This is a genomic window from Gryllotalpicola protaetiae (genome assembly GCF_003627055.1).
GTDB classification, from domain to species: Bacteria; Actinomycetota; Actinomycetes; order Actinomycetales; family Microbacteriaceae; genus Gryllotalpicola; species Gryllotalpicola protaetiae.
This window is the reverse complement of sequence record NZ_CP032624.1, coordinates 2,084,093-2,195,693: the sequence shown is the minus strand read 5'-3', so window position 1 is coordinate 2,195,693 and position 111,601 is coordinate 2,084,093. Positions and strand designations below refer to the sequence as shown.

115 protein-coding genes and 1 pseudogene (2 of these 116 cut by a window edge) are annotated in these 111,601 nt (G+C 68.0%); 40 read left to right on the top strand and 76 right to left on the bottom strand.

Annotated features, from left to right (window positions below):
* The 10 genes from D7I44_RS10760 to D7I44_RS10715 form a co-directional block, all read right to left on the bottom strand.
* Window positions 1-323, bottom strand: partial view of an ABC transporter permease gene (locus tag D7I44_RS10760; RefSeq protein WP_425459333.1) — the 5' end (the start) only. 604 nt of this gene lie to the left of the window's left edge; only the first 323 of its 927 coding nucleotides appear in the window; it begins with the start codon at window positions 321-323; its stop codon lies beyond the left edge, outside the window.
* 18 nt (window positions 324-341) lie between these two features.
* A complete protein-coding gene (locus D7I44_RS10755; protein WP_120789499.1) occupies window positions 342-1,295 on the bottom strand; it encodes an ABC transporter permease in 954 nt (317 codons plus the stop codon).
* Between the two features lie 21 nt (window positions 1,296-1,316).
* Complete coding sequence (locus D7I44_RS10750; protein ID WP_120789498.1) at window positions 1,317-2,939, bottom strand: ABC transporter substrate-binding protein; 1,623 nt, start codon at window positions 2,937-2,939, stop codon at window positions 1,317-1,319.
* Window positions 2,940-3,037: 98 nt separating this feature from the next.
* Window positions 3,038-4,435 (bottom strand): NtaA/DmoA family FMN-dependent monooxygenase, encoded by a 1,398-nt coding sequence (locus D7I44_RS10745; protein ID WP_120789497.1) that lies wholly within the window; start codon window positions 4,433-4,435, stop codon window positions 3,038-3,040.
* Entirely contained in the window at window positions 4,435-5,673 is a 1,239-nt protein-coding gene (locus D7I44_RS10740) for an LLM class flavin-dependent oxidoreductase (RefSeq protein WP_120789496.1), read from the bottom strand. The genes D7I44_RS10745 and D7I44_RS10740 overlap by 1 nt, the downstream gene beginning before the upstream one ends.
* Before the next feature lie 143 nt (window positions 5,674-5,816).
* Entirely contained in the window at window positions 5,817-7,136 is a 1,320-nt protein-coding gene (locus tag D7I44_RS10735; RefSeq protein ID WP_245980248.1) for an MFS transporter, read from the bottom strand.
* A gap of 148 nt (window positions 7,137-7,284) precedes the next feature.
* Window positions 7,285-7,830, bottom strand: coding sequence for a GNAT family N-acetyltransferase (locus tag D7I44_RS10730; RefSeq protein WP_245979535.1), 546 nt, complete (start codon window positions 7,828-7,830; stop codon window positions 7,285-7,287).
* Window positions 7,831-7,940: 110 nt separating this feature from the next.
* On the bottom strand, window positions 7,941-9,254 hold the full coding sequence (locus tag D7I44_RS10725; RefSeq protein WP_120789493.1) for a M20/M25/M40 family metallo-hydrolase: 1,314 nt from the start codon (window positions 9,252-9,254) through the stop codon (window positions 7,941-7,943).
* Complete coding sequence (locus D7I44_RS10720) at window positions 9,251-10,249, bottom strand: ATP-grasp domain-containing protein (RefSeq protein WP_120789492.1); 999 nt, start codon at window positions 10,247-10,249, stop codon at window positions 9,251-9,253. Before D7I44_RS10720 ends, D7I44_RS10725 begins: the two co-directional genes overlap by 4 nt.
* Window positions 10,246-11,586: an amidohydrolase gene (locus tag D7I44_RS10715; protein ID WP_120789491.1), complete on the bottom strand. Its 1,341-nt coding sequence runs from the start codon at window positions 11,584-11,586 to the stop codon at window positions 10,246-10,248. The genes D7I44_RS10720 and D7I44_RS10715 overlap by 4 nt, the downstream gene beginning before the upstream one ends.
* Window positions 11,587-11,676: 90 nt before the next feature.
* Between D7I44_RS10715 and D7I44_RS10710 the strand changes: the two genes are divergently transcribed.
* Window positions 11,677-12,207: a GNAT family N-acetyltransferase gene (locus D7I44_RS10710; protein ID WP_120789490.1), complete on the top strand. Its 531-nt coding sequence runs from the start codon at window positions 11,677-11,679 to the stop codon at window positions 12,205-12,207.
* A gap of 47 nt (window positions 12,208-12,254) precedes the next feature.
* Here the strand turns inward: D7I44_RS10710 and D7I44_RS10705 are convergent, their stop codons facing one another.
* Window positions 12,255-12,986: an SDR family NAD(P)-dependent oxidoreductase gene (locus tag D7I44_RS10705; protein ID WP_120789489.1), complete on the bottom strand. Its 732-nt coding sequence runs from the start codon at window positions 12,984-12,986 to the stop codon at window positions 12,255-12,257.
* A 113-nt stretch (window positions 12,987-13,099) separates the two neighbouring features.
* Window positions 13,100-13,534: a tautomerase family protein gene (locus tag D7I44_RS10700; protein ID WP_162940220.1), complete on the bottom strand. Its 435-nt coding sequence runs from the start codon at window positions 13,532-13,534 to the stop codon at window positions 13,100-13,102.
* Between the two features lie 136 nt (window positions 13,535-13,670).
* On the opposite strand from D7I44_RS10700, the gene D7I44_RS10695 reads away from it, so the two are divergent.
* A complete protein-coding gene (locus D7I44_RS10695) occupies window positions 13,671-14,225 on the top strand; it encodes a TetR/AcrR family transcriptional regulator (RefSeq protein ID WP_120789487.1) in 555 nt (184 codons plus the stop codon).
* 32 nt (window positions 14,226-14,257) lie between these two features.
* Here the strand turns inward: D7I44_RS10695 and D7I44_RS10690 are convergent, their stop codons facing one another.
* The 3 genes from D7I44_RS10690 to D7I44_RS10680 are packed head-to-tail and all read right to left on the bottom strand — an operon-like array spanning window position 14,258 to window position 16,492.
* The gene (locus D7I44_RS10690) at window positions 14,258-15,508 is read right to left on the bottom strand and encodes an alpha-L-fucosidase (protein ID WP_120789486.1); all 1,251 of its coding nucleotides are present in this window, start codon (window positions 15,506-15,508) and stop codon (window positions 14,258-14,260) included.
* A gap of 16 nt (window positions 15,509-15,524) precedes the next feature.
* Window positions 15,525-16,019 carry a Dps family protein gene (locus D7I44_RS10685; protein WP_120789464.1) on the bottom strand — a complete coding sequence of 165 codons (495 nt, stop codon included), beginning with the start codon at window positions 16,017-16,019 and terminating at the stop codon, window positions 15,525-15,527.
* Between the two features lie 14 nt (window positions 16,020-16,033).
* Window positions 16,034-16,492 carry an SIP domain-containing protein gene (locus tag D7I44_RS10680; protein WP_162940214.1) on the bottom strand — a complete coding sequence of 153 codons (459 nt, stop codon included), beginning with the start codon at window positions 16,490-16,492 and terminating at the stop codon, window positions 16,034-16,036.
* 129 nt (window positions 16,493-16,621) lie between these two features.
* On the opposite strand from D7I44_RS10680, the gene D7I44_RS10675 reads away from it, so the two are divergent.
* Window positions 16,622-17,191, top strand: coding sequence for a DJ-1/PfpI family protein (locus D7I44_RS10675; RefSeq protein WP_120789485.1), 570 nt, complete (start codon window positions 16,622-16,624; stop codon window positions 17,189-17,191).
* An 11-nt stretch (window positions 17,192-17,202) separates the two neighbouring features.
* Here the strand turns inward: D7I44_RS10675 and D7I44_RS18690 are convergent, their stop codons facing one another.
* The 4 genes from D7I44_RS18690 to D7I44_RS10660 all read right to left on the bottom strand — a co-directional run bounded on the left by D7I44_RS18690 (window position 17,203) and on the right by D7I44_RS10660 (window position 20,714).
* Window positions 17,203-17,304, bottom strand: a complete 102-nt coding sequence (locus tag D7I44_RS18690; protein WP_342768574.1) for a hypothetical protein — start codon at window positions 17,302-17,304, stop codon at window positions 17,203-17,205.
* Window positions 17,305-17,438: 134 nt separating this feature from the next.
* Complete coding sequence (locus tag D7I44_RS10670; RefSeq protein WP_120789484.1) at window positions 17,439-18,689, bottom strand: MFS transporter; 1,251 nt, start codon at window positions 18,687-18,689, stop codon at window positions 17,439-17,441.
* A 34-nt stretch (window positions 18,690-18,723) separates the two neighbouring features.
* Entirely contained in the window at window positions 18,724-19,524 is an 801-nt protein-coding gene (locus D7I44_RS10665) for an SGNH/GDSL hydrolase family protein (RefSeq protein WP_120790903.1), read from the bottom strand.
* Complete coding sequence (locus D7I44_RS10660; protein ID WP_120789483.1) at window positions 19,524-20,714, bottom strand: family 1 glycosylhydrolase; 1,191 nt, start codon at window positions 20,712-20,714, stop codon at window positions 19,524-19,526. Before D7I44_RS10660 ends, D7I44_RS10665 begins: the two co-directional genes overlap by 1 nt.
* Before the next feature lie 52 nt (window positions 20,715-20,766).
* On the opposite strand from D7I44_RS10660, the gene D7I44_RS10655 reads away from it, so the two are divergent.
* A complete protein-coding gene (locus D7I44_RS10655; RefSeq protein ID WP_120789482.1) occupies window positions 20,767-21,396 on the top strand; it encodes a TetR/AcrR family transcriptional regulator in 630 nt (209 codons plus the stop codon).
* A 39-nt stretch (window positions 21,397-21,435) separates the two neighbouring features.
* Here D7I44_RS10655 and D7I44_RS10650 read toward each other — a convergent pair whose 3' ends face one another.
* Entirely contained in the window at window positions 21,436-22,437 is a 1,002-nt protein-coding gene (locus D7I44_RS10650) for an alpha/beta fold hydrolase (RefSeq protein ID WP_120789481.1), read from the bottom strand.
* Between the two features lie 98 nt (window positions 22,438-22,535).
* On the bottom strand, window positions 22,536-23,759 hold the full coding sequence (locus tag D7I44_RS10645; protein ID WP_120789480.1) for an MFS transporter: 1,224 nt from the start codon (window positions 23,757-23,759) through the stop codon (window positions 22,536-22,538).
* A 160-nt stretch (window positions 23,760-23,919) separates the two neighbouring features.
* Here D7I44_RS10645 and D7I44_RS10640 point away from each other — a divergent pair, with 160 nt between their 5' ends.
* The 6 genes from D7I44_RS10640 (at window position 23,920) to D7I44_RS10615 (ending at window position 29,460) form a co-directional block, all read left to right on the top strand.
* Window positions 23,920-24,534, top strand: a complete 615-nt coding sequence (locus D7I44_RS10640; protein ID WP_120789479.1) for a TetR/AcrR family transcriptional regulator — start codon at window positions 23,920-23,922, stop codon at window positions 24,532-24,534.
* Between the two features lie 45 nt (window positions 24,535-24,579).
* The gene (locus D7I44_RS10635; protein WP_120789478.1) at window positions 24,580-25,188 is read left to right on the top strand and encodes a TetR/AcrR family transcriptional regulator; all 609 of its coding nucleotides are present in this window, start codon (window positions 24,580-24,582) and stop codon (window positions 25,186-25,188) included.
* Window positions 25,189-25,191: 3 nt separating this feature from the next.
* Window positions 25,192-26,238: an alpha/beta hydrolase gene (locus D7I44_RS10630; protein WP_120789477.1), complete on the top strand. Its 1,047-nt coding sequence runs from the start codon at window positions 25,192-25,194 to the stop codon at window positions 26,236-26,238.
* Window positions 26,239-26,516: 278 nt separating this feature from the next.
* Window positions 26,517-27,245, top strand: a complete 729-nt coding sequence (locus D7I44_RS10625; protein ID WP_120789476.1) for an SDR family NAD(P)-dependent oxidoreductase — start codon at window positions 26,517-26,519, stop codon at window positions 27,243-27,245.
* A 96-nt stretch (window positions 27,246-27,341) separates the two neighbouring features.
* Window positions 27,342-28,190 (top strand): alpha/beta fold hydrolase, encoded by an 849-nt coding sequence (locus tag D7I44_RS10620; RefSeq protein ID WP_220093761.1) that lies wholly within the window; start codon window positions 27,342-27,344, stop codon window positions 28,188-28,190.
* 55 nt (window positions 28,191-28,245) lie between these two features.
* On the top strand, window positions 28,246-29,460 hold the full coding sequence (locus D7I44_RS10615) for an MFS transporter (protein WP_162940219.1): 1,215 nt from the start codon (window positions 28,246-28,248) through the stop codon (window positions 29,458-29,460).
* Between the two features lie 80 nt (window positions 29,461-29,540).
* Here D7I44_RS10615 and D7I44_RS10610 read toward each other — a convergent pair whose 3' ends face one another.
* Window positions 29,541-30,020 (bottom strand): nitroreductase family deazaflavin-dependent oxidoreductase, encoded by a 480-nt coding sequence (locus D7I44_RS10610; RefSeq protein WP_120789473.1) that lies wholly within the window; start codon window positions 30,018-30,020, stop codon window positions 29,541-29,543.
* Window positions 30,021-30,070: 50 nt separating this feature from the next.
* Window positions 30,071-30,808, bottom strand: coding sequence for an SDR family NAD(P)-dependent oxidoreductase (locus D7I44_RS10605; RefSeq protein WP_220093760.1), 738 nt, complete (start codon window positions 30,806-30,808; stop codon window positions 30,071-30,073).
* 297 nt (window positions 30,809-31,105) lie between these two features.
* Here D7I44_RS10605 and D7I44_RS10600 point away from each other — a divergent pair, with 297 nt between their 5' ends.
* Genes D7I44_RS10600 through D7I44_RS10590 form a run of 3 tightly spaced genes read left to right on the top strand, consistent with a single transcriptional unit; the run spans window position 31,106 to window position 34,094 of the window.
* A complete protein-coding gene (locus tag D7I44_RS10600; RefSeq protein ID WP_245979534.1) occupies window positions 31,106-31,879 on the top strand; it encodes an SDR family NAD(P)-dependent oxidoreductase in 774 nt (257 codons plus the stop codon).
* Window positions 31,880-31,925: 46 nt separating this feature from the next.
* On the top strand, window positions 31,926-32,789 hold the full coding sequence (locus D7I44_RS10595; RefSeq protein ID WP_120789472.1) for an alpha/beta fold hydrolase: 864 nt from the start codon (window positions 31,926-31,928) through the stop codon (window positions 32,787-32,789).
* A 51-nt stretch (window positions 32,790-32,840) separates the two neighbouring features.
* On the top strand, window positions 32,841-34,094 hold the full coding sequence (locus tag D7I44_RS10590; protein ID WP_162940218.1) for an MFS transporter: 1,254 nt from the start codon (window positions 32,841-32,843) through the stop codon (window positions 34,092-34,094).
* On the opposite strand, the gene D7I44_RS10585 is transcribed toward D7I44_RS10590, so the two are convergent.
* The 3 genes from D7I44_RS10585 to D7I44_RS10575 all read right to left on the bottom strand — a co-directional run bounded on the left by D7I44_RS10585 (window position 34,051) and on the right by D7I44_RS10575 (window position 37,406).
* Entirely contained in the window at window positions 34,051-34,914 is an 864-nt protein-coding gene (locus D7I44_RS10585; RefSeq protein ID WP_162940217.1) for an alpha/beta fold hydrolase, read from the bottom strand. The two genes, D7I44_RS10590 and D7I44_RS10585, sit on opposite strands and share 44 nt — an antisense overlap.
* 61 nt (window positions 34,915-34,975) lie before the next feature.
* Window positions 34,976-36,031, bottom strand: a complete 1,056-nt coding sequence (locus D7I44_RS10580; RefSeq protein WP_120789469.1) for an alpha/beta fold hydrolase — start codon at window positions 36,029-36,031, stop codon at window positions 34,976-34,978.
* A 61-nt stretch (window positions 36,032-36,092) separates the two neighbouring features.
* Complete coding sequence (locus D7I44_RS10575) at window positions 36,093-37,406, bottom strand: MFS transporter (protein ID WP_120789468.1); 1,314 nt, start codon at window positions 37,404-37,406, stop codon at window positions 36,093-36,095.
* 259 nt (window positions 37,407-37,665) lie between these two features.
* On the opposite strand from D7I44_RS10575, the gene D7I44_RS10570 reads away from it, so the two are divergent.
* Window positions 37,666-40,563 (top strand): ATP-binding protein, encoded by a 2,898-nt coding sequence (locus tag D7I44_RS10570; RefSeq protein ID WP_162940216.1) that lies wholly within the window; start codon window positions 37,666-37,668, stop codon window positions 40,561-40,563.
* A 181-nt stretch (window positions 40,564-40,744) separates the two neighbouring features.
* Here the strand turns inward: D7I44_RS10570 and D7I44_RS18590 are convergent, their stop codons facing one another.
* Window positions 40,745-40,990 (bottom strand): hypothetical protein, encoded by a 246-nt coding sequence (locus D7I44_RS18590; RefSeq protein ID WP_162940215.1) that lies wholly within the window; start codon window positions 40,988-40,990, stop codon window positions 40,745-40,747.
* Between the two features lie 32 nt (window positions 40,991-41,022).
* Between D7I44_RS18590 and D7I44_RS18745 the strand changes: the two are divergent.
* Together D7I44_RS18745 and D7I44_RS18585 are read left to right on the top strand one after the other, a co-directional pair.
* Window positions 41,023-41,163, top strand: a pseudogene (locus D7I44_RS18745) (hypothetical protein); the annotation flags it as partial.
* Window positions 41,164-41,310: 147 nt separating this feature from the next.
* Complete coding sequence (locus D7I44_RS18585) at window positions 41,311-41,619, top strand: LmrA/YxaF family transcription factor (RefSeq protein ID WP_245979532.1); 309 nt, start codon at window positions 41,311-41,313, stop codon at window positions 41,617-41,619.
* Between the two features lie 13 nt (window positions 41,620-41,632).
* Here D7I44_RS18585 and D7I44_RS10550 read toward each other — a convergent pair whose 3' ends face one another.
* The 5 genes from D7I44_RS10550 to D7I44_RS10530 all read right to left on the bottom strand — a co-directional run bounded on the left by D7I44_RS10550 (window position 41,633) and on the right by D7I44_RS10530 (window position 45,812).
* Window positions 41,633-42,127, bottom strand: coding sequence for a Dps family protein (locus tag D7I44_RS10550; protein WP_120789464.1), 495 nt, complete (start codon window positions 42,125-42,127; stop codon window positions 41,633-41,635).
* Between the two features lie 14 nt (window positions 42,128-42,141).
* On the bottom strand, window positions 42,142-42,600 hold the full coding sequence (locus D7I44_RS10545; protein WP_162940214.1) for an SIP domain-containing protein: 459 nt from the start codon (window positions 42,598-42,600) through the stop codon (window positions 42,142-42,144).
* Window positions 42,601-42,626: 26 nt separating this feature from the next.
* Window positions 42,627-43,715, bottom strand: coding sequence for an MFS transporter (locus D7I44_RS10540; protein WP_120789462.1), 1,089 nt, complete (start codon window positions 43,713-43,715; stop codon window positions 42,627-42,629).
* An 86-nt stretch (window positions 43,716-43,801) separates the two neighbouring features.
* A complete protein-coding gene (locus D7I44_RS10535; RefSeq protein ID WP_120789461.1) occupies window positions 43,802-44,860 on the bottom strand; it encodes a Gfo/Idh/MocA family protein in 1,059 nt (352 codons plus the stop codon).
* 58 nt (window positions 44,861-44,918) lie between these two features.
* The gene (locus tag D7I44_RS10530; RefSeq protein WP_245979531.1) at window positions 44,919-45,812 is read right to left on the bottom strand and encodes a sugar phosphate isomerase/epimerase family protein; all 894 of its coding nucleotides are present in this window, start codon (window positions 45,810-45,812) and stop codon (window positions 44,919-44,921) included.
* A 158-nt stretch (window positions 45,813-45,970) separates the two neighbouring features.
* Between D7I44_RS10530 and D7I44_RS10525 the strand changes: the two genes are divergently transcribed.
* The 9 genes from D7I44_RS10525 (at window position 45,971) to D7I44_RS10490 (ending at window position 55,880) form a co-directional block, all read left to right on the top strand.
* Entirely contained in the window at window positions 45,971-47,122 is a 1,152-nt protein-coding gene (locus tag D7I44_RS10525) for an ROK family protein (protein ID WP_162940213.1), read from the top strand.
* Between the two features lie 130 nt (window positions 47,123-47,252).
* The gene (locus D7I44_RS10520) at window positions 47,253-48,914 is read left to right on the top strand and encodes an ABC transporter substrate-binding protein (protein WP_120789459.1); all 1,662 of its coding nucleotides are present in this window, start codon (window positions 47,253-47,255) and stop codon (window positions 48,912-48,914) included.
* Window positions 48,915-49,034: 120 nt separating this feature from the next.
* A complete protein-coding gene (locus D7I44_RS10515; RefSeq protein ID WP_120790899.1) occupies window positions 49,035-50,018 on the top strand; it encodes an ABC transporter permease in 984 nt (327 codons plus the stop codon).
* 3 nt (window positions 50,019-50,021) lie between these two features.
* On the top strand, window positions 50,022-50,969 hold the full coding sequence (locus tag D7I44_RS10510) for an ABC transporter permease (RefSeq protein WP_120789458.1): 948 nt from the start codon (window positions 50,022-50,024) through the stop codon (window positions 50,967-50,969).
* Entirely contained in the window at window positions 50,956-51,984 is a 1,029-nt protein-coding gene (locus tag D7I44_RS10505) for an ABC transporter ATP-binding protein (protein ID WP_120789457.1), read from the top strand. Before D7I44_RS10510 ends, D7I44_RS10505 begins: the two co-directional genes overlap by 14 nt.
* The gene (locus D7I44_RS10500; protein ID WP_120789456.1) at window positions 51,981-53,000 is read left to right on the top strand and encodes an ABC transporter ATP-binding protein; all 1,020 of its coding nucleotides are present in this window, start codon (window positions 51,981-51,983) and stop codon (window positions 52,998-53,000) included. Before D7I44_RS10505 ends, D7I44_RS10500 begins: the two co-directional genes overlap by 4 nt.
* A complete protein-coding gene (locus D7I44_RS18200) occupies window positions 52,997-53,899 on the top strand; it encodes an acyltransferase domain-containing protein (RefSeq protein ID WP_162940212.1) in 903 nt (300 codons plus the stop codon). Before D7I44_RS10500 ends, D7I44_RS18200 begins: the two co-directional genes overlap by 4 nt.
* The gene (locus tag D7I44_RS10495) at window positions 53,896-54,873 is read left to right on the top strand and encodes a Gfo/Idh/MocA family protein (RefSeq protein WP_162940211.1); all 978 of its coding nucleotides are present in this window, start codon (window positions 53,896-53,898) and stop codon (window positions 54,871-54,873) included. Before D7I44_RS18200 ends, D7I44_RS10495 begins: the two co-directional genes overlap by 4 nt.
* Entirely contained in the window at window positions 54,870-55,880 is a 1,011-nt protein-coding gene (locus D7I44_RS10490; RefSeq protein ID WP_120789454.1) for a Gfo/Idh/MocA family protein, read from the top strand. Before D7I44_RS10495 ends, D7I44_RS10490 begins: the two co-directional genes overlap by 4 nt.
* A gap of 22 nt (window positions 55,881-55,902) precedes the next feature.
* On the opposite strand, the gene D7I44_RS10485 is transcribed toward D7I44_RS10490, so the two are convergent.
* The 3 genes from D7I44_RS10485 to D7I44_RS18195 all read right to left on the bottom strand — a co-directional run bounded on the left by D7I44_RS10485 (window position 55,903) and on the right by D7I44_RS18195 (window position 58,416).
* Complete coding sequence (locus D7I44_RS10485) at window positions 55,903-56,304, bottom strand: DUF6855 family protein (RefSeq protein WP_120790898.1); 402 nt, start codon at window positions 56,302-56,304, stop codon at window positions 55,903-55,905.
* Between the two features lie 187 nt (window positions 56,305-56,491).
* Window positions 56,492-57,667, bottom strand: coding sequence for a Na+/H+ antiporter NhaA (locus D7I44_RS10480; RefSeq protein ID WP_120789453.1), 1,176 nt, complete (start codon window positions 57,665-57,667; stop codon window positions 56,492-56,494).
* 482 nt (window positions 57,668-58,149) lie between these two features.
* A complete protein-coding gene (locus tag D7I44_RS18195) occupies window positions 58,150-58,416 on the bottom strand; it encodes a hypothetical protein (protein WP_162940210.1) in 267 nt (88 codons plus the stop codon).
* Between the two features lie 121 nt (window positions 58,417-58,537).
* On the opposite strand from D7I44_RS18195, the gene D7I44_RS10475 reads away from it, so the two are divergent.
* Window positions 58,538-59,188, top strand: coding sequence for a TetR/AcrR family transcriptional regulator (locus tag D7I44_RS10475; RefSeq protein WP_162940209.1), 651 nt, complete (start codon window positions 58,538-58,540; stop codon window positions 59,186-59,188).
* On the opposite strand, the gene D7I44_RS10470 is transcribed toward D7I44_RS10475, so the two are convergent.
* The gene (locus tag D7I44_RS10470) at window positions 59,181-59,753 is read right to left on the bottom strand and encodes a TetR/AcrR family transcriptional regulator (RefSeq protein ID WP_245979530.1); all 573 of its coding nucleotides are present in this window, start codon (window positions 59,751-59,753) and stop codon (window positions 59,181-59,183) included. The two genes, D7I44_RS10475 and D7I44_RS10470, sit on opposite strands and share 8 nt — an antisense overlap.
* 132 nt (window positions 59,754-59,885) lie before the next feature.
* On the opposite strand from D7I44_RS10470, the gene D7I44_RS10465 reads away from it, so the two are divergent.
* The 4 genes from D7I44_RS10465 (at window position 59,886) to D7I44_RS10450 (ending at window position 63,093) form a co-directional block, all read left to right on the top strand.
* A complete protein-coding gene (locus D7I44_RS10465) occupies window positions 59,886-60,761 on the top strand; it encodes an alpha/beta fold hydrolase (RefSeq protein WP_120789450.1) in 876 nt (291 codons plus the stop codon).
* 9 nt (window positions 60,762-60,770) lie between these two features.
* A complete protein-coding gene (locus D7I44_RS10460) occupies window positions 60,771-61,562 on the top strand; it encodes an alpha/beta hydrolase (RefSeq protein ID WP_120789449.1) in 792 nt (263 codons plus the stop codon).
* Between the two features lie 190 nt (window positions 61,563-61,752).
* A complete protein-coding gene (locus D7I44_RS10455; RefSeq protein WP_220093759.1) occupies window positions 61,753-62,547 on the top strand; it encodes an enoyl-CoA hydratase/isomerase family protein in 795 nt (264 codons plus the stop codon).
* A gap of 78 nt (window positions 62,548-62,625) precedes the next feature.
* A complete protein-coding gene (locus tag D7I44_RS10450; RefSeq protein WP_120790897.1) occupies window positions 62,626-63,093 on the top strand; it encodes a winged helix-turn-helix transcriptional regulator in 468 nt (155 codons plus the stop codon).
* A gap of 49 nt (window positions 63,094-63,142) precedes the next feature.
* Here D7I44_RS10450 and D7I44_RS10445 read toward each other — a convergent pair whose 3' ends face one another.
* The 4 genes from D7I44_RS10445 to D7I44_RS10430 all read right to left on the bottom strand — a co-directional run bounded on the left by D7I44_RS10445 (window position 63,143) and on the right by D7I44_RS10430 (window position 66,369).
* Window positions 63,143-63,610, bottom strand: coding sequence for a MarR family winged helix-turn-helix transcriptional regulator (locus tag D7I44_RS10445; RefSeq protein ID WP_220093758.1), 468 nt, complete (start codon window positions 63,608-63,610; stop codon window positions 63,143-63,145).
* A complete protein-coding gene (locus tag D7I44_RS10440; RefSeq protein WP_120789446.1) occupies window positions 63,580-64,365 on the bottom strand; it encodes an SDR family NAD(P)-dependent oxidoreductase in 786 nt (261 codons plus the stop codon). The genes D7I44_RS10445 and D7I44_RS10440 overlap by 31 nt, the downstream gene beginning before the upstream one ends.
* A 180-nt stretch (window positions 64,366-64,545) precedes the next feature.
* A complete protein-coding gene (locus D7I44_RS18685; RefSeq protein ID WP_162940208.1) occupies window positions 64,546-65,388 on the bottom strand; it encodes a phosphotransferase in 843 nt (280 codons plus the stop codon).
* Between the two features lie 111 nt (window positions 65,389-65,499).
* Complete coding sequence (locus tag D7I44_RS10430) at window positions 65,500-66,369, bottom strand: sigma-70 family RNA polymerase sigma factor (RefSeq protein ID WP_120789444.1); 870 nt, start codon at window positions 66,367-66,369, stop codon at window positions 65,500-65,502.
* Window positions 66,370-66,455: 86 nt separating this feature from the next.
* Between D7I44_RS10430 and D7I44_RS10425 the strand changes: the two genes are divergently transcribed.
* Window positions 66,456-66,908 carry a carboxymuconolactone decarboxylase family protein gene (locus D7I44_RS10425; protein WP_120789443.1) on the top strand — a complete coding sequence of 151 codons (453 nt, stop codon included), beginning with the start codon at window positions 66,456-66,458 and terminating at the stop codon, window positions 66,906-66,908.
* 55 nt (window positions 66,909-66,963) lie between these two features.
* On the opposite strand, the gene D7I44_RS10420 is transcribed toward D7I44_RS10425, so the two are convergent.
* The 3 genes from D7I44_RS10420 to D7I44_RS10410 are packed head-to-tail and all read right to left on the bottom strand — an operon-like array spanning window position 66,964 to window position 70,353.
* A complete protein-coding gene (locus tag D7I44_RS10420) occupies window positions 66,964-68,178 on the bottom strand; it encodes a low temperature requirement protein A (RefSeq protein ID WP_120789442.1) in 1,215 nt (404 codons plus the stop codon).
* Window positions 68,179-68,183: 5 nt separating this feature from the next.
* Window positions 68,184-69,434, bottom strand: a complete 1,251-nt coding sequence (locus D7I44_RS10415; protein WP_162940207.1) for an MFS transporter — start codon at window positions 69,432-69,434, stop codon at window positions 68,184-68,186.
* A gap of 55 nt (window positions 69,435-69,489) precedes the next feature.
* Window positions 69,490-70,353, bottom strand: coding sequence for an enoyl-CoA hydratase/isomerase family protein (locus tag D7I44_RS10410; protein WP_120789440.1), 864 nt, complete (start codon window positions 70,351-70,353; stop codon window positions 69,490-69,492).
* A 105-nt stretch (window positions 70,354-70,458) separates the two neighbouring features.
* Here D7I44_RS10410 and D7I44_RS10405 point away from each other — a divergent pair, with 105 nt between their 5' ends.
* On the top strand, window positions 70,459-70,983 hold the full coding sequence (locus D7I44_RS10405) for a winged helix-turn-helix transcriptional regulator (protein WP_120789439.1): 525 nt from the start codon (window positions 70,459-70,461) through the stop codon (window positions 70,981-70,983).
* 3 nt (window positions 70,984-70,986) lie between these two features.
* Here the strand turns inward: D7I44_RS10405 and D7I44_RS10400 are convergent, their stop codons facing one another.
* Entirely contained in the window at window positions 70,987-71,703 is a 717-nt protein-coding gene (locus tag D7I44_RS10400) for an SDR family oxidoreductase (RefSeq protein ID WP_120789438.1), read from the bottom strand.
* 205 nt (window positions 71,704-71,908) lie between these two features.
* Here D7I44_RS10400 and D7I44_RS10395 point away from each other — a divergent pair, with 205 nt between their 5' ends.
* Entirely contained in the window at window positions 71,909-72,616 is a 708-nt protein-coding gene (locus tag D7I44_RS10395; RefSeq protein ID WP_120789437.1) for an alpha/beta fold hydrolase, read from the top strand.
* 82 nt (window positions 72,617-72,698) lie between these two features.
* A complete protein-coding gene (locus D7I44_RS10390; RefSeq protein WP_120789436.1) occupies window positions 72,699-73,901 on the top strand; it encodes an MFS transporter in 1,203 nt (400 codons plus the stop codon).
* Here D7I44_RS10390 and D7I44_RS10385 read toward each other — a convergent pair.
* The 8 genes from D7I44_RS10385 to D7I44_RS10350 all read right to left on the bottom strand — a co-directional run bounded on the left by D7I44_RS10385 (window position 73,894) and on the right by D7I44_RS10350 (window position 79,768).
* Complete coding sequence (locus D7I44_RS10385; protein ID WP_120789435.1) at window positions 73,894-74,592, bottom strand: SDR family oxidoreductase; 699 nt, start codon at window positions 74,590-74,592, stop codon at window positions 73,894-73,896. The two genes, D7I44_RS10390 and D7I44_RS10385, sit on opposite strands and share 8 nt — an antisense overlap.
* Before the next feature lie 61 nt (window positions 74,593-74,653).
* On the bottom strand, window positions 74,654-74,968 hold the full coding sequence (locus D7I44_RS10380) for a hypothetical protein (RefSeq protein ID WP_120789434.1): 315 nt from the start codon (window positions 74,966-74,968) through the stop codon (window positions 74,654-74,656).
* A 19-nt stretch (window positions 74,969-74,987) separates the two neighbouring features.
* Window positions 74,988-75,725: an SDR family NAD(P)-dependent oxidoreductase gene (locus D7I44_RS10375; RefSeq protein ID WP_120789433.1), complete on the bottom strand. Its 738-nt coding sequence runs from the start codon at window positions 75,723-75,725 to the stop codon at window positions 74,988-74,990.
* Between the two features lie 62 nt (window positions 75,726-75,787).
* Complete coding sequence (locus tag D7I44_RS10370; protein WP_120789432.1) at window positions 75,788-76,213, bottom strand: OsmC family peroxiredoxin; 426 nt, start codon at window positions 76,211-76,213, stop codon at window positions 75,788-75,790.
* A gap of 97 nt (window positions 76,214-76,310) precedes the next feature.
* Entirely contained in the window at window positions 76,311-76,631 is a 321-nt protein-coding gene (locus D7I44_RS10365; protein ID WP_162940206.1) for a hypothetical protein, read from the bottom strand.
* A 5-nt stretch (window positions 76,632-76,636) separates the two neighbouring features.
* Entirely contained in the window at window positions 76,637-77,002 is a 366-nt protein-coding gene (locus D7I44_RS10360) for a UBP-type zinc finger domain-containing protein (RefSeq protein ID WP_120789430.1), read from the bottom strand.
* The gene (locus D7I44_RS10355; RefSeq protein ID WP_245979529.1) at window positions 76,999-78,681 is read right to left on the bottom strand and encodes an FAD-dependent oxidoreductase; all 1,683 of its coding nucleotides are present in this window, start codon (window positions 78,679-78,681) and stop codon (window positions 76,999-77,001) included. The genes D7I44_RS10360 and D7I44_RS10355 overlap by 4 nt, the downstream gene beginning before the upstream one ends.
* Complete coding sequence (locus D7I44_RS10350) at window positions 78,674-79,768, bottom strand: aldo/keto reductase (RefSeq protein WP_120789428.1); 1,095 nt, start codon at window positions 79,766-79,768, stop codon at window positions 78,674-78,676. Before D7I44_RS10350 ends, D7I44_RS10355 begins: the two co-directional genes overlap by 8 nt.
* A gap of 254 nt (window positions 79,769-80,022) precedes the next feature.
* On the opposite strand from D7I44_RS10350, the gene D7I44_RS10345 reads away from it, so the two are divergent.
* Window positions 80,023-80,445, top strand: a complete 423-nt coding sequence (locus tag D7I44_RS10345; RefSeq protein ID WP_220093756.1) for a tautomerase family protein — start codon at window positions 80,023-80,025, stop codon at window positions 80,443-80,445.
* A 31-nt stretch (window positions 80,446-80,476) separates the two neighbouring features.
* Here D7I44_RS10345 and D7I44_RS18190 read toward each other — a convergent pair whose 3' ends face one another.
* The 6 genes from D7I44_RS18190 to D7I44_RS18185 all read right to left on the bottom strand — a co-directional run bounded on the left by D7I44_RS18190 (window position 80,477) and on the right by D7I44_RS18185 (window position 84,657).
* Complete coding sequence (locus tag D7I44_RS18190; protein WP_162940205.1) at window positions 80,477-80,809, bottom strand: hypothetical protein; 333 nt, start codon at window positions 80,807-80,809, stop codon at window positions 80,477-80,479.
* A 70-nt stretch (window positions 80,810-80,879) separates the two neighbouring features.
* Window positions 80,880-81,440, bottom strand: a complete 561-nt coding sequence (locus tag D7I44_RS10340; protein WP_120789426.1) for a flavoprotein — start codon at window positions 81,438-81,440, stop codon at window positions 80,880-80,882.
* A complete protein-coding gene (locus tag D7I44_RS10335) occupies window positions 81,437-82,723 on the bottom strand; it encodes a helix-turn-helix domain-containing protein (RefSeq protein WP_220093755.1) in 1,287 nt (428 codons plus the stop codon). The genes D7I44_RS10340 and D7I44_RS10335 overlap by 4 nt, the downstream gene beginning before the upstream one ends.
* Before the next feature lie 36 nt (window positions 82,724-82,759).
* Window positions 82,760-83,119: a hypothetical protein gene (locus tag D7I44_RS10330; protein ID WP_162940204.1), complete on the bottom strand. Its 360-nt coding sequence runs from the start codon at window positions 83,117-83,119 to the stop codon at window positions 82,760-82,762.
* A 2-nt stretch (window positions 83,120-83,121) separates the two neighbouring features.
* Window positions 83,122-83,379, bottom strand: a complete 258-nt coding sequence (locus tag D7I44_RS10325) for a hypothetical protein (protein WP_162940203.1) — start codon at window positions 83,377-83,379, stop codon at window positions 83,122-83,124.
* Between the two features lie 99 nt (window positions 83,380-83,478).
* Window positions 83,479-84,657 carry a hypothetical protein gene (locus D7I44_RS18185; protein ID WP_162940202.1) on the bottom strand — a complete coding sequence of 393 codons (1,179 nt, stop codon included), beginning with the start codon at window positions 84,655-84,657 and terminating at the stop codon, window positions 83,479-83,481.
* An 86-nt stretch (window positions 84,658-84,743) separates the two neighbouring features.
* On the opposite strand from D7I44_RS18185, the gene D7I44_RS10315 reads away from it, so the two are divergent.
* Entirely contained in the window at window positions 84,744-85,139 is a 396-nt protein-coding gene (locus tag D7I44_RS10315; protein WP_162940201.1) for a hypothetical protein, read from the top strand.
* Between the two features lie 23 nt (window positions 85,140-85,162).
* Here the strand turns inward: D7I44_RS10315 and D7I44_RS10310 are convergent, their stop codons facing one another.
* Window positions 85,163-85,612: a single-stranded DNA-binding protein gene (locus D7I44_RS10310; RefSeq protein ID WP_120789420.1), complete on the bottom strand. Its 450-nt coding sequence runs from the start codon at window positions 85,610-85,612 to the stop codon at window positions 85,163-85,165.
* 244 nt (window positions 85,613-85,856) lie between these two features.
* On the opposite strand from D7I44_RS10310, the gene D7I44_RS10305 reads away from it, so the two are divergent.
* Window positions 85,857-86,612, top strand: coding sequence for a hypothetical protein (locus D7I44_RS10305; protein ID WP_162940200.1), 756 nt, complete (start codon window positions 85,857-85,859; stop codon window positions 86,610-86,612).
* 27 nt (window positions 86,613-86,639) lie between these two features.
* On the opposite strand, the gene D7I44_RS10300 is transcribed toward D7I44_RS10305, so the two are convergent.
* Both D7I44_RS10300 and D7I44_RS10295 read right to left on the bottom strand, forming a co-directional pair.
* Window positions 86,640-86,957 (bottom strand): hypothetical protein, encoded by a 318-nt coding sequence (locus D7I44_RS10300; RefSeq protein ID WP_162940199.1) that lies wholly within the window; start codon window positions 86,955-86,957, stop codon window positions 86,640-86,642.
* 408 nt (window positions 86,958-87,365) lie between these two features.
* Window positions 87,366-90,875, bottom strand: a complete 3,510-nt coding sequence (locus D7I44_RS10295; RefSeq protein ID WP_162940198.1) for a tetratricopeptide repeat protein — start codon at window positions 90,873-90,875, stop codon at window positions 87,366-87,368.
* A 460-nt stretch (window positions 90,876-91,335) separates the two neighbouring features.
* Here D7I44_RS10295 and D7I44_RS10290 point away from each other — a divergent pair, with 460 nt between their 5' ends.
* Window positions 91,336-94,026, top strand: coding sequence for an AAA family ATPase (locus tag D7I44_RS10290; protein WP_245979528.1), 2,691 nt, complete (start codon window positions 91,336-91,338; stop codon window positions 94,024-94,026).
* Between the two features lie 799 nt (window positions 94,027-94,825).
* A complete protein-coding gene (locus D7I44_RS10285) occupies window positions 94,826-96,115 on the top strand; it encodes a hypothetical protein (RefSeq protein WP_120789416.1) in 1,290 nt (429 codons plus the stop codon).
* 258 nt (window positions 96,116-96,373) lie between these two features.
* Here D7I44_RS10285 and D7I44_RS10280 read toward each other — a convergent pair whose 3' ends face one another.
* From D7I44_RS10280 to D7I44_RS10275, 3 genes are all read right to left on the bottom strand, one after another.
* Window positions 96,374-97,657, bottom strand: a complete 1,284-nt coding sequence (locus D7I44_RS10280) for an AlbA family DNA-binding domain-containing protein (RefSeq protein ID WP_245979527.1) — start codon at window positions 97,655-97,657, stop codon at window positions 96,374-96,376.
* A 121-nt stretch (window positions 97,658-97,778) separates the two neighbouring features.
* Window positions 97,779-98,117, bottom strand: coding sequence for a helicase associated domain-containing protein (locus D7I44_RS18740; protein WP_425459310.1), 339 nt, complete (start codon window positions 98,115-98,117; stop codon window positions 97,779-97,781).
* A 236-nt stretch (window positions 98,118-98,353) separates the two neighbouring features.
* Window positions 98,354-98,635, bottom strand: a complete 282-nt coding sequence (locus tag D7I44_RS10275; protein WP_120789415.1) for a DUF3892 domain-containing protein — start codon at window positions 98,633-98,635, stop codon at window positions 98,354-98,356.
* 279 nt (window positions 98,636-98,914) lie between these two features.
* Here D7I44_RS10275 and D7I44_RS10270 point away from each other — a divergent pair, with 279 nt between their 5' ends.
* Window positions 98,915-101,227 carry an nSTAND3 domain-containing NTPase gene (locus D7I44_RS10270; protein ID WP_120789414.1) on the top strand — a complete coding sequence of 771 codons (2,313 nt, stop codon included), beginning with the start codon at window positions 98,915-98,917 and terminating at the stop codon, window positions 101,225-101,227.
* 462 nt (window positions 101,228-101,689) lie between these two features.
* Here D7I44_RS10270 and D7I44_RS10265 read toward each other — a convergent pair whose 3' ends face one another.
* The 12 genes from D7I44_RS10265 to D7I44_RS10210 form a co-directional block, all read right to left on the bottom strand.
* Window positions 101,690-102,076 (bottom strand): hypothetical protein, encoded by a 387-nt coding sequence (locus D7I44_RS10265; RefSeq protein WP_120789413.1) that lies wholly within the window; start codon window positions 102,074-102,076, stop codon window positions 101,690-101,692.
* 21 nt (window positions 102,077-102,097) lie between these two features.
* Window positions 102,098-102,538, bottom strand: coding sequence for a single-stranded DNA-binding protein (locus D7I44_RS10260; protein ID WP_120789412.1), 441 nt, complete (start codon window positions 102,536-102,538; stop codon window positions 102,098-102,100).
* A gap of 100 nt (window positions 102,539-102,638) precedes the next feature.
* Window positions 102,639-103,121, bottom strand: a complete 483-nt coding sequence (locus D7I44_RS10255; RefSeq protein WP_162940197.1) for a hypothetical protein — start codon at window positions 103,119-103,121, stop codon at window positions 102,639-102,641.
* A complete protein-coding gene (locus D7I44_RS10250) occupies window positions 103,118-103,519 on the bottom strand; it encodes a hypothetical protein (protein WP_120789410.1) in 402 nt (133 codons plus the stop codon). The genes D7I44_RS10255 and D7I44_RS10250 overlap by 4 nt, the downstream gene beginning before the upstream one ends.
* Window positions 103,519-105,324, bottom strand: a complete 1,806-nt coding sequence (locus D7I44_RS10245; protein WP_245979526.1) for a type IV secretory system conjugative DNA transfer family protein — start codon at window positions 105,322-105,324, stop codon at window positions 103,519-103,521. The genes D7I44_RS10250 and D7I44_RS10245 overlap by 1 nt, the downstream gene beginning before the upstream one ends.
* Window positions 105,325-105,333: 9 nt before the next feature.
* Window positions 105,334-106,782 (bottom strand): ATP-binding protein, encoded by a 1,449-nt coding sequence (locus D7I44_RS10240; RefSeq protein WP_120789409.1) that lies wholly within the window; start codon window positions 106,780-106,782, stop codon window positions 105,334-105,336.
* A 1-nt stretch (window position 106,783) separates the two neighbouring features.
* Entirely contained in the window at window positions 106,784-108,328 is a 1,545-nt protein-coding gene (locus D7I44_RS10235) for an SCO6880 family protein (protein WP_120789408.1), read from the bottom strand.
* A gap of 3 nt (window positions 108,329-108,331) precedes the next feature.
* Entirely contained in the window at window positions 108,332-109,366 is a 1,035-nt protein-coding gene (locus tag D7I44_RS10230; protein WP_120789407.1) for a hypothetical protein, read from the bottom strand.
* Window positions 109,367-109,368: 2 nt separating this feature from the next.
* Window positions 109,369-109,692, bottom strand: coding sequence for a hypothetical protein (locus tag D7I44_RS10225; RefSeq protein ID WP_120789406.1), 324 nt, complete (start codon window positions 109,690-109,692; stop codon window positions 109,369-109,371).
* A gap of 17 nt (window positions 109,693-109,709) precedes the next feature.
* Window positions 109,710-110,369 carry a hypothetical protein gene (locus tag D7I44_RS10220; RefSeq protein ID WP_162940196.1) on the bottom strand — a complete coding sequence of 220 codons (660 nt, stop codon included), beginning with the start codon at window positions 110,367-110,369 and terminating at the stop codon, window positions 109,710-109,712.
* A gap of 85 nt (window positions 110,370-110,454) precedes the next feature.
* A complete protein-coding gene (locus D7I44_RS10215; protein ID WP_120789404.1) occupies window positions 110,455-111,564 on the bottom strand; it encodes a hypothetical protein in 1,110 nt (369 codons plus the stop codon).
* On the bottom strand, window positions 111,561-111,601 hold the end of the coding sequence (locus tag D7I44_RS10210) for an RNA polymerase sigma factor (protein WP_120789403.1). It continues 703 nt past the right edge of the window; only the last 41 of its 744 coding nucleotides appear in the window; the start codon falls outside the window, past its right edge; its stop codon occupies window positions 111,561-111,563. The genes D7I44_RS10215 and D7I44_RS10210 overlap by 4 nt, the downstream gene beginning before the upstream one ends.

Here is a 111,601-nt window from a genome sequence, read left to right as displayed (position 1 = left end):
CCGTAGACCACGCGGGCCCACAGGTCGCGGCCGAGATTGTCGGTGCCGAAGATGTGCGTCGCGGTCGGCGCCTGCAGGCGGTCGACCACGTTGCCGACGAGCGGATCGTGGTGCGTGAACAGGCCAGGCGCGAACGCCCAAAGGATGACCAGGGCGATCACGAGCACCGAGATGACGAGACCGGGTCTCTTCAGAGCGGCGAGCAAGAAACGCGCGCGCGAACGCTCAGCGGCGACAGCCCGGTGGGCTGTCGCGCGTTCGGCGCCGAGCGAGCTGTGCTCGCGAGGGGTAGCTCCATCGGCGAGATTTTCGTTGAGCAGGATTTCCGTCACAGTGACCCCCTAGGCGATCGCGGCGGCGCGACCCAGGACGATGCGCCGGTCGATGAGCGGGTAGATGAGGTCGACGGCGAGGCTCGAGACGACGAATACCAGCGCGGCGAACACGACGACGACCTGCACGACGGGCAGGTCGCGGTCGCCGACGGCCTGCACGACGAGTCGGCCGACGCCCGTGCGCGAGAAGACGGTCTCGGTGACGACGGTGCCCGCGAGCAGGTTGCCGATCAGCACGCCGACCATCGTCAGCGTGGGAAGCACCGCGTTGCGCAGCGCGTGGGCGAAGTGGACGCGCGCCTCGCCGGCGCCCTTGGCGCGCACCTGATCGATGTACGGCCGCCCCAGCGTGAGCCGCAGGCTTCGCGAGAGCAGCTGTGCGATATAGGCGCCGGTCGGCACCGCGAGGGTGACGGCCGGGAGCACCAGGCTGCGGAATCCCTCGTCCCCCAATGACGGGAACCAGCGCAGGTGGAACGAGAACCACTGCAGCAGCAGCAGGCCGATCCAGAAGACGGGCACCGCGGCGCCGAGCGGCGGCAGGGCGCCGAGCGCCTGCCGCAGCCACGACGCGCGCGGGAAGGTGCTCGCGACGGCGAGCAGGAAGCCCACCACCACCGCGAGCACCAGTGCCGCGGCCGCGAGGCCGAGCGTGTTCGGCAGCACCTGCGTGACCTCGTGCAGCGCCGGCTGGCCGGTCTGCGGGTTCGCGCCGAAGTCGCCGCGCAGCGCCTTGCCGAGCGCGTGCAGATATTGCAGCCAGAGCGGCTGGTCGAGACCGTATTCGTGCCGCAGCTGCTCGACGAGCTTCGGGTCGACCGTGCTGGCGTCACCGCCCCCGGCGGCCGCGACCGTGGCCGCGTCGCCGGGGAGGGTGAACAGGATCAGGAACGACAGCGTGTACGCGGCCCAGAGCACGAACACGCCCTGCAGCAGCCGTCTGGCGAGGTAACGGAGCATCTCTGATCCCCTGTTGGTTGCTTACTTGCTGAGCCAGGCGTCGTAGAAGTCGAGGCGGCTGGATGCCTCGAACTTCAGGTCGTGCACCTTGCTCGACGCCGCGATCGTGGTCGACAGCTGGTAGACGGGGATCGACCAGCCCTCCTTGATGAGCGTCTGCGTCGCCTGGTCGACGAGCTTCTGGCGCGTCTTCTGGTCGGTCGTCGCCGCCTGCTGGTCGAGCAGGTCGTCGACCGGCTCGACGGCCCGGTGGTTGTTGTTCTGCGTGGCCCGGGCGGAGAAAACGGTGCGCACCACGTCGGGGTCGGCACGGGTCAGGTTGCCCCACGACAGCGCCTGCGTTCCGTTGTTGGTCGCGGTCGCGTCGGCGATCGTCGTCTGCTTGAGCTGCAGGTCGATGCCGATCGCCTTGAGCTCCTGCTGCACGAGCTGCAGCTCGTCGTTCGAGGGCTGCCAGTAGACCAGCTTGAACGACAGCTGCTGGCCGTCCTTCTCGCGGATGCCGTCGCTGCCGACCTTCCACCCGTCGTCGTCGAGCAGCTTCTTGGCGCCCGCCACGTCCTGCGTGAGCAGGCTCGACTCGTCGGTCCAGTAGGGGGTGGAGGACGACAGCACGCTGGTCGCCGGCTTGTCCCACTTGGTCAGCAGCTTCGCCTCGGCATCCCGGTCGATCGCCTTCGAGATCGCCTGGCGCACATTCTGGTCGGCCAGGATCGGGTTCTTGGCGTTGGCGTACAGGTTGTAGACGACACCCGGGTTGGTGCGGTTCAGCACCCAGAATCCGTTGCCGTCGAACTGGGGCAGATCGGTGACCTGCACATCGGCGGATGCGTCGATCTGGCCGCTCGAGAGCGAGCCGGTCAGCGTCGAGGCCTCTGGCACCACCTTGAAGGTCACCGAGTCGAGATAGGCCGCGCCGGTGTGCGCGTTCGTGCTCGAGCCCCAGCTGTAGCCGTCGCGCTTCGCGAGCACGGCCTGGCTCTGCGGGGTGAAGCTCTTCACCGTGAACGGGCCGGAGCCGGCGAACTTGCCCGCGCAGCGGTCGGCGACCGAGAGCTTCGTGCTCGCGTCGGAGACGAGGCCGAGGCTGAACGTCGACGTCGCCTGCAGGAACTGGGCGCTCGGGCCGTCGAAGTCGATCTGGACCGTCTGCGGGTCGATGACGTTGACGTCCTTGAGGCCGCTCAGGTAGGTCGAGCCGAGCGTCGCCTTGGCGCCGAGTGCCTGGATGCCCTCGAAGTTCTCCTTGACGGATTCCGCGTCGATCGGCGTTCCGTCGGAGTAGCTCGCACCCTTGCGCAGCGTGAAGGTGAAGCTCGACGCGTCGTCGTTCACCTTCCACGACGAGGCGAGCCACGGCTTGATCTCGCCGGTCTTCGGGTCCTGCGTGGTCAGCGACGCGACGGTCTGGCGCGCGATGGCGATGTCGTCGTTGTTGCCGATCTGCTGGGGGTCGATGCAGCCGAGCTCGCTCGAGATCGCGAAGGTCAGGTTGCCGCCGGCGACGGGCTTGTCGGCCGCGGGCGAGGAATCGCCTGCCGCGGAGCCCGAGCCCGAGCCGCCCGAGCAGCCGGCGAGCGCGAACGCGAGCGCGGCGGCCCCGGCGACGAGCACGGCGATGCGCGCACTGGTGCGTGAAGTCACTGTGGTTCTCCTGGTCGTGGGGGTCAAAAGGGGGTGTGCTTCGACGCTAGGCAACGGGCGGGTGCGCCTGCCCGAGTGTGAACAAGTGGGTCCGTGCGTTACGAAGATGACGTAACGAGGGCGGGGTGCTGCGCGACCGGCGGCCGGACGCCCAGCAGCTCGCGCAGAGTGCCGCCTTCCGGGTACTCGGTGCGGAACACGCCGCGCTCCTGCAGCTCGGGTATGACCGTGTCGGTGAACTCGTCGAGGCCGGTCGGGCTGAGGTGTCCGACGATGACGAAGCCGTCTGAGGCGTCGCCCTGCACGTAGCGGTTGATCTCCTCAGCGACGTGCTGCGGTGTGCCGACGAATGAGTGCCTGCCGGAGACCCTGATCACGAGCTCGCGGATGCTGAGGTTCTCGGCCTCGGCCAGCTCGCGCCACTTCTGCGCGGTGGCCGCGACGTCGCGGTCGTGCCGCACGCGGCCGCGGGTGACGGATGCCGCGGCGAGCTCCGGCTCCACGTCAGGCAGCGGCCCGTCGGGGTCGTAGGCGGAGAGGTCGCGGCCCCACACCTGCTCGAGGAACGCGATCGCCGTCTGCGGGCTGACCTGCTGCAGCGTGATGTGGCGGCTGCGCTCAGCCGCTTCCTCGGCGGTGTCGCCGAGCACGAAGGTGACGGCAGGCAGGATCTTGAGGTCGTCCCGGTTCCGGCCATTCGCCTCGACGCGGCTCTTGACGTCCTCGTAGAACGCCCGGCCGTCCTCGAACTCGGAGTGCCGCGAGAAGATCACCTCGGCGTCGCGGGCGGCGAAGTCCCGGCCGTCCGACGAGTCACCCGCCTGCACGATCACCGGGTGGCCCTGCGGGCTGCGCGGCAGCGTGCCGTAGCCGGTCACGTCGAACTGCGGGCCGTGGTGGTCGACGAGACCCAGAGCATCGTCGGCGAGGAACCGACCGGCGGCCTTGTCGGCGACGACCGCGCCGTCTGCCCAGGAATCCCACAGCTCGCGTGCGGTGGCGATGAACTCGCCCGAACGCACATAGCGGTCCGCGTACTCGAGGAACCCGCCGCGGCGGAAGTTGGCGCCCGTGAACGCGTCCGAGCTCGTCACCACGTTCCAGCCTGCCCGGCCACCCGAGAGCAGGTCGAGGGTCTGCAACTGGCGGGCCAGCTCGTACGGCTCGTTGAAGGTCGAGCTGAGGGTGCCGACGAGGCCGATGTGCTGCGTGATCGCGGCGAGCGCCGCAAGGATCGCGAGCGTGTTCGGGCGGCCGACGACGTCGAGGTCGTGGATGTGCCCGCGGTGCTCGCGCAGCCGCAGCCCCTCGGCGAGGAAGAGGTAGTCGAACTTCCCGCGCTCGGCCGTCGCCGCGAAGTGCTCAAACGAGTCGAAGTCGATCTGGCTGCCCGAGGCGGGGTCGCTCCACACGGTGGTCGAGTTCACGCCGGGGAAGTGCGCCGCGAGGTGCACCTGCTTGATCGGCTTGCCGGTGATGGGGTCGGTGGCGGTCATCAGGCGACTTCCTCGATCTCGTAGCGGTTGACGGCAGCGGGCAGACCCAGGCGGGCGCGCAGGGTCGCGGCCGGGTCGTCGGCGCGCGGGCTGCGAACGCCCGCGGCGTCGAGCAGCGGCACGACGCCCTGCGCGATGCGATCCAGGTCCAGCGGCAGGCGGGCGGGACGCAGGCGGATGCCCTCGGCCCCGGCAGCGTGCCAGGCGAGCAGCCGCTCGGCGACGCCCTCGGCCGTGTCTGAGACGATCAGCGCGTCGCTGGCGAACGGGTCGCCCGCGAGACCGTCGAGGTGCGCGAGGGCGGTCTGCGCGGCATCCGTCGTCTCTTCGATCAGCACCACGAGATCCGCCCACACGCGCAGGGGCTCGCCCACGCGCTCGACCCGCGTCTCGGCGTCGCGGACCTCGGCGGTGATCGACGCGAGCTGCGCGTCGTCGTGCGGGGTGATGAACACGACGTCGCCCTGGCGGGCGGCGAGCTCGTAGGGGATGCGCTGGTGCGCGAGCAGCGCGACGACCGGCTGGCCCTGCGGCGGGCGGGGCACGATCGACGGCCCCTTGACGCTGAAGTGCGCGCCCTCGAAGTCGATGTAGTGCAGGCGGTCGCGGTCGATGAACCGGCCGGTCGCCCGGTCGCGGATGATGGCGTCGTCCTGCCAGGAGTCCCACAGCCGGCGCGCCACCTCGATGGCGTCGGCTGCCTCGCCGAACCACTCGCTGATCAGGGCCTGCGCCTCGGGGCCCGCGTAATTCGCGACGTCGAACTCCGGGAAGGTGCGGCGGCCGACGTGCGCGGCCTCATGCGGCTTCGCCGACGCGACCGGCCGCACGCCGGCGCGGCCGCGGCTCGCATAGTCGAGCGTCGCGATCGCGGTCGAGACGTGGAAGGGCTCGGTGTGCGTCGTGTTGACCGTGGGGATCAGGCCGATGCGCTTCGTCACGGGCGCGAGCCAGTTGGCGAGCAGCACCGCGTCGAGTCGGCCACGCACCTGGTCGGTGTCGGCAGGATCGACCGCGCCGAACGGGCTGCGGGTCTGCAGGCCGAATGCGTCCTCGATGGTGAGCAGCTCGAACCCGGCGTCGTCGGCCGTGCGGGCGAGGTCCGCCCAGTAGCGGCCGGTGAACAGCTCGGCAGGACGGGCGGATTCTGCGCGCCACGCCGCCGGATGCCAGCCCGCGTCGTTGAGGGCGACGCCGAGGTCGAGGCGCGCGGCCGCGCCGTGAGATGAGGGGGTCATAGTCGCGACGCTATGCCGACCGTGCCGCCCGGGCCAGCGGCCCCGGAACGCAGCGTCGCAGAACTACACACGGCGTAACACTGGGGCGCGTCGGGAGTCGACGGCGCGGTGGGCGGTCTACGGCGACAAGTGCCGCGATGTCGTCACACCCCGAGCCGGACGACATCGCGGCACTTCTCGAGGCGGCGCTCGGCCAGTGCCGCCCGCACGGACTCGGCAAGCGCGACGAGCAGCAGGCCGGCGGTGACGGCGACCGCGCCCCGCAGGGTCGCGGGGCCGACGGCGTCGACGCCGTGGGCGAAGGCGATGCCGGTCACGAGCGCGATGCAGAACGTCGCCGCGAGCCGCTGCGTCAGCTGCAGGAACGACGCACCCAGCCCGTAGTCGGAAGGTGGGACGAACGACAGCGTGCGCGCACGGATCAGCGGCTCGAACACGCCGGACCCGAAGCCCATCACGAGCTGCACCCCGACCAGCACGGCCAGCACCCACGCAGCGGGCGGCGAGCCGACGACCGGGACGAGCACCGCTGCCGCGACGGCCTCGATCGCGAGCGCGCCTGGCAGCGCCCATGCGGCGAACAGGTCGTGCATGCGCCCGCTGAGGCCCGAACCCAGGATGCGGGCGAGCGAGCCGGGGATCATCAGGGCGGCGACCGCCAGCCCCGGCATCCGATAGCCCTGCAGAAGGAAAACGGTGATGACGGAGCCCTGCGCGCCCGCGGCGCCGAACCACAGCAGCGCGACCACGTTGCCCGAGACGAATCCGCCGGAGCGCACCAGCACGGGCGCGAACAGCGGCGTGCCTCCACGTCGGCCGAGCCGCCGTTCCCACAGGAACGTGACGGCGACCAGGACCGCGACGGCGACGATGACGGCGGCGGATGCCGGGCGCGGCAGTCGCGAGACCACGGGAACCGTCGCGAGCAGCACGACGCAGGCCGTCAGTGCGATGCCGAGCGCATCGAGGCCGGCCCGCCTGCCGACGGGTTTGAACCTCGGCACGAACAGCGCGGCGAGCACTCCCGTGGCCGCGACGAACGGCATGCTGACCGTCAGCACGGCGCGCCAGGCGACGCCCTCGCTCGCGACCGAGAGCACTCCCCCGGCGACGAGCGGGCCGACGATGGCCGAGGCCGACGCCGCGATGCTGTATGCCGACAGCGCGGCGACGCGGGCGCGGCCGATGAACAGGTCCTGGATGATGCCAAGCACCTGCGCGCTGATCAGCCCCGCGCCGAAGCCCTGCACGACGCGCCCCGCGATCGCCCAGCCGATCACGGGCGCCGTCACGGACAGGGTCGACCCCGCGAGGAACAGCCCGAGGCCGAGCAGGAACAGGCCGCGCCGACCGTGCGCGTCGCCGAGCCGTCCGCCCGGCACGAGTCCGACGCCGAAGGTCAGCGAATAGACCGACAGGAACCACTGCACCTGGCTCGTGCTCGCATGGAGGGATGCGGCCAGCGACGGCAGCGCATAATTGACGACACCCTGGTCGGTTAGCGTCGCGAAGCCCGCGAGAACGCACGCGAGCAGCGCGAGCTTCTGGCGCGGGTGGCCGAGCCGAGTGCGGTGGGGACGGATGCCGGGGCCGAGGTCGCCGGCCCGGCGCTCACGCCTCGACCGGGCGGGCGAACGTGTAAACCGTGTGCGCGTGCTCGCCCTCGCCGATGACGACGTCGCGCTCAGGAATCCGCTCGAAATCCAGGCTGCGGTAGAGCGCGTGCGCGCCCGTCATGTTCTGGCCGCTGTTGAGCGAGACCGCGCGCAGCCCGCGCTCGCGCGCCAGGTCGAGCGCGAGCGTCGTGAGCCGTGCGCCGATGCCGCGCCTGCGTGCGGCCGGCGCGACGGCGAGCAGGCGGAAGTACAGCTCGTCGGCGAGCGCGCGCCCACGCGCTTCAAGGCCGCGCAGGATGGACGTGGTGCCGAGCAGCACGCCGGTCGCCGGGTCTTCGGCGACCCAGATGTCATAGTCGTCCGTGCGCAGCTCGGGGTGCTGCAGGGTGTGGGCGTAGTCCTCGCCGATCTCGTAGTCGCTCGCGTAGGCCGCGTAGCTGAGCTCGCCGATCGCCGGGTACTCGTCGGGGCGGGCGATGCGCACGGTGATGTCGGATGCCTGCAGCGGCGGTTCGATCGCGGCGATGGCGCTCTCGGTCACGGCTCCTCCTGAGTCTCGGCTGTGCTCCGACGCTACGGACGGGCGCGGCGGTTGCGGCAGGGCCCCGTAACCGACGGTCATGCGGCGTCACGTACCGTCGCGATACGAGGTCAGGCCTCGCGCAGGATCCGCTCGGTGACCCTCGCGCTGAAGAAGAGCGATTCGAGCGGAATCCGCTCGTCGGCCGCGTGCAGCAGGCCGTACGCGTCGAAGTCGGGTGGGGTGCGCAGCGGCACGAAGCCGTAACCGGCGATGCCGAGGCTCGCGAGGTGCTTGTTGTCGGTGCTCGCCGGCAGCAGATAGGGCACGACGACACCGTCCGGGTCCTCGGCGGCGATCGCGGCCTGCAGAATGTCGAGCAGCGGGCTGTCGGTCGGCGACTCGAGGGGCGGCACCCAGCTGCCGAGGGTCAGCTCGACGTCGGGGCCGGCGAGTTCCTGCACCACGGCCTTGAGCTCGGCGTCAGGCCCCGGCAGGCTGCGGGTGTCGAGTTCGGCGGATGCCTCGCCCGGGATCACATTCGACTTGTAGCCTCCGGCGACGACCGTCGGCGTGACGGTGTGCCGCAGCCCGAACTGCACGATGGGGCCGGCGACGCCGAGCTCGTCGAGGTGCTCTTCGAGGTTGTCGGGCGTCAGCTCGACTCCGATGAGGCGCGACGCCGCGGCCAGGAATCCGTCGAGCGCCGGCGTATGCGTCGCAGGGAAGCGGTGCTCGCCGAGGCGCGCGAGGGCGGCGGCGATGCGTGTCACGGCGTTGTCTGCGCTGGGCCGGGAAGCGTGCCCCGCGTCGCCGCGCGCTCTGAGCCGCACCCACCCGACGCCCTTCTCGGCCGTTGCCACGAGGTAGGCACGTTTGTCGCCGAGCGTCACCGAGAAGCCGCCGACCTCGCCGAGTGCCTCGGTCGCCCCGGCCAGCCACTCGGGGTGCTCGCGGCGCACCCAGCGCACGCCGTGCACCCCGCCCGATTCCTCGTCGGAGAAGAACGCGAGGATCAGCTCGCGCCGTGGCACGACGCCCTCGCGCGCGAAGTGGCGGGCGATTGCGACCAGCACCGCTGCGTAGTTCTTGAGGTCGAGGGCGCCGCGGCCCCAGAGGAATCCGTCGGCGATCGCGCCGCCGAAGGGCGGGTGCGTCCAGTCCTCGCCCTGCGCGGCGACGACGTCGACGTGGGCGTGCGCGAGCAGCGCGCCGCGGGCGGGGTCGCTGCCGGGGATGCGCAGCACGAGGTTCGCGCGACCCGGCACGGATTCCCCGACGAGCGGCTCGTACCCGGCATCCGCCAGCCGCTCGCGGATGTACTCGATGGTTCGCGCCTCGCCGTCGCCCGCCGGCAGCGCGACACCGGGGTTGACGCTCTCGATGCGGATGAGCTCCTGCGCGAACTGCAGCGCCTCGCGCTCGAGCAGGCTCGGCTCGGTCATGCTCGCTGCTCGGCGAGAAGGCCGCCGAGGTAGCGCGCGATCGCCCGCGGGCCGGATGCCGGCGCGACCGCCTCGACCGCCGCGTTGTAGTTCGTGTTCGTGTTCACGTCGTAGGTCACGATGCGCCCGTCGGCCGCCTCGATGAACTCGATGCCGGCGATCTCGATGCCGTTCTCGCGCGTGAACGCCAGGTACTGCTCGATGATCGGATGCCGGAACCCGTCGCGCAGCGAGAACAGCTGGTCACCCGGCTGAGGTGCGATGGTGGCCCCGGGCGGGGTGACGAGCTTCCCGGTCGCGGGGTCGATCGCGCAGGCATCCGCCGGGCAGAGCTGGAACCCGCCGCGCGCGGTGTCCGCGCGGATCGCGTACACGAACTCGCCGCCCACGATCTCGACGCGCGTGATGAACGGCTCGGCGGGCTGCACGTACTCCTGCACGAGGGTGATTCCGTCTTGCGGCTCATCGACATCGCCCGCGGCGAGCGCGGCCTCGAGCTCGTCCGCCGAGTCGAACCGCGCCACCGACAGCCCCTTGCCGCCCTGGTTGTGCTTGACGACGAACGGCGCAGCGAGCTCGCGCTGGAACGAGCGGGCGACGTCGAGCAGGTGCGCTGTCCCGATCGCGGCGACCGTGCGCGGCACGTCGATGCCCGCGCGCGTGAGGGCCGCGAGCTGCGCGACCTTGCTCACCTCGAGCTCGAGCACCGCGCGGCCGTTGACGGTGCGGCTGCCGCTCGCCTCGAGCCAAGAGAGCACCGACCGGGCATATTCCTTCGAAAGAATATGACCCCGCGTGTGACTCGACGCGCTGATGCGCGACCAGAACACCCCATCGGGCGGCACCGCGAGCGGGTCGAAGTCGCCGTCGACGAGCAGCCACTCGACGAGCGGCACACCCTCGGCTTCGAACGCGTCGCGGAAGACGCCGAACCACTCGGGGTTCTCGTGGATCGCGTAGACAGCGGGGCCATCGGCAACGGGCAGGGAACTCATGCGAAGTACTCCTCTACATCCAGCACGCCGCCGGCCGCCTCGAAGTCGGCGCGCGCGGCCTCGCGCAATGAAGCGTCGGCGAGGAAGTCGAGCGCCGTCAGGGCGAGACCGAACGCGGCATCCGTCGCTGCCTCATCGCCGGCCGCCGACCGCGCCCACTCGGCGAACTCGGCCGTGTGCAGCGCGATCTCGGGCGGACTGACCTTGATCACCGGGTGGATGCCCGGCACGCGCACGCTGACGTTTCCGAAGTCCGTCGACGCCGCGAGCTCGACCGGCACCACCGCGCTGGTCAGCGCCTTGCGGCCCCGCGCCGCCTGGTGCACGGCCCACCGCTCCGACAGCGGCCGGTTGAACCGCGTCGGCAGGGTGCCGGGCTGCGGGTCCCAGTGCAGGGTGACGCCGGTGCCGGTCGCGAGCGCTGCGCCGTGAGCGATGTCGTCGAGGCGGCGGCTGAGCTCCTTCAGCGTGTCGGCGCGGTGCGAGCGCAGATAGAACTCGAGCACCGCGCGCCGCGGGATGACGCTCGGCCGCTCGCCGCCCTCCTTCACGATGCCGTGCACGCGGTCGCTCGGCGGCAGGTGCTGCCGCAGCAGGCCGACGGCCTGGTATGCGAGCGTCGCCGCGTCGAGCGCGTTGCGCCCGAGGAACGGAGATGCCGAGGCGTGGGCGGGCACGCCCTCGAACTCCATACGCAGAATCCGCCGCCCGATGAACGGCTGGTCGATGGCGTCGTAGCCGAAGCCGTGCGCCATGATCGCGGCGTCGACGCCGTCGAACGCGCCCTGGCGGGCCATCAGCTCCTTGCCGCTGTTGCCCTCCTCGGCCGGCGTGCCGAGCAGCACCACCCGCCCGGGCAGCCGGTCGCCGAGCCGCGCGAGCGCGGCGAAGGCGCCGACCGCCGACGCCGCGATGAGGTTGTGGCCGCAGCCGTGCCCGATGCCGGGCAGCGCGTCGTACTCCGCGAGGATCGCGACGGTCGCGGTTCCGGCTCTGGGCGCGGGGCCGGCGGATGCTTCGACCGCCGTCTCAAGCCCGTAGACCCCGCGCCGCACGGGCGCTCCGGCCAGCCGCGCGACAGCCTCTGCCACGGCGGCGGCGCTGCGCACCTCCTGAAACGCCTCCTCCGGCGTCTCGAAGACGCGGTGCGAGAGCGCGACGATCTCGGGCGCGAGCTCGTCGACCGTCGCGCCGACCTCGGCCGCGAGCTCTGCCGGGGCGCCCTCGTACGGCGAGGTGACGTACTCCGCGGCATCCGCCAGCCTCTCGGTGCGCGCCTGCAGGGCGTCGGCATACGAGCGATCGGGGGTCTCGGGTCGTGAGAGGTCGCGCGTCATGCCTGCCACGCTATGGGCCGTCGCTGACGGCGGCCGGCGATGTTGCCGCATGTGACCGGACGGTCAGCCGCACGCTGAGAGACTGGTTCCATGCCCGATCTCGCGAGCCCCGAGCAGACCGTCCGCATCGAGCGGGTCGAGTGGGAGGACGACCGGGCCGCCCGGCTCCGTGCCGCGATGGACGCCGAGATCGCCCCGCGCTACGCCGACCTCAACGCCGCCCTCACCGACGAGCAGGCCGCGGCGCGGGCCGACGCGTTTGTGCTCGACCCCGCGACCCTGCGCGGCGTCTACCTCGCACTCGAGGCCGATGGCACGCCCATCGGCCACGCTGCCCTGCGCCGCCTCGAGGTCGAGGGCGCGCCCGTCGCGTGGGAGCTGAAGCGCCTCATCACACTGCCCGCCGCGCGCGGCCGCGGCGTCGGCGCGCTGCTGATCGAGGCGGTCGAGGCGGATGCCGCGGCCGCAGGCGCCACGCGGGTGGTGCTGCAGACCGGCATCCGTCAGCCCGAGGCCGTCGGCCTTTACGAGAAGCTCGGCTACGCGCCGATCGCCGCGTACCCGCCCTACGCGGACCGCGTGCCCGAGGGCATCTACTTCGCGCGCGAGCTGCACGCATAGAAGGGGCCGGCGAGATCGCCGGCCCCTTCTCTCTCGCGTTGCACCGCTCAGACGGCGGTGTAGCCGCCGTCGGCCGAGAGGGTCTGGCCGGTGATGTAGCTCGAGCGGTCGGAGGCGAGGAAGGCGATCGCGTCGGCGATCTCCTCCGGCTTCGCGCCGCGTGCGAGCGGGGTGGTGCTGCCGAGCGAGGCCGTCGCGTCCTCCGGCTGGATGGGCGTGAACACCGGACCGGGTGCGACGGCGTTCGCACGGATGCCGTAGCCCGCGTACTCCGCGGCCCAGGCCTGCGCAAATGACGACACCGCCGCCTTCGTGGCGCCGTAGGCCGCGCCGCCGGCCATGCCGACCCGCCCGGCCATGCTGCTCACGTTGACGATCGAGCCGCCGCCCTTGCGGATGAGCCCCGGCACGAGTGCCGCGGTCAGCAGGTAGGTGGCGCGCACGTTCGCGTCGAACAGCCCGTCGTAGGTCGCGACGTCGGTGTCGACCGTCGGCCCGAACCACGCGGTGCCCGCGTTGTTCACGACGATGTCGACGTCGCCGACCTCTGCGGCCAGCCGGCTGATGTCGGCCGGGTCGCTCAGGTCGGCCTGCGCGAAGCGGGCGTGGCCGCCGGCCAGCTCGATCTCTTCGACGACCGAGGCGCCACGGGCGGCGTTGCGGCCGTGGACGATGACGTCCGCGCCGAGCTCAGCGAGCCGGTTGGCGGTGGCGCGGCCGATGCCCGAGGTGGCTCCGGTCACAAGAGCGGTCTTGCCGCTGAGTTCGTTGGCGTTCATGGGTTGTGCTCCTTGTTTTTGAACTGACTTGTTCAATACGCCTGAGATTAGACAGATCAGTTCAAAAATGCAAGCCCACATCTCCCGGTTCGCCTGCGGCGGAGAGAATCGGCCTACGCGCCCGCGCTGAGCCGCCCGATCTCGTCGCGCGCGGCTTGCACGAGTTCGGCATTGGTATGCGCATGGCCCCACAGACCCCAGCCGCCCTCGGCAGCCTCGGTCAGCAGCACCCAGGTTCGCCTGGCGAGCGCAGGGTCACCCGCGGCATCCGCCACCAGCTGTGTGAATCGCTCGACGACGGCCAGCTGCTGCTCGCGGTCGAGCGCGCCAGCATTCGTCAGCACCTGCACCCGCACATGGCCGCCCTCCCCGTCGACGTTGGCGAACGAGCCCGGGGCGATCTGGTGCACGAACGCGGCCGTGTTCTCCCGGAACATCGGGATGTCGGGCACCCGCTCGATGGCCTTGAGCTCGGTCGCGAGCTCGACGGCGAGTGCGTGGGGGTCGCCGAAGGTCCCCTCGGCTGCGTAGATGTCGATCATGGGCATGGTGGCCTCCGGAAATCGTGTGCTATGACAGTCGTCATAATCGCGTGCGCCGCGGCGCACGTCAAGAGCGCACGACCGCCTCGGTCGGTCGCTGCGGAGCACAACCTAAGATCGGGATGCGAGAGGCAGGGCAGTGATGGCAGGCGACGTACGACGGCGGATGACGGGCGGCGCGCTGCGCCTGCTTGCGACCGGCGGGTTCCAGGCGACGTCGTTCTCGAACGTCCTCGAGCTGACCGGCGCACCGCGCGGCTCGATCTACCACCACTTCCCGGGCGGGAAGGACGAGCTCGTCATCGCCGCGCTCGACCTTGCCGAGGAGAACGCCGAGGACGCACTCATCGCCGCGGGCGGCACGACCCCCGCCGAGGTGGCCGACGCGTTCTTCGGGATGTGGCGGCAGCTGCTCGTGAGCTCCGAGTGCGGTGCCGGCTGCTCCGTGCTCGGCGTCACTGTGTCGGCCGATTCGCCGGACGTGCTTGAACGCGCGGCCGAGATCTTCCGCGAGTGGCGCGCGAGTCTGGCCAAGCGGCTGGCGGATGCCGGGCTCGAGCCCTCAGCCGCCGGACCGTTCGCCACACTCCTGATCGCGGGCGCAGAGGGTGCCGTCGTGCTGAGCCGGGCCGAGAAGAGCATCGAGCCCTTCGAGACGGTCGCGAGCGGGCTGCGCGCGCATCTCGCGTCGCTGTAGCGCCCGCGCACGCCGACCCTGACCGCCGATTTTCACTCCGGCGCTTCGGTCGGCGCCGTGTATCCGATCGTGGGCACCACGCTCGCTCCCGTCCGATAGCCGGTGGCGCTCGTCAGCACCGCGCCGTCGCCGCGCAGTCGCACGGAGAGCGAGCGGACGCGTCGCGCGGGGAACACGCAGATGCGCTGCGCCCCGACGCTGCCGCCCGAGGCGAGCGGCTCACCGGCATCCGTCACGATCTCGAAGCCCGTCACCCGCTGGCCGTCGACCAGGCCCTCCTTGAGCACCAGGTGATCGACCAGAACCTCGCGCCCGAAATCGAGCCGCACGCCGTCCCCCGTCGCCCCGATCACGGCAGCCAGCGGATCGCCGAACCGCCTGTCGAGCTCGGCGCGCAGCTCGCGCACGCGCGCGACGTCGGCATCGGGAAGCAGCCCGCGCGAGTCCGGCGGCAGGTTGAGCAGCAGGTTCGCGCCCATGCCGATCGATCCGTAGTAGATCGCGAGCAGGTGCTCGAGCGATTTGGGCTCGTCGCGCGCCGCCCAGAACCAGCCGTGTCGCAGCGACACGTCGCACTCCGGCGGCAGGTAGACCGGATGCCCGTACCCGACGGTCTCGTCGCTGTAGTTCGAAAGGTCGCCGCGGTCGACCGCGTAGCGCACCGGGTCGTGCGCGAGCCCGTCCTCATTGCCGACCCATCTGATCGTCGGCGCGCCCATGTTGAAGACCATGGCGTGCGGCTGCAGTTCGGCGGCGACCGCCAGGTAGCGCTCCCAGTCGTACACCCTGCTCTCCGACCCGGCGCCGTCGAACCAGACCTCGGCGACGTCGCCGTAGTTCGCGCAGAGCTCGCGCAGCTGGGCCGTGTAGAGCTCGTCGTAGGCCGCCGGGTCGGCGTATTCCGGCGCGTGCCTGTCCCATGGCGAGAGGTAGAACCCGAAGCGCACACCGTGTCGGGCGCAGGCATCGGCCACCTCCCGCACGACGTCGCCTGCGCCGCCGCGCCACGGGGCCGAGGCGACCGAGTAGTCGGTGGTCGCTGTGGGCCACAGGCAGAAGCCGTCGTGGTGCTTCGCGGTCAGCACGACGTAGCGCGCGCCCAGCTCGGCGGCGGTGCGCACCCACTGCTCGGCGTCGAGGTCGCCGGGGTCGAAGCTCGCGGCCGACAGCGACCCGTCGCTCCATTCGAGGTCGTGGAAGGTGTTCAGCCCGAAGTGGAAGAACACGCCGAGGCGCAGTCGCTGCCAGGCGAGCTGACCCGACGTCGGCCGCGGAATCCGCACGGCAGGCGCCGCGCGCTCAGGCGGCGAGGTGCGACTGCAGCAGCCAACGGTCCTTGACGAGACCGCGCTCGATGCCGATCACGATGTCCTGGCTGTTGAGGTCGACCTCGTCGAGCCCCTCGACCGCAGCACGCACGGTCACCAGTGCGGCGTCGATCTGGGCGACGACCTGCGTCACCGTGACCTTCCAGTCCTGGAAGCCATCGCTCAACGCGGGCAGCGTCGCCTTCGCGGCGACGGTCTCCAAACGGGAATCCACCGGGAGGCCCAAAGCGACAACGCGCTCGGCCGAGTCATCCGCGAACTCCTGCGCATGATCGACGAGCTGGTCGAGCAACTCATGGATCGCGATGAAATCGGCGCCCCGCACATTCCAGTGCGCCTGCTTGCCGTTCACGACGAGCGCCTCCAGATCGATGACGACGGGGGCGAGGAACTGCGCGACACCGGCGGCGAGCTCAGGCGTGGTGGCGCCGGCCGCCTGCGCGGAAACGGGGGTCTCGGTGGACATCGGTTCTCCTTCGTTCAACTCACGTGATGCGAAAGGTCAGGCAAAGCGTTCAGCCCGGCAAGGCGGGACTGCAGGACGTCGTAGAGAGCAGTGATGTGCGCGCTGCCTGCGCAGCCCACCCACATGATGACCGATTGATCGGATGCCTGGGAAGATCCCCCTTCAACACCCGCCGCCCCCGGCATCCATTCGCCCACCCACCCGGCGACCGCTGTTGCGAGCGCCTCGCCGTGCGCCGCGAACGCCAGCGGGCGGATCGCGCTCGACCGCAGCACACGGGGCAACCACGTCACCGTGACGCGGCTCGGGGCATCGAGCGGGGTGACGTCGCGCTCGTCGAGCACCTCGATGTACACCTGACCGTACGCATCGTCGGGCAGCAGCGCGAGCACATGCTGGATCGCCGTCAGATCGGCGAGGTCGCCGGCGATGAACACACGGTCACGCAAGCGAGCGCGGTGACGGGAACCCATGTACATGAGCATAGGTTAGGCAACCCTTACTGGGAAGAGGCCGATGCCCGCAGGCTACCGGTGGAGCCGAGAATCACGCACTATGGGCGTGCGATCTCGCGATTCCCGCATGTACAAGGAGGTACTGCAATGCCCAAGATCCTGATCCTCACCGGCGATGCCGCCGAGACCCTCGAGGTGTTCTACCCCTATCACCGCCTGCAGGAGGCGGGGTACGAGGTTCACATCGGCGCTCCCGAGAAGCGCAAGCTGCAGTTCGTGGTCCACGACTTCGTCGACGGCTTCGACACCTACACCGAGAAGCCGGGGCACACCTGGCCGGCCGACATCGCGTTCGCCGATGTCGACCCTGCTGACTACGACGCGATCGTCGTGCCCGGCGGCCGCGCGCCCGAGTACATCCGCAACAACGAGGACGCGAAGCGCATCGTGCGGTACTTCTTCGAGAAGAACGAGCCGGTCGCCGCCACCTGCCACGGGCCGCTGTTGCTGGCCGCCGCGGGTGTGCTCCCCGGCCGCACCTCGTCCGCCTACCCCGAGCTCGCGGTCGACGTCGAAACGGCAGGCGGCGTGTTCGAGAACGGCGGTGCGGTCATCGACGGCAACCTCGTGACCGCCCGCGCCTGGCCGGACAACGGCACCTGGATGGGCGCATTCCTGAAGGCGCTGGATGCCGCGGGGGTCCGCGCCGCGGCGTGAGCTCCCGCGCCTCAGACGGCGCGCACCCTGTTGTTGCGCGCATCGTGGGTGAGCTTCGTCGACCCGACCTGGCAGACCAGCAGCGGCGGGCCGACCGACTCGTCGCGGTACATCGTGTATGCCGAAGAGCCCGGCGCCGTCATCAGCTACCACGGGTCCTCTTTGGTTCCGCCGCTCATGCGCGAACGGTACCGCCGCGCGCCGCGCGGCCACCGCGCAAGCCCACCGCTGCGGCGTCCGGCCCCGGTCAGCGGACGCGGCGCACGAACAGCACGCAGACCGCTGCGGCCGCCGCGAGGACGATGGTGGCGGTGAAGCTCGCCCGGTAGCCGAGCTGGGAGACGAGGAGCCCGGCCAACCCAGGGGCGAAGAGCAGGGGCAGGCTGTTGGATGCGTTGAGCACGGCGAGGTCCTTGGCGACGTGGCGCCGGGTCGGCAGCGCGTCGATGGTGAGCGCCGCGTCGACGGACAGGTAGGCGCCGTATGCCGCACCGCCGAAGCCGAAGGCGACGAGCAGCGCCCACGGCCTGTCGGTCACGAGGAGCGGGATCATCCCCACGATCACCGCGGCGGACGCGGCGATGATGAACACCTTCCGCCCCCAGCGGTCGGAGAGCGGGCCCGTGACGAGGGTCGCTGCCGCCGCGCTCAGCGCCAGGATCAGGGAGCACAGCGCGAGCAGGTTGCCCGCGGCCTGAGCGCCGAGCCCGAGGTAGTCGGTCGCGATGTAGAACTGGTACTGGACGGTCATGAAGAGCGCGAGGATGAACAGGAATCGTCCCGCGAACACCCACCAGAACTGGCGGTCCTTCGGCGGCCGCAGATAGAGCAGGAACTGGATCGCGCCCGTCGCCGCCCGCGGTTCGTCGCGGCTGGAGCGCCGCGGGAGCAGGGCGGCGACCACTACCGCCGCCACGACGATCGTCCACGGCACGATCGTCAGTCCGACGCGCGGAACGGTGACGAAGGCGGCTGCGCCGAGACTCCCGATCACCGTGCCGAGCAGGACCCCGGCGCCGCCCAGCGCAGAGACCCGCCCGAAGACGGCTGGCGCGAAGTAGTCCGGAATGAGCGCGTTGATGGATGCCACCGTGGCGTTCAGCGCAGCCTGGAAGACGCAGTAGGCGCCGATCACGGCGATCGGCGGGATCGGCAGCCCCGTGGCGAACAGGCCGAGGGCGGCGAGGGCGCCCGCGCCCAGGATCCACGGCAGCCGCTTGCCGAGGCGCGACCGCGTCCGGTCCGAGAGCGCACCGCCGATGACGACCCCGATGACCGCCGCGACGGCGCCGACGGTGGTGAGGAGCGCGTAGAACTGCAGCTTGTGCCCGGGAGCGATGCTGACGGATGCCGACTGGAGCAGGGTGGTGGCCGCGTTGTTCGGGATCGACCAGCCGAGCTGAGCGAGGAAGATCAGCCAGCCGACTCCTCCCGCCTTCGCTCGCAGGGAGAGCTCCCGGGTCGGGTTCGGATCCGGTTGGGCCGTGGCTTGCTGCATTCGCGCTCCTTTGCGCTGGGTGCCGTCGCGGCGGTCAGGCCGTGAGGCCGAGCCGATCGCGATGGGGTTGGAGCGCAGCCTCGACCAGGCGGGCGGCGGCTTCCATGCCGGCTGCGTTGGGATGGTACGGCGCTCCCCCGCGCAGGCTGAGATGGAATCTGGAGGTCCACGGCGACGGGGCCCACGCGTGGTGATCGCGCGAGGCGTCGGCGAGCGCGGTGAAGATCGCGCCCTCCGACTCGGCGACCGCGGCGATCACCCCGCTCAGCCGCGCGGCGACCCCCTGCCCCCAGTCGCGGATCTCGACCGGCATCGGAGCGACATCCCTTTCGGGCTCGAAAGGCAGGATCGTGAGGTAGTCGGTGAGCACGATCACGGCGTCGCTGCGGCGGCGGATCGTCTGGCAGAGGGCCGCGAGATCGGACCCGAGAGCGTCGAACGCGTCGTCGACCGCGCGCGGATCGCCGAGCTCTGCGACGCGTCGGCGCCAGCGCGGCAGACGGAGCGGAGCAGGCAGGCTGGCGAACGTCAGGCGAGGCAGGAAGCCGAGGTCGTTTCCCCCCGCGGTGATCGTGACGAGGCGGGTCGCCCCGCCGACGGCCTCGACCTGGGGCGGCCGCCGCTGCCCGACGGCCACGCCGGCGATCTGCGCAACGGTCGCGCCTGAGAAGGTCCGGTCGTCCAGCCGCAGGCCGAGGCGCGCGGCCAGCAGGTGCGCATAGTTGCGCTCCGAACGACCCGCCGCACGCGGACTGCGCGGCGTGCGCGGCATGATCCCTGGCCCGGCCGCGAAAGAGCTGCCCATGGCCACGTACGGGGAGCCGTCGGCGCTCATCACGCGGCCCGACCCGACGTTCGCTCGGGGGCCAGGCTGCCGAGCCACGCCAAGGACGGCTTCGGCGTGCGGTCGAAGGTCCCGCGGTCGACCGACACGAGCCCGAAGGTCGGGCCCCAGTCGCCCCACTCGTAGTTGTCGAGAAGGCTCCAGTGCAGGTATCCGCGCACATCCACCCCGTCATCCATCGCCTGCCGCAGGCTGAGCAGCGCCCGCCGGGTGTATTCGATGCGCGCGCTGTCGTCGTCCGTGGCGATCCCGTTCTCGGTCACGATGATCGGCACGCCGCCGATCACCCGCGCGGCGCGTCGCACCGCACCGCCGACCGCCTCAGGGTAGTTCTCCCAGCCGGACTGCGTACGGGGCGCGTCGTCGTCGATTAACGCCTGGGGCCGCCCGCCGACGTCCCTGATCCACCCCCGGGTGTAGCTCTGAATGCCCACCCAGTCGTCACCCCGAGACGCTTCGAGGAAGATCTCGTCGCGCGGATACGTGTAGGCGTGCAGGACGTGCTCAGCGCCCGGCTCCGCCTGGTAGTCCTGTACGGAGACCCCCCAGCCGGTGAGAATCCGGGGGTGGTTGACGCGGAGCCGATCGCGGGTCGCGTCGTGCAGGCGGATCATGGCGTCTGTCACCGCCCGGTCGGGTACCGGGAGCCCCTGCGCGAGGCCGGACGCGCCCGTCGCGAGGGCCGCGACGATGTTCGGCTCGTTGATGGTCTCCACGCGTTCGACCCCGGACTCGAGGACCGGTGCGACCGCATCGACATAGCGCAGGAAGCGCTCGACGGCATCCGACCGCCGCCAGCCGCCGCCTTGCGAGAACCAGAGCGGGAGCGTGAAGTGGTGGAGCGTGGGTAGCGGCCGCAGACCGAGCTCACGGGCGCGCTCGATGATGCGCGCATAGTGCTGCACGTTGGCCGTCGAGATGCGTCCGTCGACCGGCTCGATGCGCGACCACTCGATGCCGAAGCGGTAGTCGCGCAGCCCCGCCCTGGCGGCGAGCTGGAGGTCTTCCGCCCAGCGGTGATAGCCGTCCACGGCATCCCCCGACGGCTCATGCACGCCAGAACCGCGCGAGTTCTCGAGCAGCCACCAGTCGCTCGCCGTGTTGTTGCCCTCGGTCTGATGCGCGCCGATTGACGTGCCCCAGAGGAATCCGGGCGGGAAGGTCGTCGTCGACAGCTCCATCACGAAAGCAGAGTAACACTAGGTTTTGGGGTTCGGGCAGTAGGTTGTGACCATGACGGCGTCTGAGGCGCGCGGTCCGTACGCGAAGGGCCTGCTCAAGCGCGAAGAGATCCTGCGGGTGGCGCTGGCCGCCTATGACGAGCACGCGGGTGAGGGCCCGTCGATGAAGGCGATCGCCGAGCGGGTGGGCCTCAGCGAGCAGGGCCTGATCCACTACTTCGGCACGAGGGAGGCACTCTTCTCCGCGATCCTGGTCGAGCGCGACCGCGCCTATCGCGAGACCTTCGCCTCGAGCGATCCGATCGAGAAGCTGCGCGCGGCGGTCCGGCTCCAGGTGCAGACGCCCGGCTTGTCGCGACTGTATGTCGCGATGGCGGCGACCGCCTCGGATCCCGCGCGGACGCCGCACCAGTTCTTCTCCGAGCACTTCCGCGCCCTCTCGGCCGACGTTGCGCAGATGCTCACGGTCCGACCGGATGCCGAGCCGAGCGTGGACGCCGCGCTGGGCGATCGCGACACGATCGAGTTCGTGAGCCGCATCCTCATCGCCGCCGCCGACGGGCTGCAGCTGCGCTCTCTGATCGAAGAGGGAGTGGACCTCGAGTCGGATCTGATGCGCCTCGCCGAGCTCTTCAGAGCGCTCCTTGCCGGGAATCCGCCGGCCGGCGCCTCCAAGGCGTAGGGCTCGGAGGCGCCGGCCGTTCGACCGTGCGGACCGTGATCAGGCGCCGGCGCTCAGCACGCTCTCGAGCGCGGCGTCGATCTGGCCTGCGTAGCTCGGCGCGAGGCCGAACAGTCCGGCGTGGCCGAAGACGTCGTCGATGACCACCGTCCTGCTGTCGGGAACGAGGGCGGCGTGCAGCGCGACCTCCGTCGGCGGGAACATCATGTCGCTGGAGATCGCCATCGCGACGGTCTTGGACGTGATGCGGCCGAGCGCGCTGGCCAGGTCGCCTGCGGCGTTCCTGGATGCGTCGGCATGTCGCCACTTCCATGCCTGTGCGGCGAGGTTGCGGCCGTCCATCGGGGAGAGGGATGCGTCGAGCAGCCCGCTGACGAACTCGTCGCCCGAGCCGAACCCGAGGTCGCGCCAGTGCTCGTCCGTCCACACCTCGCGGCCGACCAGCTGAAGCGCGTAGAGCCTTGCCAGACTGCCGGACTCGATCTCGGGGTCGGATGCCAGCGAGTCATCCATCACGCGCGTCCAGTTGACCTGGCGGGGCAGCGCTCGGGCCGTGCCTGCGAGGACCGCCAGCCGCTCGACCCGCTCGGGGAAGCGCACCGCCCACTCGTAGGCCTGCATCGCCCCCATCGAGCCACCGAACACCAGCGCCAGCTTCTCGATCCCGAGCACCTCGCGGAGCAGCCGCTCCTGCGCGGTGACGTCGTCGCCGATCGTCACGTGCGGGAACTCGCCGGCGGTGTTGTGCGGCGAAGATCCAAGGCCGCTGCCGAGCTGGTTGACCAGGATGACGAAGTGCTTGGCTGGGTCGATGGCGCGTCCTGCCCCGACGTATACGTCGCGCATGATGCCGTGCGTTCCGGAGAACCATGACGGGATCAGCACCGCGTTGTCCTTCGCGGGGCTGAGCTCACCGAGGGTCTGGTACGCGAGCTCGACGCCGTGCAACGTCCGGCCGCTCTCGAGCTCGAGTTCGCCGAGCTGCGCGAGCTGGAACTGCCCGTGGACGGCTTCCGTGTAATAGGGGTTGGTGGTGGTCATTTCTCTTCCTTTTGGGAGTGTTGTCCGGGCGGTCCCCGGCACTGAGCGCGCCCCGGCCCGCCCGATCGGGGCGAGCCGGAGAGGGTTGCGCGAAACGGCTACGCGGTGACCGTCTTGCGGTAGGGGATGAAGGCGTGCTTGCGGGCGAACACGGTGGCGACGACCGTCGGGATCATGAGCAGGACGCCGATGACGGCGAGGCCCTCTGAGCCGGCGCCGGCGAGGGCGACCCCGCCGACGACGCCGCCCGCGGCGATGCCGAGGTTGAAGATCGTCACGACGAGGGCCATCGCCGTGTCAGCGTCGCGGCCCGCGGCGCGGGTGGCGGCCGTGATGAAGAGCGACGTCGAGCCGCCGAAGGCGAGGCCCCACAGGGCGGCGGCGATGTAGATCACCGCTACCGAGTCGGACCCGACGACCAGGCCGATCGCGGTCAGCAGGAACAGTGTCATCGCAGCGACCACGAGCTTGCGGTGGTGCTTGTCGATGAGCGCTCCGGCGACGAGCACCGAGGCGAGCGAGCCGAGGCCGAAGGTCAGCAGGACCCCCGACAGCGCCTGTCCGAAGTGCAGGCCGATGAGGTAGTTGGCGACGTAGGTGTACAGCTCGTTGTGCACGATCACCCAGCCGGCCAGCACCAGCAGGACCGTGATGACACCCGGGTGGCGCAGTGTGCGGCTCACCGAGGGCTTCTCGCCGGTTGCGGCGAGCGGCTCGAGGTTGGGCAGCGTGGCGAGCATCCAGATGATCAGGCCGACGGACATCGCGACGACGCCCCAGAACGTCCAGCGCCAGCCGAGGTGCTCGGCGACGAAGGTGCCGATCGGGACACCGATGGTCAGCGCCACGGGTGCGCCGCCGAGGGCGATCGTGACGGCACGGGCCTGAGCACCGGCAGGCGAGATGCGAGCGGCGAATCCGCCGACGTTCGCGTAGACGACGGCCGCACCGACGCCCGCAACGAACCGCGCCACGAGGGTGAGGTCGAAGTTGGTCGAGAGGGCGGTGACGACGTTCGCGACGGCGAACGTGATCAACGCGGCGATCACGACGTCGCGGCGTCGCCACTTCGCCAGCAGCTGGTTGACCGGGATGGCCGCGACGGCCGAGCCGAGCGCGTAGACGGTCAGGATCTGCCCGGCGAGCGACGGCGAGACGCCCATGCTCTGGCTGAACTGCGGCAGGATGCCCGCCGGCAGGGTCTCGGTCAGGAAGCCGATGAGCCCTGCGGTGAACAACGCGATGAGCTTGGCCCAGGGCAGGCCGCGCTCCTTGGTGACGGGCAGCGAACTGGTCAGTCCGAGCTCTGCGGTGGAGGTCATTTTGTTCTTCCCTTTGAGGATTCCTAATCCGGGTGGATTGTTTGAACCATCCGGTCTAAAGTTTTTTGGAACGAGTTGTACAGTAGCCCGACATTTTTAGAATGGCAAGTACAAATTCGGATTTTTTTGGGACGGCTAGTCCAAAGAAAGGAAAGGGCCGATGAAACCAGGACAGAAGACCGCGAAGGGCACGGCGACACGTGCGCGCATCATCGAGACGGCCGCGCGCGTCATGTTCGAGAACGGCGTGGCTGAGACGAGCGTGGAGCAGGTGTGCTCGGCCGCGCGCGTCAACGCGTCGCAGGTGTACCACTACTTCGGCGACAAGCGCGGGCTGATCGCCGCGGTGGTCGACTTCCAATCGCAGCGCCTGGGCCCGGCCGGCAGGCTGGACTCGATGGTCGAGCTGCGCGCGTGGGCGCGGGAGCGCGTCGAACAGCAGCGCGGCGGCGACGCGATGGGCGGGTGTGCCTACGGCTCGCTGGCCGGTCAGCTCGGAACCGGACACCCCGAGTTCCGCGAGCAGCTCGTCGACGGATTCGGCGGCTGGCTCGCGCGCGTCGAATCGGGCCTCGAGGCGATGCACCGCCGCGGGGAGCTTGTCGAGGCGGCCTCCCCCCACGAGCTCGCGATCGGACTCCTGGCCGCCACTCAGGGCGGAATGCTGCTCGCGGTCGTCACCCAGAGCTCGGAGTCGCTCGAGATCGCGCTGGACCAGGCCCTCGACCGGATCGCGGCGCTGACGCCGCAGGCTGGGCGCATCGCAGCCGCTTAGCTGGGAATCCTCGACTTTGTACTGACTAGTCGTTATGATATCGGCGTGGCCAGATCATCTTCCAAGAAGGGCGAGGCTCGAGCGCGCCTGCTCGAGGCCGCCGACGAGCTGTTCTACACCGAGGGCATCCACACGGTCGGGATCGACAGGATCATCGAGAAGGCCGGCGTCGCCAAGGGATCGCTGTACTACATCTTCGGCAGCAAGGACGAGCTGGTGAAGGCGTACCTCGAGAACCGCCACGGGAATTGGACGCGGCGCGTCGAAGAGCACGTCGAGCGGGCAGTCGACCCGACCGATCGGATGCTGGCGGTGTTCGACGCGCTCGATGAGCTGTTCGCCGAGCCCGACTACCACGGCTGCGCGTTCCAGCGGGCCGCAGCCGAATCCGAAGAGGGCAGCGTCGAGCAGCTGGGCAACGAGGCCTTCCGCACGTGGCTCGACGATCTGTTCTACGGTCTCGCCCGCGACGCCGCGGTCGCTGACCCGAAGCTCGTTGGCCGCCAGCTAGTCCTGCTGTACGACGGCGCCGTCGGCTCCGAGCCCGACCACGCGAGCTACGCGCCGGGCGCGCTGGCGAAGTCGATCGCCGTCACCCTGCTGGACTCCTCACCCGCCTGGCAGCCGCGCACCGAGCTCGCGGCGGCGAAGTAGGACGTGTCGAACACCGGGTCACCCGACGACGCGAAGCCCGTAGGGCCGTGGCGGCGCCACGCCGTCTTCAGGCGACTGGTCCGCGTCGCCGCCGCCCTGGTGGTCGGCGGGCTCGTCGGGTTCACCTGGTACCACGTCGACGTGGAACCGGGCGCAGGCATTGTGAAGTCCATCTTCGAGGCAGGCCCTGAGGTCACACCGCCGACCGACTTCGCGACCAGGCGCGCCGCCGTGAAGGTGTGGCCCGCCGTCTCAGTCCCAGCGGCAGGCGCCCCGCCCGGCAGCCTCGTGCTCTACACCCCCAAGGACCAGGCCGGCCCGCGCCCGATCGTCTTGTGGATTCATGGCGGCGGGTTCATCTCGAGCTCGACGGAGACCGTCGCCGACTTCGCGATCATGCTCGCGGACGCCGGCTACACCGTCGCGAGCCTCGACTACACCCTGGCGCCGGGTGCCAAGCACCCGGTTCCGGTGCGCCAGGCGAACGCCGCCCTCGCGTTCGCGAAGAAGAACGCGGCCGCGTACGGCGGCGACGCCGGCCGGCTCGTCATCGGTGGCGACTCGGCCGGCGCTCAGATCGCCAGCGAGGTCGCCGCGGCGCAGACGAACCCGGTCGTCGCCTCCGCAGACGGCGTCACTCCGGCCGCCCCCGACGGGCTCGCCGCAGTCGTGCTGTACTGCGGCCTGTACGACGTGACCGACGTCGCCGAGACCGGGTTCCCGGGTCTGCGCACGTACCTCTGGGCCTACACCGGAAGCCGCGACTGGCTGCGGGCACCGAACGTCGGCTCCCTCTCGACCGCCAAGAACGTCACATCCGACTACCCGCCGACCTTCATCACGGTCGGCGACAAGGACCCGTTCGACGGTCAGGGCCACGATCTGGATCGCGCGCTGACCGCGCACGGCGTCCCGACGGACACGCTGTTCTGGGACGGCTCGGGCGCCGGCCTCGGGCACGAGTACCAGTTCGACTACTCCACACCTCAGGCGCGAACGGCGTTCAGCCGCACCCTCGCCTTCCTGCAGCAGAGGACCGGTACGCGATGAAGGCACTCGGATGGGTGGGGCTCGCGGTCCTGGCAGCCGCCACCGCCGTCGTCGCATACGGCCTGCTGGTCTTCGTCGGCCGCTAGGCCGCCGGCGCGCTACCGGCCCGACGCGCCGTGCCATCGCGTCTCCGTGAGCGCGCGGGCCCGTGCCTGGCGACGGCTCTGTGATCCGCCCAGGGCGAACAATGCACTTTCTCCTTGCTTTTTTGAACCCATCTGTCTAATGTTTGGATCACTGGACAGATCAGTCCAAAAATGAAGACTTGGAGAAGCATCATGAGTACCGCGCAACTTGCCGGCAAGACGGCTCTCGTCACCGGCGCCACTTCGGGTATCGGCCGCGCAGCGGCCGTCCGCCTGGCGGAGCAGGGGGCCGAGGTCCTCGTTCACGGTCGTGACGCCGCACGCGGCGCCGCGGTCGTCGAGGACATCGAGACCTCGGGCGGCAAGGCCCGGTTCGTGCAGGCCGACCTCGCCAACCCCGAGGAGATTGAGGCGCTGGCGGAGAAGATCGGCGACGTCGACATCCTCGTGAACAACGCAGGCACGGTCTGGTTCGGCCCGACGCCCGACATCTCGGTCGCCGAGTACGACAACCTGTTCAACGCGAACGTCCGCGCTACCTACCTCGTCACCGCCGCCCTCATCCCCGGCCTCGTCCGCAAGGGCGGAGCGGTTGTGAACGTCGGCAGCATGGCGGGCAAGATCGGCATGAGCGGCGGCGCCGCGTACGGCGCCACGAAGGCCGCACTCCACTCGTTCACGCAGGCCTGGGCCGCGGAGCTCGCGCCCCAGGGCGTGCGCGTCAACGCGGTGGCGCCCGGCCCGATCTTCACGCCGATCGTGTCGGACGAGAGCACCAGCGCACTCGGCAGCCGCACGCCGCTGGCGCGCGGCGGCAAGCCCGAGGAGATCGCTGACACGATCGCCTTCCTCGTCTCGCCCGCGGCCGGCTACGTCACCGGCGCAGTCCTGTCAGCAGACGGCGGCTACACCGCCGTCTGACGGCTGATCCGGATGCCGCGCGAGAACCCCGCACGGCATCCGCGCCGTCCTTCATTCCCCATCGCCACACCGCCACATCCCACAAGGAGCACCACCGTGTCTTACACGCACAACACCGCGCCGACCGAGCGCGTCACCGCCGCCAACGGAATCGAGTTCGCGTTCCGCCGCTTCGGCACCCCGAGCGGCACCCCGCTCGTCTTCATCAACCACTACCGCGGAAACCTCGACACCTTCGACCCCGCAGTGACCGACGAACTGGCGAAGGGCCGGCAGGTCATCCTGTTCGACAACGCCGGAGTCGCCGGCTCCAGCGGCGAGCCGAAGAACAGCCTCGAGGGCATGGCCGCCGACGCCGAGGCGTTCCTCGACGCACTCGGCCACGGCCAGTACGACCTGATCGGCTTCTCGATGGGCGGCCAGGTGGCGCAGCAGATCGTCGTCGACCGCCCCGAGCTCGTGCGCAAGCTCGTGCTCGCCGGCACCGGCCCGCGCGCAGGCGAGGGTATGAAGCAGATGACCGCGTCGACGCTCGCGCTGTTCCTGCGCACCGACTGGGAGCCGGCGGACGAGCTGTGGGGACCCGTGTTCTTCAGCGACTCCGACAAGGGCAAGGCGGCCGCGCGCGATTACCTCACCCGCACGCGTGAGCGCACCGACCGCGATGCACCCGTCTCTGCGGCCGTCGCTCAGGCACACGGTGAGGCTGCAGCCGGCTGGGGCGCGCCCGGCCAGAGCCAGGAGTACCTCACGAAGATCACGCAGCCGACGCTCATCGTCAACGGAAGCAACGACATCGTCATCCCGACGATCAACTCGTACCTGATGTTCCAGGCGATCCCGAACGCGCGACTGGTCCTCTACCCCGACGGCAACCACGGGGCGCATTACGAGAACAACCGCCACTTCGCCCGCGAGCTCCAGTACTTCCTGGACGTCGAGTAGGCACACCGGCCCGGACCCGAAAGGGTCCGGGCCTTCCGGTCTGAAGGGAACCGCAGTGACAGGCAGCGACGTCGACACCATCGACGAGACAGGCTCGGGCCCCGCGCCGGCCGTGCGGCGGTGGGCGGCAGTAGGCGGGGTCGCGCTCGGCACGTTCATTCTCGTCACCAACGAGTTCCTGCCCGTCGGGCTGCTGCCTCAGATCTCTGACAGCCTGCACGTCGCCACGGCATCCGCCGGGCTTCTGGTCACCGCTCCGGCTATGGTGGCCGCGGTCGCCGCGCCCAGCGTCGCGGTCCTGCTCGGCCGGGTCGACCGCCGCCTCATCCTCCTCGGCATGACCGCGCTCTTCATCGCGGCCGATCTCGTCTCAGCGGCCGCGCCCAACCTCCTTGCGCTGATCGGCGCCCGGCTCGCGTTCGGACTCGGCATCGGCGGATTCTGGGCCATCGGCGGCACCGTCGGCCCGAGCCTCGTCGGGCCGCGCCACGGCGGCCGCGCCACGGCGCTCATCTTCGGGGGCATCTCCGTCGCGAGCATCGTCGGAGTCCCGGCCGGCACGGCCCTTGGGCAGGCGCTCGGCTGGCGCGCCGCGTTCCTCGCGACCGCGATCGTCGGCGCCGTCGCGCTGCTCGGCCAGCTGGCAACGCTGCCCAAGCTCGCTCCGCAGGGACGCTCGGGGTGGGGGCCCGCCCTTCGGCTGCTGCGCGGGGCGCGAGCGCGCCGGGCCCTTCTGGCCACGGTCGTGCTCATCACCGGGCAGTTCGTCGCCTTCACGTACCTCGTCGACTTCCTGCAGCGTGACCGAGGCCTCGAGCCGCGCACCGTCGCATGGCTTCTGCTCGTCTACGGCCTGGCCGGGCTCGTCGGCAACTTCGGCGCGAGCCCGCTCCTGCGCGGCCGGGCGGTGGCCGCCGCGGCGGCGCTGGCAGCCGCGATCGCGATCGCAGCGGCGGCGTCCGCCGCCGTGGCCCCCGCCGAATTCGTTCTCACCATCACGATGGCCGGCTGGGGAGCCGCATACGGGGCGGTCCCGATCGCGATGCAGACATTGGTGCGTCACAGCGACCCGGCGGCCTTTGACAGCGGTGCGCCGATCTATATCACGGCGTTCCAGGGGTCGATCGCCATCGGCTCAGTGCTCGGCGCCGCTCTCGTCCTCGTCGGCGGCGACCTCACGGCCGTCCTCTCCGGCGCGCTCCTCGCGCTCGTCTCGGCGCCGCTCGTTGGGTTCGGCCGATCGCGGTCGCGGCGCGCCGGCGACGCGTAGTCGCGCGCCCGACGCTGCAACGCTTCCGCACAACGTATGAGGGGCCGGATGCCCAGGCATCCGGCCCCTCATACGTGCTCTCAGCTCGCGATCGGTTCGAGCACGACGACGGGGATCTCGCGGATGCCGTCCGTGCGCTCCCGGTACTCGGGGAAGTGCAGCCAGAACGACTCGGCGACCTCCCACCAGTGCGCCTTCTCGTCGCCGTGGACCTCGCGGGCGACCCGCAGCTGCGTGGTCGCTCCGTCCTGCAGCCGCACGACGGGATGCGCGGTGAGGTTGCGGTACCACTGAGGGTGGGCAGGCGCGCCGCCGGCGGAGGCGACGACGACGTAGACGTCGCCCTCGAACATCCGCATCAGGGGGTTCTTGCGCACCTTCAGCGACTTCGCGCCGACCGTCGTCAGGATCACCACCGGCCGGTCCTCCAGCGTGTTGTGCTCCGTGCCCCCGCTGGCCTCGTAACCGGCGACCTGGTCGCGGATGCGCGGGTCCGGCGAGGCCTCGTAGTCCCCATCGAGCAGCGCCGCACCGGCGGCGATGTCAACCGTGTCAGTCATCTTCGTGTCCTCAGTTCTTTCTAGCGGTCAGGTAGTGCGCGGCGACCGGTTCAGACCGCGGTGCGGCCGCCGTCGACCGGGATCACCGCGCCGGTGATGTAGCTCGCGGCCGGCGAGGCGACGAAGCCGATCACCCGTGCGATCTCCTCTGGCTGCGCGGCGCGGCCGAGCAGGGTCGTCTTCCCGAGGGCATCCGTGCGCGCCGGATCGGCCGAGGTGTACACCGGCCCCGGCGCCACCGCGTTCACGCGCACGCCCTGCGGCCCGAACTCGGCCGCGAACGACCGAGTCATGCCCACGACCGCCTGCTTCGTGCCGCCGTAGGCGACCCCGGATGCCAGGCCGATCGTCCCGGCCATGCTCGAGACGTTCACGATGCTCCCCGATCCCCGGCGCGCCATCGCCTTGGCGAATGACGTCGTCAGCCAGAACACCGTGCGCACGTTCGTCGCGAACAGCCCGTCGAACGGGGTCGTGCCCAATGCGTCGCTGGGGCCGAACCACGACCGCCCGGCGTTGTTGACCAGGATGTCCATCGCCTCGCCGACCGCCTCGGGGAAATCGACCAGCTCGAGCGTCTGGGACAGGTCCGCCGCGACGAATCGGCCGGTGCCGCCGGCTGCGGCGATGTCGTCGAGCACCTGCGCACCACGATCCGCGTCGCGGCCGTGCACGATCACCCGAGCGCCCTGCGCGGCCAGCTGAATCGCTGCGGCCCGGCCGATGCCCGAGGTGGCCCCGGTGACCAGCGCAGTCAGGCCGGTCAGAGCTGTTCGGTCGATGGTCACGGCCGCTCCCCAATCTCTGCCGACGCCGTCAGGCGGCGTCGGACGCGGATGCCAGTCTTGCACATATTTAGACAGATTTGTTCAATAAGTGGCCGGGCAACGGGCTCAACCCGCCGGCCGCGTCCTGCGGCCGGTCGAGGGGCCCGCACCTCCGAGGAAGCTAGGCACTCTTCGGGTCGACCTCAAGGGGTCGGCTAACGAATAGTCCGTTCAGGGGATGTCCCCCGGTTGCGGCACGCGGGACCGTGAAGCTGCACGGGAACCGCGCGAATGAGCTGCACGAGGAGCAGGCAGGCGATGACGAACCTCACGGGATCCGAACCGGCAGGACCGATGTTTGAGGGGCCGCACGCCGGGCTCGCGGGAAGAACAGCTCTTGTCACCGGAGCGACCTCGGGGATCGGCCGTGCCGCGGCGGTCCGCCTCGCGGAGCTCGGGGCGACGGTATTGGTCCATGGCCGCGACAGGGCGCGCGGGACCATCGTTGTCGGCGACATCGAGGCGGCGGGCGGAACGGCGCACTTCGTGCAGGCCGACCTCGCCGATGCGGACGAGATCACCAAGCTGGCAGCCCAGGTCGGCGATGTCGACATCCTCGTCAACAACGCAGGAACCGTCTGGTACGGGCCCACCGCCGAGATGCCCGCCGCCGATCTCGACCGGCTCTTCGACGCGAACGTGCGGGCGACGTTCTTGATCACCGCCGCACTCCTGCCCGGTCTGATCCGCACCCGCGGCACGATCGTCAACGTCGGCAGCATGGCGGGCAAGATCGGGATGGTCGGCGGGGCCGCCTACGGCGCCACCAAAGCCGCCCTGCACTCGTTCACCCAGTCGTGGGCGGCGGAACTCGCCCCAGCCGGCGTCCGCGTGAACGCGGTCGCACCCGGGCCGATCTTCACGCCCATCCAGTCGGAGGCGGAGACCAGCGCGCTCGGAAGCCGCACGCCGCTGGCCCGCGGAGGCAAACCGGACGAGATCGCCGACGTCATCGCGTTCCTCGCCTCACCCGAAGCCGCGTACGTCACCGGCGCGATCCTGTCAGCGGACGGCGGCTACACCGCCGTGTGACCTCGCCCGCCGGCGACACACGTCATTCAATCTGAAAGGAACTGCCATGACTCAACTCGATGCGCCCGCCGCGGCCGACACGCACAACACCGCTCCGACCCGGTTCGTCGAAGCCGGCGACAATACCTTCGCCTACCGCCGGTTCGGGCTTCCGGGTGAGCCGCCTGTGCTGTTCATCCAGCACTTCCGCGGAAACCTCGACAACTTCGATCCCGCGATCACCGACGCCCTGGCCGCGAGCCGGGAGGTGATCCTGTTCGACAACGTCGGAGTCGGCGCCTCAACGGGGAAGGCCCCCAACACGATCGCGGGAATGGCAGCAGACACGGCGCGCTTCGTCCTGGCACTCGGCCTGGCCCAGGTCGACGTGCTGGCCCATTCGATGGGCGGTCAGGTCGCCCAGCAGCTCGCCGCCACGCGCCCCAGCCTGGTCCGCAAGCTGATTCTCGTGGGCACAGGTCCGCGCGGCGGCACCGACATGGTCCGGATGAGCGACTACGCACTGAGCCTGTTCACGATCCCGTTCGAGCCGGCCGACCTCATGTGGATCCCGATCCAGTTCTCCGGCTCGGAGGCGGGCCAGGCCGCCGGCCGTGCCTACCTGAAGCGCATCCGCGCGCGCACCGACCGCGACTCCGACGTCAGCGCCGAGACGGCGATGGCGCATGCCGCCGCGGCCGCGGAATGGGGCCGACCGTACCAGCGACGCGACTACCTGCAGCGGATCACCCACCCCGTGCTCGTCGTCAACGGCAGCGAGGACGTGATCATCCCGACGGTGAACTCCTTCCTGCTGCAGCAGGAGCTGCCGAATGCCGAGCTCGTGATCTACCCGGACTCCAACCACGGGGCGCACTTCCAGTACCACGAGCGATTCGCGGCGACCGTTCTCGAGTTTCTGGACCGCTGACACGCCGCCTGCGCCCCGAACGGGCCGCCGGCCGGACGCGAGGGGATGTCGATGCTGTCACGAAGCAGTCAGAGCGTGCGGCGCACGCTTCCCGCGCCGGCTGCCTTCGCGGCCGCCATCGCGAGCTTCGCGGCGTTCTTCATGGCCGCGGGCGCTCCGACGCCGTTGCTCATCGTCGAGCAGCGGCAGTGGGGATTCTCGTCGGCATCCCTGACCCTGGCGTTCGGCATCTACGCGATCGGGCTGCTGCTCGCCCTGCTCACCGTCGGCGGCCTCTCCGACTATGTCGGACGCCGACCGGTGCTCATCGGCGCGCTCGTGCTGGAGACGGTCGCGTTCATGGTGATGCTGGCCGCGACCGGCATCGAAGCGGTCGTGGTCGCCCGGCTGATCCAGGGCATCGCCACCGGCGCGGCGACCAGTGCGTTCAGCAGCGCGGTGTTCGAGCTCGCCCCGCCCCGTGCACGCGCGATCGCGGCATCCGTCGTCAGCGCCGCCCCCGCGGGCGGCCTCGGCCTTGGTGCCCTGGTGGCCGGCGCGCTCGCCCGCTGGAGCGCGCGCCCCGACGCGATCATGTGGGGCGGGCTGGCGATAGTGACGGTGCTCGGCGCGGTGGCGATGTCCGCCTCCCCGGAGACGATCGCACCGAGGCGCGGTGCCCTCGACTCGCTGCGCCCGACGATCAGCCTTCCTGCCGACGTCCGTGCGCCGTTCCGGCGGGCGGCCCCGACCCTTGTGGCTGCCTGGATGATGGCGGCGCTCTACATGGGGCTCGTGCCCACGATCCTGGGAGCCGCGTTCGGAATCCGGAGCACCTTCGTCGACGGCGCCACGGCGTTCCTCGAACCCGCGGCCGCAGCCGCGGCGACGCTGCTCAGCGCTCGCTTCGCGCCGAGGACGCTGCTGCGGGCGGCCGCGGTGACGACCTCCCTCGGCGCCGTCGTCTTCCTCGCCGGGCTGGCGGCCGGCGCGCTGTGGTTGCTCGACGTGGCGGGGCTCGTCGGCGGGGTCGGCTTCGGCGCCTCGATGGCCGCTGCGATCCGATCCACCATCCCTGGCACGCCCGCGCAGCGTCGCGCCGGAGTGTTCGCCGCGATCTACACGGTGTCGTATCTCGCGTTCGGGGTGCCGACCATCGTCTCCGGCCGACTCGCCGGCGTCTTCGGCCTGATGCCGGTCGTCGTGGTGCTGGCCTCGGTCATCGCCGTGCTCGCGGCCGCAGGGCTCGCCGTCACCTCTCGCGCCGGCGAGCCCGGAGCCGCTAGGACACCACGGCGTGGCCGCCGAGCGCCCACGCCGCAATGAGGGCGGCATATGCCTTCGGGGATTCCTCCCACGCGTTGTGCGAGTTCTCGAGCTCGACGACCCGCGCGTGCGGAAGGGCAGCGGCCACCGCGTGCGGATCTTCGAGCGAAAGGTACGGGTCGTTCTTGGCCGCGAGGAACTGCACCGGCGTCTGAATATCCGGCAGCAGACCGCTGAGCTCTTCAAGCTCTTCCGGGTAGCGCCGGACGTACGCGATCGAGTCGACGAACCGACGACCCGCATATGAGGCCACGTAGTCGTCGACCACGAAATCCGGGACGTCGTAGCCGGGGATGCCTCTGACCGCGCCACTGACGATCTCGGCGGGGTCCGCGCCGGCGAAGGCCTCAAGGGAGGGCGCGTCGATGAAGTCCTTGAGGAGTCCGGTCACCCGCAGCGGGAACGCAGCCGCGCCGCCCCCGACCTGGATGCTCGTGAACGTCCCGGGGTGCAGCGCTTCAGCGAACAGGAGAGCCGCCGTTCCGATGTCGGGGCCCACGGCGTGCGCCTTCCAGATGCCGAGCGCGTCGGTGACGAGTTGCAGGAATTCGCCGACGGCACGCGGGCTGTAGAGATCGGCCCGCCCGTCCGAGAGGCCGAAGCCCGGCAGGTCGATGGCCGTGATCGAGAAGTGCCCGGTCAGGTAGGGCCACGAGGGCGCGTATGCGTAGATGCTCTCCGGCCACGGGCTGAGGAGCACCAGCGGCACTCCCGCAGGACTGCCGCCTCGCACGTAGCGGATCGAGAGTCCGTCTATCTCGATCCGTTCGGCCTCGGACGGCATCGGGATCTGGTCCATCCCGGCCTCGGTCATTGACATGGCGTCTGCCTTTCTCTCGGTGCGTGTGGGGGCGCGAAGCCGATCCGGTCGATGGCACGCATCATGGCTGCGCGGCGCCTCGGTCGCGTTCGAGGAGCTCGCCGAGTGCCGCGTCGATCTGCGCGTTGCAGCTCGGAGTGAGTCCGAAGAGGCTCGCGTGGCCGAAGTCGTCGTCGATCTCGAGGAAGCGGCTGCCCGGCACCAGCGCGCCCTGCGGCTCGACCTCGACCGGCGGGAACATCATGTCGCTTCTGATCGCCATCACCGTGGTGGCGGCGCTGACCCGTCCCAGCGCTGCCGCGAGGTCGCCGTCCGTGTGACGGCTGACGTCGGCGCGGCTCCACTTGCTGGCCTGGCTGATCAGGTCGTTCGCATCCATGGGGGCGAGGGATGCGCCCAGGAACCCTGACAGGAAACCCTGGAACGAGTCGAAGCCGAAGCCGCGCCAGTGCTCCTTCAGCCAGACCTCCCGCCCCACCAGCTGGAGCCCGAACAGCCACGAAAGGCGACTGAGGCCCTCCTTCACGGCATCCGCGCCGACGTAATCGCCGTTCGCGTACGTCACATCGGATGTCAGCGCGTCGGTCATCACCTGAGTCCAGATGATCTGCCGCGGGAGGACGCGTGCGGTTCCCGCGATGACGCCGAGCCGCTCGACGCGCTCGGGGTACCGCACGGCCCACTCATAGGCCTGCATCGCCCCCATGGAGGCGCCGAAGACGAGGGCGATGCGCTCGACGCCGAGGTTGTCGCGCAGCAGCCGTTCCTGAGCGACCACGTCGTCGCCGATGCTGACCAGTGGGAACGCGCCAGCGCGGTTATGGGGCGACGTTCCCAGCCCGCTGCCGATCTGGTTCACCAGCACGATGAAATACTTCTCGGGGTCCAGAGCCCGCCCGGCACCGACGTACGCGTCACGCATCACCCCGTGGGTCCCGGAGAACCAGGTGGGGATCAGCACCACGTTGTCTTTCGCCGGGTTGAGCTCTCCGACGGTCTGATACGCGAGCTCCACGTTCGACAGGGTCACGCCGCTCTCGAGCTCCAGGTCGCCGATGCCCGCGAGCTGGAAAGGCCCGTGCACGGCCTCGGTGTAATAGGGGTTCTCGACAACCATTTCGTGTCCTCTTGCGCGGGGTGAGCCGGATTGCGGATGGGATGACGTGCGTCGCGGCCGCTTACGCGGGAGCCGGCTTGCGATCCGGAACGAACGCGTACTTTCGGGCGAAGAGGGTGGCGATCACGGTCGGGATCATCAGGATGACTCCGGTGATCGCCAGCCCCTCCGACCCGGCGCCGGCGAGCGCCAGGCCCCCCACGATCCCGCCGACCGCGATTCCCAGATTGAAGACGGTGACGACGAGCGCCATCGCGGTGTCGCCGTCCTTGTCGGCGGAGCGGGTGGCCGCGGTGATGAAGAGGGAGGTGGAGCCGCCGAATGCGAGTCCCCACAGTGCCGAGGAGATGTACACGACGGCCAGCGATTCGAAGCCGACGGCCAATCCGATCGCGGTGACGGTGAACAGCACCATGGCGGCCACGACGAGTTTGCGATGGTGCAGGTCGATGAGGGCGCCGACGGCGAGAAGCGCGACGAGCGAGCCGACGCCGAAGGTGAAGAGGACGCCGGTCAACGCCTGCCCGTAGTGGAAGCCGATCAGATAGTTGGCGATGTAGGTGTACAGCTCGTTGTGCACGATCACCCATCCGGCAAGGACCAGGAGGACGATGACGACGCCCGGGTGAGCCAGGGTGCGGCGCACCGACGGCTTCTCGCCGGGCGCGGCTGCCGGGTCAAGATTCGGGACCGTCGCGAGCATCCATACGATCAGGCCGACGGACATGACGACGACGCCCCAGAAGTTCCAGCGCCAGTCGAGTCGAGTGGCCACGAACGTCCCGATGGGCACGCCGATGGTCAGCGCGACCGGCGCGCCTCCCAGCGCGATCGTGACGGCGCGCGCCTGGGCGCCCGCAGGAGAGATCCGAGCCGCGATCCCGCCCACATTCGCGTACACGAGAGCAGCGCCGACTCCGGCGACGAATCGTGCGACGAGCGTCACGTCGAAATTCGCGGAAGCCGCCGTGACCGCGTTCGCGATCGCAAACGTGCCGAGCGCCGCGATGACGACGTCGCGGCGCTTCCATTTCGCGAGCAGTTGGTTGATCGGGATCGCCGCGAGCGCCGAGCCGAGGGCGTAGACGGTCAGGATCTGCCCAGCGAGGGAAGGTGTGACGCCCATGTCGGCGCTGAACTGCGGCAGGATTCCGGCTGGCAGCGTCTCGATGAGCATGCCGATGAGGCCCGCGGTGAACAGCGCCAGGAGCTGCACCCACGGCAGCCCCGCCCGCCTCGCCACAGGCCGCTTCATCGCAGCTGCCTGCCCGATGCCCGAGCACGGCGCGCCGATGACGACGGCGATCGTGCCCGTCATCTCGTTACTCGATCCGCCTGACTCCGCGCCGCCGTCCATGCTCATGGGAGTGGTCATGACCCCTCGCTCTCCTTGCTCGCGTCGTCTGCACTGCCGGAGCTTCACCGTCCCGCGTTCGGGGGACGCACGGCATCCCTTGAACGAACTATTCGTTAGCTGAGACGGCCGTTCACCAGGCACTAGGCTTCAGGTGTTCCCACCCCAGGGAACCCACCCGCAGATGCGATGGCGTCGGTTTCCCGACCGTTCCGCCATCGGCCCGTGCCTGAGAACAGGAGCGGTGATATTGGACCCCACGACGGAGCCAGTCGGGCAAATGCCCTCCGACGCCGCGCTCGTGGGCGCACCGCCTGAGAACGGCTTCGCGGTCGGTCCGACCTCGCCGGAGCCGCTGCGGGGCCGTGACGCCCTGCTGTCGATCTTTCGCAGGCGCCTTGAGGCGGTACGCGCCGGGAGCAGCTCGGTCCTCGTGCTCGAGGGTGGCGCCGGAATCGGGAAGACCCGTGCCCTGAGGGCCGCGGCGGAGCTCGCAGCGCACGCCGGGCTGCAGGTCGGCGTCGGTCGTGCGGTGCCGGGTGCGCAGACGATTCCGATGGGCCCGCTGTTCGCCGCGCTCTTCGAAGGGCCCAGTCCGCTGATCGGCCTCGGCGAGCGGGCGCGACTGCGCTACCTGCCGGAGCAGCGCTATTGGCTCCTGGACGAGCTGGAGTCGCTGTTCGAGCGCAGCGCGTTGAACCGCCCGCTCGTCCTCGTGCTCGACGATCTGCAATGGGCAGACAGCGGAACGCTCCTGGCGCTCAGAACGCTGCCCACCCGACTGGCCAGCGTGCCGATCGTGTGGGTGCTGGCGTTTCGCTCGACGGAGATCTCGCCCGAGCTGCGATCGCTCATCGACAGCCTCGTGAGCGACGGCGCATCGCGGGTCGTCCTCGGACCTCTCGACGAGCCCGCTATGGGGCAAGTGATCGCCGACCTCACGGGGGCCGGACCGGACTCCGCGCTGATGCAGATGGCGGCACTCACGCACGGCATCCCGTTTCTGCTCATCCAGCTGATCCGCGGTCTCGAAGAGGAAGCACTCATCCGAGTCGAGGCAGACCGCGTGCGGCTCCTGGAGGACCGCCTGCCGGCCCGCATCGGTGAGAGCATGCGCGAGCGACTGGCCCGCATGCCCGAGCTGACGCGCAAGGTGGCGCGCGCCGCCTCGGTGCTCGGAAGGACGCTCACCGTCGGGCAACTCTCGGCAATGACGGGTGAGAGCGCAGTATCGCTGCTGGCCCCTGTGGACGAGCTGCTGGCAGCGGATGTCCTCGCGGAGTCCGGGGATCGACTCGCGTTCGGACACGACCTGCTCCGCGAGGCGGTTCGGGGCGCCCTGCCGGCGAGCGCGCTGCGGGCCCTCGAGCGCCAGGCCGTCGACGTGTTGCTGGCGGCCGGCTCACCCGCCGTGGAGATCGCGGCGCAGCTTGCGGCCAGCGCGGAGCCGGGCGACTATGTCGCAGTCGAGACCCTGCAAAGCGCGGCGAGTGCGCTCGCGAGGTCGGACCCGGACGCCGCGGCCGATCTCAGCCGGCGGGCGCTCGAGCTTGCCGGGCCGCGGCATCCTGCTCGGGTCGCGCTCGTCACGCAGACGGTGCTGCATCTTCACGCCGCTGGGCGCGTTCGCGAGGGCAAGGCGTTCGCCGACGACGTCCTGCGGCAGGCGCTGACGGCCGAGCAGGAAGCGGAGGTGCTCCTCGGCATCGCCAACATGTACGGGCTCTCGGCCGACCTTCGAGCGGAAGCCGGCGTTCGGGCGCTCGCCCTGCCCGACCTGCCGGACAGGCTGCGGACCCGGCATCTCGCATACCTCGCGCACAACCGCACCACCGGCGGGCGGCCGGAGGAAGCCGCCGCCCTGATGCCTGAGTTGCGCGCGGCGGTCAAGCGCATGGGCGATGTGCCGGCCCGATACGCGCTCGAGCTCGTGGAAAGCGGTCTGCACTACCTCAAGAGCGACTTCAGCGACGCCTGTCGCTGGATCGAGGCGTGCGTTCGAACCAGCGCCGACCTCGCCGAGCCCAGCCGGACCGTGCTCGTTCAGTACTGGTGCGCCGAGGTCTGGAGCGTGCTCGACCGACACGATGACGCGCTGTCGCTCACTTCGGGGGCTCTGACCGCGGCCCAGAACGACCGGCAGGTCTGGGGCTCGTTCCTGTTCGAGGGCGGACTCGGGCGCCATCTCTTTCAGGTCGGCCGTCTCGAGGATGCCGCGGCCGCGCTCGAACCGGCGGTCGAAGTCGCCGAGCACGTCTCCCAGTCCAGCGTTCTCGACGCCGCCGCGGCGGCGGCGCTCGGCCAGGTCGCCCTGCACACTGGCGACAGCGCACGTCTCGCGCAGTGCCTGGCCTTCACCGAGCACCTTCGGCGCGACGGAACGCCGGCGGTGAAGCGTCACGCCGCCTGGCTCTCGGCGCTCGCCGCGATCTCCCAGGGCGACGTCGGCCGGGCCCACCTCGAGGCCCTCGAACTCGGCGGATCGGACCGCGACTGGATGGAGTCCCGGCTGCCTCTCGACGTGACGGACGAGGTCAACCTGATGCGCATCGGCCTCGCCTGCGGCGACACAGAACTCGCCGACCGCGCGCTCACCGCCGCCCAGGACCGGGCGCGCCGGAACCCGGGAGTGGCGACGATCGTCGGGATTGCTGCGCACTGCCAGGGCCTGCGCCACGGCGACCGCGAGGCGCTCGATGCGGCCGTCGCCCACCTCGAGGGATGCCCGCGCCCGCTCGCGCTGGCGTCGGCACTGGAAGACGCGGGCCGGCTTGCGATGAGTCAGGGCTGGGCCGACCTGGCCGTGGACTCACTCAGCAGGGCGCTTCGGCTCTACGCCGACCACGGCGCCTCCAGCGATGCGGCGCGAGCGCGCGGGCTGCTGCGCGGGCTCGGCGTCCGCCGCCGCTTGAACACCGCCACGCGGCCTGCGTCGGGATGGGAAGGGCTCACGGAGTCCGAAGTCGCGGTCGTCCGCCTCGTGGCGCGAGGGTTGACGAACCGGGAGGTCGCAGAGCGCCTGTATCTCTCTGTGCACACCGTCGCGGCACACCTCCGCAACGCCTTCGCGAAGCTCTCCATCAAGTCCCGCGTCGAGCTCGCCCATCTCGAGGCTCTCGAGTCGGCCAGACAGACGAAACCCCCGGATCCGCATGATTCCGGGGGTCTTGGTAGCTGAGGCGGGACTCGAACCCGCGACCTCACGATTATGAGTCGTGCGCGCCAGTCGCTAGCCCGGAAATCCAGGCCTGCGCGCAAGAAGCCGCGGAGTTTTGGGCCTTCCTGATGACAGGAGATCAGTTCTGCATCAGGACATGCCTGACAGTTGATGTGTCAGGACATCGCTGACACTTCGCCGCTCAGAGGCACCGGCGGATGGGGCCGAGAGGCCTGCCGTTGCTGACGTGCTTGACGCCGGCGTCGGGCCAGGGGGGCTCGATCAGGAGCGTGTCTTTCAGGTCGAAGATCATGACTGAGGGTCCGGAGTCCATGGCGGCGACCATCTCTTCGGCGTGAGCTCGGCCGATGCCCAAGCGGGTGCCGCGGAACTCGACGGCGCCGATGTTCGTCTTCTTCTTCACCCGGATCTCGTCCGAGAGCGCCACGACCGGCGCCAAGGGCGCGACCGGCCGCGGAGCTGCGACCTTCGGCGCGGCCTCCCACGCCTGCTGCGGAGCGACCCGGCCGGGCAGCCCTTGATGCGGGCGCCCTGCGCCTGCTCGCGACCGGCGGATTCCAGGCCACGTCGTTCTCGAACGTTCTCAAGCTGACCGGCGCCCCGCGCGGCTCGATCTACCACCACTTCCCCGGCGGCAAGGACGAGCTCGTCATCGCGGCGCTTGACCTCGCCGAGGCGAACGCGGCGGCCGCCCTGACGGCCGTCGGCGGCACGACGCCCACCGACGTCGCCGACGCCTTCCTCGAGATGTGGCGCCAACTGCTCGTGCAGACGGATTGCGGTGCCGGCTGCTCGGTGCTCGGCGTCACCGTCTCGGCGAACTCGCCGGACGTCCTCGAGCGCGCGGCCGAGATCTTCCGCGAGTGGCGCGCGAGTCTCGCGCAGCGGCTGGCGGATGCCGGGCTCGAGCCCCCGGCCGCAGAGCCGTTCGCCGTGCTGCTCATCGCAGGGGCAGAGGGCGCCGTCGTGCTGAGCCGGGCCGAGAAGAGCATCGATCCGTTCGACACGGTCGCGGCCGAGCTGCGGGCGCACCTCGCGGCGCTCCAGGCGTCGTAGCCGACGCGGCCGCTCAGGCGGCGAGGTGCGACTGCAGCAGCCAACGGTCCTTGACGAGACCGCGCTCGATGCCGATCACGATGTCCTGGCTGTTGAGGTCGACCTCGTCGAGCCCCTCGACCGCAGCACGCACGGTCACCAGTGCGGCGTCGATCTGGGCGACGACCTGCGTCACCGTGACCTTCCAGTCCTGGAAGCCATCGCTCAACGCGGGCAGCGTCGCCTTCGCGGCGACGGTCTCCAAACGGGAATCCACCGGGAGGCCCAAAGCGACAACGCGCTCGGCCGAGTCATCCGCGAACTCCTGCGCATGATCGACGAGCTGGTCGAGCAACTCATGGATCGCGATGAAATCGGCGCCCCGCACATTCCAGTGCGCCTGCTTGCCGTTCACGACGAGCGCCTCCAGATCGATGACGACGGGGGCGAGGAACTGCGCGACACCGGCGGCGAGCTCAGGCGTGGTGGCGCCGGCCGCCTGCGCGGAAACGGGGGTCTCGGTGGACATCGGTTCTCCTTCGTTCAACTCACGTGATGCGAAAGGTCAGGCAAAGCGTTCAGCCCGGCAAGGCGGGACTGCAGGACGTCGTAGAGAGCAGTGATGTGCGCGCTGCCTGCGCAGCCCACCCACATGATGACCGATTGATCGGATGCCTGGGAAGATCCCCCTTCAACACCCGCCGCCCCCGGCATCCATTCGCCCACCCACCCGGCGACCGCTGTTGCGAGCGCCTCGCCGTGCGCCGCGAACGCCAGCGGGCGGATCGCGCTCGACCGCAGCACACGGGGCAACCACGTCACCGTGACGCGGCTCGGGGCATCGAGCGGGGTGACGTCGCGCTCGTCGAGCACCTCGATGTACACCTGACCGTACGCATCGTCGGGCAGCAGCGCGAGCACATGCTGGATCGCCGTCAGATCGGCGAGGTCGCCGGCGATGAACACACGGTCACGCAAGCGAGCGCGGTGACGGGAACCCATGTACATGAGCATAGGTTAGGCAACCCTTACTGGGAAGAGGCCGGGCGCAGGGCCGAGGCGACCAGCCCCGAGAACGCGACCATCACCAGGACGATCAGCAGGGAGTGCAGGATCCCGACCCGCTCGGCCAGGAAGCCGATGACGGGAGGGCCGACCAGGGAGCCCGCGTAGCCGATCGCGGCGACTACCGCGATGCGCGCGGCCGCACGCTCGGCGCTGTCGCCGGCCGCCGACATTGCCACGGGGAACCCGAGTGCGACCCCCAGCCCCCACAGCACCGACCCGGCGAATGCGGCCCAGACGTCCGGCACGAGGATGAAGATCAGGATGCCGGCGACGGCCAGACCCGCGGACGCGCGCACGGCCGCCTCGCGCCCGAGCAGCCCGACCACGGGAACGCCGAACAGGCGGGCGACCACGATCGCGAGCGTGAACACGGTCGTCGCGAGTGCCGCCGTCCCCACGCGGGCCCCATGGCCGTCGACCATGCCGAGCGCGAGCCAGTCGTTGGCCGAGCCGTTCGCGAAGGACATTCCGAGAACGACGATGCCGATCGCGAGGGTGCGCGGCTCGCGCCACGCCGAGCCCGGTCGGTCGCGCCGATGATCGGTCGGCCGCGGTGCGACGACCGGTTCATCGCGCGCGAGCGAGCCCGTCGCGATCACCGCGGCCACGGCGAGCACGACGGCGGCGACCGTCAGCTGCGGCCCAGCGCCGACCCCGGCGGACGCGGCCGCGGCGCCAGTGAGCGCCCCGAGCACGCCGCCCACGCTGTACGAGGCGTGGAACCACGGCATCTGCGGCCTGCCGGACGCCGTCTCCACGGCGGCAGCCTCGACGTTCATGACCACGTTGCAGCATCCGTTGCCCGCTCCGATCAGCAGCACGCCGAAGAACGCGATCCGGATGTCGGGGGCGAACCCGGTCGCGACGCCCACGATCAGGACGCCGGCCGACGTGCCGACGAGCGAGGTCATCATCACGATCCATGCGGGGAAGCGCACCCCCGCGCGACTGCCGACCAGGAATCCGACGATCGAGCCCACGGCGATGCCGAGCGCGAGGAATCCCATCTCCGCCGTCGACGCACCGAGCTGTTCGCGCGCGCTCGGCACACGCGACAGCCAGCTGGTCAGGCCGCAGCCCGCGATCGCGAAGACGACGATGACGGCGATGCGCCTGCTGCGGAGTCGCGGTGCGGTCAGAGCCGGATTTCCTGCCCCGACTCGGCGGAGGCGTAGATGCTCTCGAGGATCTTCGTCAGCTCGGCCCCGTGCGACACCGGTGCGATGCTCTCGGCCTTCCCCTGGATGGCGTCGATGAAGTTCCCGATCTCATTGGCGAACGCCCGGTCGCCCTCGAAGGTCAGCGATGAGATCTGCGGGACGAGGTTGACGACCGAGCCGTACTTCTCGGTCGCGATCTCGAGCTGCGGCTCGAGCTCCGCACCGCCCTTCTCGCCGAACACGGAGACGCCGATCGAATCCCTCACGGCGTGCAGCGAGTAGCTCGCCTCGACGAGCATCGATGCACCGTTGTCGAATCTGACCAGCGCGTTCACCATGTCCTCCACGCCGTTCGCCTCGGGGTCGTAGTCCGAGACCTGCCAGCGCGGCAGTGTCGTGATGTGAGCGCGGTTCCCCAGGCGACTGTAAAGGTTGGCGCTCACCGAGATCGCATTGGGCGCGCCCATCAGATACCAGCACAGGTCGATCACGTGGATGCCGATGTCGATCAGGGGACCGCCGCCGGAGATCGCCTTGTCGGCGAACCAGCCGCCCGGGTTGCCGACACGGCGAATGACGCTGGCGCGGGCGTAGTAGATATCGCCGAGATCGCCGTTGTCGATGAACGACTTCAGCACCTCCGCATTCGGCGAGTGCCTGCGCACGAAGCCGACCTGCAGCACGCGGCCGCTCGCTGCCACCGCGCGCTCCATCTGGATGGCTTCGGCGTAGCTGCGACTCATCGGCTTCTCGACGAGCACATGCTTCCCCGCCTCGAGGGCGGCGATGGCCCAGCGCGCGTGGCTGTCGTTCCAGGTGCAGATGCTCACGGCGTCGACCTCGGGGTCGGCGAGCAGCTCGTTGGGGTCGCCGTACGCCCGGCGCACGCCGTAGGTGTCGGCCGCGGATTGCGCGCGATCGAGATTCAGATCGCTGACCGCGACGAGTTCGGCCTCAGGGTTCGCCGAGTAGGCGGTGAGATGCGCTTGCGCGATCGCACCCGTGCCGATCACGCCGATGTTCACGCGGGTCACGTGGTCGTCCTTTCCGTTGCAGTGATGGGGTGACGGATGCCGGGACTGCCGTCACGGTTCAGGCCGCAGCGAGCAGACGCGCGGCGTTCGCGAGGCCGCGCTCGATGCCGAGCAGGCAGTCCTCGGCGCCTTCGAACTCGATCGACGCATAGCCCTCGTAGCCGGCCTCCGTGATCGACCGCGCCACCGACCCGAGGTCGAGATCGCCGTTGCCGACGATCGCACCGCGCAGATAGCGGCCGCCCCTGCTGCGGAACCAGCCCTCGCCCGGGTCGACGTCGCGGACGTAGAAGTCCTTGAGGTGGATGACCATCGCGTACGGCAGGTTCTGGGGCACGACGACGGCGGGGTCCTCGTCGACGCAGACGAAGTTGCCGACGTCGAGGGTCGTGAGGAAGTTCGGCTCGTCCACGGCGTGCACGATGCGGCGGATGCGGTCAGCCGACTGCACGAAGAATCCGTGGTTCTCGACGCTGGTGGCCACGCCCTTGGTCGCCGCATACCGCGCGACCTGCTTCGATCCGGCGACGATCGGCTCGATGGCGGCCTCGAACAGCGGGGTGTCGTCGCCCGGCAGCGCGCCGTGCGCCACCACGTCGTGCCGCAGGCGCGTGATCCCGAGGCGTTCGGCGAGGTCGACGTATGCTTCGACCCGCGCGACCGCCGCCCCCACGTCGGCGCCGCCCGGCGCCCAGAATTCGGCGTGCATCGCGAGGTTCGACAGGTCGACGCCGGCGGATTCCGCAGCGGCGCGCACCCGGTCGACATAACCAGGGTCCGACGCCAGGTTGGGGATCGGCGATGCCGGATCATCGGCGAGCACCGCCAGCTCAAGGTGTTCCGCGCGGCTGTGCGCGACCCACTCGATCACATCGAACAGGTCCATGTCGCCGCTCGCGAGTCGCTGCTGAAAGCTGTATGAGCTCACGCCGAGAGCGATCCGGTTCGCCACGGTGGTCCTCTCATCGCAGTGGTCGAAGGAATCCGTCGCGCAGGTGCAGGGTCGAGCGCACTCGCAAAGACGAACTGAGAACTTTCTAGACGATTCTGCGTCGATGCGCTAGCTTCCTCTTCAAGCCGGACGGCCTGGCGCGTGAACGAGGGAGACGAGTGGGCAGCCCCAGTGCGCTACGCAAGCTGAATGACCGGGTCGCGCTGTACGCGCTGCTCGAGTCGGGCCCACTGTCGCGCCATGAGCTCGAATCGGCTGCCAGCGTCTCCCGCCCGGCCGCCGCTGAGCTGCTGCGCCGCCTCGAGGAATCCGGGCTAGCGCGCCGCGCCGGCCACCGCCCGGGCGGCCCAGGGCCGCAGGCGCAGCTCTGGACGATCAACGAGCGCGCCGCGTTCGCCGCCGGCGTCGACGTGAGCGACACCGGGCTGGACGCCGTGATCTCCGACTTGGGGGGCACTCCGCTCGGCGAGGCGAAGACCACCGTCGAGCCGGGCGAGGACCCTGTGCACGCGGTCAAGCGGCTGCTCACCGCGACGGCCAGGCGCGCAGGCATCCGCCGCTCGGAGATCCGGCAGGTCGCGGTCGGCATCAGCGGATCCGTCGATCCAGAGAGCGGCACGCTGAGCCACGCCGAGCACATCGCGGAGTGGACCGGGTTCGACGTCGCCGCCCGGCTGTCCGAGACGCTCGGCGTGCCGGTCACCGTCGAGAACGACGTCAAGCTGGTGCTCAGCGACGAGGCGCGCCGCGGCAGAGCGGTCGGCTGCGACGAGGTGCTGCTGCTCTGGATGGGGCACGGCATCTCGATCGCCGCGATCACGGGCGGCCGACTGCAGCGGGGCTTCCACGGCAGCGCCGGGGAGATGACGTTCGTCAGGGTCGGCCCCGACGGGCCGTTCGCCGGGCGGCTGCTCGCGACGGAGGGCGTGCTCGAGCTGGCGCGTTCGCACGGACTGTGGGCGAGCGATCCGGTGGAGCTGCTCGAGTCGGCTCGCGGCGCCGAGAACCGCGCCGAGGCCATCGGCGGATTCCTCACCGCGTTCGCCGGCCGCATCGTCGACGTCCTCGCGCCGCCGGTCGCGCTGATCGACCCCGAGCTCGTCATTCTCGGCGGTGAGATCGGCGTCGCAGGAGGCGCCGACCTCGCCGAGCTGGTGCGGAACCGCCTGCACGAGCTGCTCGCCCTGAGGCCGCGCGTCGTAGCCGGCACGGGCCATGCGAACGCGGTGCGGCAGGGTGCCCTGGACGACGCGCTCGAACGGCTGCGACAGGCGGTCTTCGACAACGCTCGTGACATCAGGGCATCGTAAATGTAACACATTCGAAATAATGTTCGACTAAACTCGGCATGCACCTCTAGAACCAACCCACCCGTAGGAGTCATCACGTAGATCTCTCGCGCCGCACGACTGGTCGGCACGAGCCCGGAAAGGCACGGCAATGAACAGTTCTCATACCTCCAGGTGGCGCCGATTCGGCGCCACGGTCGCGGCGCTCGCCGCGACCGCTGTGGTGATCGCCGGTTGCAGCTCAGGCGGCGCATCCACGTCGGCTGCCGGCTCGGCCCTGACCATCGCGAACGTGGGCGGCGCGACCTGGACCTGCGGCTTCAACCCGTTCAACCCGGCCGTCAACCAGGAGTCGTTCGGGTTCGCCTACGAACCGCTCATCTACGTCAACGCGCTGAAGAACAGCGCGCAGACCCCGATGCTCGCCAAGAGCGCCGCGTGGTCAGCCGACTACAAGACGCTGACCTTCACGATCCGCGACGGCGTGAAATGGAGTGACGGCAAGCCGTTCAGCGCCGCTGACGTCGCATTCACCTTCAACCTGCTGAAGAAGCACCCGGGCCTCGACCTCAACGCGATCTGGTCGTCGGGCCTCCAGTCGGTCGCCACGTCGGGCAGCGATCAGGTCGTCTTCACCTTCAGCTCCGCCGCGCAGCCGTACTTCTACTACATCGCGGACCAGACCCCGATCGTCCCCGAGCACGTCTGGTCGACGGGCAGCGCCGGCAGCGACCCCGTGAAGTTCAACGACCCGAAACCCGTCGGCACGGGCCCCTACACGGTCGCGAGCTGCTCGCCGCAGAACATCAAGTACACGGCGAACGGCAGCTACTGGCAGCCGGGCAAGCCGCAGGTCAAGACGGTCGACTACCCGTCGTACACCGACAATTCCCCCGCCAACCAGGACCTCGCGAGCGGCAAGGCGCAGTGGGGCGGCCAGTTCATTCCGAGCATCGACAAGTACTACGTCGCGAAGGACAAGGCGAACAACCACTACTGGTTCCCGCCGACCACGAACGTCAACCTCGCCTTCAACCTCAAGCACGATGTGACGGGCAAGGTCGAGGTGCGCCAGGCGATCGCGTACGCACTGAACCGCGACGACATCTCGAAGGTGGGTGAGAACGGCTACCAGCCGGGGGCCAACCAATCGGGGATCGTCACGCCGACGTACGACTCGTGGGTCGACAAGGACCTCGCGTCGCAGTACGACTACACGCAGAACCTCGACAAGGCGAAGTCGCTGCTCGCGTCCGCCGGATACTCCGACAGCAACCCGCTCAAGCTCAGCGTCATCACGGTCAGCGGCTACACCGACTGGGACGCGTCTCTCGGCGAGATCAAGCAGCAGCTCGCGAAGGTGGGCGTCGAGCTCACCGTGCAGGACCTCGCCGGCCAGACCTACGACTCACGGCTCTACACGGGCGACTTCGACCTGGCCTACATGGCCGAGACCGGCGGACCCGCGCCGTACTACGAGCTGCGTCAGCTGCTCTACAGCGGCAACTCCGCCCCCCTCGGTCAGAACGCCGCGACGAACTACATGCGGTTCGAGGACCCGTCCGTGGACGCGCTCATCAACTCCTACGCGAGCGCCAGCGACGACGAGCAGCACTCGATCGTGAGTCAGCTGCAGAAGGTCATGCTCACGGAGGTGCCCGTCATCCCGACGACCGAGAACGTGAGCTGGTACCAGTACAACACCAAGTCATTCACCGGCTGGCCGACGAAGTCGGACCCGTACGCGCTTCCCGCGCCGTACAACGTGCCGGACAACGAGCAGGTGCTGCTCGGGCTGAAGCCCGGCAAGTAGGCGACCCGGTCGGATGCCCGCACGCACTCGCTCCCGCAGTGGAGCCCGCGCGGGCATCCGACCTCACATTCGCCCGGTCATCGAGAGAGGAGCCGACGTGACTCGGCCTTGGAGCACATCGTGAGGTACGTTCTGCGACGGCTCGTGCTGTTCATGATCACGCTGTGGGTCGCGCTGACCGTCAACTTCTTCATCCCGCGGCTGATGCCCGGAAATCCGGCCGAGGCGATGATGGCGCGGTTCCGCGGCAGGGTGAACCCGGCCGCGCTGAAAGCGCTCGAGGCGGCCTTCGGCATCAACACGCAGAAGCCGTTGCTCGTGCAATACCTCGAGTACCTCGGCAACACCCTCACCGGCCACTTCGGCACCTCGCTGACCTTCTTCCCGCAGTCCGTCGGCACGGTGCTCGCGCAGGCCCTCCCCTGGACCCTCGGGCTGGTGGGCCTGACGACGATCATCGCGTTCGCCGCGGGAACGCTGATCGGCCTGGTCGCCGGCTGGCGGCGAGGCGGTGTGCTCGACAGCCTTCTGCCACCGGTGTTCGTGATCACTAGTGCGCTCCCCTTCTTCTGGGTCGGGCTGCTCCTGGTGCTGGCCTTCTCGGTGACGCTGAGCGTCCTGCCGAACGACGGTGCATTCGACGTCACGCTCACGCCCGGCTTCAACGGCGAGTTCATCGGCAGCGTCCTGACCCACGCGATCCTGCCGGCCGTGACGATCCTCGTCATCTCGATCGGCGGCTGGATCCTGACGATGCGCAACAACGTCGTGACCATCCTCACGGACGACTACATCAAGATGGCGCGGGCCAAGGGCCTCTCGAACACCACGATCATGTACGGGTACGCGGCCCGCAACGCGATCCTGCCGAACCTCGCCGGCTTCGCGATGTCGCTCGGCTTCGTCGTCTCCGGCTCGATCCTCGTCGAGTACACCTTCAACTACCCCGGCATCGGGTACATGCTGCTCCAGGCGGTCAACAACGAGGACTACCCGCTCATGCAGGCGATGTTCGTCATGATCACGGTGACGGTGCTCGTCGCGATCCTGATCTGCGACTTCTTGACCGTCCTGCTCGACCCGCGCGCACGAACGGAGGCGTGAGACATGACTGCTTCTGTGAACACGACGGATGCCGGCGTCCGGCCCGCCGCGCGCGCCAAGGCGCGGCGCAGGGGTGTCGGCGCGACGCTCTGGCGCGCGCTTCGCGGCAGCGGAAAAGCGCTCACCGGCGCGATCATGCTGGTGATCTTCCTCGTCGCGGCCATCTTTCCGAACCTCTTCACGCACGTCACGAACCCGGGCGCGCGCGCCTACGGGCTGAGCCTGCCGCCCAGCGCGAGCCACCTGCTCGGGACGACCTCCTACGGGCAGGACATCTGGGCGCAACTCGTCTGGGGAACCCGCCAGACGTTGTTCGTCGCCGTGATCGCCGGCGCGCTGGCCAGCGTGCTGTCCGTGCTGATCGGCGTGGCGGCCGCCTACCTGGGCGGCGTTGCCGACGACATCCTCTCGCTCCTGATCGACGTGTTCCTCGTCATCCCGGCGTTCCCGCTGATCATCGTGATCGCCGCGTATGCGAACGGCGGGAATCTCGCGATCATCGTCGCGGTGCTCGTCGTCACAGGGTGGTCATACGGCGCCCGCCAGCTGAGAGCCCAGGCGCTCTCGCTGCGCAGACGCGACTTCCTCGAATCCGCGCGCGTACGCGGCGAAGGCTGGTTCTACATCGTCGTCTGCGAGATCCTGCCGACCATGGTGTCGCTGATCGCGGCGAACTTCCTCGGCGCCGCCCTTTACGCCGTCCTCACGGCGGCCGGCCTGCAGTTCATCGGCCTCGGCAGCCCGAGTTCCGTCAGCTGGGGCACGATGCTGCACTGGGCGCAGTCCGCCGAGGCCCTGCAGACCGACCAGGCCTGGTGGGTCGTCGCCCCTGGCCTGTGCATCGCAGCACTCGGCGCGGCGTTCGCACTGCTGAACTACGCATTCGACGAGATCTCCAACCCGGCCCTGCGGCCGGTGCACCGGAACAGGAGGAACCGTGGCGGAAACTGATGCGCCCCTGCTCGACGTCCGCGGCCTGAGCGTGGTGTACGACACTGCATCCGGGCCGGTCACCGCCGTCGACGAGGTCGATCTGACGGTGAAGCGCGGCGAGTTCGTCGCCGTCGTCGGCGAATCCGGCTGCGGCAAGTCGACGATGCTCTTCGGCATCGCGCAGCTCCTGTCCCGGCCTGCGCGCATCGGCGGAGGCGAGGTGGTCTTCCGCGGGCAGAACCTGGTCGCTATGAACGACGCGCAGCTCGCGCCGGTGCGCTGGCAGAACCTCTCCGTCGTCATGCAGTCTGCGATGAACGCACTCAACCCCGTAAAGCGGATCGGCGCGCAATACGCCGACACCATGAAGGCGCACGGGACGCGGGACAAGGCGGAGATCCGGAAGCGCTCCGAGGAGGTGCTCGCGCTCGTCGGGATCGACAGGATCCACCTCGAGAGCTACCCGCATCAGCTCTCCGGCGGCATGCGCCAGCGCGCGATGATAGCGATGGCGCTGCTCTTCACTCCCGAGCTGATCATCATGGACGAGCCGACCTCGGCGCTCGACGTCGTGGCCCAGCGCTCGCTGATGCTTCAGATCAAGGAGCTGCAGCGCAAGCTCGGCTTCGCTGTGCTGTTCGTCACGCATGACATGTCACTCGTGAGCCATTTCTCCGACCGGCTGCTCGTCATGTACGCCGGGCGCGTGGTCGAGTTCGGCGACACCCGCGCCGTGTTCGACGCCCCGGCGCACCCGTACTCGAAGGGCCTGCTCGAGGCGTTCCCCTCGATCCGCGGCCCGAAGGTGCCGCTCGTCGGCATCCCCGGGTCCCCGCCTGCGCTGTCGGCCATGCCGCACGGCTGCCGCTATGCGCCACGCTGCCCGCTCGCGTACGCCGACTGCACCAGCGTCGAGCCAGCGCTCTACGCGGTCGACGACGTCCTGGCGCGATGCCTTCTGTACTCACCGGATCATCGGCCCCCCGCCTCCGATCGCACCATCGCCGGACGCCAGAAGGAGAACGTGGAATGAGCACGCCGATCCTCGAGACGCGAGGGCTGACCCGGGTGTTCCGCGTCGGCGGGTTCGCCGATCGACACGACCTGCACGCCGTCGACGACGCCGATTTCGTGATCAACGAGTCCGAGATCGTCGCGCTGGTCGGCGAGAGCGGCAGCGGGAAGTCGACGATCGCGCGCCTGCTCGCGCAGGTCTACCGGCCGAGCTCCGGCGAGATCCTGTTCGAGGGCGCGCCGCTGTCGTCGTTGACGAGCCGCCGCGACCAGATGCGGTACCGTGCCGCCGTGCCGATGGTGTTCCAGGACCCGTTCAGCTCCCTCAACCCGTCGTACCCGGTCTCTCACGGCATCCTGCGCGGACTGAAGCTGCACCGCCCCGAGCTGGACGCGGCGGCGCGCCGCGCCGAGGCCGAGCGCGTCACCGAGGTCGTCGGCCTGACCCCGGCGCGGGAGGCGCTCGAGAAGTACCCGCACGAGATGTCGGGCGGCCAGCGCCAGCGCATCGGATTCGCCCAGGCGCTGGCATACCGCCCGAAGGTGATCCTCGCCGACGAACCGGTGTCGATGCTCGACATCTCGATCCGCATCGGTCTGCTGAACGTCATGGCAAAGCTGCGCGACGAAGAGGGCGTCTCACTCCTCTACATCACGCACGACATCGCGAGCGCGCGCTACATCGCCGATCGCATGATGGTGATGTACGCGGGGCGGGTGGTCGAGTCGGGCCCGGTCGACGAGGTGCTGCAGGCGCCGCGGCATCCGTACACCCAGCTGCTGGTCGCCGCTGTACCCGACCCGCGCGCGCCGCTGGCCGTGAGCGCAGAGCGAGCCGCGGGCGAGCCGCCCAAGGTGATCGACCCGACGCCCGGCTGCCGCTTCGCCGACCGGTGCCCACTCGCAAAAGAGGTGTGCCGGCGGGTGACGCCGCCGCTGCTCGCCCTCGAGCCGGCGCACACGGTCGCCTGCCACGTCGCGGCCGAGAGCGTCGGGCGCGGCGCCGAGTCCGTGTCGGTCGGCGCGGCCGCATGACCGGCGGCGCCGAGCTCGCTGCGCGGCTCTCCGCTGCCGCCGACGACGGGGCCCTCGCCGCCCTCGGGTTCCGCAACGACGACCGTGACGACGTCAAGCTGGCGCTCGCGGCCGCACTCGCCGACCGCGAGCGGATGGCCGAGATCCAGCTGCTGGCCGACCGGCTGCGCGTGGCCATCGGCCGCATCGATCGCGAGACGGATGCCTTCGACGTGCCTGCCGCCGCGAGCGACTGGCGAGGCGTCGGGGTCACGCCCATGCTGGCGCTGCTCGCGGTCGCAGACGATGTGCGGGCGTTCCACCGCTCGCGCGGGGTCCCACCCGAGATCTCCAACCGCTCGCTGTCGGACCTCGGGCAGCAGGCCTGGGTGCACCGTCGCACCTATGGCACGTTCGGCGTGCATACCTACGCGTGGCTCGTCACGGCCTTCAGCGGCAACCTGTACTGGCTTGGGCGGCTGCAGTTCAATCTGGTGCACCGTTCCGACGGCTGGGTGCTGTCGACGCACATCCCCGAGTCCGGGCCGCTCACGCCCGAGGCGGTCGACGACTCCTTCCGCGAGGCCTCGGCGTTCTTCGCCGCGCACTTTCCCGACTACCCCACCGAGCTGTTCCATTGCGGCTCATGGCTGCTCGACCCTCAGCTCGCCCAGGTGCTGAAGCCCGACTCGAACATGGTGCGGTTCCAGCAGCGCTGGAACCTCGAGGAGGAAGTCGGCCCCGGCGACGCCGACGCGATCTTCTTCGTGTTCCGGCGGCGCGGCGACGTCGACCGCAGCACGCTCCCCCGCGACACCACACTGCAACGGGCGATCCTCGACAAGATCGATGCCGGCGGCCACTGGGCGCTGTGGAGCGGCACCACCCCGCAGGCGCCGTTCCGGGCGGTGCACGCGTGACCGCGCCGGTCATCGGGCTCATCGGGGCGGGCGGCATCGCTCAGGTGCATCTGCCCGGTTGGCTGTCTCTGGGGTTCGAGGTGGTCGTACACTCGCTCGACGGCAACGCGCCCGAGCTCACCGGGCGCTTGGGCGGCCGGGTCGCCGCCTCGCTGGACGAGCTGCTGGAGCGTGCCGACATCGTCGACGTCGTCACGCCGACCGGCGCGCACCGCGAGCTCGTCGAACGCGCGGCGGCGGCCGGCCGGCACATCGTCTGCGAGAAGCCCCTCGCGCTGACGGCGGCCGATGCCGCGGCGATGATCGCGGCGTGCGAGCGGGCAGGGGTGCGGCTGTTCCCCGCGCACGTCGTGCGCTATTTCCCGGCATACGCTGCCCTGCACGAGGCCGTCGCGAGCGGGCGCGTCTCGGCGCCCGCCGTGCAGCGGTTCTTCCGCATCGGCGCCAGGCCGCAGACGCCCTGGTATCTCGATCGGGCCCGATCGGGCGGCATCGCGATGGATCAGATGATCCACGACTTCGATCAGGCGCGCTGGATCGTCGGTGAGGTCGAGGCGGTGTTCGCGACGCAGTCCGGCGACGAGACGACGACGTCGACCACCGTCCAGGCGATGCTGCGCCACCGCTCGGGCGCCATCACCCACGTGAACGGCGTGTGGGGCGCTGAGACGCTCGACTTCCACACCGGGTTCTCGGCAGCCGGGCCGGGTTGGCTGCTCGAACATGATTCGCTCAGGCATCCGATTCTCCAACTGCACGGGCGAGCGGATGCCGGGGGGCCGGCCTACCTTCCCCCTGTGAGCGCCGCGACCAGCCCGTACACCGCGGAGCTCGCGGACTTCGCCGCCGCGATCCGCGATGGCGGCCCCGCGCGCGTCTCTGCCGACGACGGCCTGCACGCGGTGCGCATCGCGGCCGCCGTGAACCGCTCGCTCGCGCAGAACGCGGAGGTCACCGTGGAGGAGACGCCGTGAGAGTCGGGATCATCTCGTTCGCGCACACGCACGCAAGCTCATACGCTCAGATCCTGCGCGACCGGCCAGACGTGGAATGCCTTGCCACCGACCCCGACTTCGCGTCGCGTCCCGCAGGCGAATCCGGCGGCCGCGAACTCGCGGAGAAGCTCGGCATCGGCTATGTCGACACCGTCGAAGCGCTGCTGGACTGGCATCCGGATGCCGTGATCGTCTGCTCGGAGAACGCGAGGCACGCCGACTACGCGGTCCTAGCCGCCGCGGCCGGGGCCAACGTGCTCTGCGAGAAGCCGCTGGCCACGACCCGCGAGGACGCCCATCGGATCATCGAGGCGTGCGAGCAGGCCGGCGTCGTGCTGATGACGGCCTTCCCCGTGCGCTTCACCCCCGAGTACGCGCAGCTGAGGGACCACGTGCGCGCGGGCGCCCTGGGCAGGGTGCTCAGCATCAGCGGGGCGAACAACGGAAAGCTCCCGAGCGAGCGCGCCTGGTTCGCCGACCCGGCCCTGGCCGGCGGCGGCGCGGTCGCCGACCACACCGTGCACATCGCCGACCTGGTCTTCGGGCTCTTCCCCGGTATCGCCGCCGAGGAGGTGTTCGCGGTCGCGAACCACCAGCTGCACCCCGAGCGCGCGGCCGAGACCGCAGGGCTCGTGTCGATCCGGTACTCGAACGGCGTGACCGTGACGATCGACTGCAGCTGGTCCGTGCCCGACCACTACCCCACCTGGGGCGGCCTGACCATCCGTGTGATCGCAGAGCAGGGCATCGCAGAGCTCGCCCCGTTCGCCGCGCGCATCGACGGGTTCGGCGATGCCGAGAATGCGCCGCTCTGGCTTCCGTACGGCACCGATCTGGATGCCGCGATGCTCGACGAATTCCTCAATGCGGTTGCCGAGGGCCGAGCGCCGACGCCGAGCGGCGTCGACGGGCTTCGGGCGCTCGAGGTGGTGCTGGCCGCCTATGAGTCCATCTCGACGCGGCGGCCGGCCGCGGTGCACGGTTGAGCCGGAAACCGCCGCGAGAGCCTCAGGCGGCACGCACCTTGTTGTTCCGTGCGTCGTGGGTGAGCTCGGCGAGGCCGAGCTGTTCGAGCAGCGGCGGCAGGTACATGCCGAATCGCCCCCGATAACCCTTGCGGGTGCCGTACCAGCCCCCGACCGGGTTGTCCTCAGCGCGGCCCCACGCTTCGACCGCGCCGTCGGCGGCGGCCTTCTGCTCGTCGGCCGCCCCGAGCGGTACCCAGTCGCCCTGCTCGACGAGCCAGGCATGCAGGTCGTCGATCGCGCGCGCGAGATACGTGAGCTTCGTCGCGCCGACCTGGCAGACCAGAAGGGGCGGGTCGACCGAGTCGTCGCGGTACATCGTGTAGCTCGAGGTGCCCGGCGCGGTCGTCAACTGCCACGGGTCGTCTTTGGTTCCGCCGCTCATGCGCGAACGGTACCGCCGCATGCGCGGCGCTGCCAGGGATGAGCAGAAGGCGCGATCATCGAGATCGGCTGCGTTGCAGAGAAGCTGTTCCCCCACGACCGTGGCCGTCGCGGTCTTCGGGCTGGAGCCGCTCGCCGGCGCCGAGAAGTCGAGCGAAGCCGAGGGGCGGGCCCGAGCCTGCCCTCGCTCAACCGCGCGCGCCGCGCGCCCCATAGTGGCGCGACCGCAGTGCGACGAAGACCGCTGAGCACACGATCGCGAACGCCGAGCCCGTGAGCACCGCCAGCGTGCCCTCGTCCGCGATCTCAGGCGAGCCGCGGAAGGCGAGCTCGTTGAGCAGCAGCGACACGGTGAAGCCGACCCCGCCCAGGCATCCGATCATCAACAGATCCACCGGGCTGCGCGCCACGCCCGAGCTGGTGCGCAGAGCCCGACCGCCCACCCAACCCGCGATCACGATGCCGATCAGCTTCCCGAGCGGCAGGGCGACCACGATCGCCCAGAACTCAGCGTGCAGTCCGCCTGCGCCGACCGTCGGGAACGCGACGGCCGCCGCCGCGAACGCGAACAGCGGCAGCACGATGCCGTTGGTGACCGGCTCGAGCATCGCGCGGATCCGGCCACCGGGCTGCCTGGCAATCACAAAGCCGAGCGCGACACCCGCGATCGTCGCGTGCACGCCGCTCATCAGCACGAACCACCAGGTCAGCACCGCCAGCACCCACAACACGGTGACGACCGGCCACTGCCGCCGTCGCGCCAGCACATAGGACGACCGCGGCGCCAGCAGACGGCTCATCCACGCGAAGACCAGCAGGCACGACGCTGCGCCGCCCAGCCATGGCAGTTGCACGGACTGCGTGAAGAAGAACGCGATGATCAGAATCGCGATCAGGTCGTCGATGACCGCGAGCGCGAGCAGGAACACGCGGACATGATTCGGGATGCTCCGGCCGAACAGCCCCAGGATCCCGAGGGCGAACGCGATGTCGGTTGCCGTCGGGATCGGCCACCCCTGCGAGAAATCGTGCCCGGCGATGGCGACGTACACGAGCGCGGGCGCGATGACGCCGCCGAGGGCGGCGATCGCCGGCAGTGCGGCCTTTCGCGGCGAGTTCAGCTCGCCGACCGCGAGCTCGCGGCGAAGCTCGACCGAGACCGCGAAGAAGAACAGCGCGAGCAGGCCGTCGCTCACCCAGTGCTTCGGGGAGAGATCGAGGCCGGGGATCGCCACGTGCGGGTGCCAGTTCGCGAACGCGACCAGCGCGGCGCCGATGCCCGGCAGGTTCGCCAGCAGCAGGCCCAACGCGGCGGCTCCCAGCAGCAGCGCGGCGCCGATCCGCTCAGATCGCAAGTGGCTCACGCCGCAATACTCGCAGGCGCCTCGAGCGGCCGGCGCCGCCGCTCCGAAGGCAAAGAGAAAGGCCCCGTGAGGGGCCTTCTTCCCAGCGTTCTCACCTGTTGTAGCTGAGGCGGGACTCGAACCCGCGACCTCACGATTATGCATAGGTAAGCCGCGTACGGTCCCCAACAATTCGAATAGCCGCTCTCATAACCGATTTCGAGGTCAGAGGGCTTCACATGCTGTCACTGGCCTGCGCCCAATCTGCGGGGTAAGTGCGGGGTCATCGGGCTGCAGACTACAACAATTGGGCGACCGCCAACGGGCATCGAGGTTCTCTCCTGCGAACATCGCTCTGCCTGAGGTGTCGGTGTGATCTGAACCCACATCGCGGTCCGAATCTCGTGCGGCGCGCGGCACTTCGGCCGCGTCCCAGTGCCCATGTGCCCCAGCTGAATCTGGACTCGAACCCGTGTCTAGGCGTCATTCAACCGGGATCTACATCACGGCAGAATGCTCCGCACCGTCGCGTAGCTGAACTTGATGATTCCCAGTTGAACAAAGGGCAGCCGGCTCATCGCAGCAGACGCCGCGCTGAAGTCAGGCAGCGTGAGAACGAGCGTCACGCTTCTATGGTCCTCGTGAAGGTACGCGTTTCGAACGATGCCTGCCTCGTGTAGATCGGCGAGAACTTTGTCTTCTTCAGCCCTGAGCCCGTCTGTGACGCGTGATGGGTCAAGGATCTCGCCTGTTGCGACGAACGTATTCATGGCTGCCTCTCCTGGGCACGGTGTTTCGTGGCCAATCGCAATGCTAACTTGCGGATTAGAAGTTAGGCTAAAGTCGATTGGGGAACGCAGCCCGGCACTTTGGCGCGCATACGATGTCGCCGTGAGCAGTCAAGCGGTTCGCAGACAAGCGCCCAGTCCCGAGGATCTGACCCCAAAGGGCCGCGCCACTCGAACGCGGATCGTCGAGCTCGCAGCCAGTTACGTGCACGCGCACGGCATCGCCAGCTCAACCATTGAAGAACTCAGAGCGGCGGCGAATGCCAGCCCATCGCAGTTGACGCATTATTTCGGCGATCGGCGGGAGCTCGTCACGGCTGTGATCAATGAGCTGATCGAATCCACGATTGACGCGCAGGAGCCGTTGCTGTCCAACCTCACTTCGTTTGACGCGTTCGAGCACTGGTGTGAGTACCAGGTCGGCGTGCAGCTCCGGAATGCGTGCGTTGGGGGTTGCCCAGTCGGATCGCTTGTTGGACAGGTTGCCGAGGTGGACGACGAGTGGCGCCAGCTAGTCGGCGAGGGATTCGAGCGGTGGCGGGAGCCGATCGTGGTGGGAATTCGAGTGATGCAGGAGCGAGGGCTGATCTCTAGAACCGCCGGCGCAGAGAAACTCGCGACGAGCGCACTGGCGGCGCTCGAGGGCGGAGCCGTGCTGTCGCAGGCCACTCGAAGCGTGACGCCGCTTGCGGACGCGCTCGAGATGTTCATGGCGCTCCTACGGTCGTACGCAACGAGCGGCGCCGTCAGCTAAGCCCCGCAACCGAGCGGGCAAGCCTCCCATAGGTCTGCTGCACCGTTTCGGCTTGATCGAGATAGCTGCCCACGAGGACGGCGTCGCGCAACATGACGAGTTCGTCCGCCTTTTCAGCGGCATCCGCCCGTCCGCCCGCGGTGAGGTAGCGCTCGAGTGAGGCGCGGAACCACTCCCGGTGATCGGCGACGACCTGACGTACTGGACCGGCTGCTTCGGGGTATTCCGCGGCCGCATTGATAAATGGGCACCCGCGGGTGTGATGTCTTGCCGCATCGAGGGCGATGCCGTCGATAGCAAGTGCGAGCAGCTGACCTGGTGACTCGGCACCGTTCTCTGCGGCGGCAAAGGCCTCGCGCAGTTGCTCGTCTTCACGCTTGAGATAGGCGACGATCAGGCCTTCCTTGCCGCCGAAGTGGCGATAGAGCGTCGTGCGGGTCACGTTCGCTTCCAGCAGGATCCGGTCGACTCCGATCGAAGTGATGCCCTCCCGGTAGAACAGGCCGCTAGCGACATCGAGGAGGCGGTCGCGGGGCCGGGGAACGACCTTTTTGGTATCTGGCACACCAAAAAAATAGCACGCGGAACGACCGTTCTTTCTGTTTTGCATTTCTGGTTGACATCGCACCTGTTTTCTGGTTTAGTTCACACCTGTCAGAACGAACGTTCTTTCTTCTCTATTGAATTCGGAGCAGCAATGTCTCGCACCCCCCGTCGCCGTCTGGCCCTCACCATCGGCATCGCCGCGGCTACCGCTACGGCCGCACTGATCCCCGCGACGACCGCGTTCGCCAACACCGATCACGCGGCGCATCACGCGCAGGCTCCCAGCCACCTGGCACCTAAGCCGACGATCGTCCTCGTTCACGGAGCTTGGGCGGATGCCTCGAGCTTCGCCCCTATCACCTCGCGCCTGATCGCAGACGGCTACACGGTGCTCAGCGCGCCGACCCCGCTTCGCGGGCTCGCGTCGGACTCCGCCTCGGTCGCGGCGTTCGTGAACCAGGCCACCTCCGGCCCTGTGATCCTCGTCGGCCACTCCTACGGCGGCGCCGTGATCAGCGAGGCCGCCCTCTCCGCTCCGACCGTGAAGGGCCTCGTCTACGTGGATGCGTTCGCGCCGGCTACCGGCGAGACCATCGTTGATCTGGCAGGCGCTAAGCCCGGCTCGGCGCTGGCGGCCGACCCGACGTCGATCTTCGACTTCGTGCAGGACCCTGCGCAGCCCGCGGGCGACGTCGACGTCTACATCAAGCGCTCGCTGTTCGCCGGTATCTTCGGCGCCGACCTCCCCAAGCAGGAAGCCGCGGGTCTGGCCGCTACCGAGTCGGCGATCTCCGTTGGTGCGCTGAACGAGCCCGCCACGGGTGCCGCATGGAAGACCCTCCCGAGCTGGTTCTACATCGGAACCGACGACAAGGTCATCCCCACCGCGGAGCAGGTCGCCATGGCTCAGCGCGCGCACGGCACCATCGTGACGGGCAAGGCCGATCACCTGTCCATGCTCGAGCAGCCGAAAGCGATCGCATCGCTGATCGAGCGCGCCGCCTCGTCGACCACGCACAACAAGTAAGGCAGCGACATGACTCCTCCCGTCATCTTCATCCATGGCCTGTGGGTGCACTCCTCCGCGTGGGAGCCCTGGGTCCAGAAGTTCACTAAGGCCGGCTTCAACGCTGCGGCGATCGACTGGCCGGGCGACAGCCCGACCGTGGCCGAAAGCAGGCAGCACCCGGAGCGCGTCGCCGGGATCGGGATCGCAGAGATCACAGCCCACTACGAGCGAGAGATCGCCAAGCTGTCCGAGCGTCCGATCGTGGTCGGGCACTCCTTCGGCGGCCTGGTGGCCCAGAAGCTGCTGTCCTCGCGGCTCGCCGCCGCAGCAGTTGCGATCGACCCGGCGCCCATCAAGGGCGTCAAGGCCCTGCCGCTCGCGCAGATCCGGTCTGCGCTGCCTGTCGTGAAGAGCAAGTCGAACTTCACCAAGGCGGTCAGCCTCAAGCGCGGCCAGTTCCGGTACGGCTTCGGCAACACCCTGTCCAAGGCGGAGTCGAACGAACTCTTCGACCGATTCGCCATCCCCGGCCCCGGGCGGCCCGTCTTCGAGCTGACCGCGGCAAAGAAGGATGCCAACTCCCCCACCATCGTCGACACCGCCGGGCGCGAGCGCGGCCCGCTGCTGATCATCGGCGGCGAGAAGGATCACACCATCCCCGAGGTCGTCGCACGCCAGGCCGCGGCCCTCTACGCGGGAGGAACCCGCACCGAGTATCGGAAGATCGCGGCCCGCGGCCACTCGCTCGTCTTCGACAGCGGCTGGCGCACCGTCGCTGACCTGACCCTCGAATGGATCCAGCGCCAGGTCAAGGCATAGTCCAATAGCCTCGGCCAAGATCGACGCCCGGTCCGTCACCAGGAGAGTCCCCTGGTGACGGACCGGGCGTTCTCGGCATAGCGCGCGGATATCTCATGCTGGCTTGTGTTACGCAAGTCAGAGTCGTACTGTTCGTCGTGTGGAACAAGAACAGCTACGAGTTGTGCGGGATTCGGCCGCACTGTGGCGCGTGACTTTCGATGCCCCGCCGATCAACCTCATCGGTCCGCAGATGGTGCGGGAGATGAGGGCACTGCTTGAGGATCTGGAAAAAGATCGGTACGTTGCGGTGGTCGTGTTCGAGACCGCCAATCCGGATTTCTTTCTGGCGCACTGGGATATCGCCGCGGATCCAGCCTTGGTGGGCGATCTGCCGCCAGGCCCTACGGGCTACCACCCCTGGGTTGACATCCTGATCCGGCTGAGCCGCCTGCCGGCGGTCACGGTGAGCTCGATCAGAGGCCGGGCGCGTGGGGCCGGCAGCGAGTTCGTACTCGCGACGGACATCCGCTTCGCCAGCCGGGAGAAGGCGATCCTCGGGCAATTCGAGATCGGGACAGGCGCGGTCCCCGGCGGGGGACCCTCGTCGCGACTCCCCCGCCTCGTCGGGCGAGGGCGCGCCCTGGAGATCCTCGTGACCGGGGGCGACTTCGACGGCGAGATCGCGGAGCGGTACGGCTACGTGAACCGCTCCCTCCCGGATGAGGAACTCGACGGCTTCGTGAACGAGTTCGCCGAGCGGGTCTCGAAATTCGATGTACGCGCACTGCACGAGGTCAAGCAGTTTGTGAACGCTGTCTCACTCCCGCCCGATGACGAATTCCCGGCTCAGATGGATGCATTCTGGCGGTCGGTCTCCAGGCCCGAGACCCAAGCTCGAGCGGGAGAGCTTCTCGCCGACGGGCTGCAGGAGTACGGGCCGACCGAACTCAACCTCGGCGCGCGGCTGGCAGCTATCGCCCCGCCGCCGGCGGTAGGCAGGTAGCGCCCGCAACGACACGGATCACTGCGAAAACGGAACGCTTGTAGCTTTCACTAAGCAACTCAGCCTATTGTGGCGGCTATGAGTGAAATCACAACTCCGGCCGCGGATGCGTTTTGCTCGATCGAACGGACGCTTGGTGTGGTCGGTGAGCGCTGGACGTTCCTGATCCTGAGAGAGGCTCTCATCGAGGGGGCGACCCGGTTCAGCGAATTCAGCGACGCGCTGGGGATCGCCCCGAACATCTTGACGAGTCGGCTGGCGACCTTGACGGAGGCGGGCGTCTTGGAGAAGCGGGAGTACCGCGAGCCCGGCGGGCGACCTCGCATGAGCTATCACCCGACCGAAGCGGGCAAGCAGCTGCTCGTCGTGCTGGCGGCCTTGCAGCAGTGGGGCGACGACTACGTCCCGTATCCCGCGGGCGCGACCCAGCTGCGCGTCAGCGCTGACGGCCACCGCCCGGTGCGCGTGGGCTTCGTCGAGGATGTCAAGGCGCTGCGACCGGTGGACAACATCCAGTGGGTGCGCACCTCTACCTACCCGCAGTAGCCGCCCTTGGAGACGGGATTTGTGTCGCCCAGACGGCCTCGGGGCCGCGCTAGTGGGCGGTGCGTCTCGCGGGCCTGAGCCGATCCAGTACGCGAAGCACTGCTTCTAGATCGGCAGGCGATGCGCCGATCAGTTCTGCGGGCGGCTCGTCAAGGACCGCGTCGGCTCGCGCCGCCGCCGCGCGGCCCGAATCGGTCAATTCCACAATCTTGGCTCTGCGGTCGGTCGGGTGGGGCCGGCGCTCGAGCAGCCCCAGCTTCTCGAGGTCGTCGAGCATCAATGTGACGTACGGCTGGTCGGCGCTCAGGCGGTCCGCGAGTTCGCGCTGGGTCTGCGGACCTAGGGCGAGCCACCGTAGCGCGAGCACCCGCGTCCAACTGACCCCCAAGGCTTCAGCCGCCGCGACTTTGCGTTCACGGTCTAGTGCGAGCTCGGACATCGCTCGCCAGGCGCGCCGCGTCAGTGCAGCGTCGTCGTCGCCAGCCATTAGGCCTTTTGCCCGCGAGCGTTCAACCACGCGGCGAAGCTGCGCGCGACGATGCGCTCGTCGTGGACGCCCGCGGCCGCGGCGGAGGCGAGCCAGACGATCGGGGGCCCCATGATTGCCGGGTCCAACAGCCGAGCGCGTGCCTCCTCGTCAATTTCATCGGGCACCATGCCCGTCGCTGTCGCCCCTCCTGGCAAGAGGATGTTTGCCGTGAGTGGGGTGCCCTCAAGGTCGGCGGCCATCACTCTTGCGAGAGCTTCGACGGCCGCCCCGGACGGTCCATACGGGGCAAAGCCGCGGCGAGTCATTGTGGTCTCGCTCATCGAGACTGTGACTATCCTCCCGGAGCCGTCAGCGAGCATGCGTGGCACAACTGCCTGGCTGACCAAGAAGGTTCCGACGAGCTTCGTCGTGACCACCTCACGAAAACCGGTATCGGAGACCTTCCAGAACGGCTGCGGCTCGGTCATGAAGCGTGGGTTAACAAACCTCATTCCGATCCCGGCGTTGTTCACCAAGAGATCGATACCACCGAGGGTCTCGTAGACCGCATCGATGGCAGCCGACACCGACTCGACGTCCTGCACGTCCAGAGGCACGCCCACCGCTCCAGGGCCAAGCTCATCGGCGGCGGCACGAGCTCGTTGCTCGTAGCGGCTCGACACCGCCACACGAGCACCTGCATGTACCAAGGCGTGCGCCATCGCGCGACCAAGACCGCTCGACCCCCCAGTCACGAACGCACGTACGTTCTCGAGGTCGCCGGCAACACTGCTTGCGTTCATATATTTATTATATATGTATATCTATAGTCGGACACGAAAGCACAAGACAACCGACGGCCTGGGGGGGCGGCCTCGTCACAGAGAAGCGAGCACGCCAACACGAGGCGCGTGTTTCCGACCGTTGAAGCCCCGTCGGCGACCGGGCACAAGCGCGATCCAGGGCACAGAGTTCCTGCTGAATCAAGTGCCCAGCACTGTCGCGGCGCGCTCGTAACGCTGGAGTTCGTCGCTGAGCGAACCGGTCACGGCCCGCTCAGGAGACTGAGCGGTGGTGAGCATCCGAAACAGCAGCGCACGTGCGATGGCCGGGGCGGGGACGCCGAGCTGCTCAACGAGTGAGCGGTCTGCTCCGTGCCAGCACAACGCGTCGGCGACGATGACCCCCTCGGCATACGCGGTCGGGCGCCAATACGGCGAGACGTCAATGATCGCCGGGGCCAGACCCGGCTCGAGCAGGACGTTGAGCGTAAGATCCCCGTGCACGATCTGCGGCTCGCCGAGAGGCATCAGTAGAGGGCCGAGTCGCCGAGCGACATCTGCAAACTCGGGGCGCAGCTCCCCGTTCTGCTCGCCCCATGCCATCCGATCGGCAGCGGCCCAGCGATCCGTCCGGGTGGACAAGACAGACGGCCGCGACAAAGAACTGGTGCTCGCGTGGAATGCCCGTCCAGCTGCGAGAACCGTTGCCCATCCCATCGACGTCGACAGGTCAGGCGGGCTGCCAGGGAGCCAGGTGGTTGCTGACCAGCCGTCGACGCTCCATGTGCCGAAGCCTGACTGCAAGGGGGTGGCGAGGCGGAAACCCTGGGGACTGATCGTCGAAGCGACTGTCGCAAACCAGTCGTGAATCGCACCGCTCTCCGGCTTGAGAACGAGACCGCCTGAGAGCCATGAGGCGCCCTGACCGCCCGAAAGCAGCCGTGGTGGCTCCACAAGGCCGAACGCGTCCAACACTGAGCGCGGCGGCGAGGACGGCGGTACCTCAATCACTTCGTCCGGTGGGAGACTCTCGCCGTGCCTCATCTGCTTAGCCGACCGGGTGTGATGTACGGTTTCGACGCGGTACGACGTCCGTGCAACGAGGCACGATGCAGCACGACGTCGGTCTGTTCGGGCCATCGTGGGTCATCTCCGTCACGCTAGCTCGGAGAGATCGACATGCCGGATGCGGTCCGGGTCGTTGAGCGCGTCGATAGCGGTGATCCTGCCTTGCATCACGGTAAAGCTCATGATCGACCTGACCTCGCCGCCCACAACGACGACGACAGCGGGGCTACCGGTCGCGAGGACCGGTACCAGGACTGCGTCTGGCCGGGCGAACATCATGGCCCGTCGAGCAATCACGTTCGCGCCGCGTGTAACCCCCGAGGGGAGCGTCGGTCCTCCGTCTACGCGCATTACCGCCTCAGGGTCGAGGACCGCCAGAAGCGGCCCGATGTCGCCTCCGCGCGCGGCAGCGAAGAAGGCCTCGACGACCTCCCGCTGACGGCCACGATCGGAATCTGGGACGGTCGCCACCCGTACGCGGCGACGGGCTCGGCTTGCGAGCTGGCGTGTCGCATCCGGCGTTCGGTCGAGCAACGCGGCGAGCTCGTCGAAGGGGACAGCGAATACGTCGTGAAGCACAAAGGCAAGTCGCTCAGCCGGGGTCAACGTATCGAGGACGAGGAGCAGTGCAAGTCCCACAGAATCCGCGAGGACTGCCTCACCTTCAGGATCGCTCGCCGTCGCCCTTTGCAAGATCGGATCAGGAATGTGGGCGTCCAATGATTCTTCCCTCCGCGCTGCGCGCGAGCGCAGCATGTTCAGGCATATCCGAGCGGTCACGGTCGTGAGCCAGCCGGCTAAGTTGTCGATCGAGGCCACATCGGAGCTGTCGAGCCTGAGCCAAGTCTCCTGTACGGCATCGTCCGCGTCCGATGCGGTGCCGAGCATCCGATAGGCGATGCCGTGCAATCGTTTCCGGTGCTGTCTGAACTGGTCAGAGAGGAATGTCTCTGTCATCGGTCACATCTCCTTGCAATGGCGGGTCATACGTAATGACCCCCGGCAAACCGTGGGTGTGACGAAAACAAAAGGACGCGAATCTCATGGAACCCCGAATCAAGCATCCCGTGGCGACGTTGCCGGGTGCCCTCAAGGCGTTACAGGCGCTGTCAATGTCTGCCGAGAACGCCGGCCTCTCATCGCAGCTCAGAGAGCTTGTGAGCCTGCGCGCAAGCCAGGTCAATGGCTGCAGTTTCTGCGTACTTGACCACTCAACGAGGCTGAAGAACGCCGGTGAAAGCGATGACCGGATATTCGCTGTCGCCGCCTGGCGGGATGCACCGCATTTCACCGGTGCGGAGCGCGCTGCGCTCGCGCTCTCCGAGGCCGTCACGCGCCTCAGCGACCGCCCCGACCCCGTGCCTGACTCCATCTGGCAGGCGGCAGCCGACAATTTCACTGAGTCCGAGCTCGCCGGCCTCCTCGTCACCATTGCAAGCATCAACGTCTGGAACCGTCTCAACGTCGCAGTGCACCAAGTTGCCGGGACATGGTGATCGCCCGGAAACTCCCGAAGCCTCTGCCAACCTGATGCCACCCGAGTGTGCACGGCTATCCATGCTCCGTAGTCGTCTCTCGGCTGGGGCGTTGTCGCTGCACCCAGAAGTACTCGTCAGCGGCAACGACGGCGCCGAGGATCGCAGTCACGCTCACCGCGAGCGTAAGGCGGCTCGGTTTGGTGGATCCGAGAGCGGCGATGAGCAGGACAGGCAGCAGCAGGAATGCGCCAACGATGTGACCCGGGACCGAGCGCAGTCGCACTCCAACTGACGCCTTGAACGACAGCAGTCCGAGCAGATATAAGGCCGTCCCTCCGACCATGAGCAGGTCGAACATCGCGTCCGCGGGCTCCCGTGGTGCCTCTAGTGCGAGCTCCGACCCGTGCGTCGCGAAGACGAGCCCGACGACCAGGACCGCGTGAAGGTACGTGTACGACACCCGAGCGACGGGGCCCGTCACCGGGCGGGCCGAGATGAATCGACGCCCATATTCCTGACCGTGCGCGAAATAGAGGAACCACATTAGAACGGCACTGGCGAAAGCACAGAACGCGGCCGACACGACGCCGGCACCGGCGCGCTCTTCGCTGAGAGCTCGGCCGATGACCAGGATCGACTCGCCGAGGACGATGATGACGAAGAGGGCCGATCGCTCCGAGAAGTGACCGCCGCGGATCTTCCACGAATCCCATCCGGACCGCCCGCGGCCGGGGACCCAGAACAACGACGCGGGGCCGGTGTACTCGAGAAGTACCGCAAGCGCCCACAGGAGGAGGCGCCCGCGCTCGTCGGGCGCCAGCGCCCCAGAGATCCAGGCGACAGCGGCTGCCCCGCTCCAGGCGAGGATCCGCAGCTGTCCGCGCGCGATCTCAGGGGCCCTCCGCCGTGTCGCTGCGATCACCCCCACGGTGCGCACAGCCCCGAAGGCAAGATAGCCCGCGACGAACAGCGGCGCCTTCGAGTTGAATGCCTCGGGGATCGCTTCGCTGATGACCAGACCAATCGCGGTGAGGATGAGCAGCAGCCACAGGATCGGCCGCCGGTCGGGGTTCAGCCAGTTCGTCGCCCATGTGGTGTACACCCACACCCACCAGACCGCCAGGGTGATCACGAGCGCCTCGGCGAGGTGCTCTGGCATCGGGTGGGGGCCGAGGACGCCGGAGACCTGTGTGATGGCGAAGGCGAAAACGAGGTCGAAGAACAGCTCGACATACGTCACGCGCTCAGGGTCTGGCGTTCCCTCGCGAAGCGCATGGCGATCGCTCATGGGTTTCACGCCCGACGGCGTTGCGAGTACCTATTAATGGATACGAGGCCGAGCGCGGAGAAGACCACTGTCAGCGCGCAATAGGCGATGGCGACCGCCGGCGTTGTGAACGTGCTGGCCAGGAGGCCCGCGACGATAACGGGCAGCCCGAAGGTGAGATAGCTCACCACATACATCGCGGAGAACAGGCCGCTCCGGTGTCTAGCATCAGCGGTCTGCATGACAAGGCGAATGTACCCCCCGAAGCCGACGCCAACGCCGGCGCCCGCGACCACCGAGCCCGCGATGAAGAGGCCCAGATGCCCACTGAAGATCGCAATTGCGTCGATGACCGCCCCGGAGGCGAGGGCCGTTGCGGCCACTAATGCGCTGCGACGAGGCGCGAGGTTGCGCGAGACCACGACGGCCGTCGCACCGGATGCGGTCAGCAGCGCCACGATGCCGCCGTTGGCAAGCCCGCTGCTGACGCCAAAGGCGGTCCGGTCGATCTGCGGGAGCAGCCCGAGGACGAATGACGTCGTCAGCCACACGGCGACGTTCAGGAATGAGCTGGCGATGAATGCCGGCCTCGAGGCGCGGGGGATGGCGAGCCGAGGGACGATGCTCGCTGCCGCGCCACGGCTGTAGCCAACTGTTTCTGGCGACACGAGCACAAATGCTCCGCCGACGACAAGTGCGACGATCAGCCCGGCGAATACGTTGCGGATCGGTGTCTGCGTCGCCTGAATCACGATTCCGGCTGTGAGGGCACCAACGGTCAGGCCCGCCAGCGGGGTGACGCTTGCGACGGTTGCGCCGAGCTGTCGGTTGCTAGGGGGTGACAAGTCGGTGAGCGCGGCCGATACTGAGGCGGTGGCAACGCCGGTCGCGAAGCCTTGGAGGGCGCGAGCGAGGATCACCCATTCGACGTCTCCGGCCCACAGGAGGCCTGCGAGTGCGATCAGCTCCAGAGTGATCGCGCCGAGAAGAACGGGTCGGCGGCCCAGGTAGTCGGACAGCGAGCCCGCGAAGAGCAACGCGATCAGGAGCGTGAACGCGTAGACGGAGAACGCCAACGTGAGCAGCCATGAGCTGAAGTGCCACTCGGCCTGGTAGAGGACGTACAACGGCGACGGTGCCGCGGATGCCGCGACGAACGCGATCGATACCCATGACATGCCGACGAACGCCAGAGCGCGTCGCCCGCTCCTGTATTGCGCGGCCGGAGCCGGGTCTTCACGTCCTGTTGTGCCGGTCAAGGTCGAGTGGGAGCTCACGTTCTGGTCCTTCGAGGGTCGGTTGCGGGCGGGGCCTTTCGACCCCGCCCCGCTGTTACTGGATCTCCGCAAACGCCTTCTCGGCGACCTCGGCGATCTGGTCGCCGAGGTTGAGCTCGATGTCGCTGATCTGCTGGAGGCCCTGGGCGACCAGGGCATCCTTTACCGCCTGGAAGCGAGGCTGGGCGGCCGCTGCCCAGAACGCGTCAGACTGGGGCGGGAACAGGGCGTCCGCGGGCAGTGTGACCGCGTTGACGGCCGCCTTAATCTCGCGGATGACGCGGGGGTCCCACTTCGAGACGCGGGTCGCCCAGTCTGTGACGAACTGCGTGAACGACGCATCGGGAACGGCCCGGTTCACGTAGCCGTATCGCTCGGCGAGGTCCCCGTCGAAGTCCGACCCGCTCAGGAGGATCTCGAAGCTGCGGGCCCGGCCGACCAGTGGGCTGAGCCGGGCCTGCGCTCCCCCGCCCGGCAGGGCGCTGAAGCCGACCTCCATCTGGCCGAGGATCGCCTTCTCCCGGCTGGCGAAGCGGATGTCGGTGGCGAGTACGAACTCGCTCCCGGCGCCGCGAGCAATCCCACGGATGGCGCTGATCGTGACCGCCGGGATCTTGCTGAGGCGCACCAGGACGTCCGGCCAGGCCGCGAAGCCGGTGGGACTGGGCAGAGATTCGGCCTCGGCCGGGTTCGCCACGAGGTCGTAGTGGGCGAGGTAGTAGTCGGGGTTGTCGCTGTCGAAGACGACGACGTTCACGCCCGGGTCGGTCTCGAGTTCGGTCAGGAGCTCCTTGAGCTCGCGGATCATTGCGGGACCGATGACGTTCACCGGGGGGTTCGTGAATGTGACGCGCCAGAACGTGTCGGACTCAGCCGTGAGCCGGAACTGCTCGGGGCGGAAGGAGTTGAGGAATGACATGGGCACAGCCTAAATAGCTGACTATCAAAACGCAAGCTAGCGTAACAAAAGATTCTGGGCGCGCCGGCCTGACTTGCATTTCAATATCCACGATAGCGTCGGGATATGACGATCCACATCGACGAGCGGCTGGAGCCCGATGGCGCATGGCGCCACGAGGGATGCCCGATCGACGCGGCGGTGAGCGTCATCGGAACAAGGCCGACGATGCTGATCATCCGGGAGGCTCACTATGGGACGACCCGGTTCCACGATTTCGTCGGTCGAACAGGCCTCACCGGCTCGGTCGTGGCCTCACGCCTCCATGAGCTCGTCCAGGCCCAGATCCTGGCCACGAGGCCGTATCGGGAGCCCGGGAGCCGGGGGCGGGAGGAGTACGTGCTCACCGCCCGCGGCGAGGCGCTGCTGCCCGTGGTGCTCGCCCTGGCGGTATGGGGGTCCGAGCAGATGCTTGCCGGCCAGTGGCCTGTGACGGTCCTCGACGCCGGCACTGGCGCGGCGGTGGCTCTCGGGCTCGTGGAGCCGAACAGGGAGGTCTCGGGGGACTCCCCGCTGGTGTTCGCGCCTTCGCCAGCCGGGTCGGCGCTCTCTGGAGAAGAGACGCCGGCCCGGCACCGCGATGGCGCTTAGCTGCTAGTTGGCGCGAGTGGCCGCAAGCTCCGAGTAGAGATCCTCGATTCGGGCGGACAGCCCAGCCTTGACGTTGACGGTCAGCTCATCAGCAAGTACCTCGTACTCCTCAGCCTCGACGCCATCCAGCGCTGCCTTGACGACGTCGGCCGGGTCGTTCTTGGGGGCGTCGACGGCGGCGATCATCGGCGTGTCGATGTATCCGACGTGGAGTCCGGTCACATGGGTGCCCTGGCCGGCCAGCTCCAGGCGGAACGAGTTGGTCGCCGACCACAGTGCCGCCTTCGCCGCACTGTACGAGCCCGCCAGGCCGATCCAGCTCAGCACGGAATGAACGTCTAGGACAGCACCACCGCCGTTGCGCGCCAGCACCGGAGCGAAGCGGCGCACCACCTCGACGGGACCGAAGAAGTTGGTCTCGAACATCGCCCGAATCTCTTCCGTCGTAGAGGAGATGAGATGGTCCTCCAGGCGGTAGATCCCGGCGTTGTTCACCACGACGGTGGTGTCAGCTGCCTCGGCCGCTGCCGCGGCAATCGACTCGGAGTCAGTCACGTCCAACCTCAAGGCGACCACTCGCGGATCTCTCCACTCCTGCGGAGTCCGCGCGGTGGCATAGACCTTGGCAGCCCCTCGCTGCAGCGCTTGGGCGACGAACTCTCGCCCGAGGCCGCCATTCGCGCCGGTGACGAGAACGACGGCGTTGTTCAAAGAAACCATGATGCCTCTTTCAAATCGTGGGAGTGGGGTGCGCGGCCACCAGACACCGTGTTGCAGCCCTCATATGGCGGCGGCATCCGTCGCGGAGACCGGCAGTGCTACCCTAACTTGCAGAATGCTAGACAGGTTGTGCGGCGCCAGCGGCATCGGCGCACAGCAAGCCCGCTGAGGGCCGTAATTTGCCGAAAACGAAAGGGAATCTGCCATGTCGGCAACTGTGCTTCTGGTGCACGGCGCGTTCACGGACGGCGCCTCATGGAACAAGGTGATTGCGCATTTGCGCGACGAGGGAGTGGAGGCGCGGACTGTGGCGAACCCGCTGCGTGGTCTCAGCTCTGACGGCGAGTACGTCTCGAGCGTCGTCGCCCAAACGCCGGGAGACGTGGTGCTGGTCGGCCACAGCTATGGCGGCCCGGTCATCACCTACGCGGCGAGCGGCGCTGAGAACGTGAAGGCGCTGGTCTTCGTCGGGGCGTTCGGAATCGACAAGGGCGAGAGCGCTCAGAGCTCCAGCGCTGACTTCCCGGCCCCTCCGCTCACCGAGGCTCTTGCGCCCTGGACGGCGCCGGGCTCGGATCTCCCGGATCTGACGATCCAGGCCGAGCGCTACCGCGAGGTTTTTGCCGCCGACGTGACCGACGACGAGGCTGCGGCCGGAGCCGTGAACCAGCGTCCGGTATCGGCGCTCGGCCTCGGGGAGCCCCTGGCGGTCGAGCCCGCCTGGCGCAGACTCCCCTCCTGGTGGGTTCTCGGCACTGAGGACAAGGCGGCGGACCCGTCCTACCAGCGCGCCGCGGCAGCGAAGGTCGGCGCGAAGCTCACCGAGCTGGAGGGCGGATCCCACTCGATCGCCCTCTCACGCTCGCACGAGGTCGCCGCAGTGATCCTCGACGCAGTTCACGCGACGGTATAAGTCGCAATCCCTGGTGGGCCGCCCGCCGGCGGCCCACCGCCAGTCAGCGTCCAGAGGAACCGGGGCGCGTGAACGGAGACAGATGCCCGCCGCCATCATTGCCCTGGCGTTCAGCATGTTCACCATCGGCACCACCGAATTCGTAGTCGTGGGGATCCTGCCGGACATCTCCGGCAGCTTCCATGTGCCGATCGCGACAGCAGGACTGCTTGTGACGTCCTATGCGATCGGGATCGCCGTCGCCGGGCCGGTACTTGTGGCCGTGACCGGTCGCTTCGAGCGGAAACGACTCCTGCTGTTTTGGATGGGCATCTTCATCCTCGCTAATCTCGCGACCGCGTTCGCCCCGAGCTTCGGAATTCTGGTCATTGCGCGCGTGCTGGCCTCATTCAGCCACGCAAGCTTCGTTGCGACCGCCGTCGCGCTAGCTCTCGGGCTGGTCGACGAGAACCGCCGGGGAAAGGCCGTCGCCGTATTGTTCGGCGGCCTGACGGTGGCGCTCGTCGTCGGGGTGCCGCTGGGTGCACTCCTTGGCGACCATTGGGGATGGCGGAGCCCGTTTGTGGCGATCTCCGCCCTCGGGTTCCTCGCCCTCGTGCTCAACTGGGCACTGCTCAGGCCGGTACAGCCGGGACCCTCGGTGGGTCTGGGGAGGCAGTTGCGGCTTGCTGTCCGCCCCCGGCTGTTGGTTGCCCTTCTTGTGGCCGCGCTGGGCTTCGCCGCCAACCTGCTCGCATACACGTACATCAGCCCCCTTCTCATCCGCGTGACCGACGTCGCTCCGTCCGCCGTCAGCGCGGTGCTGATCGTCTTCGGGGCGGCCGCGGCCGCCGGCACCTTTGCCGCGGGGCCGATCGGAGACCGGTTCCCATCGTCCAGTCCGGCCGGTGGCCTGTTCGGGCTCGCTGCCGCGCTGATCCTCGTAGGCGCAGTGGCTCATTCGCTCGCGGGCACACTCGTCGCGCTGGTGCTCTGGGGAGCGGTCGGTTTCGGGATGGCGACATTCCTGCAACTGCTCGTCGTAGCCGCAGCCCCGGACATCCCTCAGATCGCGGCGTCGCTGACGGTTTCCGCGTTCAACGTCGGCATCGCCGCCGGCTCGTTCGGTGGAGGTCGTGTCGTCAACTGGTTCGGAGTCGGAGCGACGCCCTACTTCGGGGCCGTCGTGGCCGTGGCCGGCGGAGTCGTCGCTGCTCTGATCGCCTATCGCATTCGGCGCGACGGCCCCGCCCAGATGCATCCCGGGCAGGAGCCGGCACCAGACGAGGTCGACACGACTACGTGAAGAGGGCGCCCTCGAGGTTGCGCACGTCGCCGGCGAGAAGAGCCTTGACGTTTCGGCTCGGCTCGTCCGCGAGCACCTCGATCTCACCGTTCTGGACGCCGTCGTAGATCGCCCGGACGATGTCGGCCGCGGTCGCTTTCGGCACCGTCAGGTCGGCGGTCATGGGCGTGTCGGTGAAGCTGAGATGCGCACCCACTACCTGCGTGTTCTGTGCGGCGAGCTCCAGTCGGAGGGAGTTCGTGACGGACCAGAACGCCGCCTTCGATGGGTTGTATGCGCCACGGCGTGGAACCCAGCTCATCACGGAAAGCACATTGACCAGTGCGCCGCCTCCATGCGCCGCGAGCGCCGGGGCGAAGGCCTTCGTGACCGCAATCTGCCCGAAGACGTTCGTCTCGAAGATCGCGCGCGTCGTCTCGAGCTCGCTGTCCAGGAGCCCTTGGCGGGTGTTTCGGCCGGCGTTGTTGATCACGATGTCGACATCAGTGGCGATGGCAGCAGCCTTGTCGATTGATTCCTGCGATGTGACATCCAAGGAGAGCGGCACAACCCGCCCACTGGACCAAGGGCGGGGGGTCCGAGCGCTCGCGTATACCCGCTGAGCGCCGCGGCTCAGCGCCTGTTCTACGAACTCCGCCCCCAGCCCGCCGTTGGCCCCCGTGATTAGGACGACGGAGTTTTCAATGTTCACTGTTGCGTGCCTCAGTTTCTGTCGCGGCGCAGCGAGACCGCGCGCTCTCGTTGATTCCGGATCACGATGCCCGGCCGACCGGCGGTTCGCCGACGAATTGGTGGGACTCTTCTGCCAGTTCCGACCAATCCTCGGTGTCGGAGATCGCTACCCAGCGCCCCGGCCCGGGCTCGACGGCGGCCGCCGCTGTGGCAACGCCGCGTGTGATCAGGTCGGTTGCGCGGACGGTCGGCAGGTTTGCCAGAAGTGTTCCGTTGGCGTAGACGATGAAGGCGCGACCGTGGACGGACAGTCTTCCTCCGTCGCGAGCCACGTCGAGGTCAGGGTCGGTTTCCCGTTCCAGTGCGACGAGCTCGAATTGGTTGTCTTCGTACATTCGGGTTCTCCCCTTTCATTCACGCGCCGACGGTAGGAAGCAGCTGCTGGCCGCCGTCGATGTCGATCACCGCTCCGGTGATGGCGGTGTTCTCCATCAGGTGGATGGCGAGCGAGGCGACGTCGGTGGCCTGTACGACGCGCCGAATCGGCAGTGTGGAGCGCAGCTCCTGCCGCCTGACCTCAAGGTTCTCTCCCAGGAGCCGTGCGGACAGCGGCGTGTCGACGAACCCTGCGGCGATGAGGTTCATGCGCACGGGAGCGATTTCGAGCGCAAGGTTCGCCACGGCGGCACTTGTCGCGCCGATAGAGGCACCGATGGCGGTCAGTCCGGGGGCGGGATGCCGCGCCGCCGTCCCTCCCATGAAGAGCAGGGTGCCGCCTTCGGCCATGCGTGGCGCCGCGAGTTGTGCGAGGTTGATCATCAGCTCGAGCGCTCCTCCTACCGCGTGTGCAGCTTCGTGTGCGTCGAGGTCTGCGAGCAGGGCGTAGTACGGCGATCCGGCTCCGACGAAGACGTGCCCTATGGGTGCCTCCGCGGCGGCGAGGAAGGCTGCCAGCTCGTCGCGGTTCGTGACATCGAAGCGGCTGCCGGTGGTCCCGGGCAGGGAGCGCGTAGCTGCGTCGAGCCGCTTCTGGTCGCGGCCGGTGATCAGCACCGTGGCACCGGCCGCGTGCGCCTGCCGCGCAACCTCGTAGCCGATCCCCGACGTTCCCCCGAGCACGACGACGGTTTGGTTTCCTAGCCCGATGGCCATGGGCGCGATCCTTCTTATGTTGAGAGCGTCCCGTCGACGCCCCTGATGGTTACCGAGGTGATTCAGCGCAGCGTGGCGGTCACTGTGATGTCGCACGACAGCACGCGCGAGATCGCGCAGCCACGAGCTGACCGCTCCGCGAGCTCGGCGAAGTCCGCGTCGGTGGTGCTGGGAACGGTTGCCGTGACGGCGATGTGCGAGCCCTCGATCGTCGGCCGCCCGGCGGGCGTGATCCCATAACTCACCTCGACCACGGTGGCGATCGCCGAGGCCGCCAACCCTGCGCGATCGAGGTTGTTCGCCAGAGCCTGGTTGAAGCACGACGCATGAGCTGCGGCCAGGAGTTCTTCCGGCGCTACACCATGCTCGTCCGCGAACCGAGTCTGGTACGTGTACGGAACTTCGCTGAGCGCGTCGCTTTGCGTGGAAATGGTGCCGGCTCCGCCGCGCCACGTGCCAGCCCAATGTGACGTCCCGATAGCTTTCATCGTGCCTTCCTCTTCTAACTCAAGACGTTAGTCGACTGACTTGCATTACGAAAGTCAGATGTCGCGCTGTAGTCCGTTCAGCTGATTTGCGTCAGCTCTAGGGCAGTGCCTCGTAGGCGACGCGTGCGAGATCGGGCCACTCGTCATGCAGCTCGAATGAGACGAGTGCCCAGTCGCGGAATGGCTGGTGCCGCCGGGTTGGGTCCCATTCCTCTGCGGCCGGCGAGCTTGCAAGTTCGTGCATTCGCTGCGATCCGCGTCCGAGGCGGACCGCAAGCCGACGGTCGTAGAGCACCGCGAACATCTTTCGGCCGCTCAGCAGCGTCCTGCAGCCGAACATGCGCCCTTCCCGGATCGACATGTCGCTCAGCGACGCGGTGACGAGGTCGAATGCTTGATCGGCTGTCATGGGGGTCATGGGGGTCAGGGGTGCAGCTGCGACATCCAGTTCGCCGGGACGCGCCCGGCAGGGCCTGGAGTGGGCTGACTGAGGGGGTGGTGCTGGGGGTCGGCGAGCCTCGGGCCGTAGTCGTATTCCTCAGTGGTGTAGTTCCAGAACCAGTCCTCACCCGGCTCGAAGCTCTGGATTACCGGGTGGCCTGTGGACGCCGCGTGAGCGCTTGCGTGCTGTGAGGGCGAGTTGTCGCAGCAACCAACGTGCCCGCACGCGGCGCAGCGGCGAAGGTGGAGCCACCAGCCGCCGTTCTGCGTGCACTCGGCACAGCCGTCTCCGCTCGGAGGCACATGCGGGTTGATCCCACCATCGGTTTCCGTTGATTCGCCAGTCATCTGCGCTGCTCCTCCTCGTTCAGTGCGGCCAACCGCGTCAGTGCGCGGTGGGCTGAGGCGATAGCGCTAGCGCCTTCGCCGACTGCGGCCGCGACCCGCTTCATCGAGCCGTGCCGTAGATCGCCGACTGCGAAAACGGACGGAATGCTCGTCTCGAAAGGGAGAGGGCCCGACCCGAGGGCGCCCCAGACGCTCGGCAGTTCTTCGGCGGGGATCTGGCTGTCGGTGAGGACGAAACCGTCTTCATCCTTGGCGGCGCCCTCAATCCATTCCGTCGCTGGTACGGCCCCGATGAAGCAGAACAGTGCGCGGCTCTCGTGCGTGCGGCTATCGCCGTCGTCACGGCTGGTCAAGTCCACTGCCGCCAGGGAGCCTGTTCCGTGCAGCGCTGTCACTTCCGTTGACGTGTGCACCGCGATCCTGCTGTCGCTGAGGATCCGGTCGACGAGGTAGGCCGACATGCCGTCGCCGATGCGCGGCGCACGGATGACCAGATCGACTTCGCAGCCCCTCGAGGCGAGGAAAATTGCCGCCTGGCCGGCCGAGTTGGCGCCACCGACGACGGTCACAGGGCTTCCGTCCAGACGCCTGGTCTCGAGCTCCGTTGCGGCGTAATAGATGCCGGCCCCCTCGAACTCGGCCCAGCGTTCCAGCGGCAGTGTGCGGTAGCGGGCGCCGGACGCACAGATCACCACTCGAGCCTTGATCGTGTTGCCGTCGCCCAGTGTGACCCGGTGGCCAGTGGAGGTACTGCGCAGGGATTGCACTTCACAGGGGCTGAAGACACTCGCCCCGAACTTCAGCGCCTGCGTATGGGCCCGGCTCAACAGGTCTCCGCCGCTGAGCCCGGCGGGGAAGCCGAGATAGTTCTCAATCCGAGAGCTCGCGGCAGCCTGCCCACCGGGACCGACCGAGTCGAGGACCACGGTGGCAAGGCCCTCAGACGCGGCGTAGACGGCAGCCGCGAGGCCAGCCGGTCCCGCCCCCACGATCACCACGTCGGTACTCGTCGTTTCCTCGCCGAGTCGGTAGCTCAATCCAAGCCGCTCAGCCAGCATGCCCGGAGTAGCCCTGCGCAGCACCCCTGAGGCGGTGATGGCGACCGGAAGGTCCGCGACCTCCATCTCCTCGCGTCCAAGTGCTGCGCGCCCGTCTTCGGACTCGGCATCGAGCCAGCGGTGCGGCAGCTGTAGGCGAGCCGCATAGGTGCGAAGCGCGTGGGCCGCGGATGAGCGTTCGTCGCCGATCAGTTCGAGCGACCGCGCGGCGGTGGCCTTCAACTCGTTGCGGCGCTTCATGAAGGTATCCAGCAAGATCGCCGAAATCTCGGCATCCGTGGACATCAGCCGCCGAAGCTGCCGCCCGTCGATTCGATACACCGCACCCGCGGTGATGGCTCGCGCCGTGAGATAGACCGCCTGGCGGCTCAGCAGGCTCATCTCGCCCAGGATTCCGCCTTGCCGCTCGTGGGCGACGACCTCATCGGGGCCGCCGTCTCGCCCCACACGCACGACCTCGACCTCGCCGGAATCCACCAGGATCAGGTCGTAGTCGGGATCCCCTGGCGCGTACAGCACCTCCCCTGCGGCGACCTCGTGCGCGGTTCCATAGCCGCGAAGCCGTGCGAGCTGCTCCGCGGAGAAGCTCGCGGAGGTGTGCCCCGCAGCCAAGTCAGGCACCATGAGCCCCTTCATCTGCGCGCGCAGCGGGAACCGCTCGAGGGCCGGCAGGCAACACGAATCCGGCGGCGATTCCGCCAAGTACTGCGTTGCGGGTCTCGATGCCCGAGTCGTGCGGGATGCCGAGGACGGGCCGGCTCGCCTCATCGAGTCGGCGATAGTGCTCGTCCTCCAACTCCACCTCGAGCGCCGCCAGATACGAGTCCAGTTGTGCGAGAGTCCGAGGCCCGACGATCGCAACCAGCGCGGTTGCGGATCGCACGTTCCGGGCCCGAAGCCACGCGATGGCCAGCACCGCCGGCTCCAGCCCGGTCTCTGCGCTGAGGGCGAGCAGGGTGTCCACCACCGCGGTCTTCAGCTGCGTGTCTTCGCGCTGGATGATCGAGTTCAGCGTTGTCAGCCGTCCCTCTGGGCTGAGCCGGTACTTGCCCGTCAGGAGGCCGCCACCGAGCGGTGAATACAGGGCCGCGCCCAGTCCCAGAGACTCCGCCATCGGGATCAGATCCCGCTCGCCGTCGCGCGCGGCCAGGCTGTACTCGAACTGTGTTCCGATGATCGGGTTGCGCCCGAACGCGCGAGACGCCGTGACGGCTTCGGCGACCTGCCATGCAGGGAAGTTCGAGAGCCCGCCGTAGAGGATCTTGCCGGCCCGAACAAGGTCGTCAAGGCCTTCGACAACCTCGTCGATCGGGGTCACGAAGTCGGGGCTATGCACCCAATAGAGATCAAGGAAGTCGGTGCTCAGGCGCCGGAGTGTTGCCTCGAGCGACTGTTTCATCGCCTTCCGGCTGTTGCCCGTCTTGCCGACCCCGGTCTGGCCCGCGGTACCGAAGGTAAATTTGCTCGCCACGCCGAAGTGGTCACGGTCGTTTGCGAGGAAGTCGGCTAGGTAAAGTTCGGAGTCCCCCTGCTGGTAGGTGTCGGCGGTGTCGATGAATGTCCCGCCTGCCTTTCCGAAACGATCGAGGATTGCCAGTGACCCGGCCTTGTCCGTGCCGGTCGCCCACTTCGTGCCGAAGTTTGACGTTCCCAGACCGAGTTCCGAGACGCGGAGTCCAGATTTGCTGCCAAAAGTCGTGTACCGCACTAGCGATCCTCCCTTTCGATCGCGAACTGCGAGTCCAGCCCATCGCGCCGGCAAGGCGCAGCTCGCAAGCCCTAACTTGCAAAAGTATAGCCAGACGCAGCACTCCCCGCCACCCAGAGGCGGTTAAAAGCTCTTGCGGGGGGCGCCAGCGACTTTCGCCGGGCAACGTTAGCTTCTCTTCCGATAGTCAGCTGGCATAGGGTCAACGGTGGAACTTATCCGCTAGCGAGGTCGGAGCAATAGCCGTCATGCCCATGTGGACGATCTACCATTCGCCAGGATTCCTCGACGGCCAGGAAAAACGAGACCTGGCATCTCGTATCGCCGACCACTACGAGGCTGTGGGGCTCCCACGCTTTTATGTAGTGACCGTATTCCGCGAGACGTCGCCGGAAGACATGTATGTCGGCGGCGAGCCATCGTCCGCCGCGGTTCGGATTTCAGTCGATCACATTGCGCGTCATGCCTCGGACGCTGAGTCGCGCCGCAGGAACGCTGAGTGGATCAAGGGAATGATTGCGCCGACGCTCAACAACTATCCCGACGTGCACTGGGAGTTCCACGCCGACGAGACCAGCGAACAGTTGTGGATGATCAACGGGTTATTTCCGCCGCCGGGCGGTTCCACAGCCGAAGAAACGTGGGCGAAGGATGGATTCCCATCGGCTTACAGCTGACTCGCCGGCCGTATTCGGGCGGAGGCACCCATCAGTCGACCCGGGCAACGATCCGCCGAATCGTTGCCGGAGTCGTTGTCTTCGCGGCGACGGCCGCGACACGTGTTAGTGCCAGGAACGGGACTCTCGCTGAAAACGCTGTCCTGGCAGCGAGACGACCAAGCGATGTGCGCGGATCGGCAGCGACCGCCCAGCCGTCCATTGCGTACCGGCTGACAATGTCGACGCACGCCGCTTTCTCCCCGGGTGTCGGATTTGCCGATCCCGTCACGCAAATGAGGCCGCCGCGTAGCGCCGAGTCGCGGTCGCCCGTATCGAGGATGAAGATCCTCAACTCTCCGGGATCCGGCGCGGCGATGCTCACGACACAAGTCTCAGAGCGATGCGGCCGATCAGCCCGGACACAGTGTCCGGGTTGCCGACGGAAGCAGATTCTATCGAACGGCAGCCAGCGCCCGGTCGACGGCAACGAGAATTGACCCCCAAGGAAGTTCACGCCCGGGCCGCGTGCGGGGCTCGTGCAATGGCCACACCTCATCGCCATAAACGAGGTGTACGCCACCTCCACGCAATGCCGCGAGGTGCCCCTGCCACGCTGGGTGCCGAGCATGTGCGGCATTCACGCGCGGAAAGACGATCACCGGGACGACACCCATCGACTCGTTGACCGCCGTAAGCGCCTGGTTGTCTGCTATTCCGAGCGCCAGCTTCGCGACAGTATTCGCCGTCGCCGGGGCGACGACTACGACATCGGATGTCGGATGCGGGCTGGCATCCGTCGGCAACCTCGGGTTGCTGCGCACCGGCAAGCCCGTAATATCCGCAATCCGCTCGGCTTCGCCGGATTCGCGGAACCACGCGCCAGCCACCGGCGTCAGTGTGACCGCCACCCGATAGCCCTTGGCGAGTAGCGGTTGGACGAGTTTCGGCCGAAGTTCCTCAAGGCCCCCGGCGGCGCACCCCACCACCGCGACGACGGGCGAAGAGTCCGTCATGCCACGACTCGGCAACGCTCAGCCAGGCCCGACAGCAGTTCGCTCCGACCACGGTCACGTCGGTGCATCTCGCGTAAGGCTTCGCGAGCAAGCGGACTGTGCCGCACAATGCCCGGTGAGACCTGCTCGGCTGACAACAGCAGTTCTACCGCATCGCCGTCGCGCGCCGCGAGGCTCAGCCCGCGCGCCAGGTCGACCTGGAACGACGTCGCGCGCTCGGCTGGCATGTGATCCACATTCACCCGCGGGCCGTGCTCGACAAGGAACGCAACGTCACCGAGGTCCAGGGCAACCGCCATTCGATGAAGCACGACGTTCGTCGGCCCGAAGCCCGTGTGCCACAGGTTCGCGTCCCGGCCGAGCTTGCGTGCGGCGCGGGCAGCCTGATCGAGAAAGTCACTTGAAGCCGTCCTGTCGGCCCGTCGTGCTGCTGCAACAGCGAGCCGAAGTTGAAGCATCCCGCTCAGGCTGAGCGCCACGTCGTCGGATGCTTCGATCTGCGCTCGCATCCATTCAACGGCCGTCGTGCCCAACTCGATCGCCTCCGCATACCGCCCGAGACCGAGCAGAGCGTGAGTGCCAGCTCGAGCCGCAGATCCGAGGACTAGCGGATCACCGGACGCATCCGACGCCCGTAGCGCACGCTCGGCGGCGATCCATGCCAGGTCGGTCTCGCCAAACTTCATCAAAGTCGTCGTTGCCAGGTGATGGATGCGAGCGCTGATCGCGAAGTGTTGGCCTGCGTCGCCGGCCGTGTCTGCAGTGTCCTCCAGGGCCTGCGCCGTGAGGATCAGTCCAGGCAGAGCGGCGGTGACACGGCCGAGTCTTCCCGCTTGGTAGTCATCCCAAGCAAAGGTCGCGAGTCTCCGCGCGGAAGCGATATCGGGCGGTGACGATGCCGGATGCCGAAACAGAGTGCGCGACAGCAGACGCGGCGACATGAGCGCTTCCCGCACCGCGGGCACGTCGTCATCGTGTCGATCGTCTTCGGCGAGCGCCGGCTGCCCGATTAGGTCACCCAGCGTGACCCTGAGCTCTCGAGCCAGATCGACGAGCACGTCAACACGGCGAATCTCACGCTCGCCGCGCTCGATCTTGCTCAGCCAGTCCTCGGTGCGACCCACGAGGTTCGCCAACACCGACTGCGTCAGTCCGCGACGCGCACGGTAGTGCGCGATACGCTCCCCCGTCGTCAGCTGGTCGCCGAACCCGTGCATGGTGCCGAGTTTACGAACGTCGGATGCCGAATGGTGGAGGTTCTTCGCGGCGGTGGAAACTTGCATCGCAACGAGACGAGGCGGCGCGAACTGGTGACAGGCCTATGGTCTGCGGATGCCTTGACGATTGGCATCCATCACCGCACGGCGTTTCGCGCGCTCCTCCTCGAGGTCGTAGCGGCGGCACGCCGACGCGAAAACTGTCGCCGTCACCGCATCACCGCCTGGCAGCACGGTCTCGACGCGCACGAATCGGGCGTTCCATGCGACCGCCGTTGCTTCGACTTCAACCCAGACCGGCCCGTTGCACGTGAGGAACTCGAGCAGCACCCAGACCTTGACGTGCGAGACGTCGCGCAACGGCCCGGTAATTTGCTCGGGCAGTGAGACCGGTAGCGGACGAATCAGGCCGCGTATGATCGCCGCGTCGAGCCGCGACGGATATCGGGTCTGACCGCCCACGCTCAGGCATACGCAATGGAGTCGAGCACCCAGCCGCCGGCCGCGTAGTCACGCGTCAATTCAAAGACGGCGGCGTCGCTCTGATCTTCGGTCTGAGCTGCAACATGCCAGGATGCCACCCGCGTCTCGTCGCCCAGATAGTCAAAGCCATCAGGCTCGGCGGAGGTTACGACCCAGCGCTCGCCCCAGTAGAAACGCGACGGCCTGCCGGCATCGAGCAGAAGGCGAACCGGCTCGCCCACGTGGGCAATCATGGACATCAGGGGCACCTCCGAAGAGAACAGGTGTACGAATTTAAGTCGGAATTCGACGTCGTTAAGTTAGAACATGTGGCTCGCGTTCGCAAGTCACAATGGGGCTCAGGACCGAGCGGGACCCGTCCGACTCCGGCGATAGCCGGCACCGGGGTTCCACCCTGGCCCGCCCGTTTCCGGTCCTGTTGCGGCCCTACGCGCCTGCGCTTCAAGGATCCGAGCGCGCTCGCTTCGAAGGCGCTGCGTCTCCTCTTCGAGAAGCGCCGATGCTCGCCGATTCACCTCGGCCAAGACATCCGGATACGGCTTCTTGCCGAAGTGAATGCGGGCCGCGTTGTCCATCTGCACTTCCTCGCGCAACTCATCGCCTGCCCGGCTGGCCATGAACGCAGCGAAGCGCTCGGACTCCCGTTGCGCTCGCCTGTCGATCAACTCGATGAGTCGCTGCGCATCGCGCAGCGCGGCCTCGCTGGTTAACTCGGCAGGAGCATCCGTCGCAGCTCGATGGACCGCGAGCGACTCGGCCTTGAGCGCACGCACAACGGCATCTCGGCGGCGACTCACAAAGAAATCGAATGCGGCGACTTCGTTCGCCTCCACCTCCGCCCGGGTGCTGCGACGCAGCGGCCTCGGAGGAAGCCCCAGCTCGCGCCTCCGCTTCTCGCGGGCGCGGTACTCACGCTGATAGGCGGCGTACGCATCGCGGTCGGCCGAGCGCCGCCGCCGTTCCGACTCGCGCTTCTGCGCAGCGATCTTCTCCCGGTTCTCCGGGCGAGCTCGGTATTCGCGCTGGGCTTGTCGGCGCTGCTCGGCCTCCGCCGCATATCGCTCGCGATCGCGCGCTCTACGCGCTTCCCGATTCCGCTCCCGGCTCGCGGCCTTGATCTGCTTCACGCGATCCGGGTTGGCCTCGACCCAGGCTTTCGCTCTGGCCTTCGCCGGTTCTGGATCGTCGTGGTAATTCGCCCGCTTCTTGGCGTTGGCAAGATCTCGCGCGGCCAGCCGCGCCCGATGTCTCTGCTCGATTTCGCGGCGCCGGGCGGCGAGGTTCTCAGCGTTTTCGACTCGATTCCGCACCTTGCGTTCGATGACGTCTGGACGAAGGTTGTAATCGCGATTCTGCTGGAGTCGCTTCTCGCGATGCTCCGCGTTGTAACGGGCGATCCACGCCTTCCCCGCCGGACTGCGCCGCCAACGTTCCTTCGCCGCCCTCCTGCTCGCTCGCGCCGCCTCATCGCCTGCGTCCGATCGATCGCGTTCATCGCCAGAGTCTCCAGTTCTCACCGCGGCACCTCCGAAGATGCGTGGGGATTCTGCACATCGAGCGTCGCCGGGAAGTGGCCTCTCGCGAGGTCTGCCATCCTGGCGAGGTGACCGAGATCAATGAACTTGAATCGGATGCTTCGCAGGTGCTGCTTCGCCACGCGAGAGTTGCCGCGCGAACGTTCGCTGCGGCCGGAATCTCCAGTGCCGCTGGCGTGGAGACGGCGGCCATGAAGGTTGACCTCGTTCAGTTCGATGCGGTGCTCGACCTTGTCATGGAGGCCGCTTGTGATCAGCTGCGGGATGCCATCCTGAGCGCACACCCCACCCGCCAGGCATCCGAAGCCGACGCGATCGCACTGGATTTTCTTGCATCGTGGGGCAAATCCGTCGCGGCGGAAGGTCCGCTGATCGCACGCGGCGACGACGCGGCGCTCGCACAGCTCGAGGCCGATCGCGGACACCTTCTCGCCCGTCTTCTCGCGCAGGCCGCTGGCGAGTAGGGCTTCGGCCGTCACAACGGCGGTCATGACAGCGACGTCGCGGTGCGGTTAGTCCCTGGCACTCGCACCGGCCAGCTGGTCACCCGAACCGCGGCCGGCTCGACTTCGGGCCGCGGCGCGCGCACTGCGCGCGCGGGCACGTGTCGAAGGGAGGGTGCGACCGCGTCAGCCACGATCTCGGTGTCGTCGCGGAGGCGCCCGCTCTTGGCATCCGTCACGTGGCGGAACTTGAGGTCCCCGGTGACGATAGCCATGTCGCCCTTCGCGGGGCTGTCGCACACGTTCTGGCCGATACGACCAAACGCGATGACGTGGTGCACGTCGGTGTCCCCGTCGATCCACTCGCCGTCCTGCCGCTTGCGATCACTGACTTGGACGATGAATCTCGTGAATTTTGTTCCGCTGGACGATTCGCCCGGCATCGGGTCGGCGGCGAGGCTGCCCTCGATCGCCAGGTGAACTCGAGTACTCATCCGTCTCCGCCTTTCGCAACGGGTGACCCCTGAGCAGGAATCGCTCTTACTTGCACGTTGCACAGACGGAGCGAAAGTCGCGCGCAGAACGCGCGCACGGCGTCAGGGGGTCGCCGCCATCGAGGTGATTCGCTGACGCGCCATGTGCAGGCTGTGACGCGGCGGATGCCTCCTTCACTGGGGGTCGCCTCGTTCCTGACGCAGCCCGTAGACAGTGGATGGCTGATCTGAGGGGGAACTAGACGTGAGCGGTCCGAGAGACTGGTCGCCAGCTGGCTACTGGGACGAGAGTCCGGCGCGCACGAGCCGTCCGGTGTACACCCTGACCCGAGTCAGGCCGCGACCGCTGAATGGCCTCGTCTCTGTGCTGCTCGGACTGATCGCGACAGCGCTTCCTCTGCTCGCGGTTTCCAGGCCGGGCTACACCGGGTGGGTCATCACCACCGCTGGCATCTCCGCTGTCGCCCTCGCCGTGCGGTACCGGCACGCGGGCGGTGGGCTCTTCCTATCGGCCGTGGGCGGCACTCTCGGCGTCGTCGGCACAATCCTGTGCCTCTGGTCGCTTGCCGCCTTCTATCTGCCCGGTCACGTGCCGACCATGCCGAACCTGCAGACCGCAAACGCAGCATCCGCACCAGCGATACCTGTCGCGCTACCGCCGAGTCCAGTCAATCCCGCGCCCGCGGCTAGGGTCGTCGCTCCGTTCGACGGTGCCGACGTCGACCCGACGAACCAGCTTCACGCGAACCTTGTGCACGTCGCGATCGAGTTCGGCGCGGTTCTGCAATACGACAAGGCGCACGGGATGCTTCCCTCCGTGCTCAGCGTCGAGCCTGACGGCACCGTCGTGTCGCCCGGTGCGACATACGCCAAGATCGCGCCGTACATGTCGGTCGAGTACGGCGTCACGCCGGGCTCCTACACGTTCACCGTGCGCGACACCGTCAGCGGGATGGCGGTCGGCGTCGACCCGGACGCGAACAAAGTGGTCGACCGATAGGCATCGCCAGGCCGCATACGGGACCGCTCAGTACCCGTAGCTCGAGCTGATGGCGTGCGCCGCTTGAAATGTGGCAACGATCAGTATGACGCCGATCAGCCATCCCAACACCGCGAGTCCGTTCAGAACGAGACCCCAAATGGCGAACGTCTTCCCTGACGGTTCTCGCTGGAGACCAAGTCCCGACAGGATCAGGCCGACCACCGGGACGATGAGCGTCCAGCCGAACCCGAACGACACGAACCCGAGCACGAAGCCGGAGATCGAGCGGCCCTTCGGACGCGTCTGCACAATGACAGTCGGCGGGTAGCAGTAGTACTGCTGCTGCGTGTACCGGTCGGACAACGTAGTCCCCCTCTCATAGATCCGCATTGACGCGACCTGCTTCACTCTCGGTTGCGCCCCGCGCACGGACCCCGTCGTCGGCTTCCTCCGGTGAGACTCCCCGACCGGCCGCTACCGCACAAGACGCCACTTCGGGCGGCAGAGTGGGTACGGTCAAGTCGACCTGCAGGACATTGCTGACGCCGCATTTCCCACCTCCCAATTGGGCGCCGCCATGAGGTGGACTACGAACGTCGCCGTCACCCTCCAATAGCATCCGAGAAGGGTGCTGTTGCACGTATCGCCCGCTCGATAGCGTCGGCGACCTTCGTCTGTGCCACAAGAACCTCGACGCGGTGATCGCCGGACTTGAGCATTGAGCGCTTGAAGCCCGCCGCAATCACGACAGGCTTCCAATGCGGAAGTTATCTAGGGACTGAGAATGACGGCAAGCGCCAACTGGCGGTCACGAGGCTCAAGTTGCGCAACCAGGCCGAGCGCGTAATTCGCTGCAGATTCGTGTCCGATCTGTTGGGCGATCTGGGAAAACATCAGCCGAAATCCCCGTTCAAATGCCTCACCCCATAAAGCCCCCGCTTCGCGATGCCCCGCATCGACGACGAAGACAAGGGAAGATGGCCCCAGCCAGGGCTGGAGCAGAAGGCGATGCAGCAGGTTGGTGTGATTGTCGAGCACGGCCGATGGGCTTCCAGCCACATCCGCGAGGTATTTAAAGGCGATTGCGGTCCAGCCTGCGAGCTGATCCGGTAGCGCGACGACTGCGCCCATCGCGTGCACGACGAAGTCAACTTTCTCAAGCGCATTGTCCGGGCCGCCGTGGAGAATCCATGCTGCGAGACCCTCGGGCGCCATCTGATCGATCTGACTTACCTCGTCAATGACGGCATTTCGATACGCGACGCCGATCGTCCAGTTATGGATCAGTTCAGCATCAAGCTGATTGGCCTCCCCGGACGGAATGGTGCCATCGCGGCGCAGGTACTCAACGAGCGCCGGCGTCCCAAATGTGTCGGCGCCCATTTCGCGAGCAACCGCACGAGTCGCGGCGTCGTCGCACCACAGTGGGCGGTCAGTCTTTACGGCGAGATCCAGGGATGCCAGCCATATCCCGTCCGCGCCGCCACCAATATGCTCGGCGAAACTAGTGACGTAAGGCCAACCGGACTGCCGGCTGGATCGCAGGAAGAGGCTGACGAGGCGGACGGCCGTCCTCCGTTGCTGGTCATGCTCGATTGGGTCAGCTAGAGCAAAGGTCGCGGCACGATCCGCCGTACTCGAGAAGAAGGTGCCCCCTGGGGCGCGGTTGAATGCCTCCCGTGCCGCCACAGCGTCGAGCATCTGTTCCGAGGCGGTAGTCAACTCAGGCAACTTCGCAATAAGCAAATCGGCGTTAGCCTCCCGGAGCAGTGCCAGCGTGAAGAGTGCTGTCACGTCCACGACGGCGCCGAGACTTAGCGCCAAAGCGATGGCTTGAAACTCATCGTCAGGCCTCAAAGAACCGGCGTATCGGGGGGACTTATGTCGAATATTGAGAAGCTCCGCTACGTGTTTGCCGGCCGGGCGGGCCGCAAAGCCGATGGGGAGAGTACCTTTTGTGATGCCTTCGTCGAGAGGTTTGAGAGTCTTCTCGCGCGTACCGACGGCCTCGTCGAGGGCCGCAATGATCGCGGTGGCGTCCGCACCCTCTTCGATAGTTAGCGCGCGTACCGGACTCTGCCCCGGATAGTCGCGCTCAAACCGCTGTAGCAACGCATTGAAGTTCAGCTCCTCCACGGGCTCCGTGATCGGAGCAGACAGTAACGCGCCGAGTGCCATGTTGCGCACGTCAGAGTTCTCAGCGAAGCCGTTCGCGACCTCGAAGAACTCGCGGAGCGTCGCCATTTCGCTGCCGTGGAGGCGAAACATCTCAAGCCACGTCATCGCCTCGTCCGGGATCCGGGGCCTCGGGCCCGGCTTTCCGACCTTCCAGTCGAGATAGGCCTGGTCAACGTCGCCGGAATTGCGTCTGATCCGCACCACCGCCCACTGTGCCGAGGTAGATGACGGATCTAGGCGAAGGAGCATTTGCGCGCTGGCAAGCGCGGTAGTCCAGTCTCCTATCGAGCTTGCCGCCTCCACCTGGACTCGATAAGCGCCGGCCCTGTTACCCCACGACGCGCCTCCCGCATCGAGTGCCTTAGTTGCACGGTCGATGGCCAAGCGACTCTCGCGCTCAAGTAAGTGTGTATGAGCAGCCTTCAGCCACAGTTCCGGATCCACCCATGCCGCAGCCGCTTGTTCGGCAACAAATATGACGTCCCGCCGTCGGCCTGACTTTTCAAAGAAGGTGATGAGCGAGAAGGCGATCGTAGGTCTTTCGATGGCGCGTGCTTTGGCCCGCGCTTCGGCCCCTGGCGTTCCCGCATAGAGCCCCGCGGCAATCTCAAGCTCTTCAGCGGTTTCAGGGTTGTCAGCGCGAAGCTCGTCGATAAAGGGATGCACGACGCCCCGTGACGCCAAACGGAAGGCAAGCTGAGCCTTCTGGCTCCAGTCGTCTACAGCGTCTATCGCACGGGCGAGCAGTTCATTAGCACCGTCCTGGTCGTTCAATGCTTCTGCCTCGAACGACGCAACTTGTAGGCGAATCCACTCAGGCGTGCTCTCGTCGACCAGGTCCTTCGCACCGGGTACGTTCCCGAGCAGACCCATCGCTACAATCGCTTCGCGTCGAACGTCCGGATGCATAGCCTCCTCCGGAGTCGCCTCGGGCGGTCGCGCGAGGGAAAAGGCCAGCTCGATGTCGGCCAGCATTACCGCGGCCTTCACAGCCTTCGCGACAGCAGTGCCAGCTGTGAGTCCCCAGCGTCGGCGCGCATTCCGAATCTCGAGGGCGAGAGACAGTGCCGAAGTTAGGTCCGGCGCATGCGATCCGTGATGGTATCCGCTACGGCGGATGTATGCCTCAACGGCATTGATACCCGCGCCACCGAAGGATTCCTCGCGATACGCCGTGGTGCCGTAATGGATCGCCTCATCGAAGTTGCGCAGATCCGCCAAGCAATCGACGATCAAGGCTGCCCGCAGGCTCGCCTGCATCTGAGATCTTGTGTCCCATTCTCGCAGGTATTCAATTCGGTCTTCGAGTCGGCCGGTCGTGAGCGCCGCCAAAAGTGGATGCGTCACAATATCGGCGACCGAGGCGAGCTTCTCCTGGTCGGTCTTGGAGGACTCGACCAACAGGAGTCGCGCGCGCCAATATTCTGTCGGCGCCGCACCAGCCGAGACCGCGGCCTGAAACCAGTGCCGCGCCGCAGCCGCTGCGCCGATCTCCACTGACAGTTCGCCAAGCCATCCGAGCAGAGATCCCTCGAATGGTAACCACTCGGGTCGGGCAGCAGTCCATGCGGATAGTTGCTCGCTTCGATTCGGGGAGTTGACAAGCAGGTGGAGAAGCTTGTCGACCGGATCGCCGAGGACGCGGCGTAGCACCGAAAGGTCCGCTGCGAGAGGCGGTGAGATTCTGGCCAAGTTGGCTTGCCACAACGGCTCGCGCGCCCCGCCATCCAGAGTGAGCGCGGCGAAACCGCTCGTCATCTCGTCTCGAATGCCGAGGTCTCGCTCAGCTTGTTCAGATGCACCCAGATACGCCGTGCGGCTCAGTTCGAAAAGCTTGTCGCTCGAGAGCCGAGAGCCATCCGCGTGGATAGCTCTCACGGTTGCCAAACGGTGCTTGGCCCGGACGATGTCGCCTGGTTTCCGCCGCTTGACCGCCGCCCTTACCGCTCGCTCGCGCAAGACAGCTCGCAGCGCCGTTGCCGACACTGCGTATCCATCTTCGGCCGCGGTCACTTGTACCTGGTGCGCGACTCTCCAGGTGAACGAGAGTTTGCGGAGCAGCCGACCAACTAGCTCCAAGAGCTTGCCAAGCAGCGTGTCCATCATGGCTCCGCTAAATGGGTCTGACATCGATTCGAACTGCTTCCCGAGCGCTCACGATTGCACCTTTACACATACCCGCGCCGCGAGGGCGCTCCGACCGATACTGAATCTGACGATTCATCACGCGCGCAGTCTCGCACGCACCAACGTCATTGCGGGCGATCGAGGTCGCGGTGGCGCCCTCGCCGGGGCGCGGATCGCGTCGCCGGTGGATGCTTACGCGAGCGACGAAGTCAATGCCTAAATCAGGCAGGACCCAGGTCAACCCTGCATGCGGCAAGCGCGGGATCGCTGTGTCAATCCACGACGTGGCATTGCCACCTGCGATCAGCACAATGCACGCAGGCACCACGGGGTGGAAGTGCGCGCCGTTTGCGCGCCGGAACCGCATCGACTGGTGCAAGTAATAAGTGTGAGAGGCGGAATAGCCAGATGGAAACGCGGCGAGCACGCCCAAGGCGTGAGGCAGGCGATCGCCTATGCCTTCGGGGGCGTGTGCGACTCCACCCTGACTGCGCGCACAGCTGAAGGCGTGCTCGCCGCAGCGGACTATGCCGATGCCGTGATGACCCGGTACGTCGTCGAGCACGGCACGATCCGTGACGATCTTCTCACCCGCCCGCAGCTGCTCGATTGGATCGACGGGAACGACCCGTTGACAGGAGAACCGCGAGGCACGCGCTTTGAATCGCCAACAGCCGACCTGATCCTCGACGCCACGATCAACGCGCCGAAGTCGTTCTCCATCGCCGCGATGCTCGACCGGGAACTCGCCGCCGCCTACGAGGATCTGCAAGACCGCCTCCGCGACCGGATCATCAAGCTGTGGCAGGTCGAACTCAACTCCCGGCGCGGTCACGCCGGCGCAATCCGCGAAGACCTCGCACGCATCGAAGTCGTCGAGCTCAAGCACGAGCGCTCACGGTCGCTCGACCCGCATAAGCACCGCCACCTGTGGCTCAACGTCAAAGTCCAGGGCGAAGACGGCAGGTGGTCCAACCTCGACACTCGAGTGGCGCTGCGCTTCCAGAACGTCATCAACGCCGAAGGCGACCTCGCCGCCCGCACCGACCCCGCCTGGCTCACGGCCCTCGCCGCCAAAGGCTTCACACTCAACGATGACGGCGAGATCGAGCAGCTGGCGCACCTTGTGCGTCCGCTCTCGAAGCGCGCCGCGCAGATCGAAGCGAACAAGGCCGAGCGAACCCGTTGGTGGAAAGAGCGCCACCCCGGGCAAGAGCCATCACGAACCGTGCTCGACCAGATCGACCGGTGGGCTTGGGCCGCTCGCCGCCCCGACAAGCCGGGCCGGCTCGACGAAGACGAATGGGCCGCCCGCATCCGCCGCGAACTCACCGAAGCAGACCGTGGGCTCAACAAGGCGCGGCCTGCTGCCGGCATCCGTCAGCTGGCTATCGCCGACCTCGATCTCGACCTGCTTGCCGCGAAGGCGATCGTCGACGCCGACGCTCGCTCGACGGGCACAGGCGGACGCTTCAGCATCATGGATGTCCGCGCTGGCGCCATCCGTGCGGTGGCGGCATCCGGCACCGTCGCCGACCGGGTCGAGCTCGACGCGCTGCTCAGCGCGGTCGTCAGGAGCGCGGTGAAGACGCACACCGTCACCCTGCTGAGCGAGCCCGACATTCCCGCCCACGTCAAGCGACTCATGGGGACCAACACTGCGGTCCTCAAGGCGACGCTCGCGCGCCGCGTCGAGGCGCTGTCGACTCCGGGCATCCCGCTCAACCTCGAATCAATCCGGCTGATCGCCGGCGTGCTCGACCCCGCTCGCGCCCTCGACCTGAACCAAGCCGACGCCGCGTCAGCGATCGCGGGCACGGCGCGGAGCGTCGCGATCTCCGGGCCGGCGGGCACCGGCAAGACGACGATGCTCAAGGTGGCGATCGCTGCGCTGCGCCGCCAGGGGCGCAATACGATCATCGTGGCGCCGACGAAGAAGGCCGCCGCGGTCGCCGGGCGCGAGACTGGCAGCGCCTCGTCGTCGCTGCACCAGCTGCTGCACGACTACGGGTGGCGCTGGGCGGCCGATGAGGCAGGTGCGACCAAGTGGACGCGCCTGCAGCCCGGCGACACCGACCCGCAGTCGGGCGCGGTCTACGGCGGCCCGACGATCGCGATTCGCCCGACCGACCGCATCGTCGTCGATGAAGCCGGAATGCTCGATCTCGAGGCGGCATCCGCTCTCGTCGACGTCCTCGAGCAAACCGGTGCCGGAGTTGCCGTCGTCGGCGACGAACTTCAGGCGCTGCCCGTCGGGCACTCCGGAGCGATGGCGCTCTTCTGGAGCCGCGCGGCCAACCAGGTCGAGCTGTCGACGATCCACCGCTACAGCGACCCCACGTGGGCGGATCTCACCATGCGGCTGCGCGACCCGCGCGGCGCCGACGAAGCCGCGGCGGTCGCGAAGGAGCTCGTCACAACCGGGCACGTGAAGCTGGCCAACAACGACGTTGAAGCGCAGCAAGCGATGACGGATGCCTGGTTCGAAAGTCGCCGCCGCGGCGAGAGCCTCGCTCTGGTCGCCGCGACGCACAGCGAAGCGCAAGTCATCAGCGAAGCGATTCAGATGCGCCGTCTCGAGACGGGCGAGCTTCGCGCCGAGCATTCGACGGCCGGCCAGGGCGGGCAGGCCATCTTCATTGGCGACGTGGTCCAGACCCGTCGCAACGACCGCACGTCCGATGTTCAGAACCGCCAGAACTGGGTGGTCAAGGCAATCAGTCGCGACCACGTGACACTGGCGTCCACCTCGGACTCACTCGAACCGCGCAAGATCACACACGACTACGCGGCGGCCCACCTTCACCTCGGCTACGCGACCACGGCGCACGGCATCCAGGGCGAGACGACGGACCGGTCCCTCGTAGGTCCTGGCGTCGATGCAGCCGGCCTATACGTCGGACTCACCCGAGGCAAGCGCGACAACACAGTCGTCCTAGTGGCGCCGAGCGGGGCGTCTGCCCGCGCGCAGCTCGCTGAGATGATGCAGCGACAAGTCATCGAGGAGACGATGGATAAATCGCGTGCGGCGGCGCAGAACGAGCTCAGCCGTGCGGCGAGGGCGCATCAGGGAAGCGAGCCGACCGTTCTTCCGACAAGAGGTAATGGCGGCCTCAGCCTTCGATAGACGCGCGACCGATGCCGGGACCAGGCGCCAACCCGGTCGCGCGAAGTTCCCGTCCGAGCGCGTTGGCGCCGTCGAGAGTGCCGTCGTGGGAGCCGCACCGAAAGAGCGCGACGCCGAGCTGGTCGGCGCGCTGCTGGGCTATTGGACGGATCCCTCCACGCATGAAGAAAAAAGGGGCGTGCGGCCGTCAGCGGCCGCAGCCAATGCGGCACGTTCGACGAGGTCGACGTCGGTGTTCCCGCGACGGTTGTCGACCCGTGCGACGTAGCCGTCGCCGTACAGGTCGCATCACAGCGGCGCGTTACCCGTCGCTTGGACGACGTCAGCGGCGCCGAGCTAGACCATCCACTCTCGACAGATGTCAGCTGCGCCTTCGTCAAATGCGCCGCATGGCGCTGGCCGGAAGGGCTCGAGATCCACAAGCCAAGTTTGCACGGTACGCATGACTCTGATCACGGCACACCCAACCCGATGTCGCATTCTTGGCGCCGCTCGGAAGAGAATCGATGAGATTGGCTCTACCGGCTGGAGACGTGTTACTCGCATGGCCCGTCGAGCGCTGGGAGATTCGTGGGCCAAGGAAGAGACGGTCGTCCGTACCAGGACAACAGGTTCGCACAGTTTTTTGGTGCGTCGGCGTCGGCATGCGGCCGGCACGGTTCTGGTGGCGAAGTTCGCGGTGAACGGTGCTTCGGTATACGAGAGCAGCAGATCGAGCTCGGGGTGTCCGCTTGCGGCCGAGCGTCCCCGGCGTCGGAGTCGCGCTTCCGGGCGGCTGCGTGGTGGTTGAATCGCGAGAGTGACCAACGTTGACTTGACCCGGCTCCCGACCGGCGAAATGGGGTGGGCGCGCTTTGTCGAGTGGGCGACTGCCTCGGACGACCGCGTTGAGAGGTATTTCCTCGAGCTGAAGTCCGATGTTGATCTGAACGTGAAAAAGGATCGACACAAGGTCGCGAAGTGGGTGCTTGGGGCAGCCAACCGCGATCCGGCGCGAGCTGCGAAGCGTTTCGGTGGTTGCGCGCTGATGCTGCTGGGCGTCTCAAAGGGAGCCACCACCGGCATTCCCGGCTTCGAGGCGAAGGACCTGGCGAGGGAGGTCCAGAAGTTCACTGGCGCTGACGGCCCGGAGTGGGACTTCGAACGCATTCCTGTCGATGAGAGCCGGGATGTTGTTGTGATCGTCGTCGAGCCGCCGACGGGTCGCATTTGGCCCTGCCTCGCCGACGGCGAGGGACTGGTCAACGGTGACGTCTACCTGCGTGGTGATGGCGAGACGCACAAGGCGACCGGGGCGGAGCTTCAGGCGATGCTCGCGCGTACCGCAGTGAAGACACGGATTCCCGAGGTGCGTGTCGAACTGATGGGTCCAGTCAATGTCATCCGAGCGGATAGCGGGTTGCTCTCCGAGTGGATCGGCCGGCAGGCGGATGAGTATCTGGCCCGGATCTCTGCCCCGGCTTCGTCGCCTTTCGGTGGCATCCTGAGCACGGTCGGTTCTCTGGAGCGTCGGACGAAGGAAGAGTTCGAAGGGCAGGTGGCGCGTTGGCGCGAGCGGGCTTCTGCGGATCCCTTCGCGGGTATCGCCGGCATGGCAGCATCCCTCGGCGCCGGGATTCGCCTGCGGGTCACCAACTCCAAGGTCTTCCTGCGCGATGTGCGCGTCGATATTGCATTCGATGGGGAGATCCGCGCGCTGGAATGGCTCGACCGCGACGATGCGTCGACCGAGGTGTTTCCTGATCGGCCGCGCAAGTGGGGTACCGACAGCTACGACTTGGCGAGCCTGTCAATAGCTGCCAATGTCGCCCGGATCGCACGTGATATGGACGGGGTTCCTCGGATCGTGAATGAGCGCCCGGCGAAGCTGTCGATGTCGATGGCGGTACTTCGGCCAGATGAGGACTATCAGAGCGAGGACGACGAGGTCGTACTCGCGATTATCGGTGATGGAGCCCTCCCGGAACACGTCACGGCGCGATGGCGGCTGACGGCGGGGGACATCGATGATGTCCTCGAAGGCGAGGTTGAAGTTCCGGGTGTCTTCTTCGATTGGGTCGAGCCTCTGCGCGATTTGCTTGTCGACTAGTCAGCCGACCGATGGGCCCTGTCTCTGCTGTACAACGGGGCGGCGGTGTCGGAAGGCAGGCACAAGTTGACTGCGGCTGAGGGTGCTCTGCCTGTCTATCGTGGTTACGCGCGGCGCTCGGTAATGGCGAGGTCGCGAGTTGCGGGTGAGAACTTCCCGAAGGTGCCCAGCGCTGAAGCGTTCAGCGACTGACGAACATCCGCGGGCCGGTTCACGGAGTCCGCGGTGCTGCGATCCAATGGGCCGCCACGCGTCAGATCACTCCTCTTCCGGGACAGGGTCAAGGACATGCAGGTGGGAGATGCCGGCTTGATTCACGCAATCTTCAGCGAGCTGGTAAACCTGCCCGTGAAAGTCGCGAGCTGATTCCGAGGCGATCAGAGTCGTGCGCACGGGCGAAAAGATGCGGAGCGCTCTCGCCGTGCTATCAAAGGCGTTTCCCTGTGCGTCATTCTCGAGGAACCGGAGGTCGCCAATGCCTGACCATTCGATCCCGACCCGCACGTCGTACTCGCTGAGGTCCGATACCGATGAGGCGGCACGCACGAGAGCCGAGAAGTCCGCGACCGCGCATTCGATGCCCCGCGCTTCGACCTCGTGCCCGCCAAAGTATTCGGTTGCGGTCTTGCGGTGACCGCCGACTGCGGCGACGAGGCTCACCGATCCGTCGTGGTGGACGCTTGCTCGTGCTTCCTGCCAGTTGGCTTCTCCGGTCGGAGCGGTGTCTGCGACCCACCTCCGCAAGCCGGTACGCGGGTTGAGAATCTCGATCTTTTCGAGCGGATGTACTCCGACGTTGCGCGAGTAGGTGAGGGCGATCTTCTGGGCGTCGCGATAGATCCGCCGTGCGTCGTCGCGTGACAGGCGGTGGGAAACGTTGGGGATGCGCGGGGTGGCGACGGCAACGAATAGCGCGTGCGCACTGGTGTCGTGATAGCCAGCCGCTTCGGCGTATAGCGAGTCAGTGGCCTGGGTGACGTGCAGTCTCTCGTCGAAGCGCGCCCGATACATGGCCTCGATCTGTCGCTCCTTCATCCAAGCGGTGTCGGCGTCGTTGCGGATCGGAGCTCCGAAGAGATCGTTCTTGTAGATCAGATGAGGACCGTCGATGCTGGGCGGAACAACGACAGCGACCGCGTGTGGGTCTTCGCCGAGGCGGTGGATCTCGAGCCCGAAGATCGGTGGGGAGATCGCAGTCACTGCTGCGCTCCGATACGCCCGCTCATGGATTTCGGTGAACTCGCCGGCGTCGATGCGTTCAGTCGCCGCTTTCTGACTCTCGCGAACCCCGTAGATGATCACGCCGCCGCCGCTGTTGGCCATGGCTGCCACGTCCTTGGGCACGTCCGTCTGCGAGATCCCGCTGACGGGCGGGAGTTCGGACTTCCAGTCCAGGTCGTGAGTTTCAACGACCTGGGCCGATACGGCGGCATCAAGGACGTCATTGGTTAGCGGCCCAGGGGGCAGCCCCAGTGCGCGATGCAGTGCTGTAAAGCTCACGTCGAAACAATACGGCTGACGGGTGGCCTCGCTGTCGACCATTCCCCATATGCCCATATGGGATGCCCCTCCTGACGCCAAATTCCTGGGTAGATGATTCGGTGCTGTGGGGCTCACGCGCGGGAAGTGGGCCACTCCCCGGTTTCACGCAGCAACGAGGCAATCAGCCCCGAAAACGGTCGTCGTATGTCGCGCCTTCCCACCCTGGTAGGTTCTCGTTCAACCAATGGCGGCGTTCCGGCACCAGAGTCCCTTCGCGCGCCCTCACGCGCTGCTTCTTCAGCCATTCGCCGAGAGCGAATGTCTGCCGATCCGATGGCGTGCGTGTCGGCGACGCTCTGTGCTCCTCGGTGAAAGCGACGACGCACCGCGCCTGCTCCTCCCACTCTGCAAACACGGGGTCGGATGCTCCCCGCTGACCCGCGCAGGTACTGGACGAGTTCGCCGCCGATGCGCGGGCGCGAAGACAACGCACCTGCTCGCAATTCAGCAATTTCACCATGCCGTCTTTATGTGCGGCACTGCCCTGGTGAGCGCCGCGGACCGACAGCTTAGTTCGGCAGTGAGCATCGCGCTTATGCGCGGATAGTGCGCTCCGGCAGCCTCCGGCGGAGACTCCGCCTGAGCACACGGAGGAGGACGCCGTTCAGCCGCGCCTCATCGCGCGGCGGTTCGGCGGCTAGAAAGTGAGGCAGCCGCGGCCCAGAAGATGGCGCCTTCCGGGCCGCCGCCGAGTTGTCAGAACGTCGGCAGATCCAAGAGGTTGTTCGTCCACTTGCCGTCGGCGTGGGTGCGCAGATACGCCTGCCCGACAGTCGGGTGGACGACACCCACCTGGACGCGGTTCGCGCCGGAACCGACGAAGGCCTTTCCGCCCTCGGAATCGATCCAGGTGACAAGCGATAGCTTGTCGTTCTCGCCGACCTTTCCGTCTTCGATGCCTTTCCACTTGTAGCGGACGATCGTCTCGTGCGTCTTAACCGTGCTGCCATAGCGGACGTGCGTGATTTCGATACTCATGCGTGCTCCTCGGGTTCGGGCGGGTGCGGCAGTCGAGCGCCGCAGTCGATAGCCTTCCGTGACCTACCGACATCGAGTCGATATGAGGCGCCGGGCACGGGAGTGGTCAGCACATGCGCAGTCGGCAGCCTCGGTCCTGGCGCGCACCAGCGGGGAACCAGTCCTGGGCGAAATGCACGATGGCGGCATGCAGGCGGAGCACCATGCGTACACGTGGATCCTCGCGGCCAGCACTGGGGATGCTCGTTCGCAGGGGTTGCCCCGGTCTCCAACGTGTAGATGCCGAGCGCGAGTGAACTGGTGCGGAAGGATCGTGCCTGTATCGGTACTTCGGCGGCGGGGACAGTCTTGAGAAACTATCGCAATCTTTCTGATCACGACTTCGAGCTGCTGGTTGCCGATCTTCTGCGCGCCGAGTCGGGCCATCAGTATGAGGTCTTCGCCCGCGGCCCTGACCTCGGTGTCGATCTCCGCCGATTGGACGCGGATGAGCGTCTCCACATTGTCCAGTGCAAGCAGATGGCAGACAGCACGTTTCCGCAGCTGAACGCCGCCGCGAGATCCGAGGCGGCCAAGGTCGCGCGGCTACTCCCTAGTCCGGATAGCTACAGATTGGTGACGTCGCGCCGCCTCACCGCCGGCAACAAGCACACCTTGCGTGCCACTCTCTCCCCGTGGATCGCGCGCGACGACCAGATTCTCGGGGAAGACGACCTGGAGCTCCTGCTGAATCAGCACCCCGAGGTGGAGCGCGCGCATCTCAAGCTCTGGCTCAGCAGTCGGGCGCAGTTGGAACAAGTCATCCACTCCGGAACGTGGCAGCGCAGCCGGGCGCTGCTGGAGGACATTCGACGAGACCTGCCGCTCCTCGTAGACACCGGCGCCTTCAACACGGCCCACGACCGTCTGAACACAGAACGCGTCCTCGTTATCTCCGGGCCGCCGGGAATCGGAAAGACCACGCTCGCGCGAATGCTTGTGGCCGACGCCGTCGCCGCCGGCTACGAGCCCGTGGAACTGTCCTCCGACGTGAGTGAGGGATTCGAGGTCCTCGACACGACGCGCAAGCAGATCTTCGTCTACGACGACTTCCTCGGCTCCAACTTCCTTCACTCGCGCCTGACGAAAAACGAAGACAGGCGCCTGGCCTCCTTCATGCGCTCCTGCCGCGCCTCGGCGAACTCGTTGTTCATCCTTACGACTCGCGAGCACATCCTGAACCAGGCCCTCTCCTGGTATGAGGCACTCGACGCCGCGGAAGTCCCGATTCACACGCTGCTGCTCGAACTCAGCGCTTATACGCGCTACGAACGAGCACAAATCCTCTACAACCACCTCTGGTTCTCGCCTTTGCGCGCACGAGGGGAGTTGACGTCTCTTGTCGCCGACTCCGCGTACCTTCGCATCGTCGATCACCCCAACTACACCCCACGCCTCATCGAGCACATCGCCCGCGCGACAGAGGAGTCCGCTGAACAAGAGACGACTCTGGACCGGGCAATAGAGCTGCTTGACCACCCGGACAGGATCTGGGCTCACGCGTTCGAACACGAACTTGACGCCGACTGCCGGGACATCGTCCTCCTCGTCAGCTCCTTTCCTTACTCCGTGCACCCGTCCGAACTCGAGCCCGCGCTGCAGCGTCTAGCGACGAGCCGAGGTCGAGAACTGGCACACGGAGCGCTGCATTCTGCGCTGCGAGTTCTCGATGATGCGTTCCTCGAATCCCACAAGGACGAGTACGCCCCGGCGGTGTCCGTCTCATTGATCAACCCATCCGTGGCGGACTTCGCTGCCTCGTGGCTGCGCCAGAACCCTCGCGACGCGTTGCTCTTGATTAACGAGACAACATACTTCGAACAGCTCGACTGGCTTCGCGCGGCGGTCATGCTCGCCGCGGAGCCGGCGCAACGCGTAGCACTCGAATCCGCGCTGTGCGCGGCCATCGTGCGCTGCTTCTCGATTCACCCAGCCGATGGTGAGCGCTTCCGGCCGAACCGACGCGCAGTCCACTTCTGGCGCATCAGCCCGGAGGTGCGAGTTCAGTTCGCCGTCATGGTCGGCCGGGAACTCAGTACTCCGAATCCGACCTACGACACGTGGTTGAAGCAGATGTGGCAGGCGGCCGTAAAGCGGTGGCAGAGCGGAACGGTCGGCGACATGGAAGTGGCTCTCGAACTCTTGGCCGAAGTCCCCGAGCGTGACCGTGAGATCGCCGCTGCCGCCGATGCGCTTGTCTACGCGGCCGATTCAGCAGACGACTGGCGCTCCATCGGCGACTGCCTTGAGGACGAGCCAGGACTCATCACGACACCGCGGGAAACGATCGCTGCGCTGTTCGAAACGTGGGTGAACTACAAGCTAATGGTGCCAGATGAGATTCTGGACGAGGACGTCTTCGCCGAGTTGGAGACGCTCGCCGAGGATCTCGGGGTCGACTGCTCGGGTTCACTCTGGGCGGAGGCGCACGATGAGATCCTCCGTCGGCCAGACATCGAGGACACCTACATCCCGCCGCACCCGATGACCCGTACGGAGCAGTCGGACGCTGCCCGCATCGATGTGCTTTTCGCCCACTTTGACCTCTTGTGATGTCGTCTATGCGTCCGTGCGCCGCCGCGCGCATCGTCCAGCGATCTCTAGCCTCGCCGCCCAAGTCGAAGAGCGGCACAGGTAAATCGCGATCCGCGGAGGTGGCCGCCAAGCGCCGTTGCTTACACGAGGTCGCCCCTGGGCGATTCAGCTTGGGACGCGGGTCACCGAAGCCCCGGAATGAGCAGCCAGCGTGTCGGGATGATAGTGAAGACGGATCCTGGTGCAGTCATTGGTGCCATGCACAACCTCAGAGCACTTTCCGGTGGGCGATTACCGTGGAATGTCCAGCAATTGCACGACGACGAGCGGGGCTGGGGCCCCGAGTCGCATCAAGGGGGATCGGCTTTGATGCGCGGTCGTGTCCGACAGGCGATTTTGGAGGTCCCAGCGGCCCGTTCAGATTAGGAGTGTGCGCGGTACGCCACAAGGTCTCGGCGTCAGTAGATCAGCCGAATCGAGCTAACTCCTGCCGGCGTCAATCCGGCCGCGATGTCCTTGACCCGCGATTGCGTTCTGCGCAGCGGACACGTGATTGCCGATCTGCCCAGCAAGGGCAGCAGCGGCGCGCAGGTGATCGACGGCAGCTGCGACGCTCTCGGCGGGGTTTCCTCCGCTGTCCTCGATGACGTCGTATTCGTCCAAGGAGTCGACGAGGCGGTCGGCCAGTTGGCCGAGGGCCTGTTCGGTGCCGAATCCGATTGCAGTTTTGAGGTTGCCGAGCACGCTGTAGATCGTTGGAGCTGGGATGCCACCGCTCCAGATCGTGGCGTGGTTGATCGCGCGGATCGCCTCGTACGCCGTGTCTGCGTCAGTGACGATGCCACGCGGCCCGTCCTCTTCGGTCATGATCGGCTTCCTCTATCCCATCTACTGCGCCACCGAGGCGGATGCGCCGGGCGACGGCGGCGGCTGGAGCACGGGTCCCGCCGGCGCAGCGCCGTCGATGCTGGGCCGGCGGGCGACCTCGACGCGGTTGTAGCGCAGCGACGGACCCACGGCGTCAGCGACCACTTCGGTCGACGAGCGAGCCTCGCCGGTGTGCTCGTCGACCCAGTGGCGGAACTCGAGGTTGCCGCTGACGAGGACGCTGTCGCCCTTTGTGAGGCTCGCCCGGACGTTCTCGGCCAGGCGCCCGAATGCCGTGACGCGGTGGAACTGGGTCTCGCCGTCGACCCACTTCCCGTCCTCGAGCTTGCGGTCGGTGACCGCCACGGTGAACTTGGCGAGCTTGGTGCCGTTCGTGGACTCTGCGAACGTCGGATCGGCGACGAGATTGCCCTCGATGGTGATGGGTACGCGTGTGCTCATCGGTCTTTCCCTTCTAGTTTGGAGGCCCGAGGAACCGAACCCCTCTACCTACACGTTGCGCAGCCGACGCGACCGCGGCGCGCAGATGGCGCGCATCGGGTCATCCCGCGTGCGACACCGCGATCCAGTCGGCCCACTCCTGCGGCGGGGCGCTTTCGCTGGCGTACGGGAGTTCGACGTGGCCGTCGTGGCATTCGCCGCTGTACCAGCTGGCCAGCCGGGGTAGGGCAATGGCGAGGCGCTCGTGGAACCCGATGGGGCCGTAGCCGGCGTCGAGGCTGTCGAAGGAGACGAGCCATGCGGTGTGGAGCGCTGAAAGCTCTTCGACGAGCGACCCGTGCCGGTACCAGCAGGTCGGGATCTTCCGCGCCGGCAGGCGGTAACGGCGAATGAACCACGCAACCCACTCGCCGAGGTCGGTCCAGACCTCGGGGGCCTTCTCGTCCTCGAGCGTGCGCCAGTTGACGACGGTGATGCCCAGCATCCCCGGCTCTCGCCTGCTGGCGGCGTCCTCCCACCCCGGCGGCAGCGACTGAATGAGCTCGTCCCAGTTTGCAGGGTCGATCGAGTCGCCGTCGCTCATGCCGACCACGCAGACTCGACGAAGCGCGCGATCTTCGTCCGTAGTCGGGCGATCGCCTGGGCTGATGCCGCGCGGCGGGAGACCAGGCCCGACAGCGCGCGGTCGCGGTCGATGAGCTGGTGAACGGCCTCGTGGCACCGCGGGTGCAGTGCCATGAGGTCCTTGTGTCGCTCGTGGGCCCGCCAGCCGACCGGGGTCTGGGTGACGCCGTGGTAGTCGAGGTGGTGCAGCTCGAGCGTGCGAGTCGTGCCAGGCCCGAGGCAGAGCGCGCAGCGCAGTGCGCCGGCGCGGCGTCGCTCTTCGATGAACCAGTGGTCGCGTCGCGAGAACCAGGCGGGTGAGCGTAGATAACGGATGCGGTACTGGTTGTCCCACGCGGGACGCCGTCGGTTCGACATCAGCCGCGCTCCGCCGTGCGCCTGCGGTCGACCGCCGCGCGGTATTGCTCGGCGAACACGGCCTGCTGCTCGAGTTCGGTCGCCTTCTTGGAGGAGGAGATGTCGGCGGCGTCGCGTCGGTCGGTCCAGCCGCGCAGGTCGAGCACGATGCCGCGGCGCGTGCGGTACGCGAGGAGGCCGACGGTTTCCGGCATCCGTCTGATCTCATCCACCGTCATCACTGGGACCTTCTCGTTGCGCACGTTCGTCGACGAGCCGGAGGAGTTGTACGAGTGGGCGGTATCGCGGACGCGGCGCGCGCCGAGAAGTGATGCCACATCGCGGAGGTGGTCGACATCGCTGGCGCCACCGAGCAGGAGCTTCGCGGTAGCGGCGGACCAGATGGTGTCGGCTTCGGCCTTCGACCACGCGGTCTCGGCCTGCGAGAGGGCCTGCAGAACAACCACGGTGGAGATCCCCTGGCCGCCGCCGTCGGCCATGATGCGTGGCAGCGCCGGCCAGGAGAACATGTTGGCAATCTCATCGAGGATCAGCGCGAGCGGCAGATCGAGGCGTGAGCCCGGTGAGGCAAGCGCCTTGCGGCGCGCGGTCTCGACTACGTCATCGAGCACCGCGCCGAGGAAGCCACCGACCGAGCCGGCGCCCGCTCCCGTGCCGACGAGGTAGAGGCTGTTGGGTGCCGTAAGGAATTGGTCGGCGTCGAAGTGCTCGCCGTGGCCCGGGGTCATGGCTCTGCGGATCGCCGGGATCGCCAGCGGCCGGACGGCGCCCGAGACGCCGAACCACGAGGAGGCGAGGAGCTTCTCGTCGCCGTTGATGATCGCGTCGAGGTCCTCGGCCCACCCGGGTGCGCCCTGGCTCGACAGGACGCTGACGGCCTCGAGCGCGAGGCGCGGGTTTGAGCCCCAGCGGGCGAGCGCGTCGGCGCCACGGCCCGAGACGGCGGCGGCGTGCAGCAGTCGGGAGAGCACAGAGGACGCGACGTGCGCCCACTCCTGGTTCGTCTTGGAGCCCCCGAGTGCGGTGCCCGCCACGATCGCGTGGCCGCGTTGATCGGCCACGAGCGGGTCTTCGCACCCGGTCACCGGCGAGATCCGAAGGGACGAGCGGACGCCCGACAGTTCTTGCGGGTCGAAGACCGTCACCTCGCCCATGCGCGCGCGGGCGCGCATCGTGGCCGAGAGGTTGTCGTTGCGGGTCGAGGTGGTGATCAGCGGCCCGTCCCAGTCGAGGATCGCGTTGATGATGAACCGGTAGCCCTTGCCCGAGCGCGGGGCTCCTTCGACGACCACGGAGTCTTCGATCGAGACGTAGACGTCGTGCCCGTGCGCGCGGCCGACTTTCCAGCCGACGGATGCCGGCGTCGGGTTCTCGAGCGACGGGCGAAGTGTCTTCGCCCGGCGCAGCGCGGTGCGGGCCGACGCGTGCCGCCGGATCTCGCCGCCTTTGGCGAGCCCGTCGCGGAGGCGCAGTTCGTGGATGAAGTGCCGATCGGACTGTCGGAAGCGGAACCACCAAGCCGCTGCGGCGCCGGCGGCCGCGATGATGATCACGAGCGCGAGGAGGTCGAGACCCCTGACCGGCGTGACCGGCACGTGGCATCCGTTCGCGCCTTCGTATCCGCCCGCGTCGCCGCTGATTGCGAGCTGCAGGCCGGCGAAGATGCTGGCCGGGCGGCCACCCGTGCCGCAGATGACGCGGATGGCCGCCGCTCCGATCAGCGTTGCGAGGCCGCCTGCGACGACGACCGCGAAGATGCCGTAGACGACGATCGTCGCCCACCCGGATGACTGCTTGCTGTTCATAGCGGGACCTCAGTGCCGTGCGCCGCCGAGCGCGTCGGTGCGGAAGACGCCGAGCTCGTGGTCGGTGCAGATGTTGCGCACCTTGGCGACGCGGTCCTGCCCGATCTGCCACAGGCCCTCGCCCTTGTGGAGCTTGCGGACGAGGTCGGCCTGGGTGTCGTTCCAGCCCAGAATCTCGCGGGATCTGGGGATCTCGCCCGTGTGCTGCGCATAAGAGATGCGCGTCTCGCAGTCGGCGAGCAGGCCGAGAGCGCGCGAGTGCAAGGCGCTATTGCGGTCGCCGAGCGCGTCGAGGTCGGCGACGCGGTGCAGCAGGTACCAGTTGCTCGTGCCGAGGTGGCGGGCCACCTTCTCGTCCTCGACGCGGTCGGCCAAGCCGTCGCCGCCGGTGACGTCGTTGAGCAGTTCGACGGCGGCTTCCTCATGCACGATGACGCGCGCCTCGCGGTTCGCGCCGCGGCTCGCGCGGCGGATCCAGTTCGCGGTGGCGAGGCGGGCGAGTGCCTGCGCTTCGGGCGATACGCCCTTCAGGGCAGAGGTGTCGACGACCATCATCGGGGCGGATGTGTCGAAGGCGACTGTTGACGGGCCGTCGAAGAACCCCGTGAGGTCGCCGGAGACCATGCGGCGCAGGGTGTGGGCGAGCCGGCGGCCGGCCTCTGTGACTTCAGCCGGGAGCTTGGCGTCGGGGTCGGCGAGACGGGCGTACACCTGGGTGATCGTCACGACTGAGTTGTCGCGCAGCGCATCGAGCGCGATGTCGAGCGCGGTGTGCTCGACGGGTTCGAAGTTCCCGCCCTCGCGCAGTCGGCGGATGATCGTCTTCACGGTCGCGCGTCGGTACTGCAGGACGTTCTGGTTCCAGTCCTCGTTCGAGAACGACGGGTCGCGTGGGCCCTCGTCGAGCAGGTTGATGCGCGCGGCCTTGCCAGGTCCCACGCTGATAGAGGTGCCGCCGACGTACTCGGCCACCTTCACCCACTCGCCGTTCGGGTCGTGAGGCACCGCGATCTTGCGGCCGAGGCGCGCGAGCCGCGACGACCAGGACTTCGCGAGCATCGACTTGCCCGTGCCCTTCACCCCGATGATCGCGACCGAGTGCGAGCGCACGGCCTCGGCCGAGTACGCGTCCCACGGGTCGAAGCAGAACGGGGCGCGCGACAGCTGGTTCTCGCCGATGTAGGCCCCTGTGAGAATGTCGCCGGTCTCGGCGAGGAACGGGTATGCACCGCCGAGGACCTTTGATGAGGTGCGGTGTGCGGGCGGGGTGACCCGCAGCGGGGCGCGGAGGTTGTGCTGGTGCTTCCACCCCCAGGCGGGCATCTTCGAGGGTGGTAGTTCTGGCGCCTGCAGCTTCCAGCTCGAGCCGTCAGACTCGCTCGTCGACCCGGCGCCGTGCTTAGGCATCCGTCTGCTCTGATCGGCCGGAACGCGGCCGATGACGCCTGTCTGCTTCATCTCATTCCCCTTCGAGCGGAACCGGCAGCGCCGAGGTGACGAACCCCGCCGCCTGCTGACCGGAGAGTGTGGCGAGCATGAGCCGCGCCGGGTGCGAGGCCTGCTCGATGTCGGTGCGGGCCTTGGCGAGCGCGTCGCGCGACTCGGCGGACAGGGTGATGAAGCCGCGGAACTGCACGTCGCCGAACCCGTCGACGAGGTCATGCTCGCGGATGGCGAGGTTCTCTTCTTCGCGGATGTGGGTGAGCGGGATGCGCGATTGCAGCTTCAGCCTGATCGTCGCGGCGGTCTCCATGTCGGACTGCGCCCGGTTCAGTTGCGCGAGCGCCGTGTGTGTGGCGATCGGGCGCACCTGCAAGGTGATGACGCGCGTGGCGTCGCCGGCGTAGAGCAGCGGCTCGAGGAATCCGGTGCGCACATCGGTGCGCGGCCACTCGGCGACCCACAGCGTCTGGTGCCAGGACTCGTCGACGCGCAGTGCGTCCCAGGTCTCGTCGATTGCCATCACGGGCGGCGGCGACTGAGGCGTGAGGTCGGCCTGATTCGGGCTGCCGGTGCGGCGGCCGGCTGCGGCGATCGGGTCGGAGGCGACGGCTAGAAGCTCATCGAGTTCGTCGGAGTCGAGCCACCCGGCCGGGGTGAGGCGGGCGTGCTCCATCGCGGTCTCGATGCCGGCGACGCGCTCTTTGAGTACGGCGGCAAGACCAGTCAGGCCGCGCCCGGCATCGCGGATCGCGGAGTTGAGGATGCCCGTGTCGAAGGTGAGCGTGACGAAGTTGCTGAACCCCATCGAACTCTTCGAGGCGGCCTGCGTGAGCGTCCAGTACTCGTGGCGCAGCTCAGGGCTCACCTGGGGTTGATGCTCGTACTCGCGATCGACCAGGTAGTCGCGCAGCTCGTTCGAGGCGGCGCGATCGACGCGGATTCGGATCGACGTCTCGCGCAGCCCAGGCAGATTCTCGAGCGAGCTCAGCCACTCGACGAATCCGTCATATGCGCCCTCTTGCGTGCCCTTGTCGCGCAACGCCCATGCGCGCGACCCGACGCGGACGGTGACGGATGCCAGCCTGCCGCGCGCGTTGTAGATGAACGCGCCGGCCCCCGGGATCTGCACGATCTGCACGTCGCCGAGCGCGCCCGGCAGCAAGAAGCGCGAGGTGACGATCGGCGCGGCGGCCGCCTGGGCGGCGTGGCCGATATTCAGCGAGGCGACCGTGACGCGCATCCACACGTCACGGCGGAACTTGGTTTGGCCGGCGGTGGAGCGCAGCCCATACCTGACTGCCTGCACTGCGATGATGAGCAGCGCCTCGCGGCGGTAGGTGGCGACGGCGAAGAAGCAGATCACTGTGCAGATGGGCAGCAGGACCCAGATCGCGTTGACGTCGACGAACAGGGTGATCAGCAGGATGGCGACGGCGGCGCCGATCACCATCAGCTGCAGGAAGGACAGCCCGAGCAATGCGCCACGGCGCTCGCGGGCGGCGAAGCGCACGCGGGGTGCGCCTTCTTCGGAGAGGATCTGGTCTGCGGCGAAGGTGGTCATGACTCACTTCCCGAGTGTGACGAGGCGCACGGCCGTGCGGGCGGGGGCAGCCGCGGTTCCGGCGCGCGAGATCTGGTCGCGCACGGAGGGGCGGCGGTGCAGGGCGGTGCCGACCTCGGTTCCCGCGAACGAGACGAGGCGGGTCGCCCAGAGAGGCGAGAACGATGCTGCGACCACGGCGCCGGAGGCGACGAGGATGACGGCGACGCTGGCGCTGGATTTGGTGAGCTCGACGGCGAGAAGAACGATGCCGGCGGCGAGCGGTTTGGCGATGAGCAGGCCGGTCGTGACGCTCATCCACTTGCTCGCCCACGCGGTGAGCTTGGGCTGGCCGATCATCATCAGACCGATCGGTGCCATCGCAGCGAGTGCGAGCAGCCCGAATTCTCGGATCGCCATAGCGATGAAGAGGAAGAGGGAGGCGATCATCATGACGCCGACGAGCAGCAGCGCCATCACGTATTCGCCGATCGCGTTCTGCGAGGAAGCGCCTTGCGACGCGAGCGTGTAGATCACGCTGTCTTTGCTGAACTGCGAGTCCGCCATCACGGCGCCCGCGACATCGCCTTGGACGTTGACGATGCCGACGACTCGCAGCAGGCCGTCGGCGAGGCTGCCGCCCTGCACGCTACTGGTGAGGGTGCTCGTGACGTCATCCGTGATGGTCGAGAACTGCTGCATCGCCCACACACAGATCGCGGCGAACGGGATGGCAAGCGCGGCGCCGCCCGCGGCACGGCCGATGCGGTGCCAGTCCTGCAGGATCATCGCGATGCCGATCTGAACAAGCGCGATGATCAATATGACCGGCGCGGTCACCCCCACCCAGAACAGGAACTGGGAGTGGGCGACGCCCCAGCTGGCTGGGTCGATGGTCGTGTTGAACGCCGAGGAGACCATCGTGGCGATGAAGTCGCCGAGGTTGCGGATGGTGGAGGCCATGAACCCGGCGACGGTCTGGTTCGCCTGGCATCCGACCTCGGCGAAGTTGCAGTCGTAGTCCGGTGACCACGGGTCGCTGATAGCGGTGAGCAGCATGATCAGCCCACGTTGAGCGACTGGCCCCAGTTGATGAGGCCTGCGATGCCGCCGGCGACAGCGACTCCGGCGATGCAGCTGATGAGGCCGACGATGCCCGCCTTCTGCACGTGTCCGTTGCTCGAGACATGGCCGATGACGATGCAGCCCGCGGCGATCAGGCCGCCGATCACGGCGAGCGTGAGCACGATCGCGAAGACGACGTTCGCGACCGTTTGCAGGGCTCCGACGCCGGGACCCGAGAAGTCGGGGGTCGGGTTCGAGACGGAAAGGACGCTCGCCATGCGGGCGTGCGCGGAGACCACGGCTTCGTTCAGCGCATTCATGATTCGTACATCCCCTTCTATTCCCCACCCGGGTTGGAGGCCCGGACTGCGTCCGCCGGCAGCGGCACGATCAGGTCGTTGGGCATCCCCTCCGAGGGGATGTCCACCGTGAGCAGGAGCCGGTCGACACCCGGCGGCAGGTACCACACCGCGGCGAACGAGCGGCCCTGCTCGTTCGGAATCGTCCAGTCGTGATGCCCGGCGAAGAGGCCGGCGGGAAGCCACGGCAGCCCCGCGGTGGCGGCCGCGCGCGGGCCGTCGGCGATGTCGAGCACGGCACGTTCGGGGCGCCCGTCGAACTTAGTGTCGCCGAGGCTGAGGCCGGTCACCGCCTGTGTGGTCTGGTCGCCCTGCGAAGGCTTCCACTCGCCGGTCAGCGTGATCTTGACGAGTATCGCCGGAGTCCCGGCGGGGAACATCTCCTGCTTCGAGCCGGGCACGGTGCAGCCGCAGCCGTGCTTGGACTTGAAGGTCTTGCCCGGATAGACGTCGACGAGAACGGTGTCGACGATCCCGGTCGCTGCCGGGGACGCGACGTCAGGTGACGGCGACGGACTGATCGGGGCAATCGTGACGAGGTGCCTGGGTGCCTGCTCCTGAGCGTGCGCGGATGCGACGCACCCTGCGAGCGCCAGGGATGGGGCGAGCGCGGCGAGGGCGATCAGTTTCTTGATCATGAGGTTCACCTCTTTCGCGCGCGCACCTTCACTTGCACGTTGCACAGGAACGGCTCGTTTGGCGCGCATTTCGGAAATTCATTTGTCAGGAGACTTGGACGTGCAAGTGATTGCACGTGTCAGGGAAGTCGCCGGTGAAGTTGATGAGGCCCGTGACCTCGTCGCCGGCGTCGAGACGGCAGGTGCTCTGGCCGAGCTCCGAGCCGTGGGTCGCGTACGGGTCCAGGGCATGGATCAGCTGGATCGACAGGTCGTTCGCACCAGTCAGGTCGCGATGGTTGAGCGCATAGAAGTCGACTGCCTTGCCTTTCCAGTGGGCGGAGGCGGTGCCGGCGCCGGGCGTCTCGCCGGTGCATCGGCGATTGAGGTCGCTTACCCCGACCTGCTGAAAGGACTGCACCGCGACGACGATCAGCTGCAGCACGTGCGCGTCGATGACGCAGTCGGGCGCCGCGGTGCCGTTCGCCATGTCGATGACCTGTTGCTCGTAGCGCTGGTCGAGGAAGTTGAGCTTGCCGTCGTTGACTGCCGCGACGAGGAGGACCGCGGCAGCTTTCGCGTCGGCTGGGATCTGACATGAGGCGGAGGCTGAGCCGGTGAGGGCCGCCAGCACGGCCTCTGCCGGCGCGAGATATGGCGCGTAATGGTCGGGATCCTCGTTGAGCTGAACGGCGTGAGCGACGAGGGTCGGCTCTGTCGTCTGCCAGTCGGGCACGCCAAGCATTCGTTCATAGAAAGCGCGCGCCGCCTGCGCCGGGTCCAAGCGCTGCTCTCGCGAGCCGTACCCTGCACCCTGTTGGAAGACGCCGATCGTCGTGTTGTCGACGGCGTCGCCGTGATCGAGGTTCCGCAACCCGGACTCGCCCATCGCCACCATGAGGGCGATCGCCTGGGCCTGCGTCGGCACGTTCAACTGCTGGCCGACCGAGATGATCGTGGCGGCAATCTTCAGCTGCGCTTGGCCGTAGCCGTCGACGCTGCCTGCCGCCTTCAGGTCGGGAGCGTCGCCGACGCAGGTGCCAAGAGATGCCGAGGAGCCGCCGCCGTTGCCCATCGCGAGCACCATCGATACTGGCAGCGCAACGAGCGCGGCGGGGACGATCAGCAGCGCGACAGAGGCTGCGATGAGCAGGTTCCTTATCGTCTTCGGGCGGCGCGCTGCCTGGACCACCAGCGCGGCGGCGACGGGGCTCATGCGGCCAACTCCTGGTTGAGCACCGCGTAGGCGATGG

What these genes read in the sequence shown, in the direction of transcription:
- D7I44_RS10395 (WP_120789437.1), top strand. Translation starts at nt 71,909, where the DNA reads ATGTCGGCAACTGTGCTTCTGGTGCACGGCGCGTTCACGGACGGCGCC.
- D7I44_RS10645 (WP_120789480.1), bottom strand. Translation starts at nt 23,759, where the DNA reads ATGACCTCCACCGCAGAGCTCGGACTGACCAGTTCGCTGCCCGTCACC.
- D7I44_RS10215 (WP_120789404.1), bottom strand. Translation starts at nt 111,564, where the DNA reads ATGAGCCCCGTCGCCGCCGCGCTGGTGGTCCAGGCAGCGCGCCGCCCG.
- D7I44_RS10360 (WP_120789430.1), bottom strand. Translation starts at nt 77,002, where the DNA reads ATGACTGGCGAATCAACGGAAACCGATGGTGGGATCAACCCGCATGTG.
- D7I44_RS10260 (WP_120789412.1), bottom strand. Translation starts at nt 102,538, where the DNA reads ATGAGCACACGCGTACCCATCACCATCGAGGGCAATCTCGTCGCCGAT.
- D7I44_RS10575 (WP_120789468.1), bottom strand. Translation starts at nt 37,406, where the DNA reads ATGACCACTCCCATGAGCATGGACGGCGGCGCGGAGTCAGGCGGATCG.
- D7I44_RS10720 (WP_120789492.1), bottom strand. Translation starts at nt 10,249, where the DNA reads ATGAGTTCCCTGCCCGTTGCCGATGGCCCCGCTGTCTACGCGATCCAC.
- D7I44_RS10520 (WP_120789459.1), top strand. Translation starts at nt 47,253, where the DNA reads ATGAACAGTTCTCATACCTCCAGGTGGCGCCGATTCGGCGCCACGGTC.
- D7I44_RS10600 (WP_245979534.1), top strand. Translation starts at nt 31,106, where the DNA reads ATGACGAACCTCACGGGATCCGAACCGGCAGGACCGATGTTTGAGGGG.
- D7I44_RS10610 (WP_120789473.1), bottom strand. Translation starts at nt 30,020, where the DNA reads ATGACTGACACGGTTGACATCGCCGCCGGTGCGGCGCTGCTCGATGGG.
- D7I44_RS10380 (WP_120789434.1), bottom strand. Translation starts at nt 74,968, where the DNA reads ATGTACGAAGACAACCAATTCGAGCTCGTCGCACTGGAACGGGAAACC.
- D7I44_RS10255 (WP_162940197.1), bottom strand. Translation starts at nt 103,121, where the DNA reads ATGAGCGACGGCGACTCGATCGACCCTGCAAACTGGGACGAGCTCATT.
- D7I44_RS10510 (WP_120789458.1), top strand. Translation starts at nt 50,022, where the DNA reads ATGACTGCTTCTGTGAACACGACGGATGCCGGCGTCCGGCCCGCCGCG.
- D7I44_RS10345 (WP_220093756.1), top strand. Translation starts at nt 80,023, where the DNA reads ATGTGGACGATCTACCATTCGCCAGGATTCCTCGACGGCCAGGAAAAA.
- D7I44_RS10700 (WP_162940220.1), bottom strand. Translation starts at nt 13,534, where the DNA reads ATGCCCATGATCGACATCTACGCAGCCGAGGGGACCTTCGGCGACCCC.
- D7I44_RS10325 (WP_162940203.1), bottom strand. Translation starts at nt 83,379, where the DNA reads ATGTCCATGATTGCCCACGTGGGCGAGCCGGTTCGCCTTCTGCTCGAT.
- D7I44_RS10755 (WP_120789499.1), bottom strand. Translation starts at nt 1,295, where the DNA reads ATGCTCCGTTACCTCGCCAGACGGCTGCTGCAGGGCGTGTTCGTGCTC.
- D7I44_RS10460 (WP_120789449.1), top strand. Translation starts at nt 60,771, where the DNA reads ATGACTCCTCCCGTCATCTTCATCCATGGCCTGTGGGTGCACTCCTCC.
- D7I44_RS10405 (WP_120789439.1), top strand. Translation starts at nt 70,459, where the DNA reads ATGACGATCCACATCGACGAGCGGCTGGAGCCCGATGGCGCATGGCGC.
- D7I44_RS10410 (WP_120789440.1), bottom strand. Translation starts at nt 70,353, where the DNA reads ATGTCATTCCTCAACTCCTTCCGCCCCGAGCAGTTCCGGCTCACGGCT.
- D7I44_RS18200 (WP_162940212.1), top strand. Translation starts at nt 52,997, where the DNA reads ATGACCGGCGGCGCCGAGCTCGCTGCGCGGCTCTCCGCTGCCGCCGAC.
- D7I44_RS10640 (WP_120789479.1), top strand. Translation starts at nt 23,920, where the DNA reads ATGAAACCAGGACAGAAGACCGCGAAGGGCACGGCGACACGTGCGCGC.
- D7I44_RS10710 (WP_120789490.1), top strand. Translation starts at nt 11,677, where the DNA reads ATGCCCGATCTCGCGAGCCCCGAGCAGACCGTCCGCATCGAGCGGGTC.
- D7I44_RS10685 (WP_120789464.1), bottom strand. Translation starts at nt 16,019, where the DNA reads ATGTCCACCGAGACCCCCGTTTCCGCGCAGGCGGCCGGCGCCACCACG.
- D7I44_RS10225 (WP_120789406.1), bottom strand. Translation starts at nt 109,692, where the DNA reads ATGAATGCGCTGAACGAAGCCGTGGTCTCCGCGCACGCCCGCATGGCG.
- D7I44_RS10295 (WP_162940198.1), bottom strand. Translation starts at nt 90,875, where the DNA reads ATGGACACGCTGCTTGGCAAGCTCTTGGAGCTAGTTGGTCGGCTGCTC.
- D7I44_RS10335 (WP_220093755.1), bottom strand. Translation starts at nt 82,723, where the DNA reads ATGCAAGTTTCCACCGCCGCGAAGAACCTCCACCATTCGGCATCCGAC.
- D7I44_RS18685 (WP_162940208.1), bottom strand. Translation starts at nt 65,388, where the DNA reads ATGAGGCACGGCGAGAGTCTCCCACCGGACGAAGTGATTGAGGTACCG.
- D7I44_RS10485 (WP_120790898.1), bottom strand. Translation starts at nt 56,304, where the DNA reads ATGAGCGGCGGAACCAAAGACGACCCGTGGCAGTTGACGACCGCGCCG.
- D7I44_RS10655 (WP_120789482.1), top strand. Translation starts at nt 20,767, where the DNA reads ATGACGGCGTCTGAGGCGCGCGGTCCGTACGCGAAGGGCCTGCTCAAG.
- D7I44_RS10680 (WP_162940214.1), bottom strand. Translation starts at nt 16,492, where the DNA reads ATGGGTTCCCGTCACCGCGCTCGCTTGCGTGACCGTGTGTTCATCGCC.
- D7I44_RS10245 (WP_245979526.1), bottom strand. Translation starts at nt 105,324, where the DNA reads ATGAACAGCAAGCAGTCATCCGGGTGGGCGACGATCGTCGTCTACGGC.
- D7I44_RS10595 (WP_120789472.1), top strand. Translation starts at nt 31,926, where the DNA reads ATGACTCAACTCGATGCGCCCGCCGCGGCCGACACGCACAACACCGCT.
- D7I44_RS10580 (WP_120789469.1), bottom strand. Translation starts at nt 36,031, where the DNA reads ATGGTTGTCGAGAACCCCTATTACACCGAGGCCGTGCACGGGCCTTTC.
- D7I44_RS10715 (WP_120789491.1), bottom strand. Translation starts at nt 11,586, where the DNA reads ATGACGCGCGACCTCTCACGACCCGAGACCCCCGATCGCTCGTATGCC.
- D7I44_RS18195 (WP_162940210.1), bottom strand. Translation starts at nt 58,416, where the DNA reads ATGAATACGTTCGTCGCAACAGGCGAGATCCTTGACCCATCACGCGTC.
- D7I44_RS10625 (WP_120789476.1), top strand. Translation starts at nt 26,517, where the DNA reads ATGAGTACCGCGCAACTTGCCGGCAAGACGGCTCTCGTCACCGGCGCC.
- D7I44_RS10275 (WP_120789415.1), bottom strand. Translation starts at nt 98,635, where the DNA reads ATGAGTATCGAAATCACGCACGTCCGCTATGGCAGCACGGTTAAGACG.
- D7I44_RS10745 (WP_120789497.1), bottom strand. Translation starts at nt 4,435, where the DNA reads ATGACCGCCACCGACCCCATCACCGGCAAGCCGATCAAGCAGGTGCAC.
- D7I44_RS18690 (WP_342768574.1), bottom strand. Translation starts at nt 17,304, where the DNA reads ATGTACCGCGACGAGTCGGTCGGCCCGCCGCTGCTGGTCTGCCAGGTC.
- D7I44_RS10240 (WP_120789409.1), bottom strand. Translation starts at nt 106,782, where the DNA reads ATGAAGCAGACAGGCGTCATCGGCCGCGTTCCGGCCGATCAGAGCAGA.
- D7I44_RS10440 (WP_120789446.1), bottom strand. Translation starts at nt 64,365, where the DNA reads ATGAACGCAAGCAGTGTTGCCGGCGACCTCGAGAACGTACGTGCGTTC.
- D7I44_RS18585 (WP_245979532.1), top strand. Translation starts at nt 41,311, where the DNA reads ATGTGGCGCCAACTGCTCGTGCAGACGGATTGCGGTGCCGGCTGCTCG.
- D7I44_RS10500 (WP_120789456.1), top strand. Translation starts at nt 51,981, where the DNA reads ATGAGCACGCCGATCCTCGAGACGCGAGGGCTGACCCGGGTGTTCCGC.
- D7I44_RS10585 (WP_162940217.1), bottom strand. Translation starts at nt 34,914, where the DNA reads ATGTCAATGACCGAGGCCGGGATGGACCAGATCCCGATGCCGTCCGAG.
- D7I44_RS10430 (WP_120789444.1), bottom strand. Translation starts at nt 66,369, where the DNA reads ATGACAGAGACATTCCTCTCTGACCAGTTCAGACAGCACCGGAAACGA.
- D7I44_RS10660 (WP_120789483.1), bottom strand. Translation starts at nt 20,714, where the DNA reads ATGGAGCTGTCGACGACGACCTTCCCGCCCGGATTCCTCTGGGGCACG.
- D7I44_RS10670 (WP_120789484.1), bottom strand. Translation starts at nt 18,689, where the DNA reads ATGCAGCAAGCCACGGCCCAACCGGATCCGAACCCGACCCGGGAGCTC.
- D7I44_RS10590 (WP_162940218.1), top strand. Translation starts at nt 32,841, where the DNA reads ATGCTGTCACGAAGCAGTCAGAGCGTGCGGCGCACGCTTCCCGCGCCG.
- D7I44_RS10250 (WP_120789410.1), bottom strand. Translation starts at nt 103,519, where the DNA reads ATGTCGAACCGACGGCGTCCCGCGTGGGACAACCAGTACCGCATCCGT.
- D7I44_RS10725 (WP_120789493.1), bottom strand. Translation starts at nt 9,254, where the DNA reads ATGACCGAGCCGAGCCTGCTCGAGCGCGAGGCGCTGCAGTTCGCGCAG.
- D7I44_RS10235 (WP_120789408.1), bottom strand. Translation starts at nt 108,328, where the DNA reads ATGACCACCTTCGCCGCAGACCAGATCCTCTCCGAAGAAGGCGCACCC.
- D7I44_RS10675 (WP_120789485.1), top strand. Translation starts at nt 16,622, where the DNA reads ATGCCCAAGATCCTGATCCTCACCGGCGATGCCGCCGAGACCCTCGAG.
- D7I44_RS10740 (WP_120789496.1), bottom strand. Translation starts at nt 5,673, where the DNA reads ATGACCCCCTCATCTCACGGCGCGGCCGCGCGCCTCGACCTCGGCGTC.
- D7I44_RS10390 (WP_120789436.1), top strand. Translation starts at nt 72,699, where the DNA reads ATGCCCGCCGCCATCATTGCCCTGGCGTTCAGCATGTTCACCATCGGC.
- D7I44_RS10375 (WP_120789433.1), bottom strand. Translation starts at nt 75,725, where the DNA reads ATGGCCATCGGGCTAGGAAACCAAACCGTCGTCGTGCTCGGGGGAACG.
- D7I44_RS10550 (WP_120789464.1), bottom strand. Translation starts at nt 42,127, where the DNA reads ATGTCCACCGAGACCCCCGTTTCCGCGCAGGCGGCCGGCGCCACCACG.
- D7I44_RS18740 (WP_425459310.1), bottom strand. Translation starts at nt 98,117, where the DNA reads ATGGTGAAATTGCTGAATTGCGAGCAGGTGCGTTGTCTTCGCGCCCGC.
- D7I44_RS10450 (WP_120790897.1), top strand. Translation starts at nt 62,626, where the DNA reads ATGAGTGAAATCACAACTCCGGCCGCGGATGCGTTTTGCTCGATCGAA.
- D7I44_RS10340 (WP_120789426.1), bottom strand. Translation starts at nt 81,440, where the DNA reads ATGACGGACTCTTCGCCCGTCGTCGCGGTGGTGGGGTGCGCCGCCGGG.
- D7I44_RS10695 (WP_120789487.1), top strand. Translation starts at nt 13,671, where the DNA reads ATGGCAGGCGACGTACGACGGCGGATGACGGGCGGCGCGCTGCGCCTG.
- D7I44_RS10265 (WP_120789413.1), bottom strand. Translation starts at nt 102,076, where the DNA reads ATGACCGAAGAGGACGGGCCGCGTGGCATCGTCACTGACGCAGACACG.
- D7I44_RS10545 (WP_162940214.1), bottom strand. Translation starts at nt 42,600, where the DNA reads ATGGGTTCCCGTCACCGCGCTCGCTTGCGTGACCGTGTGTTCATCGCC.
- D7I44_RS10365 (WP_162940206.1), bottom strand. Translation starts at nt 76,631, where the DNA reads ATGACCCCCATGACAGCCGATCAAGCATTCGACCTCGTCACCGCGTCG.
- D7I44_RS10650 (WP_120789481.1), bottom strand. Translation starts at nt 22,437, where the DNA reads ATGACCACCACCAACCCCTATTACACGGAAGCCGTCCACGGGCAGTTC.
- D7I44_RS10230 (WP_120789407.1), bottom strand. Translation starts at nt 109,366, where the DNA reads ATGCTGCTCACCGCTATCAGCGACCCGTGGTCACCGGACTACGACTGC.
- D7I44_RS10705 (WP_120789489.1), bottom strand. Translation starts at nt 12,986, where the DNA reads ATGAACGCCAACGAACTCAGCGGCAAGACCGCTCTTGTGACCGGAGCC.
- D7I44_RS10280 (WP_245979527.1), bottom strand. Translation starts at nt 97,657, where the DNA reads ATGGTCGACAGCGAGGCCACCCGTCAGCCGTATTGTTTCGACGTGAGC.
- D7I44_RS10425 (WP_120789443.1), top strand. Translation starts at nt 66,456, where the DNA reads ATGGAACCCCGAATCAAGCATCCCGTGGCGACGTTGCCGGGTGCCCTC.
- D7I44_RS10370 (WP_120789432.1), bottom strand. Translation starts at nt 76,213, where the DNA reads ATGAAAGCTATCGGGACGTCACATTGGGCTGGCACGTGGCGCGGCGGA.
- D7I44_RS10665 (WP_120790903.1), bottom strand. Translation starts at nt 19,524, where the DNA reads ATGAGCGCCGACGGCTCCCCGTACGTGGCCATGGGCAGCTCTTTCGCG.
- D7I44_RS10465 (WP_120789450.1), top strand. Translation starts at nt 59,886, where the DNA reads ATGTCTCGCACCCCCCGTCGCCGTCTGGCCCTCACCATCGGCATCGCC.
- D7I44_RS10420 (WP_120789442.1), bottom strand. Translation starts at nt 68,178, where the DNA reads ATGAGCGATCGCCATGCGCTTCGCGAGGGAACGCCAGACCCTGAGCGC.
- D7I44_RS10310 (WP_120789420.1), bottom strand. Translation starts at nt 85,612, where the DNA reads ATGAGTACTCGAGTTCACCTGGCGATCGAGGGCAGCCTCGCCGCCGAC.
- D7I44_RS10400 (WP_120789438.1), bottom strand. Translation starts at nt 71,703, where the DNA reads ATGGTTTCTTTGAACAACGCCGTCGTTCTCGTCACCGGCGCGAATGGC.
- D7I44_RS10570 (WP_162940216.1), top strand. Translation starts at nt 37,666, where the DNA reads ATGCCCTCCGACGCCGCGCTCGTGGGCGCACCGCCTGAGAACGGCTTC.
- D7I44_RS10270 (WP_120789414.1), top strand. Translation starts at nt 98,915, where the DNA reads ATGCCGAGCGCGAGTGAACTGGTGCGGAAGGATCGTGCCTGTATCGGT.
- D7I44_RS10220 (WP_162940196.1), bottom strand. Translation starts at nt 110,369, where the DNA reads ATGATCAAGAAACTGATCGCCCTCGCCGCGCTCGCCCCATCCCTGGCG.